Raw genomic sequence first — 115,343 nt, 5'->3', positions numbered from 1 at the left:
GCGTGATGAGTGATGTGAAGCCCCGGCAAGTCGTACGGCCTCTGCTCCTCCTCATCACCCTTTACTCATCACTCTTTACGTCTTCGTGCGGCGCCGTCCGCCGGATGGCTGCGAACCAGATCATCGGTCAGCTCCAGGCCCTCTCGGCTGTGGCCGAGCGGCAGACTGATCTGGCTCTCCTACGGGATGCCGCCCCTACGAGCCTCCTGCTCCTCGAAGCGATGGTGGAACAGAACCCGGAGCACCGGGACCTCCTCGTTCTGGCCTGCCGGTCGTTCGCAGGCTACGCGCAGGCGTTTCTTGAGAGAACGGATCCATCGCGGGCCTCGGCCATGTACATCAAGGCGAGGGATTTCGGCTTGCGCGCGCTCAAGACCCATCGTGGGTTCGCGAAAGCGCTCGAGAAAGGCGAGGCGTTCGATCTTGCGGTCAGGCGACTTGACAAGGAGGACATGGACGCCATGTTCTGGACGCTCACGGCATGGGCCGCGTACGTGAATCTCCATCTCATGGATGTGGACTCCCTGTTCGACCTTCCGGATGTGCGGGCGCTCCTGTTCCGCGTGAATCAGGTGGATCCGGACTACTTCTTCAGCAGCCCGCGGGTTTTCCTTGGTGTCTTTTACGCGACGCTTCCCGCCGTGGCCGGGGGGGGGGCCGATCAGGCGCGGTTGCAATTCGAGGAAGCGCTCAAGGCGACTCAGGGTCGATTTCTCATGATCCGTGTGCTCCGGGCGCAATACTACGACACGCTGATGAACGACGAAAAGCAGTTCGACGAGGACCTGAGGGCCGTTCTCGAGGCGCCGGACGAACTTCTGCCCGAGGCGGGCGTCCTGAATCAACTGGCCAAGCAAATGGCGGCGGATCTCCAGAAGAGGAAGGATGAGATCTTCTAGGATTGAGCGATGAGTTGCAGACTGGCGGATCTCCACCGCTCAGTCCTCAGCCCTCGGCCCTCAGTCCTGTGTCTGCTGTTCGCGGCCGCCACGCTCCTTTTACCCCTCTCCGCCTACGGCCAAGCCCAAAAGTCCTGGGAGTTTTCACTCGGCACCATCGCCCCCGGCAACTCCCCTTACATGAAGATCCTCAAGGAAGCGACGGATCACGTGGAGGCGCTGAGCAAGGGGCAGGTCCGTTTCAAACTTCATGCGAGCGGCGTGCTTGGCGACGAACCTGCCATGGTGGAAATGGTCCGGAAGGGCGATTTGTCCGCGGGCGTGTTCACCCTCTCCGGCATCGGGGAGATCTCTCCGGAGTTCACGGTCCTCCTCCTTCCCTATCTTTTCCGCAACGAGAGGGAGATCGAGTACGTCCGAAACAAGATGAACGACACCATTGCTGAGGCGTTCAGCCGTGTAGGTTTCCGTCTGATCGTGTGGGCGGACATCGGATCGGGTTTGTTGTTTACCCGTGTTCCCGTTCCCACGTTCGAAGAGTTCAAGAAGCGGAAGATCTGGGTATGGCCGGGCGAACGGATTCTCCCGGCCTTCGCGGAGTATCTTGGCATTCAGACCGTTCCACTCCCTCTGGCCCAGGTGCAGGAGGCCCTACGCGCGGATCGTCTGGAAGTCGTTTTCGCCAACGCCCTGGGTGCGGTGGTTCTGGGCTGGTATCGCGATGTCGGGTACGTGACGAGGCTCGGCGGCGTGTTTGCGCAGGCCGTGTTGGTGACGGGGAGGAAGCAATGGGACCAAGCCCCGGAGGGCGTGCGCAAATTGATCCTGGCCGAAGTGGAAGTGGCACTTCCCAAGCTGTTCGAAATCATGCGGAGGGACGAAGAGACGGCGCTCAAGGGCATCAGCAAGAGGGGTGTGCAAGTATTGCAGCTCGACGGCCCGGCCGAGGAGGAGTTCAGGCGTGTATCGGAAGACTTCCAGAGGAAATTCGTGGATGGCAAACCGAATCTTCAAAAAGTGTTGGAGGAAGTGCAACGACACCTGAGGGAATTCCGCTCATCGTCGGCCCGCCGTCGCGATTCACTTGATTCCACTTCCTACGCAAGGTAGCACTCCAGTCACATGCTTGACTATTACGTGAATCTAGCGCGGAGCGTCCGCCGCGGAGCGAAGCAGTTCCGAGGCCGTCTGGGTCATGGGGAATTCTTGCGCCTCCTCGCGCAGCGAATGATGGGCCGGGGGAGCCTGCTGGATCTGATCCAGGCGCGCGCGGGCATCGAGCCGGACCGGATTGTTTTGGTGTGCGGCGACCGGCGGTTGCGCTTTTCGGAATTCGCCGAGCGGGTTGGGTGCCTTTCGCGGGGCCTGTGGGACATCGGCATCCGGGCGCAGGTGCCCATGGCGATTTTCAGCCGAAACACGTTTTCGTACCCGCAACTCATCGCGGCCTTCAACTCTATCCAGGCGGACGGCGTGCTCATCAACTACCGTCTGAAGACCGCGGAAGCCGAATACATCCTCAAGGATTCCAAGAGCCGGATCGTTTTCTACAGTGAGGACCTGACAGAGACGGTCCGGGAACTCAAGAAGCGCCTGCCGGAGGTCAAGCACTGGTATTCCTCCGAGGAAATGGACCTCGACGACCCCAGCTATGCGGCGTTGATGATCGACAAGGAACCGGCGCTTCCACCCGAAGCCACGAAGAAGGCGCACAAGGTGGAACCGAAAGGGCTCCTCTACACATCCGGGACGACGGGCCGGCCCAAGGGGGCCGTGCGAAACGTGAAGAAGGCCGTGACCATGGGAATGGTCATGATCAGCGAATTTGGATTCAACGCGGATGACGTCCATCTTGTAGTCTGCCCGCTCTACCACGGGGCTCCCATCGCGCTGGCCTCGATGAATCTTATCGTGGGCGTTCCTCTCGTCATCATGAAGAAGTTTGATCCCGAAGAAGTGCTGGCGACCATCCATCGGGAGAAAGTGACCAGCGTGTTCCTGGTTCCCTACATGCTCCAAGCCATCCTCAAGCTGCCCGAGGAGGTCTTCAAGAAATATGACACCTCCAGCCTGCGCGCGATCATCTCGTCGGCGGCTCCGCTTCCCGCCGATGCGAAGCTGAAGACCCTCGACCGGTTCGGTGAGGTGCTCTATGAGTTCTACGGGTCGACCGAGGCGGGGATCAATACGATCCTCTACCCGCAGGATGTCCGCAGGAAATCAAGGTCCGTCGGCCGGATTGCGCCGGGAAACAAAGTCAAGCTGTACGACGACGAGGGCCGCGAAGTGGGACCGGGAGAGCGAGGGGAAATATTCGCCTACAGCTCGGCCCTGATCGACGGATACAACGAACTCCCGGAGGAAACCAAGAAATGCTTCCGCGGGAAGTATTTCAGCGTGGGGGACGTGGGCGTCATGGATGAGGAGGGGTTCCTCACCATCGTGGACCGCAAGAGCGACATGGTGCTCTCCGCGGGAGTGAACATCTATCCGGCGGAAATTGAAGTGGCGCTCCGCGAGCATCCCGACGTGGACGACGTCGCCGTGATCGGAGTGCCGGACGAGGAGTGGGGCGAGGCGCTCAAGGCGTTCGTGGTCCCCCGCAGCGGGTCAAAACCAACGGCCGAGGCTCTCATCCAATTCTGCAAGGCGAAGCTCGCCGGCTACAAGAAGCCGAAAACAGTCGAGTTCGTCGACGATCTTCCGCGCAATCCCTCCGGCAAGGTCCTCAAGCGAGAGCTCCGCGACCGCTACTGGAAAGACCGGGACGTCAAAGTGTAGTAGTGGAACACGCAGCCTATATGTTTTTCCTTCCGATTCCCCTTCTGTCCTTCTCGAATAAGTCAATATAGCAAGCCAGACCCCAATACCATTGGACTTGCACCTCCGCATACTAGATCAGTACGGGCTTGCGCAATAGGCCACTGACCAACTACGATATGCACGGACTATTTTGGATGGGACCATGGTCAGGAAACATTAGGCTGCACTTTCCAAATCCATCCATCGAGAGAGACTTGATTAGAAACACAGTATTGTTATTCCTCCTAGCCCTGCTCTATCACGGATTGCCGAGAATTGCGGTAGGCGATTCCCCTGCCACCAGCCTAGGCATTGGGTACGCTGGCTTGGCAGTACCGATCGGTTCTTATGACTCAGTTGCAGGCGTGGGCTACGCATTCCGGATTCACGTGGAACGGAGATTGCTCGGCACTGCTGCCCTTGGGCTCTCACTAGGCGCCTCTGCTACTAGTGGAGAAAACTCTCAGGTGCAACTCTCTGCCAGCCAGCATACACTTGAACTGCCTTCAACTATTGGGATCTGGTACCACCCGACTGAAGCAAGGATCGCGCCCTTTCTTGCTCTTGGGGGGGGCCTGTCCTACGTCAATACATCGGCGAAGCTGGTGATGCCTCTATCGGCGGGTGCAGCCTCAGAGGTACAGGAAGCGGGATTCCACCCCGTGGCCGAACTCACTACCGGAATCCAGGTCAACTGTTCCAATCAATGGCATGCCAGACTACCGATGGTATACCGACGTGTCATGGCTGGTGGGAGGGATATCGAGATGTTCGACATCGGGATTGGTTTGCTGTGGACGGTTGGGAGTTCAAACCCTTGAAGTTCGGCACACCCCTTTTCCTCATGATGTTGATTGCGACGCCTCGCGCAGCGAACTCACTGGTTGTTAGTGGAGGGGTGCACGAATATGGTATTGGGGACGCCGAGACTCCCCCCGGGATTGAGAAGGTGATGACCCTCCGAGCGGGCCTCTCGGTACAACCAAGCAAGGCGGCGCTGCTCGGTGGCTTTATCGACCTCGGGTACACTCATCTCGCTGGTGGGATGCGTATCTTACATCCAGTGGCGCCCGTTGTGGTACGCGGAAGCGATATCCATGCTCTGGACTCAAACCTCGGCGTCCAACTGAGCTACAGAACAGTGGAGATCCTGCCGTTCCTTCGTGCCGGCGCAGGGCCCGCCCTCCTTTTCTTGGAAGAATCGAATCCGGCGTCTTTGATTGGTTTCACGTCGGATCCATCTTCTATCAATGGACCAGTGAGTCCATGGGGGGGCGGGTTGCCCGGGTTCGCAGGCGAGTTGGCCGCGGGAGGTGGTATTGTTCTTGGCACGGGATACTCCCAGCGTATGGGAATGTCTGTCTCGATGACCGGTGGCTTCGAGTACGAGGCCCACAAGCTGGTTAGGATGAGTTTGCCAGTCACCTACCGCTTGATTCTCGTGGACGGGGACGTCTACTCAAAGTCCTGGCTAGTGGGGTTGGGAGTCCACTATGTTTTTCGATCTGATGCAGGAGAATGATGGAAATGGAGACCTGTCGTTCCCAAGATGGAGAGCATCACAAGACGGGGGGGTGTAGGCCATGAACGGGTTAATATCTCTAAACGCGAGCATACGGTGCCGGCGATCCCCCGTAGAACACCATACTTCACAGCCCGATCCGGCTCGCCCCGCGCTTGACAACGTAACCCTATAGGTTACACTGTGGACATTGATCAAGAGCTTCCGGCACAAGGGCTTGGAAACATTCTTCTATGATGGATCGAAAAAGGGCATCCAACCCGCTCACGCGGGCAAGCTGGCGGACATCCTGGACCGGCTCAACGCCGCCGTGAGGCCCCAGGACATGGATTACCCCGGCTCCAATCTCCACCCGTTGAAGGGTGACTTGAAGGGGCATTGGTCGCTGAAAGTTTCCGGCAACTGGCGCGTCACCTTCCGCTGGGAGGACGGCGGCGCCTCCGAGGTGGACTATGTCGACTACCACTGAACTGAGCGAGACCCCATGATTCCGAGAAAGCGACCGCCCACGCACCCCGGTGGGATCCTCAAGAGAGATTATCTCGAGCCTCTTTCCTTGACGGTCTCCGGGGCCGCCTCGGCATTGGGGGTTTCGCGCAAGACGCTTTCCAAGATCATTAATGAGCACGCGCCCGTGACCACGGACATGGCATTGCGCCTGTCCAGGGCCTTCGGCACCTCGCCGGAGCTCTGGCTCAACCTACAGCGCAATTACGATCTCTGGCACGCCTGCCGAGAATCGAGATCCTGGCGGCGGGCACGGGTGCTGAGCCGGTCGGAGGCGGTAGCCGCCTGATCGCCCACCCACTTACGATATTGTTTAGGTCAGTAAACCTGACCATAACTTGACAGCGGGCCGGCCATCGGGGAATCCGGGACGAATCCGGGGAGCACCTCACTCATTTCGCAAGAATTGGCATGGTGTCCCCAGAAAAAGTGCGAAGGAAGGCGGAGGGGGCGGGTCGGGCCTGCTTCGCCGAAGCGGCTTCGAAGGCCGAAGCCCCGCCCCCTACGGTGTGAACGCCAGGAAGACTACGATACCTGGATTGGGATTTCGCGGCTCCGCGCACGTTCCGTCTTGGGGAGAAGGATGCGGAGAATGCCGGATTTGAATTCGGCCTTCAGTTTCTTGTCGTCAATATCGCCGGGGACCACGAAGGACCGGGCGAATCGACCCAGCAGCCGCTCGCGCGACAGATAGGCCTTGTTCTTTTCGTCCTTCTCCTCTTTGTACTCGCCGGAGACGGTGAGGACGCTCTCCTTCAACTCCACTTTGAGGTCGTTCTTGTCCAATCCCGGAACGTCGATCTCAAACTGATACGCGTCCTCGGTTTCCGAAACGTCCGCTCGCGGCAATTCGGTGTCCGCGCCGTCAAAGAGGTTGAACAAGGGGCGGCCGAAAAATCGGTCCATCGCCCGATTCAAATCCGACCCCTCCGCAGCGGGGATCCATCGTACCAACATGTTTGTGCTCCTTTCTTTTGGCTTTCCGTTCTAGATTCTTTTCTGCTCCTCATGAGCGCAACGCTGATGCCATCGCAGCGGCGAATGAGGGCATGTCATGACTGGGGAATCAGCGCGCGGCCTGAAGCCTGCGTCAGGTTGACGTGGCCCGAAGGTGGGGAAGGGGCGAAGAGGCGTCAGGTTGGCGGGTGAGGAGGGTGACTCTGAGTGTGCTATCGGACATTCAAGCCCAGGGCGAATTTTCACTGGAGGTTGGCAGGAATTGCCGACCTTCGCGCCGCTCCGCCTATCCGACCTCTATCGCAATGAACTTACAAGCTTTTTCGCTCGGTCCAGTTGGAACGCCACTTGCTCACACTAAAGTGTTTTATGAAACTATCCGATAGTAAATCCAAGAAGGGGCATGAAGTCCGTTCTACTATGGAAGGGCGAATATGAACTACAGGGATCCGTGGTGCTTGGGAGCATCTCGCGGCGATCAATTTTGACGCAACACAAGGAGGTGTTTGCATGTACAGAATCAAAGAAGTAAGCCAGCGCACGGGAGTTCTCTCCCACACGCTGAGGTACTGGGAGAAGGAGTTCGGCGAGCTGCTCGCCCCCTCCCGTTCCCAGGGGAAACACCGGTTCTACTCGGATGAGGATGTTTCGCGCGTGGCCCTGATCAAGAAGCTGCTCAAGGAAGACGGCTACAGCATTCAGGGCGCGAAGCGGTTCCTCGATACTCTCACGGTGGAAGCTTCGCAAGAAGTCGCAGCCGGGATGAACGGGAACGGCCACTCCAACGGCAAGTCCAACGGGAACGGCAACGGTCATGTGGATACGACGGGACTGCCCGAGTCGTTGGTGGACCGGATCGCCGCCGCCGTCGCCCGCCGGGTGGCGGACATGATTCGCGAGCCGGAACCGGCCACGGGAAACGGGCACTCAGATGTGATGATCGATCCCGTTCCTTTGGCGGCTGCCGCCGGCAAGTAGCCTCCGTCCAACCGCCATCATCAACCATTGGGCGCATATCGCCTGACGGAGAGGTGCGTTCGTTGCCTACGAGGGGCGTAACCTCGCGAAAGGGGAAGAGCGGATGAATCTGGATGACACCACTTTTCTCGTGACCGGGGGAACGGGTTCCTTCGGAAGGGAGTTTGCCCAACTCCTCCTGAGGGCGGGTCCTCCCAAGGCCGTTCGCATCCTCAGCCGGGACGAGCTCAAACAACACGACATGGGACGGCAGCTGGCTCATCCGGCCCTGCGGTTCCTGCTCGGAGATGTCCGCGACGTGGACCGGCTGCGTCGCGCCATGGAGGGGGTGGACTTCGTGATTCACGCCGCCGCCCTCAAGCAGGTCCCCGCTTGCGAATACAACCCTTTCGAGGCCGTCAAGACGAACATCCTCGGCGCCGAGAACGTCATGGAGGCCGCCATCGATTGTGGCGTAAAGAAAGTGGTGGCCCTGAGCACGGACAAGGCGGTCAACCCGGTGAATCTCTACGGCGCGACGAAACTTTGTCTGGAGAAAATCTTCATCCAAGGGAACTCGTACGGCGGGCAGGGGGGAACGCGGTTTTCCGTTGTCCGGTATGGGAACGTGGTTGGCAGTCGTGGAAGCGTTCTCCCGTTATTCCTACTGCAAAGGATGAAGGGGGTCTTGACGATCACGGACCGGCGCATGACGCGGTTCTGGATCACGTTGGACCGCGCCGCGCAATTCGTCCTTGAATGCCTGGAACGGATGAAGGGCGGGGAAATCTTTGTGCCGAAAATTCCAAGCATGCAGGTGCTTGACCTGGCGCGCAGCGTGGCGCCCGAAGCCCAAATTTCCGAAGTGGGGGTCCGCCCCGGCGAGAAACTTCACGAAGTGCTTCTCACCGAGGATGAAGCCCGCCACGCCCGCGAGTTTGATTCCTACTTCGTGGTAGAGCCGGAGTTCCCATGGTGGAACCCGGAGCGAACCCGCGAGGGGCGGCTGCTGCCCGACGATTTCCGTTATGCGAGCAACACCAATGAGTGGTGGCTGAAGGCGGAGGAGATGAAAACTTTCGTGGCCTCCCGCGCAAACGGGAAGAGTCAGAACGTGGAAATGGAGGCACGGGTGACATGAAGACCACTGTGGCGCTGGGGAACCGGCTGATCGGCCGCGGGCAGCCGACGCTCATCGTGGCCGAGGTCGGCATCAACCACAACGGTGACCCCGAAACCGCCAAAGCGATGATCCGCACAGCTGCGGAGTGTGGAGTCGATGCGGTAAAGTTTCAGACTTTTTTTGCGGACGATTTCGTGGGGGATGGCGGCACGACCTACACGTATGTGTCCAAGGGAAACACCATCACTGAATCCATGCGCGAGATGTTCCGCCGGTATGAGCTTCCATTGCCGCTTCTGGCGGACCTGAAGGCGGAGGCGGATCATGCGGGGGTCCTGTTTTTCTCCACGCCTTCGAGCGTGGATGCCGTCGAAGCCCTGATTGAAACGGAGGTTCCGTGCGTCAAAGTCGGATCGGACGATCTGACGAATCTCCCCCTCCTCAAGGATCTGGCCCGGTTCAGGCTGCCCATGATCCTTTCGACGGGCATGGCTTCCGAAGCGGAGATCCGCGACGCCATCCGCGCCGTGCGTTCGAGCCGCAATTCGCAGATCGTCCTCCTTCACTGCGTGTCCCTCTACCCCACGCCCGACCTGGCCTGCAACATGCGAAGGATCTCCGGCCTGCGACGGCTCTTTCCCTACCCGGTCGGTTATTCGGACCATACGGAAGGCATCGAGGCGGCGCGCCTCGCCACGGCCCTGGGCGCGGTGATGATCGAGAAGCATTTCACACTGGACAAGTCGCTCGCCGGGCCGGACCACGCCTTCTCCTGCGATCCGTCGGAGCTGCGGGCCTTGGTCAAGGCGGTACGCCAAACCGAACTTATGCTCGGCGGAGGCCGCATCGCTCCCGGTCCGGAGGAGCAGGACATGAAGAAACTCTGCCGGCGAAGCATTGTCGCTCGCGTGGCCATCGATCCGGGGATGGTCATCGGCCGCGACATGATCGCGTTGAAGCGTCCGGGAACGGGACTTTCCCCCTCGGAGGTGGGCAAGGTGATCGGGCGACGATCGAGACGCGCCATTCTTCCGGACGACTTGGTTCATCTCTCGGATTTGGAGTGACGGAATGAAGGTGGTGGCGGTGGTACAAGCGCGGATGGGGAGCACCCGTCTGCCGGGAAAGGTGATTTTGCCCCTGGCGAGGAAGTCCGTCGTCGAACACATTTTTGAGCGGCTTGCGGCTTCGCGGACCCTCGATGCGGCGGTCTTGGCGACCACCGGTGTCGATCGCGACAGACCCCTTCGCGCGCTCGCCGGTCTGCGCGGCTGGCCGATTGTGATGGGGGGAGAGCTCAACGTGCTTGGGCGATACACGCGCGCGGCGGAAAGATTTGCGGCAGACCACATCGTGCGGGTTACGAGCGATTGCCCATTGATCGACGTACCCGGTCTGGACCTCTGTGTGGAGCATCACCTCAAGTCGGGAGCGGACTACACCCATAATTGCGGTGACACGGGGTACGAAACGCTTTCCCGCGGGGCGGCCCTCGGTTTGGGAGGGGAAGTCATCCGCCGGGAGGCCTTGCTGGCTCAGGAAAAGTTCGACCTCCAGCCCCAGCATCGGGAGCATGTGACCAGCTTGATCCTGGAGAATCCCGAAACGTTCAGCGTGACGAATTTGCCGGCACGGACGCCGGAACTGGCCCGCGGCGATGTGAGACTGACGCTGGATCGAGGCCAGGACTACGAGGTTCTGCGCGGGGTGTTCGATGCCCTCTACGAGCCAGGTCGGCCGGTGGATGCGGTCGAGGCGATCCGATGGCTGGATGCACACCCCGAGGTGCGGGACTTGAACCGGGATGTCCGACATACGCGGTTGAAGATGGTGTACAAGGTGACGCCGGCGGGTCGGACCGTGGGGAGCCCGTTCGAGGAAGCGCGGGCGTAGGCTATCGCAATGGGGGGGATGGAGAATCACTTCTGGAAAGAGCACTGGACGGAGCGATCGGCGCTGCCCAGTGAGCTGGCGGTCGGCGGCCGGCCGTCGAACAGGCCATCGGAATTCTTGCACATGGTTGCGGGCATTGCCCGCGGACTGAAGGTTGATCGCCAGGATGTCGTTCTAGATGCAGGGTGCGCGAATGGGCTCATCGCTCTCGCGCTTGCCCCGTGGGTTAGGGAGATATGGGCCTGTGACCTCATCCCCTCGATGTTGTCACAGGCCCGTGCCATGCAGAACGGGTCGCGCAATGTTCATCTTTTTGCCGCCGATGTGCGACAACTTCCTCTCCGGCAGCCCATGTTCACAAAGGTGCTCCTCGTGGGTGTGCTCCAATGTCTGGACGGATTCGACGACGTACGCCGGGTTTTCCTTGGACTGGCGCAGGTCATCCGGCGGGGCGGGGCGCTTTGGGCGGGATGGATTCTCGACGCCGAAAAGAGGGACGCCTACTTCGAAGGCATCGACCGGCTGGGCGCCGATGACTCCACGAAGGAACACATCCGGGATCGAAATCGACGGGCGCTGTGGTTCCACCGGCAGGAGTTCACGGAGGCGGGCCAGAGCGCCGGCTTCACCGTCCACGTTCAGAAACTGAGCGGTTCCCCCTGGCAAACCCCATACATGTTCGATGCGATTCTCAGCCGATGACGCGCGCGGAGGGACCCTGGGCTTCTACGTCCAGGCCGGGCCGCGCATAGGATTCGGACACGTTTCGCGCGCGCTGGCCCTTGCGGAGGTGTGTGTCCGGCGGGGCCGAGGGGTTCGTTTCTATTCGGAGCATGACCTTCTGGCCGCACGGTTCTTTGCCGCGGCCGCTCCGCGCTTCACCCGGCTGAGGAACCAGACCTCGCTGGGCGCCGCGATCCGACGGGACCGGGTGGAGACTTTGGTCGTTGACATTCCCCGGAGGGACGAGAGGCTCCTGAGTGCGTGGGGCGAGAAGGTCGGGCGATTGGTGGTGATCGACGACTGGGACGCGGACTGTACGCCGGCCGATGTTCTGGTAAACGGCCACGTGCTCTGGCGCGATGAAATCGTGCGCAAACGCCGTCAAGTTCGATTGATGGGTCTTCGATATGCCCTGCTGAAGCCCCAGTGGGCGCGGGCTCGACCTCGTTATCGTCTGCGAAAAAACGTGCGGCAGGTGCTGGTGACCTTCGGGGGGAGCGACCCGCAGGACATGGCAGGCCGGCTCGTGCCGGTACTGGCCCGGCGCTTTGCGCGCGTCCGATTTGTATCCCTCCTGGGCCCCGGTTATCGCGGGACTCTGAATCGGGATCGGAGCCTTCCCGGAAATGTGAAGACGATCCGAAATGTGGTCTCCATCGTTCCTCTCGTCCTGCGGGCAGACGCGGCCGTGGGAGCAGTCGGCGTAACGATGTACGAGCTGGCTACCATGGGCGTGCCCGCCGTATTGGTCGATCCCACGCCGGGCCATTCCATTTTCCTGGATGCGATGGACAAGCAAGGTCTGGCGCTTCGCGCCGGCAATGAAAACTCGGTGCCGGAACGGCTGGATGAACTTGTTCGATCGGCGACGCTGCGAAGAAGGATCAGCGAGACAGGTCGGTTCCGGCTGGACGGCCGTGGGGTCGAACGGGTGGCCGAACATCTGGAGACTTCCTCCGGGGTGGCCGGTCATGCGTAGTCCGTCTCCCAAATCCGGCCCCACTCTTGTTTTTCTGGGCCTGAACGGGCTCGGGAGCCGAATTCTCGGCTGGCTGGCGGAGCAAGGGGAGCAGATTGCCTGTGTATTGACGCGCCGGGAACAACTGCCTCTTCTCCGCCGACTCAGGCCCGACCTGGTGGTGAGTTGCGGATTCCGATTTCTCGTGCCGCCCAAGTATCTGGAGATGCCACCGCTGGGATGCATCAATGTGCACACGTCCTACCTGCCGCATAATCGGGGGACTTACACCAACGCGTGGAGCATCCTCGACAATACGCCGGCGGGCGTTTCCATTCACAAGATGGTCCGTCGCGTGGACAGCGGGCCGATCTTCGCTCGACGTCGCGTGGCGGTTGAATTCAGCGACACGGGGAAATCTCTCTACGAGAAACTTGAGGCCGCCGGATTCGACCTCTTCCGGGAGCACTGGCCCTTGATTCGATCCGGGGAGGGGAATCCGCTGGACGTTTCTTCCGGCGAGGGCACCTACCATCGGGATCAGGAGTTCTGGGAGCTGATGCGAATTGATTTGGATCGAACGTATCGGGGCGCCGATCTCATCAATCGGCTCCGGGCCCTCACGTTTCCGCCGTATGACAATGCATTCGTCGAGGTGAACGGAAAGCGTTACTACCTGCGGCTCGAAGTCTACGAGGAGTATAACAGGTGACAGTATACTTTATTAGCCTACGGGTTGATCCTCATAAAGTATACTGTTACCTGTTATACGCAGGATGATTCCCCACAATCAACCTTGGATCGGGAAGGAAGAGGCCGACGCCGTCCGACGGGTCATTCTGCGTCGCTGGCCCGCCCCCGGGCCGGAGGTGGCGGCCTTTGAACGGGAGCTTGCGTCTTGGATTGGGAAGGGCTGTCACGGTGTCGCTCTGAGCAGTGGGAGCGCTGCGCTTCACTTGGCGTTGCAGATTCTGGGGGTGGGCCGTGGGGACGAAGTCATCATGCCCACCTACGTGTGTTCAGCTCTCCTCAACGCGGCGTTCTACGTGGGCGCGAAGCCGGTCCTGGTCGACGTGAATGACCGCGATTTCAACCTGACCGCCGATCACGTGGAGAAGAAGCTGCGTCGCCGGACGAAAGTCGTGGTGGTACCGCACCTGTTTGGATTCCCCGCCGGCATTCATGCCGTGCGTCGGCTCGGCGTTCCGGTCATCGAAGATTGTGCCCAGGCCATCGGGGCGGAGATCGGCGGTCGCCGGGTCGGGATTACGGGCGACATCTCCATCTTCTCCTTCCATGCCACCAAGATGATGACCACGGGTCACGGCGGGATGCTGGTTACCCGAAGAAAGGAATGGGCTGAGCAGGCGCGAGACCTTCGGGATTACGACCAGCGGCCGACCTACAAGGTAAGATACAACTATGCGATGACAGACGTCGCGGCGGCCGTGGGGCGCGTGCAGCTTCGCAAGCTCCCCGAGATGATCCGCCGCCGGCGCCGCGCCGCTTCCCTCTACTTGCGGGCATTGCCGTTGGGAAGCGATACCCACGGACCCTTCGAAACGGCCGGGACCCGTTCCACCTTCTATCGGTACGTGCTGCGCGCGCCGTCCCGGCGGGTGGACCGCCTGAGAAAATGGCTCGAGACCCGCGGCGTGAAAACCGTGGTTCCCATTCGGAGGTTCGAACTCCTCCACCGATATCTTGGCCAGGATCCGGCAGGTTTTTCCCAAGCCGAGAAGGTGGTCGAGACGACGCTTTCGATCCCCGTTTATCCTGCCCTCCCGCCCAAGTCGGTGGCGAGGATCAGCGGGCTGCTCCGGATAGGGCTCCGCATGACGGGACCGAATTCCGCCCGCTGAAAGTGTCCACCATGGGGATCGCCACACCGGTTCAAGAGAGGAACAACACCGGCACTCCCTGGGAAATCTTCTACGCGCGGGAGAATCTCGACAAGGTCCCCCGCTACCCTGTCGATCATGTCGTCCGGTTCGTATCTCGGAGGCTCGTTCGCTCTTGGAATCGTCGGCGGCCGAAGCGCGTTCTGGACCTCGGATGCGGCGGAGGACGGCACCTCGTGATGCTGAAAAGAGAAGGATTCGACGTCGTCGGGATCGATGGAGCGAGACGTTCCCTGCGCCGATGCATCCGAACGGAGAGGAGTCCCGGGCGGCTGGCCGTGGGCACCTTCCTGGACGTGCCTCTCAAGTCGGACGCCTTCGATGCGGTCATCTGCTATGGCGTCCTCTACTACGGCAGGCCCGAGGAGACCGCCGCGGGCATCATGGAAATTCGTCGACTCTTGAAACCGGGGGGGTGGGCCTTCTTCTCGTTGCGGGGAACGGATGACTCCCGATACGGGCGGGGGCGGGAGCTGGCTCCCCATTGCTTTCTCATGAATTCGAACGAGACCGGTGAGGAGGGGATGTCGGTGACGTTTGTCGACGCGGCGGCCGTCGATGCGCTGACGGCCGGGTTTCGTCAGCGGTTTATCGGATATGCGAAGGTGGGAAGCGCGCCGGGTCGGACCGATTCGGACTGGCTGGTGGAGGGGCGAAAATAGTCATGCGTCAGGTGTCATGCGACAGGGGAGCCGGGTGATGAGAAAGACGGTGGCCATCATCCAACCGCACTACCTGCCCTGGCTTGGATATTTCGACATGATCGACCAGGTCGACACCTTCGTGTTTCTGGACACGGTGCAGCGCGTGCGGCATTCGTGGCATCACCGGAACCGCATCCGAACCGACCAAGGCTGGTGCTGGCTGACGCTGCCGCTCACGCGGAAGGACCCGCTGGGCCAATCCCTCCGCGAGGCGAGGATCGTTCAGGGGAAATGGATCCGCCGGCACGCGCGATCGATCGAAGTTGCCTATCGCCGCGCGGAGTCGTGGAGGGATCATGGCGATGCCCTTCTCTCCACGCTGCTTGCACGGTCGGAGGAAGACCGCTTGGTGGAGGTGACGATTCCGCTTGTGGAAGCGCTGGCGGCGCGGTTGGGAATTCGCACGCCGTTCATCCGGGCTTCCGAGTTGGACGTGGAGCAAGTGGACCGGGTGGACTACCTTGTCTCCATTTGCGAGAGCCTGGGGGCGGATGAGTACCTCTCCCCGCTTGGCGCGCGAGCGTATCTTCAACATTCCGAAATCTTTTCGGACTCGGGGGTCCGATTGCGCTTCCACCACTACGATCACCCCGTCTATCCCCAACGATTCGAGGGCTTCGTTTCACACCTCTCGGCGGTGGACCTGCTCCTGAACTGCGGTCCCGCGAGCCTGGAGATCCTTCGTTCCGGTCGGAGGCCCGCATTTCGGGCTTCTGAGGCGCGTCGGGCCCCGACGCAGAGCGCATGGGAGGCGGCAGGCCATGCAGGATAGGTGCGAACGCTGCGGTCTTGGAGGGTCGCGCCTGAACGGCACCGTGTGTGAACTCTGCCATACCGACCAGGAGGTCCTCGCGGCGCTGTCGGAATGGAGCGCGAGCGAAGCCGCGGAAGACATCCTTCGCTGGGATGGGGAGAGCTTCGCGGGGGCCTTGGAGTACGAGATCTTCATGTTGACGATGGAGAAGTTGGGGGCGCGCTTCTCCCCGCCGGATGGAGGGTCCTGACGTGCCGGTCCGAATTCTCGCGCTGCTGAACCAGAGGTATGAGCACCTCTGCCGGAGATTGGCATCCCGGCACGACCTCGTGGTGAACCCGACGACCTACGATTTCATCCGGAAATCGGGGGGGGGGAGCGTGGCCTCCCTGGAGACGTTGTTCGATCCGGGCGACTTGGCGGCGATCGACCGCTACGTCCTGGAGAAGAGTCCGGAGGACTGCGCCCGCTTGGCGATGGGCTTCGAGGCGGCCTTGTCCGAGCGGGGATACGCCGATGTGAAAATCTACGAGAGTCTCGCGCCACGGTTCTCCAACCTGAGCCGCCAGATGCTGGGCATTGCGGTGGCCGTCAAGAGAATGGCGGTCGAGGGCGGATTGGGCCTGCTGATGGTGGACAACGACGTCCGGCCCCTCCAGCGGGTGGCGATTCAATTGGCGAGGGCCTATGGCGTTCCCAGCCTCTGCCTCGCGCATGGGCTGCCCGGACTGGCCAATCTGCATGACCGTGTGTATGCGGACATCATGTCTGTGTTCGGGGAGCGCTGCCGGAATTGGTACCGGCGGGCGGGCGTGGCGGAAGATCGATTGGCCGTCACGGGATCGGTCGTCATGGACCTGCACTACCGCCTCCGCGGCGAATGGGAGAAGTCGAGGGCGTTGCGCGAGATCGGGCTGCAGAGCGGTCTCCCCGTGGTGTGTCTGGCCACCACGTGGCGGAGCGGTCTGTACCTCCGGGAGCATTCCTATCGGCCGGGAGACGTCATGGCCGATACGTTCCGCGCGCTCGCTCGGGCCCAAAAGGCCCGGGCCTTCCAGTTGGTTTTGAAACCCCATCCCTCCGATCCCTATGCGGACAAAGAGTATGAGGCGCTGGCTCAAGCCGAGGGTCTCCGGGTCCACTCGACCTACCCGCGACACCTTTCCTTGGCGCCCGCGCTGGCGCCGCTGCTCAGGGCGTCGGACGTGGTGATTTGCTTTCAATCGACGATGGCCGTCGAGGCGCTGATCTACGGCGCCCGGGTTATGTCGCTCTCGCTCCATGTGCCGGAGACGATCTTCAATGATGCGGCCTCGATCCTCAAAGCGCGCACTGAGGAAGAGGTCTTTCGGAAAACCATGGAGGCCCTTCGCGCACCGAGGACGATGGAGGAGGAGATGTTGAGAGAGGCGGATCTCCTGACCCTCAATGCCTTGAACGACGGACGCGCCACGGACCGGGTGTGCGCGTTGGTGGACGCCATGACAGCAACGAGCAACGAGCAACGAGCAACGAGGAGCGAGCGAGGAGCGACGAGCGAAGGGCCAAAAGAACCGAGCCGTGGCCCCCTCGACTCGCCGTTCGCCACTCACCACTTGCCACTCCCATGATCGTCTCCATCCACCAGCCGCAGTACCTCCCGTGGCTCGGGTATTTCGAGAAGATGGACCGTGCCGATGTGTTCGTGTTTCTCGACGATGTGCAATACACGAAGAACGATTGGCAGAACCGGAACAAGATCCGCACGGCCGAGGGATGGCAATGGCTCACCGTGCCGGTCCAGCACCACTTCGGACAAACCATCAACGAAACCCAAACGGACGAGCGCTCGCCCTGGCGGCGGAAGCACCTGAAAGCGATCGAGTCAAACTACAGGAAGGCCCCGTTCTACTCCGAGTATGAAGCCCCCATCGGTTCGATCTACGCCGAGTCAGGCTCGAACCTGTCCCTGCTCTGTCTCAAGTCTATCGAGGTTGTCTCTCGATGCATGAATCTTACCCCTCGAACGTATAGGAGTTCAGACTTGAGACTGACCGATCGATCGATCGAATCGGTCCGATCGACCGATTCAATCGGTCCAACCGACCGATTGAATGTAAAGGAACTAGCCACACATCGGCTTGTCTCGATCTGCAAGCATTTCCAAGCTGATACATACTACGCGGGTACCCATGGACGGCTCTACATGGACCTTGAGGCCTTCAATAGGGAGAAAATTGCGGTTATTTTTCAAGACTATCAGCACCCTACGTATCGGCAAGGCTTCGATCCCTTCATTCCGAACATGTCTGTCATCGATCTGATGCTCAACGAGGGTCCGCGGGCGCTGGAAATCATCCGATCGGGAGTGTCCGCATGAATGTATTGGTCGTTGCCGCCCATCCGGATGATGAAGTGCTTGGCTGCGGCGGCACCATGGCCCGCCTGGCCCGCAAGGGGCACCGGATCCACACGGTCATCCTGGGAGAAGGCGCCACGGCGCGATTCGAACGACGGGAACACGCACCCAAGCGGCTGGTCTCGGCGCTTCGAACGTACTGCCGCCGGAGCGCGGACATTCTGGGGGTGGAGCGGGTGCATTTCCTCGGCCTGCCCGACAATCGTTTCGATACGATGTCTCTCCTCGACATGGTCAAGACCATTGAACGGATCAAGAAACAGTTTCGCCCTGAAGTCGTCTACACCCATTTCTGGGGAGACCTGAACGTGGACCACCGCATTACCTATCAGGCTGTGTTGACCGCCTTCCGGCCGATTCACGGGGAAACCGTAAGAAGGATCTTCGCGTTTGAAACGCCCTCTTCGACCGAGTGGAACATCTACGGGGCGCAGAACACGTTCACGCCGAACGCCTTCAGCGATATTTCCCGGACTTTGGAAACCAAGATTCACGCCTTCTTGCAGTACCGGGGCGAGGTCGGCGCCAACGGCCATCCCCGGTCGCCGGAATCGTTGCGTGTTTATGCGAAGAAGTGGGGCATCCACTGTGGGCTGGGCGCGGCAGAGGCATTCGTGCTGGTGAGGAGCATCGAACAGTGAGCAACGAAAGTCCCGAGTCCCGAGTCCCGAGTCCTGAGTCCGAGAAACTCGGCACTCGGCACTCGGCACTCAGCCCTTCCTGTGGCTGGTGTCACCACCGGACCGCGGAAATGATGTGGAAGGAGATGCCGCTCTGCACGGGGTGCCGGCTGGACCTCACGGTGGATGAGTACCTCCTGGCGTGGAGCACGGACCCCGCGGTGGCGCGTTCGCTTACGTACAAGGGCGTCCCGCTGGCCGCCACGCTTGAATACGACCTGCTACAGGAATTGATTGCCGTCTTTTCCAAGCTTGTTCCCATTTCTTCCCCCCCCCCACGCGAGGCGACCCGTGGTTGACAAGCCCGCCATCTTCACCTATGTGGGCACGGCGTACCTGCCGGTGATCCAGGAAATCGAGCGGATCCGTCCGAGCACCTATCTCGTCTACGGCGAAAACATCTTTTCCACGCTCACGAAGGTGGGAGTGGATTGCGTGTCCGTTGTCCCCGAGCTGGAAAAGGACGTGCGCGAGGCGTCGCTCAATCCTTCCATGGCGGGCATCTTGGACGACTACGAGAAACGTCCACTCCCCGGATTCTGGCCCACGAATCTCGGTTGGCCCGAACCGTGGGTTGTGGCCGCCCAATTGGCGGCGGAACACTTCAAGCGGGAACGCATCCGGGAGCAAATTCTGCTGGTTGAAATGCTCGACCAGGCCGTCCAGCGATATCGCCCCCAACTCGCCCTCCTTTGGGAAGACGTCCTACTCGATGGAAAGACCCTCGCGCTCTTCTTCAGGAAACGGGGTATCCCCGTGCTCCACATGCTCCACGGCATGGGGGCGCTTTTCCACAACGCCCACGATCGGATCTGGGCGGACCGGATCGCCGTGCAGGGGGAGCGGACCCGGCAGTGGTATCTTCGGTGGGGAAACGATCCTAAGAATATCGTGGTGACCGGCGCCCCCTACTGGGACGTCTATCATTCTCTACGGAACAGCGGACGGGCGGCGGCTCTCCGGCAGAAGTTCGATCTCCAGCCGGATCGGAAAATCGTTCTCTACTGTTCGACCTGGACCCACGGCCTGTCCACGCACTCGGACCCGGCTCTCGTCGAGCGCGCCTACGATCTCTTCCTCCAGGCGGCGCGGGCTTTGGAGTCGGAATCCTGCGACTGGTTGGTGAAGCTGCATCCCTCGGATCAGAAGGGAAAGGAGTGGTATCGCCGGAAGGCGGATTCGGCCGGAGTGGCCCGCGTCCGCATCGTGGAAAGAGATGCGAACCCCGAGCCCATCGTCTACGTTTCGGATGCCGTCGTGTGCGCGGACTCCCTCCTGGGGGTCGCCGGCATCTTGTGCGGCAAACCGGTGATCAACCTCCCGGTCGTGCGCTATCACGATCCCCTTTTTCAGCCGCACGATCCGGTGCTCCAGGTGACGGACGCTCCGGGCCTGGCCGAGGCGATACGGCGCGTACTGTACGATGCCGCCCTCGCGCAGGAGTTCGAGCTGAAGCGTCCTCGTTCCATCTACGAACTGAATTACATGGACGACGGCAAGGCGGCGGAGCGGACGGCCCATCTGGCCATGGGGATGATGGAGACCCGCAGTTTTCGCGGGAGGTCATTCGTTTACTACTCGCATTCGAGGGAAGAAGTCGAGCCGCTCATCCCGCGGGAGGCCGAACGGATCCTCGATGTCGGATGCGCCACCGGCGGCTTCGGTGCGTACCTGAAAACCCGACGACCGTGGGTCCATATCACGGGAGTGGAGATGGTGGAAGAAGCAGCGGCAGAGGCCGCGCGCCGATTGGACCGGGTGATCACGGGGGACGCGCGGGACCCGAAGACGCTGGGCGACGAGACCTTCGATTGTATCGTTCTGTCCGACGTGTTGGAGCACCTTGACGACCCGTGGGGCCTGCTCGAAGGCCTTCAGGCCCGGCTCACGCCCCAGGGGTGCGTCGTATCCAGTGTCCCGAACGTCGGCCACTGGTCCGTGATCGGCCAACTCCTGTCCGGACGATGGTCCTACGCGGAGGAGGGGATTCTGGATCGGGACCACGTGCGATTTTTCACGCTCCAGGAAATTCGGAGCCTGTTCGAAACCACCGGCTGGGTGATCGAGGAAATGGGCGCGCGTACCACGCCGCCGCACGCCATCCTGCCGGGCCTTCAGAAGGTTGCCGCGGAGCTGCGGAGCGACGCGGAAAACGCAGCCGATGAAATGAGGACGTTCCAGTACCTCCTCCGGGCGCGCCCGAGGCAGCAGGTCATTGCCCGCCTGCTCTCGGAAGGCCGAGCCCATCTGGACTCGGCCCAGTGGGATGAGGCGGCCAAGAAGTTCGAGGAAGCCGTTCGACTCGACGAAACTAAGCCGGAATCCCACCTGGCCCTGGTGCGAGCCCTGCTGGGTTCCAAGAAACTTGCGAAGGCCTTTCAGGTGCTTTCCCATGTCTCCTCCCGCTTCTCGCTGCATGAGCGACGGCTATGCGAGTACTACTTGCTGCTCGGAGAGGGCAAGCTGGCGGCGGCGAGGATGGACGAAGCGGCGCGGGCCTTCGAATCCCTCCTCGCGGTGGACCCTGAATCCTTCGCCGGTCGCGTGGGGCTGCTTCAGGTGAGGATCGTGTCGGAAGGCGCCGGCAAGGTATCTCACGAAGTCGACGAGTTGGCCCGCGAAGCCGGGAGCGACCCGGATCGGCTGGTTGAAATTGCAGCGCTCCGGGTTCAACTGAAAGACCACGCCCGAGCCCGCGATATTTTCTGCGGCCTCATCGACGGGAACGGTGATCATCGCCGGGCGGTCATCGGCCTCGCCTCGTGTGCCGCTTCCATGGAACACAAGCGCGAGGCCCTTCGCCACCTGAGGAACTACCTGGCCCTCCATGCCGCCGACTACGAGGTCCGGTACCTCCTGATCCTTTTCCTTTCCGAAACGGGGCAGGAAACCGACTGCATGGATGAAATCAAGCGGCTCCTGGCCCTGAACCCGGGGCACGGGGGCGCGCGGAGGCTCTTGGTTCGAGTCTCGGAAGCTCCACCCCCCCCGGCCTCCCCGCACAAAGGGGAGGAGGGGGCAGATGTCTTTCCTCGCCGGCTGGACGAAGGAGGTTCCCCTCCTTCGTAAGGAGGGGAACGGGGAGGTCGATTGAAGATTCTGGTCCTGGACAATCCCGCTCTCGTGGATGAACTGCGCCGGGAGCATGAGGTGGTGACCTGCGGCCGATGGGAGGATCGGTTCCAAATTATCTGCAACGAGCTCCATCCTTCATTGGAAACGGTGGTCGCCCGCTGTCGGAAGGATTTCTTCGAGCCGGAGGTCCTCCTGTTCATTGAGAGGGGCGTCAAGCATCTATGGCGGGACATGGACCGCGTTCCGCAATTGAAAGCGTACTACGCGGTGGATTCCCATCTCAATTTCGCGTGGCAGAGGAACTATGCCCCGCTTTTCGATGTGCTGTTCGTGGCCCAGAAGGACTACGTGGAACCGTTCAGGCAATGGGGCGCGGTATCGGCCTCCTGGCTTCCACTGGCCTGCTCGGCAGGCACCGACAAGGATCTTGGCCTCCCGCGCGACATCGACGCCTGCTTCGTGGGAAAGCTGGATCCGCGGATCCATCCCCATCGGGTTGCTTTCCTCGATCGGCTCAAAGTCCGGTTGAACGGCAGCATTCGATTCGTGGTCGACAGCGGAGCCTATGCGGAGACCTACAATCGATCGAAGATCATCCTGAACGAATCGGTCAATCGAGACTTGAATCAGCGGACCTTCGAGGCGATGGCATGCGGAGGAATGCTGCTCGCCGAAGAATTGGAGAACGGCCAAGCGGACCTGTTCGAGCCAGGCCGGGATCTAGTGATTTACCGTCACGGTGATGCGGACCAGGTAGCGGAGCTCATCCGCTACTACCTCGAACATGAGACGGACCGGGCGGCCATCGCGGAGGCCGGCCGGCGCAAGGTCATGGAGCGGCACACGTCTGATCACCGCGCGCGGGAGGCGGCGGAGGTGCTGCAACGCGCCCTCCTCGATCATGTGCCTCGTGTCTGGTCCGCGCGGGAATACTCTCTTCTGGGAAAAACCTGCCTCATGCTGGTCTACCCGGACTCGCCCGTTTTCGCAGAGCGCATGGATCTGGCGGCCGGACTGCTGACGAAGGCCGCGCAGGCCGGCGGCAAGGCAGGTGTGTCTCCCTACCTGGCGCTCCTTTCAATCTTGAAGCGGCAGCCCGCCGCGGCCATTCAACATCTCACGGAAGCGATGGGGCAGCCCGGTGATCGCCCGATCGCGGCCTGGATTCTGGCCTTGCTCCTCTCGGGACAGGACCCGGGGCGGGCGGAGGCCTACTACCAGGCCGTCGTCACGGACCTGATGTCCGGACCGCCCGTCTCCCCGGAGCAGCTTGAGTGTTTCCAAATGGCCTCGTTCATCCTCGGGGACAAACTCCGCGCTCCGGTCTGATGGGTACGACGCGCCCCCTCCGCTTCGCTTCCGGGACGACGAATGGAAACGTCATCGGGGCCTCGCGTCGAACCCTCCGGATACTGACCTTCTGCCGGCACGAACCGTATCTGTGCAACCTCGCAAGGACGGGACACGAATTCGATATCTGCGAACGGCACATTCCCAGCTTGGGCTACGTGCGCGCGTGGAATCCCCGACTTCGCCCGCTTCCTCCCAACGCCCGGCTGATCTCCGAGAGCGACATGAAGGAACGGAGCCGAGACGCCTACTATGATGCGATCGTTTGCCACGATGTGGAGGATCTCCTGGCGTGCATCGCGAGCCCTTCCGGGAAAGTGCTCGTGTTCCATAATGCGTTCCCCTATTCCGAAACGGACCTTCTCGGCCAGGCCCTCCGGAAGCGGGAATTCCTGAGATCTCTGCAGAGGCTTTTCCTGAAATCCGGAAATGTCTTCTTTGTTTTTATCTCGGAGTTCAAGCGGAAGAACTGGGGGCTGCGATGCCCCTCGCGCGTGATTGTGCACGGCATCGACATTTCCGATTTTCCCGACCACACGGGCGAAGTGGCGAGCGCGCTGAGGGTGTGCAACGGCCTTTCCCGCGCGAAAGAGGGCCTGCGGGACCTCCTGGCCATTTGCGACGGATTTCCGCTCCGCGTGGTGGGGGATAACGACCAGGGCGTGAAAAGTGAATCGGCCTCGTCGTTCGATGAACTGAAGGATATTTATCGAAGCGCGCGTCTGTTCGTGAACACGACCGTGGAGGGGCTGGAGGACGGGTACACGCTTTGCATGTTGGAGGCCATGGCCGCGGGCACGCCGGTCCTCTCGACGTGGAATACGTCCTCGCCGATCAGGAACGGCGTGAATGGATACATTACGTCGGACGTCGGCGCGCTACGATCTCGCCTCCGCGAGTTGCTCGACTCTTCCGAAGAGGCGGCGAGGATGGGAGGGGAGGCGCGCCGGACGGTTGAGAGTCAGTTTTCCATGGACCGCTTCGTCGCCCAATGGCGCGACGTTCTCAAGGAGGCCTCCCTCTTCAGGGGCGGCGGATATGCTTAAGCCCAGCCTCGAGCGCCTTCACAAGAACCTGGCGGCCCTCCGGCCCCGCTTTCCGGAGCTGGCCGCGGAGCTTGAGGAAGCTGAAGCACCGCTGCATCTCCTGGAGGAGAGCGCGAACGGGCAGTGGACGCTCTCGTGGAAGGGAGTGCTTCTCCACAGCCGTGAACATCCGGGGGCCGAGGCCCGGGCCCGCTGGATGGCCTTCAGGAGCGAGGGAGTGGATGTTGTGGTCATGATGGGAGTCGGCCTCGGCTACGATTTGAAGGAGGCATCGAGGGAGACCGGAAAGGACCTGCTCATTCTCGAACCGGAACTCCCCCTGTTGAAAGTCGCGCTGATGATCCACGACTTTTCGGACCTCTTCCGTCAGGACCGCGTGTTCCTGACCCGCAAATCGGAGGAATTGGCCCTGGCGTTCCGCGTCTGGTTCCGGCTGGGGCTGGAGGGAAGAATTTTCGTGGGCGCCGCGCACGAGATCCTCTTCCCCGAGCAGGTGCGGGAACTTGTCGCCAATTTCACGGTGGACATCGAGAATTCGAGGATGTGCCTCGGCATTTGGAAGAACCGCGCACGGGAATGGGTGGGGACCAACCTCCTGAATCTCCATCGGGTCGTCGAATACCCGATGGCGGCCGCATTGGAGGGGAGCGGGATGGGGTTGCCGGCCATCATCATCGGTGCGGGACCGTCCCTCGCCGGTCATCTGCCGCTTTTGAAGGAGGTGCAGGAACGCGCGATCCTCCTGGCCACGGATGCGTCTCTCAAACCCCTCCTACGGTCTGGAGTGGTCCCGGACTTTGTCTTCAGCGATGAGGCGATCGATGTGACGGATTTCTTCGATGAGGTGGACCTTCCGGAAACCCTTTCCGCGATCTTCCCCCTCAAGGTGTGCCCCAAGTTGTTCGACCTCCCGCTCACGCGGATCTGGTTGTACGTCGAATCCTCCAGCCCCTTCGAGCGTCCGCTTTTCAACCTGACGGGATTCAACGCCGTGTTGCCGCATGCCTATTCCGTGTCCACCACGGCTTTCAGCTTTGCCATGCGGCTCGGATGCGATCGGATTCTCATGGCCGGGCAGGATCTCTCCTTTCCCGGCGGGCGGACCCACGCCCGGGGCGTTTCGAGAGAGCATGCCTTGCCCCCCCCGAAGGCGCTGAAGGATGATCCCCAGTTCACCACCGTGAAGGGATACAAGGGCGGCGAAGTGCTCACGTGGAGGCAGTTCGAGAAAACGGTCAACTGGTTCGAATTGGCCGCCCGGACGTCGGCCCGGGGCATTACACTTGTCAACGCCACCGGCGACGGCGTCTGGATTGAGGGGTTCCAGCACGTTCCGCTCGAAGAGGCCGCTCCCCGATATCTCGGGCGGAAGGTGGACAAATCCTTTTTCCGTCGGACGATGTCGCCGCTGTTGCATGGAGACAAGCTGAGAGCGCTGAGGGAGCTGTTGCGCGCCGAAGCGTTTCGGGTGCGGGAACTCAGGCCGCTGCTGGAAGAACAGATGGAACGCGTCCAGCGGTACCGGAGCGGCGAGACCACGATTCATCGATTGGCGGGGATGTTCGGCGAGCAGGCCCTCGTGGAGGCGCTCTTGGACGACATCTCCGACTACGTTTCGTCCAGCTTCCTACTCAACTACCACGTCATGGGAGAATCTCTGGTGGCCGAGTGGTGCGTCAGGGGATGCGCCGGAGGGCGGACGGTTCATTACGAGGATACGCTCAAACGACTGGAGGAGTGGGTCTCCCAGGCTGTGGATGGCTGCGAGATCCTGGCGCCCCGAATCGAGGAGGCGCTTTCCGATATTGAGGACACCCCGCTGGAAAATGAGCCGCTCGGCCGGCAACCTGCCGCTCGCTGAACGCCTCCCCGGCGGCTCCGCGCCGGAGACGGTCAACGGAACGGCGACCGGATCCCCGCGTCGCCGGCTCCGCTGGGCGAGCAACTCCGAAGCGTTCCGCCGAGTTGTCCGAGGTTCGATCCCGGAGCTTGGCGATGGTGAAGTCGGGGCGGTTGACATCCTGCCCTCCCGCGCCGGACCGCCGACGCTCAAGTACAAGAGCGAATTCCTCCACAGCCCCTTCCATCCTGTGCTCGAGGCCAAGGGACTTGTCCAGACGGCGGTGGATACCGGTGCGGAGTTGGTCCTCGTGGTGGGTCTTGGCTTGGGCTACCACGTGCGCGAACTTCTGGACCGGACCTCCGCGAAGGTCATCCTGTATGAGCCGGACCGAGCCCTGCTGGCCGACCTCATGGGCCGGATTGACTACGGAAGCCTCTTTGTGCCAGATCGGTTGGTACTCGTTCACGATGAACCCCACTTCAACAAGGCGATGGACGCTTCACTTCGGATCGGCCTCCGGGTCTCGTGGTTGATTCTTCCCGGCTATGCAAAATCGTTCACCGACAGGGTGGCGAGAATCCAAGGCAGAGCGGCTTGCCGGTTGTCCCTGTTCAGGCGACAGGTGGAAATCCCGGCAACCGAATCCCGTCGGATCCTGCTCCGCTCGCTCGAGAATCTGCCGTGGCTGTGGAAAGGCCGCGGGGTCCAGCCCCGGCCCGATCGGCAGGTCTGGCTGAACGCGGTGGTGTTGAACAGCGGCTGCGCCGGTCGTCTTCCGGCGGATCTGATGGGAGCGATCGAAGCGCGAACCGTGGTCGCGGCGACAGGACCCTATGAAAATTCATTTCGCCGTCCGTGGAGCGGAGCGGAGGGGACGGCGACGTCCGGCACGGCATCGGGAATCCAACCGCGCTTGCGCTTCGGGGCGGATGCCCGTTCCCCTCGTGACCCGGCGCTGGCCGTGCTCCCCTTGGACGCCGATCCCCTGGCCTTCAAAGATTCCCCTGAGCGACCGGTGGTGTATGCGCGCGCGCAGGATGATCTTGGCGCATGGATGGAGAGGGTGGTGTCGGGTGATTCGACTGCTCTCCACCTTCCTCTCGGTCTCTCCGCCCCCGTGGATGCCGCGGTTCTTTGCGGGGCATGGTTTGACCGCACGTTCTGGGTCGACCTCGACCCGGCCGATGCTTCCGATCCCAGCGCGTACGACCGATTGGCGGATAGGCGCTTCCTTTTGGAGATGGGGGCGGGCTACCGGCAGGGGGGGGGATTCAAAGTCGTGTTGAGTGATGTGGCGGGTGGTGAGACCGGAGGATCGGTGCGGATGACGCTGGACGAATTGCGGTCCGAGGTCGCCGCATTGCCGCGGGACAGCGCTTGGAATGGAGGAGATCTTTCCGGGAATTTTCTCGCGGATGCCCCCGTGGATCGCGAGAGCCTGTGCCGGCTGTACGACTCCCTTGTGGAAGAAAGAACAGCACTCCACTCATTTTCAGCCCGGATGGGAGATCTCTTCGAGAGGTGGGGGGAGATAGGGCGCCGGCCCGCGGATGGAGACGCCGCCTCGATCTTGGAGGAACGAAGGCTGCGGATCGGCAGTTTCGTCAGCGATGTGGCCGATCGGGCGGCTCCCTCCAGGCTGATTTCAGCGGTGGCGAAACCCTTGGTCCGGCGGGTTCTTCGGCCCTGGCGCGAATCAACGTCGGGCTCGGAGCAGCTTGCGCGGCACCTGGAATCGGGGCAGGCATTCCTTGTGAATCTTGTGGGAGACATCCCGTTGATGGGAAGGCTGGTTGAGCATGCCCTGTTTGAACTGCAGCAGAGCATGCGCTCCTCTCGCGCGTAGAGAAATCGTTCAATTGCGGAACCTTGAGGCTCCGCCAATCGATTAGATATATATTTAATTTCAATACAATATTGGTATTGTTTCATGAACAATCGCGTCCTCACTTCTCCCTAAAGTTATTGCAGCTCTGTCCGATATTGTTCAGTAAGTTAACAAACGAAACTTGAAAGAGAATCTGTGGATGGTTGGTGTTGATCCTTGGGCCCCCTGCCGAAACCTGGCAGGGGGCTTGTTCCTTTGTTCGTTCGCTTGACAAACCACCATATGTTGTAATAGACTCAAAGGAATTGCTAAGGATAGCATCCGGGGGATAATCCCCGGTGCCGAAAGGGCCGCAACTAAGGAAGGATTGCGAATAGACATGAAAGAATTCTCCAGCTTCTCATGCTGGAAACCCACACACAAGTTTAAGTTGCTCTATCTCCTGAATTTTCTCAGCGAGAATCCGAACTTGAGCCAACACAAGTTGTCCGGACTGGTCGGCGTCTCCAGCGCCCAAGTCAATTACTACATCGACGAAGGCATCCGGAAGGGGTGGATTGCCAAGGAGGAACTCTCAAGAAAGAGGATGACGTACCAAGTCACTCCACTGGGGAACGAAGCCAGGATGAATTTTCTGATGGAGTCGTCCGTCGAGCTGGTGCGGGCTTATTCGTACATCAAGGGCGCCATCCAGCGGGCGGTACAGAAACATCTGAACGGGCATATCCGCCGAGTGGTTCTGTTTGGGGCCTCGGAAACGGGAGAAGTGGTCAGCGCGGCCCTTCGCAACGTTCCGGTGGAGATTGTTGGCGTGGTGGACAACGATGAACGCAAATGGGGGCAATCCTTCGGGCAATGGAAGGTCTCGCGTCCGGATTCCATCAGGGAGCTGAGCCCGGACGGCGTGATCATCACCTCCTTCGCGCGCAAGAACGAGATCCTGGAACAGGTCAAGGGGCTGGAACAGGGAGGGATTTGTGTCATTCAGCTGTAGCGCGAATACGCCGATGCAAAGTCGGCCCCTCACGCTGGGAGACAAATGTGCGCCTGTCGGCGCGGGGCCGTCGTGGCCCCATGGCGTGAGGGACCGCGCCTTCCTTGGCTGGAGCGGAGCGTGCCGGATCCTCTTAGGATAGGCCGGCGGCTCATCGGCGAAGGGCAGCGAACCTTCGTCATCGCCGAAATAGGAATCAATCATAATGGGAGCGAGGACCTTGCTCTTCGCCTGATTGAGGACGCCAAGGCGGCAGGCGCCGATGCCGTCAAGTTCCAAAAGCGCGATCTGAAATCCCTTTACACCTCCGACGTGCTGGAGCAGGTGATCCAGCACGAGAGACACTTTCAGTACATGATCCCGATCCTCCGCCGGGTGGAGCTGGATGAAGAAGCCTACTCGCGGCTGGCCGAACGCTGTCGGGAGCTGGAAATCGAACTTCTGTGCACGGCCTTCGATCCGCCCAGCGTGGACTTTGTCGCCCAACTGGGGGTGCAGGCCTTCAAGGTCTCGTCGGCGGATCTCACCAATTGGCCGCTGCTGGCGAGAATGTCCGCCCATGGGAAACCGCTTCTTCTCTCCACCGGGATGTCGCTCATGCCGGAAATCGAAGGCACGGTGAACTTCCTCAAATCGAAAAGAGCCGAATTCGCCATTCTCCATTGCGTAAGCCTGTATCCGGCCCTCTACCGGGAAGTGAATCTGAAAGTCATGGATGAACTCCAGAAGTTCGGGGTCACCGTAGGCTACTCGGGGCACGACCGCGGGATCGAAGTTTCACTCGCCGCCGTCGCGCGCGGCGCGCGGATTGTCGAAAAACATTTCACGCATGATCGGACGGCGTGGGGGCCCGACCACAAAGTCAGTCTCGAGAAAGATGAATTTGCCCGCTTGGTTCATGGGATACGCGTTGTGGAGGAGTGCTTGGGCACCGGCGTCAAGCGAATGACTCAGGGAGAACAGCTCAATCGGGAGCTGTTCGCCAAGAGCCTCGTGGCCGCCGCCGATATCAAGATCGGCGAGGTCATCACGCAGGACAAAATCACCGTCATGGGGCCGGGGAAAGGCCTCTCGCCCCATCTGGCCGACCAGCTCATCGGGAGAACCGCACATCGGGACATGATGGCGGGTGAGCTTTTTGTGGAGGACGATCTGAGGGAGCCGGAGGCGCCGATGGCCCGCCCCGTCAGCTCCAAGAAGTGGGGCTTGATCGTCCGGGTGACGGACGTGGACAAGTTTGTCGAATACAAGCCCGACCTCTTCGAATTCCACATGACGGACCGCGACTTGGAGATCGAGCCGCCCCCGGGTCGATTTCCCCAGAACCTTGTCGTTCATGCCCCCGAGTACGACGGAGACGTCATTCTCGATCTGGCATCGAAAGACATGGCCACCCGCCAGTGCTCGATTTCCGTGGCTCAGCGCGTGATCAACATGGCTCGGAAGATGGGTCCTTCCTTCAATCACGGGTCGAAGCCCAAAGTGATCCTCCATCCGGGGGGGATGAGTCTGAATGGATATCCCGGCGCGAATGGAATGTCGGGCCGATTCATCGACTCCCTCCGCCGGCTTGACACGACCGGAGTGGAAGTCCTCCTCGAGAACCTGCCGCCCTTTCCGTGGTATTTCGGGGGCCAATGGACGGGCTACCTTTTTCTGAATCCCGAAGAGATCGCCGCGTTTTGCGCGGAAACGAAGTTCAACATCTGTTTGGATACGTCGCATGCCCAGCTCTACTGCAAGCACGTCGGCAAGGACATTGTTTCTTTCGTCCGCGCGGTGAGGCCCTACATTCGCCACTTGCACGTGGCGGACGCCCATGGCGTGCATGGGGAGGGAGTCCAAATCGGCGAGGGTGAGATTCCCTTCGAAGCCGTATTCGGCGAATTGAAAGACTACGACGAGGGGTTCGTCCCCGAGATCTGGCGCGGCCACCAGTGGAAAGGGAAACGGGCGCTGGAGGCCCTCAGCCGCCTGAGCCGCTTTCTCTGAGGACGTGCCGAGGGGAATTGGGATGCGCATCCTCATGATTTGCACCAATGATCCCGCCGGGATGGGGATCGCCTTCACCGATGCGATCAACCGTCACACCGAACATTCCTGCCGTCTGGTGACCACGGCCGTCAAATACAACTTCAACTACAGGAAGGACATCCATGTTCCGGAATCGTCGGATGTCGAACGGCCGCTCCGGGCTCCTGCCCTCCCGCGGCATTTCCCCCTTCGTGGAGGTCATCGAACCTCGAACGTGGAGGAGATCGAACAGGTTCTCCGCGATGCCGATCTCTTTCACTTTCACGCCTTTGCCGATGAGGAAACGCCTCTGGGTCCTTTCAGGGCCAAGGATTTCATGAAGGGGAAAAGGGCGATCTACCATCAACATGGCGAGCCCCTTCGATCCGATCCGGCTCGATTCCGCGCGCAGAGTTCTCGAAGAACATTTCTGGTCAGCACGCCGGACCTCTTGGATTTTCTTCCGGAGGCCACGTGGATACCCAATCTCGTTCCCATCGACGATCCACTCTACCTTCCCCACGAGTCACGAGTCGCGACTCACGAGTCACGAGTAAGAATCGGTCAGTCGCCGACCAAGAAGGAGATCAAGGACACCGAACTCCTGGTGCGCGTCTACGCGGGTCTCAAGGCCCGATACAACGGTTTCCTGGACCTCGACCTCATTGAAAACGTCCCCCACTCCGAGTGCCTGGAGCGGAAGCGAAACTGCCACATCTTTTTCGATCATTTGCAGGGATACTTCGGCGTGTCGTCGCTCGAAGCTTTGAGCCAAGGCACCCCCACCATTGCCCGTCTGGCGGAGAGGACCCGCTCGGAGGCGGCGCGGTTTGCGGGAACCGATGCACTGCCTTGGCTGGCCGCGGGGGATTCGGCCGAGCTTGAAACCGTGCTCGGGCGGCTGATCTCGGATGGGGACCATCGCATGGAAACCGGAAGGAACTCGCGGGAGTTCATGGTTCAGCACTGGCACCCCCGCAAGATCGTGGATGCCCTCATGGTCGAGTATCGCCGGCTATGAAACGCCGGATCTTCCGTTCCAGACCAAGTGCGGCTCGGGGGGAACCTTTACGGCGGAAAGGAGGATCGCCCGTCGCGGATGCCTCCGCGGAACTGGCCCGGTCCTTGAAGGAGCGGGGCATCATGGGGGGGAAGGCGGGTGAAACGCGGCCCATTCCTCCCTTCACGGTCCGGCTTGGATCCGAGACCTGGGATTTCTGTTTTCCAAGCTTTTTTCGGATCTATGCCTCATAGGAAACTTTCCGTCGCGGTCATCACGGATCCGTCGAGTTGGTACGCGGAGGCGGGAATCATCGGGGGGTTGGCGCGCGCCCTGGGCGTGGGAGGACACCGGGTCCACCTGTTCGATCGTTCGAAGCTTCTCTCGCTTCTGGCCGCGCATCGTGAGTCCCTTCTGGGCGCGCTCAGGCGGTATCTTGAACGAGCCGAGGTCGACTTTGTTCTGGGGTGCAATCTGAACGCATGCCTCGTCGCCGAGAATCGCGGAAGGCTCTGCTCGCTCTTTGACGCCTGGGGGTTCCGGAGCGTGACCTACGTGGACGATCTCGTGTCGGGGTATCTTCGAGGGGACGGCTCGATTCGGAGTCGAATATTCCAGGTGTTGGTGGGGTCCGAACGGAACTGTTTCGCGATGCACCGGGAGCAGGATGCGACGCGGGTTCGCGCGCTCGCGGGCCGGGCCTTCTATCTTCCAAACGCGTTCGACAGCCTCATTTCCGTTCCGCCCGGAGAGGGCCGGGTCAGAAAGGTGGCCTTCGTGGGAAACGTGCGCGAGGAGGGGGGATGGAGGCAGCGGGCGCTGTTGAATCTTCAATCGCTGGGGCTGGATCTGTTTGGGTCCGCGGGGCAGCCCGCGATCGACCGCTCAGGCCTGCGCCAATCCTACCGGGGGCGTCTGGAAGACACTCGGGCCGTCTATGGGATGTACGGCGAAACCCGGATCTGCGTGGACGCCAACGATGAGGATGGCGTGATTTCGGATCGGGTTTTCCAGGCGATGGGGAACGGGTGCATGGTGGTCACCCCGCACAAAGAGGAATTGGCGCGCTTCTTCGACGCCGGAAGGGACGTGGTGACCTACCGGGATCCTGCGGAGATCCCCTCTCTCGTCCGTCACTATCTGGAGCGGGATTCGGAGCGTGAGAAGATAGCGCGTTCGGGTTGCAGGCGAGTGAGAGCGGACCACACGTATCTCGAACGCGCGCGGGATCTTGTGGCCCGGTGGCGGGAGGTGAAATCCGTCGGCGCGAGGCGACGGGTGGCCCATTCCGCGCAGGTTGAAACGGCAGGTGGAAAAGTTCCTTTCGCGGGCGCCGTGCCTCTCGAACCGTTCGCGGAGGGGGTCAACGATGCGTGACGAAGGGGTCCCCCCCGCGGAATGCCTCGATCCCGTATCCGTGGTCGGTCTTGGGAAATTGGGGGCGTGTATGGCGGCCTGCATGGCCTGGCGAGGATCGACCGTGGTGGGCGTGGACATCCGTCCCGATGTTGTGCAATCGATTCGGGAAGGGAAAGCCCCTCTGTACGAGCCCCGACTTGGAGAGGCAATCGCGGATTCCAGGAGCCGCCTGACCGCCACCGCCGATCTGGCCGAAGCGGTCCGCGGGACCCAGGTCACGTTCTTTGTTCTCCCGACGCCCTCCGACGCGGATGGGGGGTTCTCTTTGAGATTCCTGGAGCCGGCGCTGGAGAAAGCGGGGGAGGCCCTCTCCCGGAAGCGGGGCTACCACCTGTTTGTCATCAGCAGCACGGTTCTGCCGGGCGCCACCCGGGGGCCGATACGTCGGCTCCTGGAGCGCAGTTCAGGCCGGATCTGCGGTTCCGATTTCGGCCTGTGCTACAGCCCGGAATTCATCGCGTTGGGGAGCGTGATCCACGATTTTCTGAACCCCGATTTCGTTCTGATCGGTCAGGGGGACGAGCGCGCTGGCCGGTGGCTCGAGGATTTGTACCGGCGCCGGCTCCAGAATGATCCTCCGGTCGTGCGGATGAATTTCGAGAATGCCGAGCTGGCGAAATTGGCGGTGAACACGTACGTCACGATGAAGATCAGCTTTGCCAACATGTTGACTGAAATCTGCGAGAAATTGCCGGGAGGGGACGTGGATACCGTCACACAGGCCCTGGGCCGCGATTCGCGCATCGGTCCGCGGTTCCTGAAAGGGGGGATGGGGTACGGAGGCCCGTGTTTTCCTCGCGACAACCTGGCGATAAGTTTTCTTCAGAAGAAGCTCGGGTGTCCGGACAGCCTGCCGCTGGCCACGGATCGATTCAATCGGCGCCAGGTGGAGAGAATCGTGGCTCTGGTGCAGTCGAAACTTGCTCCGGAGGACACGGTGGCGGTTCTGGGCTTGGCCTACAAACCGAACACGATGGTGGTGGAGGAGTCGCAGGGGCTGGCGATTGCCCGGCGCCTGGCCTCTTCGGGTCGGCGCGTCGTGGTCTATGACGCTCTGGCCATCGAATCCGCCCGGGGTCTCCTGGGCACTGCGGTGACGTACGCCGACTCACTGGAGCAGGCGGTGCGGGGAGCGCGAGGGGTGGTGGTGTGTCACCCGATGGACGAGTTCATGAGCATGGACCTGAAGTCATGGGGGACCCCGGGGTTTCCGAGCGTTGTCGTGGACGCTTGGAGAGTTCTCCGGCGGCAACTCGAAGGCCGAGCGGGGCTGGAGTACTTCGCCCTGGGATTGGGTTCCGCCGAGCCGATGCCCGCGGAGACGGATTGGGAGAGGTCTCTCCCCACGGAGGATCATTTAGCGGAGGAGGCTGCATTATGAGCGCGCAGAAGCATATTCCGGGAGGGGGGCTGCCATGACGAGATCGGCGAGCGGATCCGTTTCGCCCTACTACACGCAGGAGTTCCTGACAGCGCCCAAGTTATGCGGCCCTCCCCGGCTGGGCTCTCAGGACGTTGTCGTTCCCATGGTGATGAAATGGATAGCACCCAAATCCGTCCTCGATCTGGGCTGCAACGACGGCAAGTGGCTCCATGCCTTCAGGAAATACGGAGCGGAGCGGCTGGTGGGGGTGGACGGTCCCTATGTCACGGCTGAAACATTCCACCTGCCTTACGAGTTCTTTCGCCCGGGGAACTTGGCGGAGCCCATCCGCCTTCATGAGCGGTTCGATCTGGCCGTCTCCGTGGAGGTCGGCGAGCACTTGGCGCCAAAGGGAGGCGCGAATCTCGTGCGGAGCCTGACACGGCACGCGCCAGTGGTGCTCTTCTCGGCAGCCTCGCCCTTTCAGGGTGGGCCGGAGCACGTGCACGAACGGTGGCCGATGTGGTGGGCCAGGCTGTTTGATCGCGCCGGATTCTCGGCACTGGATTGTATCCGGCCGCGTATCTGGTCGGATCCGCGCGTGGAATGGTGGTATGCGCAGAACATCTTGCTGTTTGTCCATCGCGACCATATCCGAAAGTACCCTGCGCTGAAAAACGAGCGTTCGCTGCGGGCTTCGCAGGTACCTTCGCTCGTGCATCCGCGAAGGTTCCTGTTCTTCGTGGAAAAGGCTCTCGGCCCATCGGCCTTGGCCCCGGAGGCGGGACTTCCCGCGGGTCGGAGTGGACATGGAATTCGCCCGCACTCCGCGGCTTTCTTGAAGCGTGACGGGGATTCCTTCGCGGGGTGAATGTGAATCGTGACCCATGGGGTGGTCGGCGGAGAGAGGCCGTCTGATATGGATTCTGTCGCGCTGGAGTCGGTCCGGCTATCCATGTGCATCCGTCCGGGAACGCCCCTGGTCCAGGAATGTCCGCTCCCGGATGACGTGGGGGGGTGCATCTCCAGACTGAGATCCGGAGAGGTCTTCGTGGATATCGGGGCCAACATCGGGTGGTTCACCGTAGCGGCCGCCCTGCGGGTGGGCGCGGCGGGGCGGGTCTACAGTTTCGAGCCTTCCTCCACATACTCCCGACTTCTGATACAGAATGTTCAAGCCAACGATGCCGGACCTCGCGTCCAGTTGGTGCGCGGGGCGGTCGGGGCCAGGAAAGGGTCGGCCACGTTGGTCCACTCCGGGTGGACCGGATCGACGGCAGGCTTCTACACCGATGGCTCGCCGGAGACCCACTGGGATCCGCAAGTCAACCGTCTGCTTGCGGATCGGCTGAAGACGGGCGTCTACATCTATTCCACGGGTGGATCTGCGCGCGAGCTTTTCCAGTTTCTCCGCTCGGATCCGTCTCACAACATTCTCGGGTTCATGGACACCTACGCGAAGTCCGGTGGGACGTTGGAGGGACTGCCGGTCTACAATCTTCTGGACGGTTTCCGCCCCCGTCCCGGCTCAACCGTCCTGATCACGGGGATGTTCCGATGGGAGATCGAACGATGGGTCAGGGAACACGGGATGATTCCCGGTCAGGACTATCTGCAGATTGCAACGCTGGGGCCCGTGGAGATCGTACCCCAGATTACTTTGGACTCGTTCGTGTCCGAACGGGGGATGGATCGGCTCGATTTCATCAAGATCGATGTCGATGGGGGCGAGGCGGATGTTCTTGAAGGGGCCGCGCAGGTCCTGTCCCGATTCCGGCCGCGGCTCTACATCGAAGTGAGCCGGTATCGAAACAATCTTGAGCGAGTATGGGACGCCTTGACCGGCCTTGGATACGGCATCCGGGACGATACCGGCGCAAGGAGATTGGGATCGTTGGGAGAGTACACGGGTTACGTGGGCGAGGCGCTCAACCGCAATATTTTTGCGGAGTCGCCGGGCTTCCCACGTGGAAACTAGCCGGCCGGTCCCGGCACGATCGAGGGTATCCTCCGGTCGGATGAAACTTGAGAGAGGAAACCGCCGTGCGGATCGGTGTCATATCTGAGCGTCCATGGGCCTCGGATATCCGGTTGCGGAAGCTCCTCGATGAACTGAAACAATCCGGGCACTCCATTTTCGTCTTGTGCGGAGGAGGGGAGGCGGCGTCCGCGGGTGTCTCGCCCGATGGGACCGCCTATTCGGAGCTGCCGATTCCGGCGGGCTTCTCCAAGGTCTGGACACTGGAATTTCTCAGCGAAACGTATCTTTCGCCCCGTTCCCCCTGGGTCCCGGAAATCGAGCGGTTCTTGCGGGAGGTGAAGCCGGATGTGCTGCATGTGAACGATCTCCCCCTCAGCGCCGTCGTGTGCCGCATTGCCGTGGAACGATCCCTCCCGGTCGTGGTGGACTATCATCATGAGGGCTGGCCGGAGATGGTCAGGGCCTTGGCGGAGATCCGGGGGGCCACGACACCTTGGTGGTCTCAGCGAGAAGAGGTTTTCCGACTGTGGGAGGAAATCGAGCAATCATGTTTTTTCGGCGCGACCCGCATTCTGATGGTTGACGAAGCGCTCATCGCGGTTTTTTCAGACCGGGGTTGCGCAAAGGACAAGCTTGCGGTGGTGCGCAATACCCCTCGACCCGGAGACCTGCCCCGCCCGAATGGCCGCCGCGAGTTTGCTCCGTTCAGTTTCGATCTGGGCTACCTCGGTTCTTACGATCTCATGAAGGACATCCCGGGCCTGATTCGCGCCGTCGCGGGCATTCCCAAAGCGAGGCGGCCGAAACTCCTCCTGGCCGGCGCGGGTGAGCAGGAGACCGAGGTTCGATCCCTTGTCGCCCATTTGCAACTGGACGAGGCGGTGACCCCGTTGGGTTGGGTTCAGAAGCAACGGTTCGGCGAGCTGATTGAGGCGTGCAAAGTGTGCCTCATCCCCTTCCGTGTCAATCCGTTCACGCATCAGACCTCCCCCAGCAAGGTTTTCGAGTACATGTATTTTTCGCGTCCCGTCCTCTCCTCCGCCATGCGGCATGTTTCGACCCTCCTCCGATCGACGGAGTGCGGCCTGTCGTGTTCCTTCGATGGACCTTCCTTCGCCGAGGCCTTCAGCCTGTTGTCGGAGCCCAAGGTCCTCCGGGAATTCGGTTCCCGTGGGCGTGAGGCCGTCGAAAAACAATACGCCTGGGCGGACGACGCGGGCAGACTGGTGCGCCAATTCCAGACCATCGGTTGATCGGCGAGGAGCGGCAGGCCCGCGCGCGCATTCTGTACCTCTCGATGGGGGTGCCGTTCGACCGGTTCTTTCTGCAAGGTCTTCTCGGAGAGGGCTTCGATCTCCACTATGTCTACTTGCAGGAGGAGGGAAAGGAGCACTGCCCTCCCGCCGTGCCCCGAACCTGGCTGGGGTACCACGCCATCCGCGGTGAAGGGGTATGGCGCTCCGGGCGTCGCTTTGCGGGCAAGCTGCCTGCGCTGTTGAGGTATCTTCGGATCGCGCGACAATTCGGACCCGATTTGATCCACACCGGCTGGTTCCCTGCGGTCGGCTCCTGGCCCGCGCTCACCGGCTACCGGCCGGTTTCTCTCTGGGTGTTCGGCAGCGACATTCTGATTCGCGCCAAGGACCGCGCCTGGGTGCGACGTCTAGGGAGGTTCACCTTGGCCCGGTCTTCACTGATTCTTGCCGACAATGAGTACGTGCTGAGCGAGGTCGTCCGACTGGGCGGGGCCGCCGATCGATCCCAGGTATTCGCCGCGTTGGTGGATGTGACTCGTTTCCGACCCTCCCTCTCCCTCCGCAACGCCGTGAGAAAAAGGTACCGTTGGGGAAATCAGAAAGTGATCCTGATGGCGCGGCATCTGGAACCGCTCTATCGCCCGGCGGACGCCGTCCGGGCCTTCGCCCTCCTCTCGAAGCGGGTGCCTGGATGCCGGCTCGTCTTCTGCGGGGATGGAAGCCTGAGGCCCTCACTCCGGCGATTGGCCGCCGACCTGGGCGCGCTCGATCGGGTGGATTTCATGGGCCATCTCGCTCACGAGGAGATGGCCGGCCTGTACAATGCGGCGGACGTCTACCTCAAGTGCGTGGAGTCGGAGGCCACGGGCGTTTCGATGCTGGAGGCCATGAGCTGCGGTCTGCCGGTGATATCGGCCGACATCCCATCCGTCCGTGAGTGGGTGATCGAAGGGCTGAACGGACTTCTCTTCCCCGTAGGCGAGGTAAACGCGTTGGCGGACCGGCTGCGGTTCCTCCTAACCGATTCCGCCGCGCGGAAGCGCATGGGCAAGAAGGGCCGTGAAAGGGCGCGGGATCGGATGTCGAAAATCGGCTTCCCGGACCTGGCTCGCGCGCTGGATCGTCTGGTGTCCGAGCGGACGGGAAGCCGCCACGCACCCGGCTGATTCAGGCCGCCGTCCCCTCCCGGCGGCCCTCCAGCAGGACTTGGGCCAGGAAGAAATCCCGCTCGTAGGAGGCATCCAGACTGGCGGGCTCCTCGAGTCGAAGGGCGCGGAATCGTCCGGACCTCAGGGATCGCTCCCACGAATTTACGAGCGAGTATGGAAAGACGGTCATGGCGCTGCATGCTTCATGCACCGTCGGGTAGTTCTGCCGGCGGAATTCGAAATTCTTGCCCTTGTGAGAGAAGTAGAGGCTGTAGTTGTACCACTGATTGGTGTGGATCGCGCAAACGTACTTGCCCCGCCCCTGGGGAATCCGTCGTTCATGGCAGAAATGAAGGGGATGAGGATCCGGCCGGCGGACGGTCGCATGGATTTGCTGGGCCTCCCCTTGTCGCCGCAGGGCCGTCAAGAGGGCCCCCGGCTCGATAAAGCAGAAGAAGGGGTTTACGACCATCAGCGTCCCCTCGGTCTTCTTCGGCGCCAGCCGTCGGAGGGCCTTGGCCGGCGAGTTCGAACGGCAAAAGCGGACCCCATGGCCGGATAGGAGCCCGGCCGCTTCCCGGAGCATGTCCATTGAGTCGCTGACGAAATTCGTGCGGAAGGGGTGGAGAGTGTGGTGAACTTCCAAGGCCCGGCCCGTAACGTTGGCCAGGGCCGACCGCCAGTGGGGGCCTACGCTCCAGAACGTGCCGGGTCGAACCACGGCGCAAAAGACCAGGGTGGAATCGATCGCACTCATTGAAGAAGGGCAGGCCTTACGCCCGAGGCGATCAGTTTTCGGGCCAGGGTCAGCTCACGAGGCGTATCGATGTCCACGGCTTCAACCCAAGTCACCTCGATGGTGGCATGCCCTCGGGTGTTGATCCCCAAGTTCCGGAGACGGGTCGCATATCGTTTCATGAGACGGAGGATCTCGCGCTCGTTCATGGCCGCGGGATCAAAGGAGGGGAAGTACCGCACGGCCCCCGCGGCGGCCGTACCCAGATACCACCGCTTGGATCGCGTTCGGAATTGGACGCGGCTCAATACTCCTTCATCCTCGAGAAAAAAGAGGCGACTCGATGCCGGAGTGCGAATCACCGTTCGGGCCGACATACCTTTCAACGCATGCCCGATCACCTGATCGATCGTCTTCGCGCGAACGAACGGATACGTCGGAAGCACGGTGGCGGTGGCCGCCGGCCTGTAGCCTTCGTGCTCGCGAAGCCAATGGAGGGCGTGGAGTTGGGCCACCGTGAGAGGACTTGTGTCTTGGCCCAGTTCGGCGGGTCTAAGAAAGGGCGCATCGGCGCCGAACGACCTCGCGACTCTCGCGATTTCCTCGTCGTCCGTGGTGACGAGGATCCGCGGGTTGAAAGCGCTCTTTCGCGCGGCGGCGATCGCGTAGGCCAGAAGGGGGTACCCGCAAAGATCAACGATGTTTTTGTGGGGAATGCCTTTGGACCCGCCTCGGGCGGGTATGAGGACCAGTACGGACTTCTTTCCTAGCGGCGCCACTTCCCTGTGCCTTCAGGGGGAAAATTATAGTGATGCATGTCGCGGTGTCAAGCCGGCCCGAGCCTAAAGTTTGTTCGTTTGATGAACGAACATATAGGGGGATGTTCGGACGCTGGGGCCGCGACTTTAGGGGTGCTTGGAAACAAGGATCGCGCCTTGACAGGCTCTCAACCTGAAACTATAATCTAGGATAAGCTCAAGGATGATGCGAAGATACAAAGTGCGCCAGGGACGCGGAGCACGCCTTCCGTCTCCCATCCCATCCACACACCCGACCGCATGGGGATGGTGGACCTAGCTCCACTCTCAACACCCACCGCCATGGCCGACGCCGTTGGGCGGGGGTTGGGCGGGGCCGTCCCGAATCGCGCCGGGCGCGAGCTTTCAGGACGGTGGGAATCGGGTCCGGCGGTGTCCCCCGACCTGCATCAATTGGGTCTCGTCCTTGAACGGATCAGGCGAAGGTTTCCGGTCCTACCCGTCATGGCTATCCCCTGGTTGTATCTCAAACATCCCGTCCACGCCGTTCAGGAATCCGTTCTGACGCAGGAGGGCGGGCCGGATGCAGTCCTCCAAGCCGCGGGGAAGGCCGGTTCCTTTTCCCTCCGGAGCATTTGGTCTTCAACCCGGACCCTGTGGCGGTTCGCGCTCCGCACGGGGAAAACCGTTCGGACAATCCGGGCCTCGCAGAGGCGCGAGATTCAAGAGCTTACGCGAAGAAACTTCGACGTTGTAATCAAGACTTGGTGTTATGGCCCGGCCCGGGCGGAGGACGGCAGCGATTTTTATTTTGGTGATCTCCAAGGGAGGCTCGAGCGGAAGGGCGTGCGGACGCTGATGATATGCGGAGACGGATCAAGCGGAGATCCTCACGCTTTTGCCCGATCCCGTCTGTCGACGAAGGAGAAGCACGCGATGGCGGAAGTGGCCCTCGTGCCGCCGTCGGCGCCGATTCAAATGGCCATCCTCCAAACGAAATGGTCCTGGCGATTGGCGCGGGAAGCCTCGCGCGCGACCGACCCCGTGGAACGCGGACTCTGCCGCCAAGCGAGTCAGGATTGCCTGGGGCTTCTTCCCCATCGCAACGGCCTGTTCTACTGGATCGGCCGGGAGGTCGCCCGTCGATGGAGTCCCCGCGTGTTCCTGACCCTCTATGAAGGGCACGGTTGGGAGAAGTGCGCGGGCCGGGGAATCAAGGAGATCTCGCCGGCCACGCGAATTGCCGGCTACGCGCACACGATGCTTTTTCCCGAGTCCTTGTCGTTGATCCGACCCACGAAGGAACTGGGGCCCGGTTCCACACCCGACTTGGTCTTGTGCCTGGGGGAAGAGACCCTGGCCGCGATGCGTTCCGGACACGACGTCCACGGAATTGACCTGATTCGGTTCGGAAGTTGTCGGCGGCGGCTCCGATCGGGAGCGTCTCAGCCACGGTCCAACCTCGGCGCGGTCCTCTTCGTTCCGGAGGGATTGGAGACGGAAGTGGACGATTTCTATCGCGCGGCGGAGGAGTGCGCCCGCCGATTCCCGGACCGCGAATTTATTCTCAGGGCACACCCCATGCTTCCAGACCGCCGGGTCTTGGCGAGCGTACGAGAGTCCGCCCGGAAATGGCCCAATCTGGAGATCTCCGAGAGACCGGTCGAGGAGGACTTTGCGCGGTCTTCCTTCGTCATCTATCGAGGCTCCTCCGCGGCGCTCCATGCGGTGCTCCAGGGATTGCGGCCGGTCTATCTGAGGGGCCAATCCGCCCATTCCGGCGATCCCCTTGCGGGCATGAACGAATGGCGGCTTTGGACGGAGTCACCCGGCGCGCTGGCCGAGGTGTTGGACACCGCCTTCCAGCCGGACTACAGGCCCGATCCCGGGGCTTGGGAGAATGCCCTGAAATATGTTGAAACCTACTTGGGGCTCGTGACGGAGCGTTCGATTTCGACCTTTCTCGAGGCGGCGGGATTCACGCACCGTGGAGGAGCGGCGTGAACTGCGTCATTTTCGGATTCGGATACATGGGGAAAATTCGCCATCGGGTTCTCCGGGAACATCCGCGCGTCGGCAGGATCTGGATCGTGGAGCCTGCCGGTCCTGTCCCGGTGACCGGCGGGGATGTGGCCTGGGTGACGTCCTCGGAGGAGGTAGACTGGAGCGACGTAGGCGCGGCGTTTGTCTGCACACCGAACGATGTGACCGTAGACCTCTGCGTGGAAGCGTTGGAACGGTGCGGAAATGTCTTTTGTGAGAAACCGCCGGGCCGGAACTGGGAGGATTTTTCTCGGATCGCAGAGGCCGTGTCGGGGAAGACCCGTCGGAGGATCGTCTTCGGGTTCAACCACAGGCTCCACCCATCCGTCCAGGCGGCGAAGGCATTTCTGGGAGAAGGCGGGTTGGGGGAGGTCATTCACCTTAAGGCCACCTACGGCAAGTCCGGCGGATTGAACTATCGGGAAAATTGGCGGAATCGATACGAGGTGTCGGGGGGGGGAATCCTGCTGGACCAGGGAGTCCACATGCTGGATCTCTTTCAATTTTTCTGCGGCCCGATGAGGGTGGTTCAGGCCGTTCTCCGCGATTCATTCTGGGGATGCGGGGTGGAGGACAATGCCTTCGTGCTTCTCGAATCGGAACGGGGAGTCCCGGCTTTCCTGCACTCGTCCGCGACCCTCTGGAAGCATACCTTTCGAGTCGAGGTCGGGTGCAGGGACGGGTACTTGGTTCTCTCGGGCCTCCTGTCCCAGACAGGCAGTTATGGGCGGGAACAACTGGTGGTCGGTCGGCGCCAATTCGAAGACGAGGCGCTGGCCCTGGGCAATCCTCGGGAGGAAATCATCTACTTCGATCGGGACGATTCATGGAAGAAAGAAACGTTTGAATTCGTCGACTCCATCCTCGAAGGGCGATCCCCAACGCACGGCACGCTCCCGGAGGCCGCCCATATCATGAGTCTCGTGCGTGAAGTCTATGCCTGTGTGGGACGCCGGCCGGGCCTCGAACCCCAAGAGCCCCGTCGACCGAGGATCTGGGGAGATCGGCGCCCGGGCCCGTCTGCGACCCTTGCCGAATCGCGATGACCGGTCGAGACGGGACGCGACGCGCGGAGGCGATGGCCGGTGATTGAGAAAACCCGATTCCGCGTACTCCTGGTCTACCCCAATTTGAGCCTCATGCTTACCCCTTCGTACGCCGTCGCGCTCTTCACTTCTCTCTTGAAGAATCAGGGCTACGAAATCGATCTTTTCGATGCCACGCCCTATCGCCCCGCCATCGAGTTTCTCGGGGAGGCCTTGCCCATCACGCGCGCCAACAAGATGGTCAACAGCCGGCGGTTCGAGCCGGGCGACATCTTCCCGGACGTCCGCGAAGATCTGGATGGAGATTTCGCCCGCAAGCTCGACGCGTTCAAGCCTCACGCGGCCGTCCTGTGCACACTGGTCGAGGATGCCTGGCCGCAGGCGAAACGCATGCTGGAGATCCTCTCCACCTACCCGGACATCCGGACTCTCGTTGGAGGCGTATTTGCCACCATGGCCCCCGACATCGTCGCCGCAGCCCCCCAAGTTTCCGTCATGGGAACCGGTGAAGGGGAGGAGACCCTCGTGGAATTCTGCGAGCGCGTCCGTCAAGGAGCCGATCTCGCGACCCTGCCGGGCGCCTGGGTTCGAACGCCCGACGGCGCCTTCGCGCGGAACCTCCCGAGACCGCTGGTCGACATCAACCGGGTCCTTCCCGATTGGTCACTCTTCTCCGAAAAGCGGTTCTTCCGACCCCTCGGAAAGAAGATATGGAAGACCATCCCGATCGAGACCTACCGGGGCTGCCCCTATACCTGCTCCTTCTGCAATTCACCCACGCAGCTCGTGATCGCCAAGGAGAAGAAGCAGGGCTTCTTCCTCCGCCGGAAGAGCATGGAAACCCTCCGAAACGAGATGGAGCAGATGATCCGGCGCTATTCCCCGGAGTTCTTCTACTTCGTGGACGATGCGTTCATGGCCCGCCCCAAGGCGGAAATCGCATCTTTCGCGCGTATGTACCGTGATTTCAAAATCCCCTTCTGGTTCCAGACGCGCCTCGAAGACATCGATGAGGAGAAACTGACTTGGCTTCAAGAGGTCGGATGTTACCGGATCTCTTTCGGCCTTGAGCACGGAAATGAAGCGTTTCGGAAGAAGGTGATCGAGCGGCACGTGACGAACGCGAAAATCCTCGAGAAATGTTCCACCGTGGCCAAAGTGGGCATCCCGTTTACGCTCAACAACATGGTGGGGTTTCCGTTTGAAACGCGGGAACTGTTCTTCGACACCATCGCGCTGAATCGCGAAATCGGGTCGTTCGACTCGGTCAGCGTCAATATTTTTGTGCCCTACCATGGCACGGGGCTCCGAGATGCGGCGGTCCGGGCGGGTTGGCTGGATCCCGAACGGCAGACGACGTCCGTCATCGGGGAGTCCATTCTCGACATGCCCGCCCCCTACCTCTCGGCCAAGGAGATCCTTGGGCTGCAGCGAACGTTCCCGCTCCATGTCAAACTTCCGATTTCGCGCGCCGGCGATATCCGAAGGGCGGAGAGTTTCGATGAGTTGGGAAACAAGGTCTTTGAGCGGCTTTCTCGCGAGTACTACCAAATCATGTACGGCGAGGACGAAGTCACCCGGAGGTTGACCTATGTGGGGTGAAGAATATCGCTCCGCTTCTCCCACGCCTGAATCGTTGTCTCCGGTCCCTTTCTCGGTCCAATCCGGTCTTGCGGTTCCCCTGTCTTCCGTCAAGCCGCTGGACCGGCTGGGCGGATACCGGTCGTTCTGCATCGACACGGTGAGAAACGCCTTGCGGGTGTCGGGGACACCCCGAACCTCCTGTCCGGCGTGTCACTTGGACCTGGCGCCGATCGGGGTGGTGGAGCAACTTCCGTACGCCGGCTGCGGCCGCTGCCGAGGATTCTTCCTTCAGGAGATTCCCAACGCCGATCGGTGGGCGGAAGTCTTGAGGAGCACCGCAGAGGGACGACGGAGGAACCTGGAATTCTCCCCGGGATTGGCGGCTTCGAGGCAGGACAAGGTGTATCTCCCCAAGATCGAATGGATCCGGAACAGTCTGCGGCTTCACGGAATGGGCCGAACTCACGCGCTGGATGTGGGGATACCGCCGGGCGACATGGCCCCCCTGCTCCGGGGGTCGCGGCTGTTTTCCGAAGTGTCAACGGTGGATGAGGCACGATTGACCGAAACGGCCGTGGGGAGCGAGGTCCGGGAATTGGAAGAAGGCACCCGGAGGAGAACGGTCGCGCGGGCGGGGGTTGCGGTTCTGCTGGAGGCGCTCGACCGGGCGCGAGACCCGGCCCGGCTCCTCCGCGGGGTCCGCGAACGCTTGGTGGAGGGTGGTCTCCTCTTTCTGACGGCGGCGGTCAGCTCGGGGTTCGATATGACCGTCTTGGGATTGCGCAACAAGTATCTCTATCCGCCGGATCGGACGAATTGCTTTGGGCTTGCGGGGCTTGAGCAGCTCCTCCGGGCCACAGGGTTTGAATTGATCGAGGTCAGCACGCCGGGCGCTCTGGATATCGAGACGGTTCGTGTTCACGCACAAGAAGATGGGGCCATTCCCCTGTCTCCCTTCGAGCGCCGGCTTCTGGAGAGCGGTTCCGAGGTGCAAGAAGCATTTCAGTCCTTCCTCCAGGAGATGCGAATGAGCTCTTTTGCGCGGGTGGTCGGCAGGAAATCCGATGGGCGAAAGGGAAGCGAGGCATGAGCATGCTCGTAGGCCGCAACCGGGGCACGAACAACCGCGCCGCGGGCGCACGAGGGAAGGTCCGCGATTCCGGATATCTCCGGCGCTATATGCGGGAGGCTGCGCAGGTGGCCCGCCGAATCGACGTTTCCGTGATGGATCGCATGGTGGAACGCCTGGTGGGACTTCGCGAAGCGGGTGGACGCCTTTTCTTGTGCGGTGTCGGCGGGAGTGCGGGAAACTGCAGTCACGCCGTGAACGATTTCCGAAAGTTGGCCGGAATCGAAGCCTATTCGCCCGTGGACAACGTTTCCGAATTGACGGCGAGGACCAATGACGAGGGGTGGCGGACCGTCTTTTCCGCGTGGCTGGGCGTGAGTCACGCCGGCCCGCGGGATGTCCTCTTTGTCCTTTCGGTGGGGGGAGGGAGCGTGGAACCTCAAGTCAGCTTGAACCTGGTGGACGCCATCGAGGAGGCCAAGCGACGCCGGATGGACGTCCTGGGCATCGTCGGACGCGACGGCGGCCACACGTCGAGGCGGGGGGACATCGTTTTGATTGTCCCAACGGTCAACGCTGAGAGCGTGACGCCCTACACGGAGTCGTTCCAGTCCGTGGTGTGGCACGCCATGGTTTGCGATCCGCGCCTCGCGATCGCGGGGAACAGGTGGGAGTCCGAGTCGAAATCCGCCTCCAGGGAGGCGGGGGGCGCCTCGGTGGGAGCGGCGCCATGACGCGGCTCACGGGCCTTTTTCTCGATACCGGCAAACTGGAGGAAATTGAGAAGTACCATCGACTGGGAATCATCCGCGGAGTGACGACGAATCCCACGATCCTTCTGAGAGATGGAATCGGGGGCGGTTGGGAAGGCATGCAAACGCACTGCCGGGAGATGGCCCGCCTTGTGGACCCCTTGCCGGTTTCCTTCGAGGTGACGGCGGGAGACCCCGCCGAAATGCGGGAGCAGGCCCGCCTCATGGCGGGATGGGGCAAGAATGCGGTCGTGAAAATTCCCATCCACGGACCCAACGGGGGAACGGAATACCTGAAACTGGCGCACGAGCTGGAATCGAAAGGAAACATTCGTGTGAATGTGACGGCCATGTTGAGCGCGCAACAGTGCCTGCTCGCCGCGATGGCCGGGGCAACGTATGTTTCGATCTTCGGCGGGCGGGTCAACAACATGGGATATGATTCCCGGACGGAGATCCGGCGGACGAGGAGTCTGCTCGATGCCTTCGGGAACGGGGCGAAAATTATCGCCGGGTCCACGCGGGAGGCGTTGAACGTGATCGAGTGGTTTGAGGCCGGCGCGGACATCGTCACGGTGGTCCCCTCGCTGGTGGAAACGATCCTGGTGCATCCCTACAGCAAAGAGACGGTCCGGCAATTCCTGGAAGACGGAACCCGACTTCAAAAGAAGTGAGATGGAGCCCCACCGCTGGTATCAAAAGTGGCAGAACCGGAAGCATGCGGAGGCGTTCGACTTCCGCGTCGGCCTGGGCCGAGGCAACCTGGCCCGGAAATATGGATCTACAGAAACCGAATGGTGCTGGGCGGCCCACACAACCGGTTTCTTCCGAAGGATTGCTATTGTCCCGAATCGGGCGCCGTCGAATCGGCGGTCGGGGTGTTTCTCAAGACGAACGCGCCCGGGACGGTTGCGGTGAAAGATCGCCGGGATGCGAATCCCGTCTACACGTTGGACCAAGCCTTGAGACAGTGGCCGGCGGGCGGGAAACGCCTGCTCCAGTTGCGTTGGACACGGAACGGCCGACCGGCCTGAACGACGGTGGCCCGTCCCCCCCTGAACGGGAAAATCTTCCAACGGCGGAGCCCCGTCTTCGGGGCCTGGATGTCGCTCGCCCATCCCTCGATCGCGGAAACCTTCGGCCTGGCGGGTTTCGATTTCCTCGGCATTGACCTTGAGCACAGTACGATCGGTCAGGAACAGGCGCAACGAATCATCGCGGCAGCCCACGCGGCGGGGGTGCCCTGTCTTCCTCGAATCTCCTCCCATAACTCGGAGCAAGCCAAGCGGCTGCTGGACTCCGGAGCCGCCGGACTCATCGTGCCGCAAGTCTCGACTCGGGAGCAGGTGGAACGCCTGGTCGAGTGGTGCAAGTACCCGCCGGTGGGAAAACGGAGCTACGGCGTAGCGCGCGCCCAAGGTTACGGGTTCCGTTTCGAAGAGTACGTTAGGAACTGGAACGCGCGTTCGTCGATCATCATTCAGATTGAGTCCATCGAGGGAGTGGACGCCGCGGATGAGCTTCTGGCCTGCCCCGAGGTGGACGGCGTGATGGTGGGACCCTACGACCTGTCCGGATCCCTGGGGATCCCCGGGCAATTGGAGGACCGGCGAGTCGTCCAGGCGTGCACCCGGGTCATTCAGGCGTGCCGACGACGGGGAAAAGCGTGCGGCACGCAATTGGTGTCGCCCTCCCGTGCGGGCGTGGGACGGGTGCTCAAGATGGGATACACCTTTGCGGTCCTAGCGTCCGACGTTTTTGTGCTCTGGAAATGGAGCGAGCGGATGCGGGCTCTCATTTGCGCGTGCCGAGGCAAAGGGGCCGTCGTTCACGTGAAGAAGGGACGGGCTTCGGCCGGGCGGTCTGCCGAAGGCGGTCCCTTTCCCGCGCGTCCGTGAATCTGGAGGATCTCTTCGCTCTGAGGGGCAAGGTGGCCGTGGTGGCCGGGGGGCACGGGCACCTGGGTTCCGCTCTCACCGAGGCCATGCGGGGGGCGGGGATGGAAGTCGTGGTCCTTGACGTTGCGGGAGCGGGGTCGAAGGATGCCCGGTGCCTGCCGTGTGACGTGACCTCCAAGAACGATCTCGGTCGGTGTCGCGATGAAATCCTTCGGCGGTTTGGACGGGTGGATGTCCTCCTCAATGCCGCCGGGACGAATGCTCCGACCTCGTTCATGGAGATCTCAGCGGCGGAGATCGAGAGGATCATGGGGGTCAATCTTGTGGGACCGCTCTACGCGTGCCAGGTGTTTGGAGAGACGATGATCCGGCAACGCGGCGGCTCCATCATTAATTTCAGTTCCGTCTCGTCCGGCCCTCCTCTGTCGAAGGCGTTTGTCTATTCAGCGGCGAAGGCGGCGATTACCAATCTGACGCAGAATCTCGCCCGAGAATGGGCGCCGTACGACGTCCGGGTCAACGCCCTGAGGCCGGGTTTCTTTCCCACACCATGGAGCATGGAGCATTTCATCGACGACGACCGAAAAGCCAGGATCCTGGGTCACACGCCCATGGGACGGTTCGGCCGGCCCGAGGAGTTGGTGGGCGCCGTCCTTTGGCTGTCCTCCGCTGCGGCTCGATTCGTCACGGGAGCGGTCATCTCGGTCGATGGCGGTTTCACGGCGATGACCCTATGAAGGCGGGTTCCGGAGGGATCGCGGCCGTAACGGGCGGCACGCGCGGCATCGGAAGGGCCATCGCCGACGTTTTCCTGGCCGAAGGGTACCGTGTGGGAGTCTGCTCGCGATCGTCAAGGCCGGACCCTCTCCCCGACGGCATGGTGCATGTTCAGGCGGACGTGCGACATAGAGGGGAAGTGGGGGGCTTCGTGTCCGAAATCGTCAGGCGGTGGGGGGGAGTGGATGTGTGGGTCAATTGCGCCGGGAGATCGCGATGGCGGAGTCTGGGTGACCTGGATCCGGAATTTGTGGCGGGGATCTTTGAGACGAATGTTTATGGAACCTTGTGGGGGTGCGCCGAGGTGTCGAACTTCATCCGCCCGGGAGGATCCATTGTAAACGTTTCCAGCCTGGCGGGGAAGAGGGGGAGTGCGAACAACAGCGTTTACTGCGCGAGCAAGTTCGCGGTGAACGGCCTTACGCAGGCATTGGCCAAGGAGCTGGGACCTCGCGGAATACGGGTCAATGCGGTGTGCCCCGTCTACATCGAGACCGAGCATCTTCTCGGGGCACTGGAGGAGCCCGCGTCCCCGGCCGCGGGGTCGTCCGTGAAAGCCTACCTGGCGGCTTTTGCCGGGGAGCAAACCGCCTTGGGAAGGCTTCCGATCGCCGAAGAGGTGGCGCGACTCGTGCATTTTCTGGTGAGTCCCGCGGCGTCCGCCATCACCGGACAATGCATCAATGTAGACTGCGGCGCGTTTCCGCAATAATCGAAGAATGGAGATGATTCGCATTGCCGCCGTCATTCCTGCGAGGATGGCCTCCGGTCGTTTTCCCGGAAAACCCCTCCTGGAGATTCGGGGATTGCCCATGGTGGAGCATGTGCGTCGGCGGGCGGTCCTGAGCGGCGGCTTCAGCGAGGTGGTTGTGGCGACGTGCGACGAGCGGATCCGGGAAGCGATCGAGCCGCTCGGCGCCAAGGTCGCCATGACGTCCGCGTCGCACGTGGCGGCCTCGGACCGAGTGGCGGAAGCCGCGGAGCGGCTGAGTTGCACCCACGTCGTCAACATCCAGGGCGATGAGCCGCTGGTCCTGCCCGAGGACCTGCTTCGGATGACCGCGGCCATTCGCGAAAGGCCGGACATCCAGGCTTGGAACGCCGTGGCCAAGATCGATGAGAAAAAGGAGTTGGCCGACCGGACGGTGGTCAAATGCGTAGTCTCCCGAAAAGGCCGTGTCCTGTATTGCTCTCGAGATTTCTCGGGCCTCCCTCTCAGGAACGGCGCCTTCGATCCGGTCAGGAAAATCCTGGGAATCCTGGGTTACCATCGAAACTTCCTGGGACGATTCACCCGGATGGAGCGCACCCCTCTTGAATGCTTGGAATCCATCGATCAGTCGCGGGTGGTCGAGCATGACGAGCCTCTGTGGGGGGTCGAGTTCTCGCGCGGTTTTCCATCGATCAACATTCCAGAGGACGCGCAGCTTGTCGAGAGCTGCCTGAGTGGGCAGATCCGGCAGGGCGAGGTTCTGCGGCAGGTCATGTCTCTTGGATACGCCTGATCGCTGCCGGCGGCTAAACTTTCTGCAATTTGAGGCCGATCTATTATTAAGTTAACGAACGATGGAAAGGGCATGGAATGGAGCCTTCAACTTGACACGTTGGATCAATATACGGTAGAATATCTCTGGAAAGTACTTGAAGTTGTAGGCAGATAGGGTTTTCGAAAGGGAATTGCGAGTGACCATGGAATGGTACGCAGCAAGGACACGCTCCAATCACGAGGCCGCAGTCGCCGGTGCTCTGAAGAATCGATTCCCCGAGGTTTTTTTCCCCACCTATCGGGCTTCGCGCTGGATTCGATCCCGTGAGGTAGAGACGAATCGCCCACTTTTCCCGGGGTACGTTTTTCTCCAATGCGAGGAGAGCTATGAGGACTGGCTTGACGCAAAGAAAACCCATGGAGTGGTGGACTTGATCGGGTACGATCCCGCTCGGCCTGAGGCGATTCCGGAAGATCAGATTGGGGCCGTCAGGCAACTTCTAGGCAACGGTCTGCCCCGGCCCCACCCCTATCTCAGGGGGGGGGATGTGGTCTGTGTAACGCGGGGTCCTCTGAGAGGTCTGGCCGGTCAGTTCGTCAGGAACTGCGACAAGAAAGGCGTCCTGATCGTCTCGATAGACCTGCTCGGTCAATCCGTGGCGGTTGAAGTCGAGCCGCGGTCCGTCGAGCCCTGCTGAACGTTCCCCCGTTCGGTTCAGGATGGGCTGTAGTCCGATGCGATGGCGGCGCCGGCACGGGACACTGCGGAGCTATAGGCTGGGGTTGTGCAACCGCCGGCTGCGGAAATCCGAAAAGGACAGGAGAGGAGGAAAGCCATGCGTGAAGTCTTGAAAGGAAATTTCACACCGAAGAATCCCGTGCGGGCCGGCGAACCATCCGACGACTTGACGGAGACGTTCGAGAGGGAAGCCCTGAAAAAATTGGGGGGAAGCATTTCCTTCGTTTCCAGGAAGAAGTTCATCTACAAGGGGGATGCGGGCACGGGGAACAGCGGGGAGGCCGGTTCCTGACCACCGGAGAGCCGTCGGATCACATCGGCCCCATGGCTTGTCGTTCCGCAGGTGAGCGGGGAGCGGACATGAGAACCTACTAGATGGCCAAAGTCTTGTTCATCAATCCTATCGTGCGGGCGGAAGACGTTCCGCGCCACGTTCCGTACGGCATGGCCCTTCTGGCGGCCCTGGCGATGCGGAACGGCCACCAGGTCCAGGTGTACGACGCCAACGCTTGGCGTCTGGGCGACGAGGTATTGAGGCAGGTCCTGGAGGCGGATGGTTGGGACGTGGTGGCGACCGGGGGGATCACGACGACCTATGGCTACGTCAGGAAGATCGGCCGGCTATCCAAAGAATTCGCCCCACGCGCTCTAAGGGTGCTCGGCGGGGGGATCCTGACGGCGATGCCGAGGGAAATCATGCGGCTCCTGCCTGAATTCGACCTGGGCGTAGTGGGGGAAGCCTTTCAGACCTTTCCGGAGTTGCTCTCCCGGCTTGGCGGCGGCCAACCCGATCCTTCCGGGATTGACGGCCTGATCTATCGTTCCGGCGATGGACGTCTGGCCATGACGCGTCCGAGAGATCTCCTCAGGGACCTGGATACTCTTCCCTTTCCGGCCTACGATCTCTTTCCCCTCGAAGAGGTTTATTTTCGCAACAGCCAAGCCCTGTTCTCGGAAGAAGGAATGATGGCCCGGCGGCGATTGGACATCAACGCCTCCTACGGATGCTCGTTGGTGTGCAAATTCTGTTTTCATCTGGGGCTCAGCGGGGACATGAAGTACGTGATCAATCAGGAGGGAGAGCGGGACGTGAGTTTTGACCTGCCGGGTTCCTACACGCGTGACATTCGGTATCACAGCCCGCGCTATGTTGTGAACCTGGCCCGGCACCTTCGGGAACGATACCAAGTCGATTTTATCGGGTTTCTTGATGAGAACTTGATGACGATGGATCAGACATCCGGGAGGACCTGGCTGAGCGCGATTTGCGACTTGTGGATCGGCGAAGGGCTGCAACCGAAATGCGTCCGGGAGGGCGTCAGGCACGGCGCCGATTGCGAGGGGATGCACTGGAGCGGAACAAGCCACGCGACGCTCTGCACCCCGGAGATCTTGAGGAAAATGCGGCAGTCGGGTTGCTCCCATCTGGTCTATGGATATGAGTCTTTCTCAAAGAGAATACTCAAGACGCTCGGTAAAGGAGCGACTCCCGAGACAAACATCCGTTCGTTCCACTGGACCATCGATGCGGGTATCCGGCCCATTCCCAATCAAATGATGGGTTTTCCGACGGAGGATTTCGATTCGTTGATGGACAACGTGAAGGCCTGGGAGGAGCTGGGCCTCGTGGTCAAGCCATTCTTCGCCACCCCTTATCCGGGCTCGGAGTGGTACGCCGTCTACAAGGATCGAATCCTGGAGCAGTACGGAGGCGACTTGGAGGCATTCCTTTTGGATTTGGGCGACGCGACAAAGATCTCGGCGGTCATTTCGGAACGGTTCAGCGCCCTCGAACTCTACGGGCTTCGGGAACTGATGGTGAGGTTCGATTTCAAGAGATTGGCCGAAGTCGAGCAGAGAGGAAACGATCGGCGCTCCGGGAGGGGAAATGGGGTTGCCGAAACCGGCCATGATCGTCCTCCCGCGTCCGCTTTCCCCTCCCCACCGCCGCTGCCGGCGGACAAACCGGCCGCTTGATATTTCCGGGGCGATGCGCACCCAAGAGCCTGGCGGCGTAGACGGGACGGCCTCCCCCGTGAGGGTGGCTGTTCGCGGAACGGGCACCATCGGGCTGCGGCATTTGGAAGTGATCCGACGGATGGGCGAGGCCGTTCCCGTTGCGGTGCCGCGGAGGAAGGAAAGACGGACGGAGCTTCTGGCCCTTGGCCTGGAAACGGCTTCGGATCTTCAGGAGGCCGCCCGCGAGGGCGCGAAGATCGCCGTCATTGCAACGGATACAGGCTGTCACTATGAGGACGGCTGGACGGCCTTGGAGACCGGGATGGATGTGCTCATCGAGAAGCCCCTTGCGGAAGACGCTCCTCGGTCCGAGGCACTCAGGAGGAGGGCCGTGAATTTGGGCCGAAGTCTCTTCATCGGGAACACCTTGCGATTTTGTGATTCCCTGAACGCGTTCCGGCGAATCCTCCCTCGAATCGGGGATTTGCACAGCGTACGGATTGAATGCCAGTCCTATCTTCCGGATTGGAGGCCGGCGCGGCCTTATCGGTCAACCTACTCGGCACGTGAAGGGGAAGGCGGTGTGTTGAGGGATCTGATCCACGAAATCGACTACGCGGGATGGCTGTACGGATGGCCCGCGCACATTCAGGCGAAGTTGAAGAAAGGGAAGCAGTTGGGCATAGAGTCTGAAGAGTCGGCCGACCTCCTTTGGGAGGCTCCGGGAGGCTGGATGGTCTCGCTCACGCTGGACTATGTCACCCGACCGTGGAGGCGCATGATGCGCGCCCACGGCTCCGAGGGCACGATCGAGTGGGACGGTCTCACGGGTACGACCGCGGTTTCCCGAGTTGGGGAAGACCGGCACGTGACGACTTTCCCGCAGGCCAAGGAGGACATGCTCCTGGCACAAGACCGGGCTTTCGTGAACGGCGGCAAGGACCCTGGGGCCTCGGCGCAACTGGCGACGGCGAACGAAGGGGTGAAGGCCCTGGCCGTTTGCGACGCGGCGCGACGTTCCTCCCGTACCGGGCGGGAGGAAAGGATTGAGTACCCGTGAGCCCGGGCAGACTTCTCGCCCTTATCCCCGCGCGCGGGGGATCCAAAGGGTTGCCGGGGAAAAACATAAGGCCCCTCGCCGGGGTGCCGCTCATCGGCCATTCCGTGCTCTTCGGCCGGTCTTGTCCCGAGGTCGAGCGGCTGGTCGTTTCGACCGACTCGCCTGCCATCGCCGAGGTGGCCCGGCAATTCGGCGCCGATGTGCCCTTCATCCGTCCGGCCGCCTTGGCCCAAGACGATACTCCCATGTGGGAAGTGGTCCACCATGCCTTGGCGACGGTCGAGGGGCAGGAAGGCTCCCCGTACGAGTTTGTGCTTCTCCTGGATCCCACATCCCCAGGCCGGCTTCCTGAAGACGTGTCCGGCGCCTTGACCAAGCTCAAGGCCGCTCCTGACGCGGACGGAATCCTTGCCGTGTCCAAGCCCGACTTCAACCCGATCTGGGTGTGCGTGGTGGAGAGGAAGGGGCGCCTCGCGAACCTTTTTGGCGATGCGGCCCGTTACACGCGTCGTCAGGACGTCCCGCCGGTATACCGGATCAACGGGTCGCTCTACTTGTGGCGGGCGGGATTCGTTCGGCGGCAGACGGACTCCTGGCGGAGCAGCCGGAATACGCTTCTCTATGAAACGCCTGAGCAGAGGGCAATGTCGATCGACTCCCTTCCTGAATTCGAGAGGGCCGAGGCTCTTGTGAAGGGAGGCCTGATTTCGTTTCCCTGGATGAGAAGGGTCCCGCGCGCGACTCTGAGAGTGCCTGGGCGCGTCGACGCCGCCGATCCCACGAAGGAGGTTGCAATCAGATGAGACTACCCTACCTGGACTTAGCCGACGCCCCTGTCGGTCAAACGGTTGAAAGCGATTATCACATCGTTCATCGCAAGCGTGACGGCACCATGGTCGTGCCTCGCGCCGCGGAAGACGGGGCCCGCCTGCTCTATATCGAGGACGTCGCCTTCGAGCTCCTCACCACGATCTGTGGGGGATCCCTTGAGAGGATGACGGTCCTTGACGTGGCGTGCCATGCCGGCCATTTCTCCCTTGCGGCCCGCAGGCGCGGGGCCCAGAACGTGCTGGGGACAGATGCTCGCATCGAAGGCCTCGAATTTGCGCGATCGCTGGCGGCCGATCAGCAACTTTCCGGCATCGATTTCAAACAGATGGACGTGTTCGATATTTCGCCGGCCTCGGTAGGCGAGTTCGACATCACCCTGTGCCTGGGCTTGATCTACCATCTGGACAATCCCGTTGGAGCGCTCCGCAACATCCGCTCGGTCACCCGAAAAGTATGCGTCATCGAGACCCAGGCTTTCGACGGCGGCGTCGCCACCGTCGAGAAATCATTCGGATACGCCCCGCTTGCGGCGAAGCAGTTGGCTCCCATGATGGTCCGCTATGAACCCGACACCCATTCCCGGCTTACCCACGTCGCTGGCGTGACGATCGTTCCTTCCAGGGAAGCCGTGGCCATGATGGCCTACGCCGCCGGTTTTTCGGTCGTACTGGAGGTCCATCCTCGGGCCGATCACTTCTACGAAACCGCAAGGCCTCACAGGGCTCTGTTCGTGGCGTTCCCAGGAGAGCATGCATCGGGGGCCTTTCGCGACCGACTGGATTCCGCCATGCATCTTGCGTCCGTGATCTCTTCACGGCAGAAGCTACCTGAAGATTGGACTCCCATCTACAAGATTGCGTCTTACTGGGAACAGTTGGGCAGGCTCCAAGAGAGCGAAGAACTGTTCCGGGCCATCGTTGCCGCCGCACCGCTCCGCCAACTCGTGTCCGGCGCCTGGTATCACATGGGATGCATACGGCTTTCTCAGTCGGATCCTGAAGGAGCAAGGGAATTCTTCGAGCACTGCCTCAAAGTAGAACCCAATCACAAGAAGGCGTCTGAAGGATTTGGCCGACTAAGCGCGAAACACCGTTGATCCCTCGGCAGGGCAGATCTGATGGTCCGCCGATCACCCTCGCCTCGGTCGGGAGGAGCGGTTCGGCGCGGCTTTCCCGGCTGAAAAAGGCGCCTGCCGCATGCGCACAATCGGGCAACTAGCGGACCTTCGTGGACGGATCGCGCTGGTCACGGGTGGGGCCGGGAGGATCGGACGGGTCGTCTGTGGAACCTTGCTGGAGATGGGGGCCAGTCTGGGCGTGTTGGACGCGAACAAAGCGGGCACTCTGAAACTTCTTGAAGAATTACCCTCTTCAAAGGGCCGCACCGTGGTTCCCCTGGTCTGCGACCTGAGCAACGAAAAGGCAACGAGAGGCGCGGTCAGATCCGCGGTCCGCCGACTCGGCGGGCTGGACATCGTTGTCCACTGCGCGGCCTGGGTGGGCACGACCCGATCCAAGGGCTGGGCGGTTCCGTTCAGAAATCAGACCGTGAGCGCCTGGGACGCGGCCATGCGGGTCAACATGACCGCTCCATTCGTCATGGTCCAGGAGGCAAAAGAGGCCTTGGCGCGGTCGGGCCATGCCTCCGTGATTTTCCTTGCCTCAACGTATGGTCTGGTCGGCCCCGATCCACGGCTGTACCGGAGTACGTCGCTCGCCAACCCCGCGGCGTACGGGGCATCCAAAGGGGGACTCCTCCAACTGACTCGGTATCTCGCAACCGTTCTGGCGCCGCGAATCCGGGTCAATGCCATCAGTCCGGGGGGACTGGAGCGGGAGGGCTTGGGAAAGTTCAAGCGGCGCTATGTCGACCGTACTCCTTTGGCGCGAATGGCGACGGACGAAGACATAAAAGGCGCCTTGGCCTTCTTGGCCAGCGATCTGTCCGGGTATGTAACGGGCCACAACTTGGTTGTGGACGGAGGCTGGACCACGTGGTGACCTCATTCCGACCCTCGGGGGCGGTGGCGTGGGCCGGGGGCGGGCCGGCGTGAGGACGATCGGAGTCGTAACGGTCGGCCGATCCGACTACACGATCTATCGGCCTCTGCTGCATCGAATTGAGGGGGACCCCGACCTGAGTTTGCGCTTGATGGTTGCCTCTGCGCACCTTTCTCCGGAGTTTGGACTGACCGTGAAGGAAATCGAGGCGGATGGGATACCGATTGCGGAACGGATCGAGATGCTCCTCTCGTCCGATACCCCTGAGGGCATGGCCAAGTCGATGGGGCTTGGAATCCTGGGAATGGCTCAAGCTTTCTCCCATGCCCGGCCCGATTTTCTGGTGGTGTTGGGAGATCGATTTGAGATCCATGCGTCGGTTATAGCGGCTGCCCCTTTCAAGATTCCGGTGGCCCACATCCACGGAGGTGAAATCACGCAGGGGGCCCTGGACGACGCCTTCCGCCACTCCATCACGAAATTGAGCCACCTGCACTTTGTCGCCACGGAAGATTATCGAAGGCGCCTGGTCCAGATGGGGGAAGAACCTTGGCGTGTCATGGTGTCCGGCGCGCTGAGCCTGGACAATCTCGCCTCCTTCCGGCCGCTCACTCGCGAGGAACTGGAGAGCCGGTTGTCCATGCGATTGGAGAGGCCGCCCCTGTTGGTGACGTACCATCCGGTCACACTGGAGAGTGAGCAGACCGAGTGGCAGGTCGGGGAGTTGTTGCAGGCCTTGAAGGAGATCGATCGGCCGCTCGTGTTTACGATGCCCAACGCGGACGCCGGGGGGCGCGTCATCCGTGAGAGGATCAGGCCCTTCGTGGCTGCGCACCCCCAAGCCTGCTTTGTCGACAACCTGGGGTACCACGCCTACTTTAGTATGATGGCGACGGCCGGCGCGATGGTTGGAAATTCATCGAGCGGTATCATCGAAGCGCCCTCGTTCGCGCTTCCGGTGGTCAACATCGGCTCTCGTCAGACAGGGAGGACGCGGGCGAGAAACGTCATCGACGTCGGTTATTCTCGTGATCAGATTGTGGAGGGAATTGGCAGGGCGATGTCACCTGCTTTTCGCGCGGGACTCGAGGGGATCGCAAGTCCCTTCGGCGATGGTCGGTCGTCCGAGAGAATCGTGCGCGTCTTGAAAGAACTGCCGATGGACGCCCGCCTGATCACCAAGACGTTTTGCGATCTGCCGTTCGAAAGGGTGGCGGGGTAAGTCATGGTCGAACGAATCGCATGGTAGCCACGTCCGGATGTTCTCCAACGTCTGAGGATCCAGACGGGCTCATTTTGGAGCACTACGCCCGTCAGGCCAAGGAGCATGGATTGGCGCCGACTTCAACCATGATGGATGCGACCGTGCGCGAACGGGAAACGCGGCTGATTTGCCGGTTCGTCGGATTGGTCCTGGCACGCTTGATCCGCGACGGCCGGAAAGAAGAGAATCTGGTCCTGTGCGACATGGGATGCGGGAATGGGTTGACCTTGCACGTTCTGTCGGAAGAGTTCCCCGGACTCCGGTTCGTCGGCTTGGAATACACGCCGGAAATGATGGAAGTGGCCCGGGCGCGGTTCGGAAATTCTTCGCGCGTGTCCATTGAAGCTGGAGATGTGCGGCGTTTGAGCGGGTGCGAGGGTAGGTTCGACTTTGTGCTGGGCCAGCGAGTCCTGATCAACGTCCTGGATCCTGCCGAGCAGCGGCAGGCCCTGCAGGGCTTGGCCCGGACCCTGAAACCCGGTGGCTTCATGCTGGGGATCGAAGCCTTCGAGGATGCCTTGGTCCATCTGAACGAGGCCCGTTCGGAATTCGGGTTGCCGCCTATTCTGCCGCCGCATCACAACCGGTATCTGCCCGTGGATTTCTACCGGTGGGAACACTCTTTGGAACCGCTGACGGGCCCCGGGCTGGACCCGTCTTTGCCCGCGGATTTTCTGCCGAGTAATTTTCTGTCCAACCACTATTACATCGCGCGCGTCCTGCACCCCCTGGCCCTTGGCCCGGAGGCCCGCTTTGACCGCAACAGCCATTTTGTGCGTTTCTTGACATCCTCACTCGCTGCCCCCGTGGGGGACTACGCACCCATCAAGGCTTTCTGCTTCAGAAAACGAATCGCATGAGCGTCCGCTCAGCGAATTGGACGAATCGGAAGGTGTTGGTCACGGGTGCCGGGGGGTTCATCGGGAGCCATCTCGTGGAGCGATTGGTGGAGCTCGGCGCCCGGACTCGGGCCTTTATCCGCTACAACTCGGCCAACTCGTGGGGCTGTCTGGACGAGTCCGATGTAAAGGACGATGTCGAAGTATTCCCGGGTGATCTTCGCGATCGCGACAGCCTGCGTCCGGCCATGAAAGGCGTCGATGTCCTGTTTCATCTGGGCGCTCTCATCGCCATTCCGTACTCTTATCGCGCGCCGGCCTCCTATTTGCATACCAACGTCGAAGGGAGTTTGAACGTTTTTCAGACGGCTCTGGACTCGGGTGTGGGGCGCGTCGTCCACACGTCCACCAGCGAGGTCTACGGAACGGCCCGATACTGTCCGATCGATGAGGAGCACCCCCTCCAAGGCTGGTCGCCGTACTCGGCCAGCAAGATTGCGGCCGACAAATTGGCCGAGGCGTTTCATCGGTCGTTCGGTCTCCCCGTAGCTACGATCAGGCCTTTCAATACCTTCGGACCGCGCCAGTCCGCGCGTGCCGTCATCCCGACGATTGTCACTCAGGCGTTGGCGGCGAAGGAGATCCGTCTCGGCAGTCTCACCCCGAGGCGCGATTTCAATTTTGTTGCGGATACGGTGGAGGGGTTCATCCGGATGGCGGATTCCAACCCGGCGGTAGGAGAGGTGATCAACATCGGTTCGGGCCGGGACATTTCGATTGGGGAAGTGGCCGGGTCCGTCCTGAAAATCTTGAAAAAGGATGTTCCGATCAACTCTGAGAACGCACGGGTTCGACCGACGGCCAGCGAGGTGGCGCAGTTATGCGCCGAGAACGGGAAAGCAAAGTCGCTCCTGGGCTGGGAGCCGCGGTTCTCCTTCGAAGCGGGACTGGCTTGCACCATTGAATGGGTCGAGAGAAACATGGCACGCTATCGAATCGGCACGTATGCGATCTGAGCGCCGCCGTCGCGCGTCCCGCCGCGTGTTTCCGTTGAGCGAGCCCTACTGGGCGGGGAACGAAGCGAGGTACGTCAAAGAATGCCTGGATTCAGGTTGGATCTCCACCGCCGGGCCCTTTGTCGAACGGTTCGAACGCCGGACCGCCGAGGTGGTGAATGTTCCTTATGCCGTCGCGGTGATGAACGGCACGGCCGCCCTCCACGTCGCGCTCCTCGCCGTGGGCGTCGAGCCCGAGGATGAGGTGTTTGTATCGGACTTGACCTTTGTGGCGCCGGCCAACGCCGTTCGATACTGCGGGGCCGATCCGATCTTCGTCGACGCGGACCCGGAAACGTGGCAGATGGACGTTCGGAAGCTGGAGCGGTTCCTGGCCCGGCAGTGCGAGAGACGGGCGGGCGTCTGCTTCAACCGCACAACCGGCCGTCGGATCCAAGCGATCCTTCCCGTGCATATTCTGGGACTGGCCTGCGAGATGGATCGCATCATGGAACTCGCCGGCGACTACGGACTCCGGGTGGTAGAGGACGCAGCCGAAGCCATGGGAGTCCTCTACGAGGGGAGGCAGGCGGGAACTTTCGGCGACGCCGGTGTTCTGAGTTTCAATGGGAACAAGGTGGTGACGGCGGGAGGCGGGGGGATGGTGCTGACCCGCTCCAAGGCTCTGGCCGACCGTGTCCGGTACCTGACCACACAGGCGAAGGACGACCCCTTGGAGTACGTCCACAACGAGGTCGGGTACAACTACCGGATGACGAACCTCCACGCTGCCGTGGGCTTGGCCCAGGTGGAATCCCTGGAGGAGTTTGTGGCGAGGAAATCCGTCGTGGCCCAAGCCTACCGGGAAGTGCTTGGGGGTCTGGAGGGGATCGCGCTCATGCCCACTCCCGCTCGGACCCGGGCCACGTACTGGCTGTTCACCCTTCTCGTCAACCACGGAGGGCTGCCGGCCCGGCGACGAATCGTCCGGGAACTGGACCGGTGGGGTGTGGAGGCAAGGCCGTTGTGGCATCCGATTCACAACCTCCCTCCGTACAGGAATTGCCAGACCCTCGAGATTGAGCACTCGGTGGACCTGCACCGAAGAGGGATCAGTCTTCCTTCCGGCGTGGGGTTGGAGCCGGAGGAAGTTCGCGAATGCGGTAGGATTTTCCGCCGCGTTCTGGGTCGCATGGCTGGTCGCGGAATCTCAGGGGGGTCGACTCAGCGCGGGCAAGCCAGGGTTGGGCCCGGGCTCCCGGTTTCACACTCCACCGGTTCCTCAGCCGGAAGTCGATAGATGATTCGAACGGGGATCGAGATGGGAGAGGCGTCCAGGGCGAAAGCACCGGGGCCTGGGGACCTGGGTCGCCGGATCGCCGGACAGCTCGATTCCCTCACGCTGGAAAAGGTCGGCGATGTCTGTCTGGCCAATGCGAAGTCGAACACGGATGCGATCGCTTCAGGCCGCAGTGTGGAAGATTTGGCAAAGACTCGCATGGCGCAGGGGGAAGATGCATTGGTCATCGCGGCCGGTCCCTCCATCCATCGGTTTGACACGGCAAGGTTGATTCGGGAATCGGGGTTCGAGGGCGTCATCATAGCCGCGGAGTCTTCCCTGGCTTGGTGCCTGAGAAGCGGAATTGCCCCCGATCTGGTGGTCACGCTCGATTCGCATCCCGAACGGGTGGTCCGATGGTTCGGCGATCCCCATCTCACCGAGGAAGCCGTCTGGCGGGATGATTACTATTCGAGACAGGACATGGACCCCAAGTTCCGGGAAGACCAGATCCGATTCAATCGGGAGCTCACCGAAATGGTGGATCGCGCAGGGCCAAGGATCAAGCTCGCCGTCTCCACGGGTTCTTCGTGCGCCGTGGTCGCGCGCGCCCTGGGGGCTGGGATGAATCTTTACTGGTGGAACCCGATGCTGGATGACTACGAGGCCGAAGAAAGCCTGACCCGGAGGCTCCACCATTTGAATGGTCTCCCCTGCATCAACGCCGGCGGAAACGTAGGCGCCGCGTGTTGGGTGATCGCTCATGCCGTGCTGCGAAAGAAAAGGATCGGTTTGATCGGCATGGATCTCGGCTACTACGCCGACATGCCCTACGAGCGTACTCAGTACTTTCATGAAATCGTCGATCTGGTCGGGCGCAATCGCCTGGATGAGATGTACGTGCGCATTCACAATCCGCATGTAGACAAGGAATTCTACACAGACCCCGCTTACCTCTGGTATCGGGACGTTTTCCTCGAAATGGCGGGGCAGGCCGATTGCGAGACCTACAACTGCACCGGGGGCGGAATCCTCTTCGGTCCATCGATTCGATGGTCCGAATTGGCCGACTTCGCCCGCTTAGCCGGCAAACCCGCGGGATTCGGCCGCAGGGGGGAAGCCTGAAAAGGGTGGAAGGCCCACCGGCGCTTGGCGGGCTCCTCCGGCGCCCGGATGGCCGGAATCCTGAAGGCCCGGCGGCGGCCGGCGCCGCAAACTAGGCGGAAGGCCGGAGACTGTCCGGCCAACCCCTTGAAAGGAAGCAAGGATGCGTACAGACCAGGAGCGTTTCTGTATCGACGGACGAAGCACGGTCCGAGAGGCCATGGCTCGGATGACGGCCAACGGCCTGAGCATCGTCTTGGTGGTCGATGAGGGCCGAAGGCTGGTCGGGACGATCACGGACGGGGACGTCCGGAGGGCCATTCTTGCGGATACCAACCTCGATGCGCCGGTCGAAAACCTTCTCCGAGCCAAGAAAGGAACGCGTTTCGAAAGACCCGTGACGGCCCGCGAGGGTGCCACGGCCGAGAGGTGCATCGCGCTTTTCCAGAAGCACCGGATGTTCCATCTCCCCATCCTTGATTCCGAAGGGCGTGTGGCGGGCTTGGTGTCGCAGAAAGAATTCTTGCCCGATGAGATCTGTTCGGTAAGGGCCGTCGTCGTGGCGGGAGGAGAAGGGCGGAGATTGCGGCCGCTCACGGAGGAGTTGCCCAAGCCGATGTTGCCGGTGGGAGATCGGCCGTTGATCGAACGGATCGTCGGCCAACTTCGAGACGCGGGGATCAAGAGGGTCCATATCACCACCCACTACCGGTCCGAAAAGATCACCGAGCATCTCGGGGATGGACGGGATTTCGGCATCGAGATCGGCTATGTCGTGGAGGATCGCCCGCTGGGTACCGCGGGGGGCTTGGCGATCATGGATCGCACGGACGAAACGCTGCTCGTCATCAACGGCGACGTTCTCTCTCACGTGAACTACCGGGCCATGCTCAGTTTCCATCGAGAGCACGGGGCCGACTTGACCGTAGCCGTGCGATCACACCGCGTGGCGGTTCCCTACGGGGTGGTGGAATGTGAGGGGCATCGCGTAACGGACTTGAAGGAGAAACCTTGCCTGACGTTCTTTATCAACGCGGGCATCTATCTCTTGGAGCCCTCGGTGCTGCAACGGATTCCGGTCGGCGAATCCCTGGACATGACCGACGTCATCAACGATCTCTTGAACGCGCGGAAAAGGGTCGTGAGTTTCCCGATCCATGAATACTGGTCCGATGTCGGGCAACCGGACGATTATGAAAGAGTGCAGAGAGAGGTCCAGGGCGCCTCGGCCATGGCCCTCTAGTTGCGAGGGACACGCATGCAGGCGGCTCGAGGAAAGAAGGCAGCGACGGGTACCGGCGATCGCTCCTCCACCGCCCCCAAGGGGATTCTCGTCGTCGTTGAAGAGATCCATGCCGCGTCCTGGTTGTTCGATGTCCTGCCCCGCCTGGCCTGGACAGGATGGTCACGGGGCCGACGGGTGGAGATTTGCTACTATCTGGACATGGGGGGTGGCCCCGTTGGCCGCTGGCTCATGAACGTCACGGCGAAAAGCGTCGGGGTCAAGCTGGTCCGATTGGATTTTCGTTTGGATGAGCTGCGGGATGAATCCGGCAACTCCACTTGGCAGTCGATGCGATATCGGGACCTGCCGGAAATCCGGGAGTGGCTCCTCAACGTCCCTGGCTTGAGGGAGGTTCATTCGGCGCCGCCTCAAGATGAGGGGTTGGGTCGCTTCCTGATGAAAACGCTCCTTGCGGAGGTGGGACTCCCGACGCCCAAGTCGTTCTGGAGAGCTTTGTGGCTTGTGCGGATCTGCGCAAGGCAAGCGGCCGTTGAGAAACGTGGATGGGCGGCCGTGCTGCTCCTCATGCGGTTTCGCCCTTTCATGGATGTCGTCCGGTTGTACGCTCGTAGATTCGGGGTGGACGTGGCCGAGATGCCATTGACGGACGCCCTCGACCGAATGCGCGCGGCCCTCCACTCCGGCAGACGGGAGTCTCGGAAGAAATTGAGGGCGGCTGCCGCTTCCTGGAATACCGACCCGCGGAAGCCGGCCCGGATGGATCAAGGGCCGCGACTGGCGGCCGAATCCTACGGCCATTTCAATCTGGAATACCCGGAGCGGTACTCCGATGTGTTTTTTTGGCAACAGTCGTCCTTGCCGGCTCGAGATCTGCTTCTCGTCTTCGGACTGCCCTCCGACCCGCTCGATGAACCGAGGTTGCGGCTCACCCAACGGTCTGGAATGAATGCCATCGCGCTTTCTCCTGGAGCTCGACGGGGAGCGGCCATACCGCTTTTCACCCATCGGCCGCGCTACGCGCCTCTGCGCCTGCTCAGAGGCGGTGCAACGGAGGGGCCGGCATGGAGCACCCGGGAATGGCTGGATGAGATGTCCTTTACCTACACATTGCTCAGGGCCTACTGGACCGATCTGTTTGATTCGGAGGACGTCAAAATCTACGTGTCCTGGTTCAACGCCGAGCCAAGACAGTGCGCCATCGTCGATGCGTTAAGAAGTCTGGGCGGAGTGACGGTGATTTATCAACGCTCTCACGACCTGTCGGTGGGACTCTCCTCCTACAGCGATCTCCTGTTCGGCTTTTCCTCGTCGAGGGCGAAGGCCGAGCGCGAGGTCGGTTCGGCCTTCCGTTATTTTTTCGTGACGGGATACCTGGGTGACCACCGTTTCCCGCTCCTGCGGTCACAGGCGGCGGAGTTGAGGGAAAAGCTCAAGACCGGCGGCGCATCACGAATCCTGGCGTATTTTGACGAGGGCTCGGCCGAAGATGGTCGATGGCATGCCCTGGGGCATGAACGAATGAGAGAGAACTATTCCTTTCTGCTTGAGAAGCTGCTGGAGGAGCCCACGCTGGGACTGGTCCTGAAGCCGAAAATCCCCGGCACCCTCAGACGGCGTCTCGGCCCCGTGGCCGAGCAATTGGCGGAAGCGGAGGCGACCGGTCGGTGCTTCGTTTTCGAGGAAGGGAACCCCCATGGGGCGTATCCTCCCGCCGCCGCCGCCTTGGCGTCCGATATCGCCATCCATGGGCATCTCTGGTCCGGAACGGCCGGTTGCGAGTCGGCGCTGGCCGGCGTGCCTACACTCCTGCTGGATCGGGAAGGCTGGAAGGAGAGTCCGCTGTACGAACTGGGTCCGGGCCGTGTGGTCTTCCAAGACTGGGAGTCCTTATGGCTGGCGTGCCAGGAGCACTGGCGGCGCCCGAAAGGGATTCCGGGATTTGGGCATTGGACCTCCCTTCTGGATGATCTCGATCCCTACCGGGACGGATGCGCGGCGGAGCGAATGGGAACCTGTCTCCGTTGGTTGTTGGAAGGCTTCAAAGCCGGCCTGAACCGGGAATCCGCCATGGAGCAGGCGGCGGAAAAGTACGTCAAACAGTGGGGGGCGGACAAAGTGTGGCACATGAATTCGAGGTCCTCGCTTGAAGGATGGCGAAAACAGCCCCCGGACCTTTTCGAACCGGTTCGCGGCGTGGCTGCCGTTCCGGAGGCGCCTTCCGCCATCGGGATGATGGGGCCATGACGTTCTTGAGGCGTTTCATCCGATTTTTCCCGCACGTCTTTCCGGGTGACGGCGGCGTCGCCCCGGTAGGCCCATGAAGAGGTGGGCGTTGACGTGCCGCAGACGGGGAAAGCGTTTCGAGTCCGCCCGGGACCTTGGATCGGGGGAAGACCCCTCAGATCCTTCCACAACCTGTGAGCGCTCCTAGAAGGGTCGACTTCTTGCAAGGGGTCGGCGGAGGGGACTCCGCGCACGGCAGGGCGGACCGCCTTCGTCGACTCCGGATCAGGCGGAGTCTTACGGAAGAACAGAGGGCCTCCTTGCTGCGGTTTGGGCAGGCCTACTTCGATTCGGATCTGGGATACGGCGGCTACTACTATGACGGCCGGTGGGGCACGGTGGCCGAGGCCATGATCCGCCACTACGATCTAAAGCCGGGGCAGCGAATACTGGATGTGGGCTGCGCCAAAGGATTCCTGGCGTACGAATTCCAGCGCCGACTGGGAGCGGACGGCGCCCCGGTCGCCTTTGGATGCGACATCAGCGCATATGCCCTCCGGCACGCCAAGGCGGAGGTGCGGGGTCGGTTTTCCCGCATGAGCGCCCATGCCTTGGGCTTTGCGGATCACAGTTTCGATCTGGTCGTGTCCATCGGCACCCTTCACAACCTTGATGAAGATCGGGCGGATCAGGCCGTGCGGGAGTTGATGAGAGTCAGCCGTGGACTTTGTTTCCTGAATGTAGCCAGCTACGCCAGCCCCGCAGAGGAGGAAGGATTGCATGACTGGGGCGCAACCGTCCAGGTGTTCAGGAGCATGGGGGAATGGCATCAATGTTTCGAACGGATCGGGTACGGGGGAGACTACTCGTTCTCCACTTTCACCTTTTCGCAAGAACCGGCTTCGGCCGCGGGCCCATCGCCGGCCGCATGAACATGGCGTGATGAGCGCGGAGATGCGCCGACCCACGACGGAGGACGCGACGGCGTTCTGCCTGTCAAGGTATGACCGAAGAAAGATTTTCTATCACCCGGAGGCTGTGGCCTCCCTTGTGAAGACAGGCGACTGTTGGCCGGTCAGCGTCAGCACGGGCTTTACCACCTACTGCAATCACAGTTGCGCCTGGTGCAGTTCGGCGTACACGACCCGCAAGACGCCGTCCCTCAAGGCGAAGGATGAACTGATCATCCAGCCTGACGTCTGGATCCGAAACGTCAAGATCCTCGCCGCGGGGGGGACCCAGGGCCTGACCATCGCAGGTCAAGGGGAGCCCCTCCTGCACCCCTCGGCCAGGACCATGCTCGACGCGGCGAGCGACCTGGGCCTTCGATACATGTTGTTCACGAACGGGGAACATCTCACGGACAAGTTCTTCCCATCCCTCTTTGCGGGGGCCGTGGCCGTCCGGTTCAGCGTGGATGCCGCCTCGAAATCCCTGCATTCGCGCTGGCACGCGGCCGCGAATTCCAACGGGAGGGGCCGGGCGGATTTCGATCGGGTCCTGCGCAATATCCGCCATCTCGTCGAAGAGAAGCGCCGACGCGGCAGCCTCTACCCTCACATCGGCTGCCAGATGATCTGCTCGCCCCTCACCGAGGAGGATTTCGAGGGATTCGCCGCCCTGTTCGGCGAGGTGGGTGTCGACTACGTGGTCTTCAAATCGCTCCAGCGCAACCGGAGCAACGAGCACATCACGGTTTCTTCCATGGACCTTCATTCCACGGAGGACGCGCGAGAGGAGCAAGCGGCGGCCATGGTGTCGCGGCTGCTGGACATCCAGTCTCGCTACCAAACCGAGCGGTTCGAAGTGCACGTAAAGGTAGATCAAATCCGTCGGGCGTATGTGAAGCAATTCAACGGAGCGGAGCGCTACGACCGGTGCCGGGCCCACCCTCTGGTGCCGATGATGGAACCGGACGGCAACGTATACCTCTGCATCGATCACGGTGGGGATCCCGAGTTTGTCATCGGCAACATCTACGAGGATTCCATGGACAAGATCTGGGAGTCGAAACGGCGGCAGGACGTGGCCCGGAAAATCGATCTGAAACGGAAATGCCCCGCCGGCTGTTTCCTGGATGAAACGAACGTCATCCTTCACCAGATTACGAACCCTGATCCCAACCTACACCACGTTCTCATCTGATGTCCCGCGCTACTCTTCGAGTTCATTTCTTGGACGGAGGCACGGGCCGTCCTCCCTTCCAGGAGGAGTGGGAGCGCGCCGTTCGAAAGGCAGGGGACGTCTACTACGAGATCTCTTACCTGGCTGCAACGGCGGATCATGACGGAGGACGCATCACGCTTTGTCTCTACCGGCATGCGCAGGGCCTCGTCATCCACCCTTTTGTTCTCCGTCCTTTGAAAGGATTGCCGCTGGGCGGCTCCTCTCCCAGGCCCCAGTTCGATCTCACGAGTCCCTTCGAGTACGGCGGACCGGTGGCCTACGCTGAAACTCCGATGGACGTGAGCGATGTGCGGTCGGATTTTCGGCGCGATTTCTCGGAGTTCTGCGAGGCGGAGGGTATCGTGAGTGAATTCGTCCGGTTCCATCCGCTGCTCCGCAATCACGAAGACTGGAACGGATACTTCGACCTGCGCGGTCCATCACCGCATCCTGTGATCGATCTTCGGAAAGGACCGGACGGGATCCTGAACGGATTTGCGAAATCGGCGCGGCGGGACGTGAGGATCGCCCAGCGGCGGGGCATCCAGGTGACACGCGTTCCGATGACCGGCCCCAACCTTTCCATTTTCTGCGGCATCTACTGGGGGACGATGGAACGCCGCAGGGCGAAATCCTTCTACTACTTCTCTTCCGACTACTTCTCCCGCTTGGGCGGCCTCGATGATCGTTGGGTCTCTCTCTATTTCGCCAGAGACGAGGGCGGGAGGGTGTTGTCCGCCGCGCTCTTCCTCCATGGCGACAAATATGTCCACTACCACTTGGCGGGGACTCTGGAGGGGGTGAACCCTTTGTGTCCGGGTGAGCTTCTGATGTTTACGGCGGCGTCGGAGATGGCGGAGGCGGGCAAAGAATGGCTTCATCTGGGAGGAGCGGCCGCGGACCAGGACGGTTTGCTCCGCTTCAAAAGCAAGTTTGCGCGAACCCGGGTGGACTACTTCATCGGGGAGAGAATCCATGATCCGGTGGCGTACGCGCGACTTGAAGAGGAGTGGGCGGCTGAGCACCCACCAAAGGTCGGGGCGCCGACCGGGGATTTCTTCCCTGCCTACCGGGCCTAGTCTCGTGGAGCAATCGACCGGCCATCCAGAACATCCGCAGCCGTCCGGGAGGAGGCAAACGGTCCTCATTACGGGGGGAGCGGGCTACGTCGGAAGTGTGCTGGTCGCCAGGCTCTTGGCGCTGGGATACGGCGTCCGAGTCCTGGATCTCTACCTCTACGGGAGGGAGTCGCTCGAGGGCGTGAGGAGCGATCCCCGTCTGGTTGAAATCCGAGGTGACATAAGAGATCGCGATCTCCTGGTGGAAACGGTCCGGGGATGTGACGCGGTCATTCATCTGGCCTGCATCTCGAACGATCCGAGTTTCGAATTGAATCCGACGCTCAGCCGCTCCATCAACTATGATGCCTTCGGGCCGCTCGTTCGGGCCAGCAAGGAGAACGGAATTCGCCGTTTCATCTACGCCTCCACCGCGAGTGTATACGGGGTGAGCGAGGCGGAGGCGGTCACGGAGGAACATCCCCTCCTGCCTGTTACGGACTACAACCGATACAAGGGACTGTGCGAGCCGCTCCTGTTGGACGAGCAGTCGCGGGACTTCACCGTGGTCGTCATCCGGCCTTCAACGGTGTGCGGCTGCTCTCCTCGCCAACGTTTCGACCTGACCGTCAACCTGCTGACGAATCACGCCGTTCGAAAAGGACGGATGACCGTGTTTGGCGGGATGCAGAAGAGACCGAATATCCACATGGAGGACATGGTGGATCTGTACCTCCGCCTGCTCGAAGAGCCGGGCGAGCGCATTGCGGGCAAAGTGTTCAATGTGGGCACGGAAGTCTACACCATCGCGGAGATCGCCGAGAGGGTCCGCTCGGTCGTTCGGGAAGTCGTCCCGGAACGGGGGGACATCCAAGTTGAAACGGTGCCCTCCGACGACATCCGGTCGTACCAGGTCTCTTCCGAGAAGATCGCGCGTGAACTGGGCTTCAGACCTAAACGCTCGGTTCGAGACGCCGTGATGGACCTCTGTCGGGCTTTCAGCCATGGATCTTTCCCCGGATCGCTGGATGACAGCCGGTACTACAACGTGCGGCGGATGAAGGAAGTCCGCCTGTCCTGAGCATGGCTTCAAGCAAGATGGGGGGCAGGGTCCCTTTCATTGATCTGGCAAGACAGCACGGTCCCTTGCGGGCCGAGCTATGGGCTGCGGCAGACGGAGTTCTTTCACGCGGCGATTCCATTCTCGGAGAGGAAGTCTCCGCTTTCGAGGCGGAGTTCGCCGCCTACTGCGGGACTCGCTATGCGGTCGGCGTCGGAAACGGGACGGACGCCCTCATTCTCGCCCTCCGGGGACTGGGCATTGGTGCGGGGGATGAGGTGATCACGGTCGCCAATTCCTTCATGGCGCCCGTGGCCGCCATCGTGCGGGTCGGCGCCAGGCCGGTCTTTGTGGACGTCCGGGACGACTTCAACATCGATCCTGAGGCCGTTGTGAAGGCGATCACAACCCGGACTCGGGCTATCCTGCCGGTGCACCTCACCGGTCGACCGGTGGACATGAACGCCGTCATGGCCGTGGCCCGGGAGTATGGGCTTTTCGTGGTTGAAGACGCGGCGCAGGCCGTCGGCGCCCGGCTGGGCGACAGGCGGGTCGGCTCCATCGGAACGGTCGGTTGTTTCAGCCTGCATCCGCTCAAGAACCTGGGCGCCTGCGGGGACGGGGGGATCGTGACGACCCATGACGAGGCCCTCTATCGGTTCTTGGTGAAGGGGAGAAATCACGGACTGCGAAGCCCTGGAGAATGCGAATTCTGGAGCGTGAACAGCCGGCTCGATACGGTCCAAGCGGCATGGCTGAGGATCAAGTTGCGGCGACTGGATGGATGGATCGAGGAACGTCGGCGATTGGCATCCTACTACCGGGAAGTACTGTCGGACGTCGTCAAGGTCCCGGCGGACCGAGACCACGAATTCGCCGTTTACCAGACGTTCATGGTTCAGGCCGACCGACGCGATGCCCTTCGCGAGCACCTTTCCCGGACCGGCGTCGAGACGCGCATCCATTATCCGATTCCCACTCATCTGCAAGAAGCTGCCCGTGAACTCGGCTACCGTCCCGGGGATCTGCCCCTGACGGAGGCGTTGTCCGGGCGGATCCTGAGTCTCCCCATCTTCCCGGAACTGACCATGGAAGAGAGAGAAACCGTGGTCGCCCGAATTCGTCGATTCTACCGTGGATCGCGTTCCGCCGTTGGGATGCCGGGCCGAAAGGCCCGGTCCCGAGCGGTGGACGCAAGCGGCCGTCAGCCGGAACAACCGCCCCGTTGAGAGGAGGCCATCATGTTCGACCCATACAAGCACAAGATCAAGACCGTCGAGGAACTGCGTGCCGTCATCGGTCCCCGTCCTCGGACGCAGACGGTGGTGATGTGTCACGGCGCCTTCGACATCGTTCACCCCGGACATATCCGTCACCTGCTCTACGCCAAGACCCACGGGGATATTTTGGTTGCAAGCGTGACTTCGGACGAATTCATCGACAAAGGTGAAGGCCGGCCCTACGTTCCGCACGAGTTGCGCGCCGCCAATCTCGCTGCGTTGGAGGTTGTCGATTATGTGATCGTGGATTTTCGTCCGGAGCCGCTGGAAAACATCAGGAGTCTCCAGCCCGATTGTTTTGTCAAGGGGTACGAATACTCCGCGGCCGGCGTGCATCCCAAGACCCAAAAGGAGATCGAGGTGGTATCGAGCTATGGGGGGAAGTTCATCTTCTCCCCGGGAGACGTCGTCTATTCATCGACAAAAATTCTGGCGCAACACAAGCCCCGCCTGACATTGGAGAAGCTGGGCACCCTCATGGAGGCCGAGGGGGTCGCGTTTGGGCGGCTCCGCAAGACTCTGGAAAGTTTGGCCGGCGTGAACGTTCACGTCGTAGGGGACACCATCGTGGACAAGTACTCTTACTGCGCTCTCCTTGGCCCTGCCACGAAGACTCCGACCTTCAGCGTTCGATTGGAGCAATCCAAGACGTTCGTCGGGGGGGCGGGTATTGTCGCGAAGCACCTCCGGAGCTTGGGAGCGGAGGTGACGCTTACGACCGTTCTGGGGGAGGATTCGCTCGCCGAAATGGCGATGGAAGACCTGAAATCCTCGGGCGTCCACGTCAACGCGGTTCGAGAGTCCCATCGGCCGACCATCCTGAAAGAGCGTTTTTGGGCGGGAAACTACAAACTGCTTCAGGTGGATACCCTGGACAACAGCCCGTTGGCCGCCAGACAAATCGAGGTCATCCAGGGTTTCATTCGGAATCTTCCCTCGGACTTGGTTGTGTTCAGCGATTTCCGACACGGCCTCTTCCACAGCGACTCGGTGAAGATACTCACGGAGGCCATTCCGCCCGGATCGTTGAAAGTGGCAGACAGCCAAGTGAGCAGCCGATGGGGAAACATCCTCGACTTCAAGGGGTTCGACCTCATCACGCCCAATGAGCACGAGGCCCGGTTCGCCCTGGGCGACCAAGATTCGGGTGTGCGATCCCTCGCCCAGCGACTCATGACGGCCGCCCGGGCCCGATTCGTACTTCTGAAATTGGGGGCGCGTGGAATCCTGGCCTATCGCAGCCCGAAAAGCAGTCCACGCAGTTTCTTTCACCTTGACACCTTTGTGGAGCGCTTGGTGGACGCCGTGGGCGCGGGCGATGCCCTGCTCGCCACGGCCAGCCTGGTGTTGGCGCGAACGGGCGATATCGTTCAGGCCGCCATCCTGGGGAGCTTGGCGGCCGCGGTGGCTTGTGAACAGGAAGGCAATATTCCGATCGATACGCCCGGCGTCATGGCCAGGCTCCAATCGGCCCAGGAGATGGCCGGCTGGGGGGCGCGCAGGAGCGCGCGGCGAAAACCGGCGCCCTTGGCGCCACCGGGCAGCCTTGAAGCGGGCATGCCCAAGCCCCGCGCGGCCCAGCCGCTGTAGCCCGCTCAGGGGTGGTCGGGGAGCAGAGGAGCCTTGTGAATTCCGCCCCAGGGGAACCCCGTACGGGAGCGAACCGGTTGGGGAATCGCGCCGGTCCGGCGGAGGTCCATCTGAACCCGTTCCGGCTGAGATATCTTCTGGTTGGGTTGGGCCATTTGGGCGGGAAGCGGCGTCGAATTCTCGGCCGCGCATGCGTGGCGACCGTGGACCCGGAAAATCGGGAGGCGGACCACCGAGGAATCGAGCAGGCGCCGGACGCCGGATACGATGCGGTGATCCTCTGCGTTCCGAACGGAGAGAAGCTGAAGCTTCTTCGGGAATGCCTGGCGAGGAGGAAGCATGTGCTTGTGGAAAAACCGCTGGTGTTTCCGGATTTGGAAATCGCACGCTCCACAGCGGCCCTGGCCTCCCAGTCCGGCTGCGTATGGTACACCTCCTACAACCATCGCTTTGAGCCGCACATCCGGCTGCTCAAACGAAAGTTGGACGAATCCACGTTGGGAGAGATCTACCACGCGCGGATACAGTACGGGAACGGGACGGTTCGGAACTGGTTGGGCACCTGGCGGGAGTCGGGCTACGGAGTGATCGAAGACCTCGGGTCTCATCTGATCGATCTGGCCGGCTATTTGTTCGGAATCCAGGACACACGGTTCCGCTTGGTGGACGCCCGCAGGTTGGAATCCAAGGCATACGACTACTGTCTCTTTGCGACGCCGGACCGGAGATTTTTCTTCGAATGCGCGAACATCATGTGGAAAAACACATTCCGCGTGGACGTCTACGGGGAAAAGGGTTCCCTCCATGCGGCGGGGTTGACCAAATGGGGGGCCGCGACGTTCGAGCTTCACCGTCGGGTCCTCCCCAGCGGCAGGCCGGTCGAGACGACGGACAGGATCGAAATGGAGGATCCGACTTGGGAACTGGATATCAAGGAGTTCGAGCGGCGCGTGCAGGAGGGCCACACCAGCCTGGACGGCGACTGGCGCATCTCGTCGAGCCTCCATCGTCTGGCCGAGCAGGCTGCGCGCTTCGCAGAATGCCGGGAGACCGAATGACGCGAGCTCGCGCAGAAGAGCGGATTGCCTTCGTGGGGCTTTCTCATTTGGGCCTGGTCTCGTCTGTCTGCTGGTCGTCTTTGGAAATGAGCATCGTGGCCGTCGATTCAGACGCGGACCTCATCTCGGATCTCAAGGCGGGGCGATTCCCGATTCATGAACCGGGCCTTCAGGAATTGTGGGACAAGAGCCGGGAGAGGTTTCCCCTTCTCTCCGCCTTCGAGTCCATCCAGAGTTGCGGGACGGTCGTTCTCTCCCTGGACACCGGGAGCGGCCCCGATTCCCATTCGGCCCTCTCCAAACTTGATGAACTGGTGGTCAAGGTCATCCCTCAACTTGCCGACGGAACCCTGCTTCTTCTGATGAGTCAGGTTCCCACGGGCTACACGCGTGAACTCAAGGATACCATTTGCGCGTCCAGACCCGGTCTCACCTTTGAACTGTTCAATTGGGTGGAGACTTTGGTAATCGGACAAGCTGTGGAACGGAGTCTCCGTCCGGAACGGGTCCTCTTGGGTTGTGAGCACCCCGATGAGGCGTTGCCTCAGCGGTTGCAATCCATTGTGTCGCACTTCGCTTGCCCGGTCCAAGTCATGTCCTACGAAAGCGCCGAGTTGTCGAAGGCGGCCGTCAACTACTTCCTCGCCCTTTCGGTCACTTTTTCCAATCACATGGCAGACCTTTGCGAGGCGACGGGAGCCAGCATGCAGGACGTCATCGCGGTTCTCAGATCCGACCGTCGGATCGGCCCCCACGCCTACCTTCGACCGAGTCTCGGCATTGCCGGAGGGAATATCGAACGGGATCTGTCCCGACTGGAAACCGCGAGCCGGGAGAACGGAGTCGAAACGGGCCTGGTTCGCTGCATCCTGGACCACAATCGGGATCGATATCGGTGGGTACACAGGCAATTGAGCGCGCGCGTCTTTCCGCACGCCTCCCCTCCCAAGATCGGCGTATGGGGTTTGGCTTACAAGAAGAATACCCAATCGACGCGGAATTCTTTTGCCGTCCGGGTTCTCCATGATTTACAAGGCCGGGCGGAACTTCGAGTATACGATCCGGTGGCGGGCCTTCCCGGCGGTTTCGAAGGCCTGGCGGTTGAGCGTGATGCTTTGGGTGTTGTTGAAGGAGCGGACTGCCTGCTGGTGACCTGTGATTGGGATGAGTTTGTCGCCACCGACTATGCCGCCGTCGGCCGGAGGATGCGACGCCGGCTCATCATCGACTGCGTGGGGATTCTCAAGCGGGCCGAGGCGCGGCGGAACGGATTTGAGTTGATTGCGATGGGTGAGGGGCGTGTCTGATCGCCGTCACATCGTGATCGCCGGCGCAAGTTCCGGAATTGGCGCGGCGCTTGCCCGGTCGCTGGCCGCCGACGGCCACGTCCTCTACCTGTGCGCGCGGCGGGTGAATCGGTTGGAGGAGGTCGTCCGGGGCCTCCCCGGTACCACGGCTTTTGTCTGTGACGTCTCGCGCGAGCCGCAGGTCAAGACCCTCGCGGAGGAGATCCGAAAACACACGGCCTGGGTGGACGCGCTGATCAATTGCGCGGGCGGGTTCGGGGCCATCGGCCCGGCGATTTCGGTGGAATCGGAGGAGTGGACGAGAACATTTGAAGTCAATCTCTTCGGGACCTTCTTCATGATCAAACACACGGTTCCTCTCATGGTTCGGGAGAGATCGCCGCGGATCATCAACTTCTCCGGGGGGGGGGCCTTCCATCCCTTCCCCAACTACAGCGCCTACGCGGCCTCGAAAGCGGCCGTCATCCGCCTGACGGAGAACGTGGCGGCGGAGCTGGCGCCCAGGGGCATCGCCGTCAATGCCGTGGCCCCGGGATTCGTGGCCACGGAAATTCACGAACGCACTTTGCGGGCAGGGCGGGAGCGGGCCGGCCCGCAGTACGACGAAACGGAAAAGAAACTGCGTGAGGGGTCGGTTCCGATGCAGGTTCCGGTTGAATGCGTCCGGTACCTTCTATCGGAACAGGCGCGGGGATTGACGGGAAAAACCATCAGCGCGCGTCATGACCCCTGGGCCAGTCCGGAGTTTTCGACTCTGATTCCGGAAATCAACAAGTCGGAGATCTACTCCATGCGACGACTCGATCTCTCCAGCCTGCCTGATGAGAATGTGCGCCGGCGGCTCAACCTCCTGAACGGTCGTTCCTGAGCGCGGCCACGATGGTCCGAACACGAGGGAACGTCCGACCGCCGGCCGCGAATGAGGCATGACGGCCCCCTTTCATCGAATATCATGAAAAGAGCGGTGTTCTTTGACCGGGACGGGGTGCTGATTGAGCCCGTTTTTCGGCGGGGCCGGCCTTCCGCCCCGTTGACGCTGGAAGAGTTTGTTCTGGTGGCCGGCGCGAAGGAAGAAGTGGCCCGAATCCGGCGAGCGGGATTTCTCGCCCTGGTGGTCACGAACCAGCCGGAACTCGCAAGAGGCGAGCTGGACCCGGAAATTCTCCATCAGATGCACCGCCGACTGGAAAAGGAGTTGTCCGTTGACGGTATCTATGTGTGCCCGCATGAACCGTCGCAGGGATGTGTCTGTCACAAGCCCCGACCGGGTCTTCTCCATCAGGCTGCGCGCTGCTGGGATCTTGATTGCCGCCGGTCTTTCCTCATCGGCGATCGATGGAGAGATATCGGCGCGGGGCGTTCGGCCGGTTGCACTACAGTTCTCATCGAGCGGGACTATAGCGGCGCCCTTGGGGCGGATCGTCATGTTCCGGACCTCTCCGCGGCGGTCGACCACATCTTGAGAGTAGCCGACTTGTCGCCCCCGGTGAAAGCAGGAGCGGGTGGCCGCCCTGCGGCGGGAGTCCCGTTTCCCTCTCGATCCGAGAGCACACCATGAGCCGATTTCCGCTCGGGAGCATCCGCAGGGGATATCAGGCGTTCAAGGCGGCTCAACCGCCGTCCCTTCTGTGGAGGATTCGCAGGGCTTGCTGGCGCTGTGGCCTCTGGCCCCCCATGCGCCCGCTGTACTTGGCGGTGGGCCTGGTGGGCCGACTGGGGTTCAGCGCGGTACGATGGTTCGTGGACTTGAGAATCGGCAAAATCCCTTCGGGCAGGATCGGCCCCTTCGCAACGGTGACGGAGCTCTTCCTAAGAAGGAAAGCTTCGGGAAAGGAATGGAACAGGGGCCGCTACGTCTTCGTGACCCGTGAGCCTTCCAACCGCCAGTTGTTGGCCATGATCAAGCGAAAGCTGCCTGTCGTGGAGAGCCCCTTCCTCGTTCAAGTGTACGAGGCGATGCGACACGATCCGCTGCTTTCCCCGTTCCGATCATGGAACGGCTGGGTTGATCATTTCAGGCCTTTTGACAGTTGGTTGCACGAGTTCCACGGGTCCGTCCCCCAGCTTTCGTTCACCGCGGAGGAAGAAAGACGAGGGAGAGAGACGCTGGCGAACATGGGAGCGGCTCCCGATGTCCCCTTTGTCTGTGTCCACGCTCGCGACAAGGCGTACCTGGACAAGATCCATCCGTACAAGTCTCGCGCGGAGTGGAGCTACCACGACTACCGAGACTGTGACTTGAGCCACTTCTTTCCTGCGGCGAAGTTTCTGACGGGGAAAGGGCATCAGGCGATTCGGGTCGGCTACGTGGTCGAAGGTTCCCTGCCGCCGGGCCAAGAGCATGTTTTCGACTACGCCAACCGCGGGCGGACCGATTTCGGAGATATCTACCTCGCCGCCAAATGCCGGTTTTTCCTGGGCAGTGAGTCGGGTATCATCTGCATCTCCTACATTTTCAATGTGCCCACCGTCAAGACGAACGTGGTTCCCTTGCGATTCGTACCGGTGGGTTCGAAGGACCTGTTCGTTCCGAAGAAACTTTGGTCCATCATGGAAAAGCGGTTTCTGACCTTTCGAGAGATGGTGCGTCTGGGCGCCGATAACTGGCAGTACACCCAAGACTACGTCAAGGCAGGGGTCGAGGTGGTCCAGAATACCCCGGAGGAGATCTTGGCCGTGGTTCAAGAGATGATCGACCGACTGGACGGCGCCTGGAGAACCACCGAACAGGAGGAAGATCTCCGCAGGTCCTTCCGCGCGATCTTCCCGGCCGGTCATCCCTGTCGGGATCACCCCGCGCGAATCGGCACGACCTTTCTCAGAGAAAATGCGGAGTTGCTTCGGTGAGTCTCGGAACGGCGGCGGATCCTTTGTGCACATCCACTTGCAGAGCCTAAAGGCTCTGCTACAAATCGTCCTATCCGAAGCGGAGCCTTCAGGCTCCGCGAACGGGGTGAGCATCTCCAAAGACTTCCGTTCGGGTACTTAGCGGAGCGGCTTTCGGGGGCGAAGGGCCTCGGAACAGTCGACGAGCAGGGGGTGCCAGACCTGTCTTCCGGCCTTCAGATTTCGGACGATTTCTGCCGCCAAATCGTTCGGCAGCCCGGGGGTAAGGTAGACGATCAGACTCGGATTGTGGGCCAGGGCTTCTTCGGGGGAAAGGACGGGATGCCCGCAAATCGTGTCCGACCGTTTTGCCTCATTTGAATCCCCGATGGGAACGTCCGCCGGGATGACGTTCCCCGTGGATTCCAGCAGTCGCTTGGCTTCGGATCCGGCGCAACGAAATGCAATCTGATGCCTCCGCGGCTCCGGCAACCGATGGACCGTTCTGACAAGGTGTTTCGTAAGGGCCGCCAGGCTTCCCGCATGCCTCAGCATGTCACGGATCTGGCCCTGGAGGACGAACGGGTGTGGAAGGGATGTCACGCTCAGCCGTGGGAAGTGGTCGATCGGATACCGGCGGACAACGAGCGGGAGCCGAAAGAAATATTCCTCACGAAAGGCTATGGCCATATCGGTCCAACCGCGGACGCGCAAGCAGAGATCGAATGTCTCAACCACCTCCACGCAATGCTGAAGCATGCCGCACGTGACCAGTCCCGATGAAAACAGATGGTGCGCTTCCTCCCAATTTCCCAAGTCCATCTCAGTGTGCGCTCGATGGAGATTGTGGTGAAACTTCTCGAAGATCCATCCGTAGGGGTGCAATTTCTCCCGCCGGCCGTACTTGAACACCCCGTTGGTTTGCAGGAAGGTCTTGTGAGCCCGTGCGGGATTCTTGCCGATGAAGTGTCGGACGCCCGATCGGATGATTCGATTGAGCTGGTCGTCGGCGGACCTCCCCGCCGAAAGCCGGCCGAAAACCTCGAGAGGCCCGTTCCAGAAAACGAATCCGATGGGCAGGGTTCCCATCCGGCCCCAGAGGATGCGCCTGTGATAGCAGGGGGCGAACAGAGGATGATGATCGGAGGGGTGCGGTGTCGTCTGAAGGCGCCGGAGGCCTTTTCGGGTCAGGAAGAAGGGGAGACATTCCCCTTTCTCTGTGATTGGAGGGAAGGGCAGCGTAGCGGGCCGTTGACCCACGACTCTCTGTCCGAGTCCTGGGTGTCGAACGAAATAGACGCCGGTCAGGGCGTCCGCCTCGGGGAGTCGGCCTGACGAGGCTGGAAGTTGGTCCCGCCAGTACGGGACGAGGGTCTGGCCCGCTTGGAGGACCAGGAAGAGATCGATGTCCGGCACGGCAGATAGGTTCTCCCACAGGCGGCTGCACGATGCGGGCAGTTCGAAATCTTGAAGCAGGGAGTCGCACTCCACCGCCACGGCGTCGGACGGCTTCGGTCGGAGGGCGTTTCCAGCGGCGAACAGGATCTTTCTCACTCGGATGGATGCGCCGTTTTCCGAGCCGAGGGTCAGCGACCGCAGGGAGGCTGCAACTTCTTTGCTGCCCTTGCCTGGGGGTGGAGCGGTCAGAAGAACGGCCAGATTCATCGCGGTTCGTAGACGGGCATTCTTCCCAAGCCGGCCACAAAGGCGTGCATCCCCGCGCCTCCGCACACAAAATCCTGAAACCACTTCCGAGTGCGTCGGCCAATCTCTTCCCGTTTCCGCGCATCCCGGACCAGGTCACGAAGGACACTCTCAAGGCCGCCTGGTTCAAAGGCGATCCACGGGTGCCAATCCGCACTCTGGGTCTTCATGATGTTTATGAGGTTCTCGCTCGGGTGGGACATGAGCATGGGCCTGCCGAAGGCGGTCAGATAGACGGTCGAAGTCGGTAGGTAGTGGTTCGCGGTCAGTCGGTCGAAGAGAAGATCGCACTGCAGGAGTTGGGGGAAGATCTTGGATATGGGAACGCCGAACAGCCGAGTCCGGTCCACGGCGATGCCGTCGGCCTGGATTCTCTGGATGGGCCCGTCCAATGTCCAGTGTCCGCGCCGGAGGGGATCCAACCCGATGGTGGCGATGACGACGGGGCCCTCGTTTGGGGAACGGTCCAACAGCGACTGGAGATCCGGACGCCCTCGGAGAGGGTCCGGCCAAAGGATCGGGTACGTGAGGCGACGCGCGGGGTCGATGAGATCGATGCCGGGCGTAGAGGAATGAATTTGGCAGACGAAACCGCCCCTTCCGACAAATTCTTTGGCCTGCTCCTTCGAGATGAGTTGTGCGGTCAGATCAAAGTAGTCGATAACGCAGAGACCCAGGCGCTTCCCGACCAGGAGTTCCGACCACTTCCTCGGGCCGAAAGGAGGGAGGTTCTCGGGAAGGGTGGGTGAACAGAGCAGGACGTCCGCCTCCTCGAGTCTCCGAAGGGCATCCCGGTACTCCTCGGGATCTTCAAGGCTGCGATAGTAGGGATGCTTGAAGCTGGACTCATATCCGATTTCGACGGCCTCCGCCAGGCCCGCCTCGGTCAGGATCTGGGCGGACCCCAGCATCGTCTCCGAGAAAGGACCGGAGCTGTCGGCTAGGAGGAAGACGATGCGCATGAGCCGAACGCTTCACTGCTCGGAGGCTCGAACGAGGCCGGGGCGCCGGAGACCTGCGCCGCCCGGTGGTAGCCCAGAACAATCTTGGCAACGGTGAATGAGGCTTGGGGGGTGGTATATTCGGACGGAACGGGCCAAGCGGCCGGCGAGCGGAGCGCCACCGACGTCGCTCGGACGATGGCGTCCGGGTCTGAGCCGGTCAGAATGTTGCTCCCACACTCGATGGTTTCCGGCCTCTCGGTGACGTCCCGGAGGGTGACGTTGGGTATTCCGAGGATGCAGCATTCTTCCTGTACGGTGCCGCTGTCGGTGAGCACGCACCTGCTGTTGCGTTCCAGTCCGACGAAATCGAGGAAGCCGAGCGGCTTGAGCAGTCGGATGCCGTTCGAATCCGTTTGCAATCCGTACCGACTCATTCGGTCGGCCGTATGAGGATGCAAGCTGACGACGATCGGTGCCTCCCAACTTTCATGAAGCCGGCGCAGCCCGTCGAGCATGTTCGCCAGGCGGGACGCGTCATTCACGTTCTCCGCGCGGTGGAGCGTGACCAAGAAGTAGCCGCCCCGGTTCAATCCGAGCCGCTTGAGGACGATGTCAGGCTGAGCCCTGTCTCCGTAGGTCTGGAGCACCTCATAGATGGGGTTGCCGACCACGAAAATGCGGTCGCGATCGATGCCCTCCCGCAGGAGATTTTCCTTGCTGCGATGGGTGTAGGGCATGAGGATGCTGCTCGAGTGGTCGATGATGCGACGATTGATTTCCTCGGGCACCCGGTCGTCGTAGCATCGGTTGCCGGCTTCCAAGTGAAAGACGGGAATTCCTAGCCGGGCGGCGACGATGGCTGCAAGACCGCTGTTCGTGTCGCCGAGTATCAGCACGCGATCCGGATTGACCTGCGTCATGCTCTTCCCCACTCGACTGAGGATCTGGCCGACTTGATCGGCGAAATCACCGGTCTGCACGTCGAGATGGACGTCGGGCTGCCGCAGGCCGAGCTCGCGGAAAAAGACGTCGCTCAGGTTCGGATCGAAGTTCTGCCCGGTGTGCACCAGGGTTTGCTCGCACAGAGCGTCCAGGCGTTGGATAATGAGACTTAGACGGATGATTTCGGGACGCGTCCCGAAAACGGTCATGATTCTCATGCGACCAGGCCGAAGGCCTTTCGGGGCGGCAGGTAAGGGGCCAGAAGCGCGCGCAGCCCGTTCCCGTCCAGAGTCACGTCTTGGGAGGAATATTCGGCGCGCAGGGCGGGGGGTCGGACGGACTTCGGACGGAGTTCAGGCAGAACGGGCTCGATGACGTAGTATTCGTTCCGATCGCTTGCTCGGTGGCGCTCCTCCTCGGAGATGAGGATCTCGTGCACCTTTTCACCCGGACGGATGCCCATATGGACCACGGGGATGTCCCTTCCGTCGATCAGGGTCTCGGCTATCTGTGTGACCCGGGCCGCTGGGAGCTTGGGAATCAGCGTGTCACCGGGCTCGCTGTAGCGCAACGCGTCGAAAACCGTGGTCACCGCGCGATCCAGGCTGAGAAGGAATCGGGTCATCTCCGGGACGGTGATGGAGACGGGTCCCCCTCGTTCGATTTGATCGAGGAAAAGGGGCACCACGGATCCCCGGGAGCCGACCACATTGCCGTAGCGCACACAGACGAATCGCGTGTGGGGACCATCGAGATTGGCCTGGATCAAGATCCGTTCCTGGAGCGCCTTGGTCATTCCCATAATATTGACCGGCTTGCAGGCCTTGTCGGTTGAAACGCCGACGACCGTTTCCACGGAAGTGTGGTTTTCCTTGATGGAACGGACCACATTTTGGGCGCCTTGCACGTTCGTCCGAATGACTTCGTTCGGGAAGTACTCGCAGGTTGGAACTTGTTTCATGGCGGCCGCGTGTACGATGACTTCAGACTCTCGAACGGCGTCCAGCACGGCCGAGTAGTCGCGAACGTCGCCCACATGGAACCTCAAGAGTTCTCGGGCCTTCTCGTAAATAATTTCATCCGTGGCTGCTTGCCGCCTGAAGTACTCCAAACGCATGGTGTGCTGTTTGGCTTCGTCCCGGGAGAAGACGGTAATACGCGCCGGAGTGCCGACTTCGCCGCTCAGCAGTCGGCGGACCAGGGCTTGGCCTAATGAACCGGTCCCCCCCGTGACGAGAATGCGTTTTTCGTCAAGCAGCAAGGCTCTGCCTCCACAGGTCATAGGGCGTGGAGTCGGACGCCATCGTTTCAACCATCTCCGCCCAAGAAGGGGAGGAGAAGCCGGTGGCGGATTGGAATCGATGGGAGTCGAGGCTCCGGTTGACGCGGATATCGTGAGCGGGCTCGATCTGTATGGGAAGGTCGTAGGCCCGGCGCAAGAGGCACAGGAGGTCGTGCTTGCTAATGGGATCGGACGAAACGTGGTAGACCCCGGACAGGCGCGGATGATGCTCGATCAGATCTGCGATGCATCGGCCCAAGCTCAAGGTGGTCAGGCCGTTGAAGATGACGTTCGTATATCCCTGGACCTTGCCCCCGCGGTGGCTCAGGAACCATTCGACGAGGCCGTGGCTCTGGTGGAGTTGACGGCCGATGAAGGATGCGCGGAGCGTCAGGACGGAAGGTCCCGCCACCTCGCCGAGGTGTTTCGTTTTGGCGTACAAGTCGCCCGGGTCGGCGGGATCGTCTTCCGAATAGTTCCCTCTGGATCCCGAGAAAATACAATCGGTGCTGACATGGATCAGGCGGGCGTCCACTCTCGAACAGAGGGCCGCGAGTTGATGGGGAAAGAGTGCGTTAATATGAATGCTGAGGATCGGGTCCCGCGCTTCCGGGAGTTGCTTGAGCACCCCCACGCAGTTGACCACCACATCCGGTGCGACGGCCTCCAACGTTTTCGCAACGGTTTCGATCCGGCCCACGTCCACGTGGGTCCTCGTTTTGGAAGGTTCGAGGAGATGGTAGGGAGCGTAAACCTCGAAGCTCTGGCGGACGGTCACATAGGTGTCGAACCGGCTCCGGGAAAGCTGCCAGAGCTTGTGACCCAACATGCCCCCTCCACCGAGGATCAGCACTTTCATGCGGTGACCGCCTTCACCGGGTCCTGCCCCTCCTGGCATCGCGCAGACCAGGCCAAGTAGTCCGCCAGACCCTCCCGAAGAGGAAGGTGGGGCCTGTAGCCGAGGACCGACCTCGCGGCGGAAATGTCACTCACGCTGTGCAGGACTTCCCCCGGCCTGGCGGGATGGTACTCTACTTCGCAGCCCGACCCCGAGAGGGATCGGATGAGGTGAACGAGGTCGTTCACGGTGGTGGGAATTCCGCTTCCGATGTTGAAAACACCCTGGGTGCCCGGGGTGACGGCGGCCAGGAGATTGGCCCGAGCTACGTCCGCCACGTGAACGAAATCACGGGTTTGTTTCCCGCTCCCATACACCCTCAGCGGCCCACCTTCGTGCATCCGTCTCGCGAAGATCGGAATGACATTTCCGTAGGCATCGTATCGCTGGTGGGGCCCGTAGACGTTGAAATAGCGGAGGCAGACGACCCCGATTCCATGCAGTTGCGAATAGCACAGGGCGTACTGCTCACCCGCCAATTTCGATGCCGCATAGGGAGTCGGAGGGGCGAGCGGGTGGGATTCGGAAATGGGCAAACGGACCGGCTCGCCGAAGATCGCCGCTGAGGAGGAGTAGATGAATTTCGGTATCTTCATCTTCCTGGCCGCTTCCAGCAGACGGACCGTGCCCATCACGTTCACGTCGAGATCCGCAACCGGGTCCTCCAGAGAACGGAGATTTCCAACCTGCGCCGCCAAATGGAAGATCACTTCGGCTCCCTCCGCAGCCCGCTGTACGGTCATCGGATGACGGACATCGCCTTGGACAAACTTGACACGAGGAATTCCATCGAGGTTGTCCAGGTACCCAGTGGACAGATTGTCAAGGGCTATGATCCTCTCGGCATGTTGGGACAGGAGACGGACCAGGTTCGAGCCGATAAAACCGGCCGCGCCCGTTACCAAGGCGGTTCCGATGGAGTACGGCCGGGCGGATGTGGTCACGCCACCTCGAAACCGGGGGTCATGAAAGAAACTTCATGGAACTTCCCAAAGGGCTTCAATTTTCTCGATATGACCGGCAGGGGAGAGAGGGCGGGCCTGCGAAGACTTCCACATGTACGTCCCTGTACAAGAACACATGATATGGTACCCTATGGAAGGTTAGTCCAAAATGTTGTATTTGTCAACAATGTTCATGCGCTTAACAAACAAGTATTCGGACGTTTTCGAAGGTCGCTTTAGCCTTGGGAAGCTCTGAACTGGAAGCCGAATCGATAGGGCTAACATGCGGACACTGGTGACCGGGGGCGGGGGCTTCATCGGGAGCCATTTGGTTGACTCTCTGCTGGCCGCAGGACACGAGGTCGATGTCCTTGACAACTTCTGCACCGGTCGTCGGGACAATCTGGGGAAGAATCCAATGGCCGGGAAGGTCCGGGTGTGGGAAAAGGACATTGCGGCCGCGGTCGAGATCCTGCCGCTCTTCAAGGGGGTCGATTGGGTGTTCCATTTGGCGGGATTGGCGGACATTGTGCCCTCGGTGGAGAACCCATCGGCCTACTTTCACTCCAACGTGGATGGGACTCTGGCCGTGATGGAGGCGGCGAGGGCTGCGCGGGTGAAGCGATTCCTGTACGCGGCTTCCTCCTCGTGCTACGGGATCCCGGACGCATACCCTACGCCGGAAACGGCGCCCATCCGTCCCCGATACCCCTACGCCCTGACCAAGTGGCTGGGCGAGGAGATTGTTCTCCATTGGGCGGAAGTCTACAAGATGCCGGCCGTGTCCTTGAGGCTGTTTAACGTTTTCGGACCGAGATCGCGAACCACCGGCGCCTATGGCGCGGTCTTCGGCGTATTCCTGGCCCAGAAGCTGAACGGCAAGCCCTTCACAGTGGTGGGAGACGGGACCCAAACGCGCGATTTCACCTATGTGACGGATGTCGCTCGGGCGTTTCTGCAAGCCGCGGAATCGGATCTCTCGGGGGTGCCCCTGAATATTGGAACCGGGCAATGCCACAGTGTCAATGAATTGGTTGGTCTGCTGGGAGGAGGGCCGAAGGTCCGTCTGCCCCGAAGACCCGGGGAGCCGGACTGTACGCATGCGGATATTGCTCGGGTTCGAGAGTTGTTGGGTTGGGAACCGCTGGTGAGCTTTGCGGAAGGGGTGAGGAGAGTCTTGGAACGAATTGAAGACTGGCGGGACGCACCCGTTTGGACAGCGGAGAAGATCCAGGAAGCGACCCGATCCTGGTTCGACTCCCTGCGCGCGACCTGAGTACCTTGGTGTGGGGGTTCGGAAATCTGAGGGCTGCCGCTTTCTTTTCGCCTTACTTTCAGTTTGCCGATGCGGCGCTCCGGATGTTATTGGAGGGCGACCCGCCGGGAAGGATCTTCAACACATATTTCGAGTAGAATAAAACGGCAAGGCCCATTTTTCTTTTCCGGAAATGATGACGCGCCATCGCGCGGTGCCACTTCGGCCAGTGTTCCAAGATCACGGCCTTGTGGGGCGCGATCCTCCGGGGATGCTCGCGCAGAAGATCCTGAAAGATGGTCATCACTTCCTGGTATTGGAGTTCCACGTAGACCCAACTGAGGTTGTCGGCATGAAGTCTGTATTCGGCCAAGGGCGCCCCGACGAAATCGACCGGGTAGTGCCGTGACACGCGGATCCAATACTCGTAGTCACCCGCGGTGCGGAATCGTTCATCGAATAGTCCGATGGCATCGAAGACCGATCGGGGAATCACAGGCGTCAGCCCTGGAATAAAGTTGCGGACCAGGAGATCGGGGAAGACATGGCCTCGGTGGGGCGGGGCCACGTCGAAGCATCGAGAGATGCGACGGCCTTCACGGTAGCAGTACGAGTCCGAGTACACCAGCCCGAGATCCGGGTTTTGGCCGAAGACTTCCATCTGGCGGTCCAGCTTCTCAGGGAGCCAGCGGTCGTCCGCGTCGATCAGAGCGATGTACCGACCTCTGGACGCGCGAATGGCGACATTGCGGGGGATGAAAGGTCCACCGCTCGGCCTGTCCCTCCGAAAATATCGAACCGCGTCCTTGAAGGACTGGACCACCTTCGGCGTGTCGTCGGTCGAGCCGTCGTCTACAAATACGATTTCCAGGTTCTTGTAGCTTTGGGCCAGTATGGTTTCGATGCACTCTCGCACGTAGCGAGCGCAGTTGTATCCCGGAATGATGACCGTGACTTCAGGCGCCCTCCCGCCTTTCATGCGTCACCTTCCAGTGCGCTGAGGAGGTTGAGGATGGCTCGCTCGTGCGTCATGCGCCAAGCCGCCGGACTGGCGTTGGCATTGTGAGGCGCGAGGAAGCAGTGGTCGTACTTTCGGAGCGGGCTGTGGGCGGGCAGGGGCTCGTTTTCGAAGACATCGAGAGCGGCGCCGGCAATCCTTCCTTCGGCGAGGGCGCGGGCCAGGGCGTTCTCGTCCACCACGGGCCCGCGGGAGGTGTTGATCAGGTAGGCCGACGGTTTCATGAGACGGAGTTCGGCGTCCCCGATGAGATGGTGGGACGTGGGATTCAGAGAACAGTTGAGGCTTGCGAAATCGGCCGTCCGGAGAAGATCTTGGAGAGGAACCATGCTCACGCGATGGGCCTGGAGAAAGTCCGCGGGGGGGCTGACCGGATCGTGGCCCAGCACACGCATGCCGAAGGCGGAGGCTCGCCGGATGACGGCTTTCCCTATCTCGCCGACCCCGATGACCCCCAGCGCGCATTCACCCAGCGAACGGGATGCAGTCTTCTCCCATGAGCCGCTTCGCACGATGCGGTCGCTCTCCACGATCCGTCGGGAGAAGGCGAGCATGAAGGCCAGGACGGTATCGGCGACCGGTTCCGTGAAGGCGCCGGGCACGTTCGTCACCCGGATGCCTCGGCGCTCCGCGCTCGTCAGGTCGATGGAGTCCATCCCGGTTCCCCACCTGGATATCACCTTGAGACGCGGCGCCGCTTCGAGGACTCGATCGTTGTACTCGTCGTCGGAACAGATCGTCCCGTCAATATCACGAACGAGTGGAATCAACTCCGCCTCGCCAAGCCGTTGCTGCGCCTGGGCTACGACGATCTCGATCCCGTGCCGGACGAAGACTTCCCTGAAGGCGTCCAACGATTGAATGAGCGGAGGAGCCGAAACCAAGACTCTATGCCTCGGAGGCCGCTCGGTTCCGGGATCCCCGCCGAGTGGGCGATTCATCGACTACATGCCTCTCATCCGGCCTTGTGGACGCTCTCCGGCGGAATCGGTTCGAAGGCTTTCAGCGGATATGCCGCCGTGCTTCCCAGAAGGTGGGGGTACTGCCGGGGATGGAGTCCCGCGGGGTGTTTTCCGTTTCGGAGGACGGCCGTATTCTCGCGGGTGAACCGTTCTCCTTTGCGGATGGCGCGAATCGTGAAAACGCTGCGTCGGGCGAAGAGTCGGATTTCCTCCTCAAGTTCGTTGTGAATCTTGCGGCCGTCGCCCAGCGCCGCCTCGGCCTGCCGAATGGCCTTTACCATCGCAGCCACTCCCTCCGGCGTGAGTGCAAAGCCGTGGTCGGGACCGGGGAGTCGGTTGCTCAGGGTGAAATGTTTCTCCACGGCGCACGCGCCGAGGGCCACAGCGGCCACGGGCCCGACGAGGGGATCTCTCGAATGGTCAGACAAGCCCACCAAGCACCCCGTGGCTTCGCGCATCGCCGGGAGTGACCGGAGATTCAGCCCCTCCATGGGCGCGGGGTACTTGCCCGTGCACTGGAGCAGGATCAGGTCCTCGTGCCCGAGGCTTCGAATGAAACCGACGGCGTCCACCACTTCCTCCAAAGTGGAGCAGGCCGTGGACATGATGATCGGCTTCTTCTTCGAGACCATGTGCGAAAGCAGGGGATAGTGCGTCATCTCGCACGAAGCAACCTTGTATGCGGGCACGAAAGGATCAATCAGATCGACCGACTCTTCATCGAACGGGGTGGAGAGGAAAAAGATCTTCTTCTCTCCGCAGTAATCCGCCAGCCGTGCCACCCACCCATCCGGCATCTCCATCTCGCGGATGATGTCGAAGATCCCCTTCTCTCGTTTCAGGTAGTCGGATTCCCCCGCCGTGGGCGGATAGAGTTTCTCAGCTCGAAAATTCTGGAACTTCACGGCATCCGCTCCCGCCTCCGCGGCAACGTCGATCAGTCGATACGCCTGCTCCAGGTTTCCGTTGTGGTTGCTGCCGGCCTCCGCAATGATGAAGCAGGGATGCCGATCACCGACGACCCTCGAACCGATCCTGATTTCTTTTCCGACCCCGATTGGCATACTACATCCTGTAGTTGATCTATCCGTAAATCATTAACTTGTATCTGTCAAGTTTGTTCGGTTCCCGAACGATCATGTATTCGTCCGTAATCTGTCGGAACTTGAAGCACAAGGGGGGAGGGGCTGGTTTTCTTCCTTCTTCCTGCTGCCGCCTGCCACCGAAGTCAAGAACGGCCTTCACCTTTTTCGGTTTCGAACGATTATTTCCGTGTGAACGTCCATTCCACCGAAGTCGCCGTCGTCGGTGGTGGCGCCGCGGGAATCTGGGCTGCCGCCGCGGCACTACGGGCCGGGGCACGGGTGATGCTTCTCGACAAAGGGCATGCCGGCTACTCCGGTTCCAGCTTCTACTTCTTGAACCGGAGTTGGGGGTATCAAACGGTACTTCCCTCCGATCCGGCGGAAACCCGGAACGAAATCGTCCGTGAAATTCTGGATGCGGGGGGCGACGAGATCGATTCCCGCCGTGCTGAAATTCTGGTGGATGAATCGTGGACGCAACTTGAAGAGCTCCTTCGTTGGGGCGCTCGGCTGCGAACGGCGGGCGGTGGATCTGTTCGCGTACGCGGATGCTTCGGCCGGCGCGAACACGCCGTGTGCATCGACGAACACCGCCGCGCATTCCGGAAACTGGCGCGATCCATCACAGCCATGAATCGCTGGACCGCCCTCGGTCTTCTTCTGGAAGCCGGAAGAGTGGTGGGAGTCCGGGGCGTGAATCGGAAGGGTGAATCCGAAGTCGTTTTCGCCCGCGCCGTGATTCTGGCGACCGGCGGCGCCGCGGGGCTGTACCGCCATTTCCTGGGCGACCCCGGCAACTGGGGACTCGGGTACGCCCTGGCCTCCCAGGCAGGCGCGAAACTCAGAGGGCTGGAATTCATCCAGTTCATGCTCGCTCGACCCGGGAAGAAATACCCGGAGTTCTTTTCGTGCAATGAGCTGGCCTCCGGATGGGCCGTTCCCGAACCGCCGCTCGCCGAGGCGATTCGACGCTCGCTTCCGCCTGGCGGGGACGTGGATCGGATCTACCGTGATCGCTCGGGGCACTTTCCCTTCAGCACGCGCGACGCGTCCTACCCTTTCGATGCGGCCGTGGCTGAATCCCCGCGGCCACGGATGAGGCTGACCCACGGGCGAAACGCAATCCTGGATGTCTTCCACGCCGCGCATGCGTTCAACGGCGGCATCGAGACGGATGAATGGGGCCGCACCACGGTGGAAGGCCTGTACGCGGTTGGGGAAGCCGCGGGCGGCATCCACGGGGCCGATCGCTTGGGAGGCACGATGATTCCGGCCTGTCTCGTATTCGGTCGGCGTGCCGGCGAGAGCGCGGCGCGTTGGACCGAAATTCGGCGCGCATCAGGCGCCACAGCACGTCGCGTGAGGCCGCAGCGTGACATTGTGTCACTCTCTGGTCGGCGCGAGGTAGAGCGCCGGCGGTTGGCCGTCATCCGGGATGTCATGTCCCGTGCAGTTGGGGTGGTCCGTACCCAAGAGGGACTGGAGCAGGGCATTCATTCGCTGAATTCCATTCTTGATGAAATTTCTTGCGAGCGAGACCGAATCGACTTCTCCGAATCGGGGTCGATCTCGGAACTCGCGGCGAAGGCGGGTACCCTGATCGCGCAGGCAGCGCTCGATCGAGCCGAGTCGAAAGGCCCCCACTATCGCGCAGATTCAGCCCACTAACGGCCTGATCCTCTAGGGATACTTCAAGTTCACCAATTCGCTGCCGAATTCCCTTCTGGGGACAAAATGAACGCAGCATACAAGCCAATGTTTTCAGTTGACAAGAAATACAACCTATTGTAGTTGGACAGTAACAGGGATGTTGCGCTTGGTGGTGACGCCAAATAATGCGGAGGCAAGGATGCCTCCGCGACTTTTTCTAGGCTAGGCCATGCACACCCGGGGCTCGTACACTCACCCTGGGGCCGTCGTAAGTCAGCTCTCCCCCGGTGACGTGGAGGGCGCGAGGGTCATGCTCATCAACATGCCCCTGCGGGAAAGCGCCCCGCCGAACGTCGCCCCGCTCGGTCCCGCCCTCCTCGCGGCACGGCTCCGTCAGTTCGGCGCAATCCCCGTCATCGTGGATCTCAACGCGTATCGTCTTCCGACTTCCGACTTACGACTTACGACTCACGAACAGTTCGATCCCGTGGGCCAACCTCTCGCCTACGCGAAGTCGCCCGGCGCGGGCCGCCATCTGTCGCTTGCGGAAGCCGAGGCGCTGATTGCGAAGTACCTCGACAGGCATGGCGATCAGGACCTCATCGCCTTCTCTGGACTCATCACCACCCTCCGCTGGCAGGAGAATCTGGCCCGGGTGATCCGAAGCATTCAACCGCGCGCGATCCTGGCCACCGGTAACGGCCTCGCCACGGAATTCCGCGAGGATTTGTTTCGATGGATCCCGGAACTGAATGCCGTATGCCATTCGGAAGGGGACGACGCCATTCTCAAAATGGCCTACGACGCGAAGTTGATCCGCGCCGTGGGAGTGAAAGCGGCCGTATTGAGCGGGAAGCTTGAGCCGTACTTCATGGAGTGCACGGCGGATGGTCAGCCTCGGTTCGCCTATCACGGTGGCCGGCCGGACGATCTGGATTCACTCCCATTTCCTGCGTGGGACCTCATGGAGGAGGACGTCGACGGCGTGCGGGTCCTTGAAACGTACCTCCGCAATCCGATCTGGGGCGGGGGCTCCCGCAACAGCTCCGCGGCGCCCTTCTCCATGGCCAGGAGTCTCTCCACCGTGAGCAGCCGCGGCTGCCCGTTCGATTGCAAATTCTGTTTCCGAGGCGCACAGGGGGAGCGGAACTACGGCGTCCGTTCGGCGGAAAACCTGGCGCAGGAAATCGCCCTCTTTTCGGAGAAATACAAGTTGGATTTCATGGGAATCACGGATGACAATTTCATGGTCGTCCCGCGGCGGATTCAAAACCTGGTCCCTGCCATGCAGGACGTGTTGGAACGAACCGGGGTGCGTTGGGGAACCCACGGCCGCTTGGATGAAGCCGCCGATATCCGACCCAACCCGGCTCGAAACGGTCACGGTGGGCCCGTCTATGTTCGCAACGCCATCAGTCGTGTCGATCTCATGGCGAAGGCCGGCTGCGCCTACATCGGTTTTGGAGCGGAGAGCGCCAGCCCACGGATCCTGGAGGCGATGGGGAAGGGTGGGTTCATCCTTTCAAACGGCACCCAGCGGTGGCAGGGCCACGAGTTCCCCGTGACGATGATGGAGGGGGTGAAACGCACGCGGGAGGCCGGCATCCACGGAAATTGCACGTGGATCATGGGCTATCCCGGCGAAACCTTGGAAGACCTGAAGAACACCGTGGCGTTCATCCAGTGGCAGGAAGAGTTCTACACGGCCGGCGCGGCGACAGACTCACCGGAACACTACGCGGCACGGCGCGCGGTCAACAAATCCATGTTTACGGCGACGGCCTATCCGGGAACGGAGATGTTCGGCGATCCCGATGTGAAGCGGGTGCTCCAGGAAGAGTTTGGTGTCCAGTTCGATCCGGAATCCGGTCGACCCGTGCCCAATGAATCCCTGCACGAATACGTTCTCCAATTGGACGATGCGACGAAAGTCCTCTTCAACCGGGACGGCCGGCCGCTGAACTACAGCGCCATGCCGCCGGAGGTCTTCATGGAGGCCCGGTCATACGTAGACCGGGGAGAGATCTTCCGAATTTTGGAAATGTGAGTCCCCAATCGAGGCTTGGAGCCTCTGACAGAATGGCGAACCGGTGGTCGTCTTCCGCAGGCATAAGGCCTGCGCCTACCAGGGACGCACATTCCCGGTAGCCGCGGGCTTCAGCCCGCGTCATTACCTCAAAGGCTCTTAGCTCGACTTTTGCCATTCTTGAGCGGTGTCTGAAGATGCCTTCCCATCCGAGCGAGATTCTGAGCGATGAATTTTGAAACGAGACCGGAAAACGGCTCCTGTCTAAAAATTCACGGCGTGGAAATGGCCTTCCCTCGTGAAGTGATGTTCACACGGCATGGAAAAATGGCAAAAGTCGAGCTCAGAGCCTCTGACAGAATGCCGATTCGTAGGGGAGCATCTTCAGATGCTCCCTCTTGTCGGGAGGGTCTGAAGACCCTCCCCTACGCATAAGGACCAACATAAACCTTTCAAAAAATGGCAAAAGTCGAGCTTAGGCTCGATAGAAACAGATTGAGTCAACGCCGCGACCCCTTCTTCGACAGCCGGGTTTCCAGCCCCGCAATCTTCGACTTCAGGAAACGGATCTCCTGGAGGGCGATTCGCTCCAATCGCGCCTGAGCCTCGGGACCCGCCTTCCGCCCGATTTCATCCAGGGCCTCCTCCACGATCTTCTTCGTCCCCCCAAAACCCTTGTGGAACCGTGAGAGATAGCCGGAGGCCACTTTCGTGAAATTGCGATAAAAATCGAAGACCGATTTCCCCTGATATTGTATGAGCTGGCTCAGGAAATCGGTCGGAAGGAACGAGGCCGGATTGCCTTTGGCGCGGTTCAGGATGATCTGGAGGAGGACGGAGTTCGTCAGGTCCCTTCCGGTTTGCGCGTCCACCACCCGCACGGCCTTCTTGCGACGCACCATGCCCTCGATTTCGTCCAGGTTGACGTAGCGGTTGTGCGACGTGTCGTACAGCCGGCGGTTGTTCTTGTACTTCTTGAAGACGATGGCATCCATGAAGAGAATGTACCGGTTTCCCGAGGGAATGGCAAGCGGCATGGTGCGTTGCAAGAGGGGATGTTGCTCTGCAACAAGGGGGGCTTGACAAGAAAACCGGGGTATGGCAGAATTGTCGCAATGCAACATAAAGCAGAATCAAAAGGGACCCAGGCCGGCAGGATGGCCGGGGTGGAAGCCCGCCTTCCGGGGACGTGGAGGAGTCTTTTTCCCCTGGAGGCGAATTGGACGGGAACCGAAGGAGGTTCAACATGGCATCACGAAAGCGCATCAGCCGGCCGAAAACGGCCGAAACAAAAGTCTCCGGGCAGGTCGAGAAGGCGGAAAACGTCGTGAGAACGGTGGCGGACCGCGCGTTCGACCTGGCCGAGAAAGTGTCCGAAACGGTGGACAAGACGGCCGACCGCGTCATCTCCACGGCTGAAGACATCACGGGCATCGAGGGCAAATCGGCCCGCAAGGTCTATCAGACGATTTCCGATGCGCGCAACCGCGGCATTGCCACGGCGAAGCAGCAGGCCAAGAAACTGATCAGCAGCGTTTCCGAAATCGTTTCAAACGTCGGCAAGTAACATGTCGGAAGGAGCGGGGGGCTTGGGCTCACCACCAAGCCTCCCCGCAATCCCTTTCGAACCGAATCGGTTCCCGGTCCAGGCCGGAAGCCGGTCATGATGGTCGGCTCAACGGCCGGGACCGCGACCGGAGTGGTCTTCGACATCCAGCGGTTTTCGATTCATGACGGCCCCGGCATCAGAACGACCGTCTTCTTCAAGGGGTGCCCGCTAAGGTGCCCTTGGTGTCAGAATCCCGAGTCCCTGCGTCCCCACCCTGAGCCGGCTTTTCGGGAAGACCGTTGCAGGAAGGCCTCACACTGCATTCCCGCCTGCACGGCAGGCGCGATGACGCGGATGGAAGCGCGAATCCGGAGGGAACTGTGTGATGCCTGTGGGGTATGTGTAGATGCCTGCCCGCACGGGGCGCTGGAAGTGGTTGGCAGGCGGTACGGCATCGAGGAGTTGGTTGAAGAGGTAGCGAGGGACAGGCCCTTCTTTGCTTCGTCGGGGGGGGGGATTACGCTTTCCGGTGGTGAGCCGACGCTGCAGATGGAATTCGCCGGCGCTTTCGCGCGGCGCTGCGCCGAGGTGGGGGTCGGCGTCGGGCTCCAAACCTGCGGACTCTTCCGATGGGAGGCCTTCCAGCCGTATCTTCCCCTCCTTGAATTCATTCAGTTCGACTTGAAGATCATGTCCCCTGAAATGCATCGGGAAGTGATCGGGGCCGACAATGCAGCCATTCTTTCCAATGCCCGGCGTCTGATCGAATCGGGAGTTTCCACGCAGTTCCGAGTGCCGGTGGTGCCCGGATACACCGATGATCCGACGAACCTATTGGAGATCGCCGCCTTTCTCCGTGGGAACGGCGTGGTCGGTATCCATCTCCTTCGCTACCACGCCATGGGCGAGGCGAAGCTGGCCCGCGTGGGATTCCCCATCGAGCCGCTTTCACTCGCGCCTGAAGCGCGGGGCTCCGGGCCATTGGAGCAGGCGGCTGGGTATCTCCGATCGAAAGGATTGGAAGTCACCACGTGGGAATGAGCGCCGCGAGACCCGTCGTCGGTGTGAACCTGACCCAGCGCGTCCGCCGTCTCCACGAAGAAGTTCGGGGAAGCTCTCCCGCACTCTGTGGTGAACGTGCGTTTCTCGTCACCCGGTATTTTCGCACCTTGGCCGATCCGAAAGATCCCGTGATTTTGCAGAAGGCCGGGGCGCTGGAATACATCCTGGGGCACAAAGCGATTCATATTTATCCCCAGGAGCTGTTGGTGGGGAATTTCACTTCGTTTCGAGTCGGGGGGCAGCTCTTTCCCGAACTGCACGGGGTGGCGATGATGGAGGATCTGTTCCGATTTCCGAAAAGAAAGGTGAATCCCCTCCAGATCTCACGGGCCGCCCGTCGTCGGCTTCTCACGGAAGTGCTGCCCTACTGGATTTCGCGCATCATGATGACGAAGGCGCATCCGTTCCCGCGGTCGCTGCCGTTTCTTGCCGAGATGGGAGATCCGACATCGTACCTCATCAACGAGGTGGCGGGAATATCGCACTTCGTCCCGGACTACGCAGGTCTGGTGAATCGGGGAACCGCGGGTTACCGGGAGGAGGCCGAGAAGCGGCGGGCGGCCGCCGGGATCGGCCCCCGCGAAGAGTATTTCTGGCGGGCGGTGGTGGGGGTGTGTGACGCCTTGGACGGCTTCGCGGAGCGTTATCGTTCCGCAGCTTTCGCGCAGGCGCAACATGAATCGAACCCGACCCGACGGGCTGAGATCAACGGGATTGCAGAGATATGCAGGAAAGTACCTCGAGGGCCGGCGACGACTTTCCACGAGGCGCTCCAATCGATCCTCTTCGCGCAGATCGCGCTCAACTTGGAATCGCTGGACAACTCCGTATGCCCCGGCCGATTGGATCAGATCCTCCATCCATTCTACGAGGCCGACTTGAAAGCAGGCCGCTTGGATCGCGAGGGCGCCTTCGAGCTTTTGGGGTGCTTCGCGGTGAAACTGTGCGAGATCGTGCCGGCTTTCTCGCGGCGCGGGACGCGCTTCCACGGTGGAATGTTCAACGGCCAGGTGGTGGTGGTCGGAGGAACGGATCGGGAAGGCGGGGATGCGACGAATGAAGTCACCTTCCTTTTCCTGGAGCTGATGGATGCGCTGCGGACTCGGCAACCCAACTACCATGCACGCATCCACGCGGGCAGTCCGGCAGCGTATCGGTCGAGAATTGCCTCGGCCCTGGCCGGAGGAGCGGTTTCGCCCGCTGTCTACAACGACGAAGTGATCGTTCCGATTTTGAAGTCGAGAGGAGTGGCCGTGGAAGACGCGCGCGACTACGCAAATGTAGGATGCGTGGAGCCGGTGGCGGCAGGCAGGAGTTTTTTCTCGACCGATGCGGCACTCTTCAATCTGCCTTTGTGCATGGAGCTGGCTCTGAATGGCGGTAGGCGTTTTGGCCGGCTCCGTCGGATGGGCGCAAGAACGCAGGACGCGGCGAACTGTCCATCCATGCAGGCGCTCCTTGGGCTGCTGGAGACCCAGATCCGCGCGGGAGTCGCGCGGCTGCTGGCGGATCTGGAGGCTGTCGAGAGAGCCAATGCGCGCCTGCATCCGACACCGCTCACGTCCATGCTGCTCGACGGCTGCATGGCGAAGGGAAAAGATTCCACCGAGGGAGGCGCCGCCTACAATGGAAGCGGCATCCAAGGGGTCGGTGCGGTGGAGGTGGGAGACTGTCTGGCGGCCATCGATTGGATCGTCTTCCAAAAGAAAAAGGCGACTCTGGGGCAGGTGATTCGGGCCTGTCGGAAGAATTTCATCGGTTACGAAGAACTGCGGGCGCGGCTGCGGAATGCGCCCAAGTATGGAAACGACGATCCCCTCCCGGATGGCTATGTTGGACGGGTCATGGAAATGTTCGATTCCACCCTTCGGGACAGGGTCAACACGCGGGGTGGCGAATATGTGGCCGGCTTCTACTCTGTAACTTCGCATGTGGCCTTCGGTAGGAAGGTGGGTGCGCTGCCCAGCGGCCGGTGCACGGGGGATCCTTTCTCCTCCGGCCTTTCGGCCGGGAACGGGAGAGATCGCCGGGGCCCGACAGCCCTCCTACGCTCTCAGGCCGCGTTGCCGCTCCACGTCGCGCGGAATGGGATCAATTTCAATCTGCAATTGGATCCCTGGTCGGTTGAAGGTGATTCCGGATCCCGACGGTTGGGCGCGCTCATCGACGGTTGTTTCAAGTCAGGCGGCATGCAGATGCAGGTGAACGTGCTCGATCCGAAAGTCCTGATGGAAGCGCGCGATCACCCGGACCGGTTTCCCGGTCTGTTGGTGCGGGTCTCGGGCTACTCGGCGTACTTCGACGATCTTGCGCCGGAGATACAGCAGGAGATCATCGACCGAATGGTGCACGGAAGGCGCCAGGGGGAACCGGAAGGGATCACAGCCTCATGAAAGGGGGTTTGCGATGAAAAAATGGGCCATTGGAATCGGTGTTGCGGGATTGGCCGTTTATGTACCCATCTGGTGGTGGCTAACTTTCACCGGCTACTACGATGACAAGATGACGCCTGAGATGGTACGGAATGCCAAGACGTTCCTTCCGGCGGACCTGTTCCTGACCGCCAATCTGGTGGCGTTGCTTGCGGGCATCCGGCAGAAGCGCCCTTGGGCGTATGCGAGCGGACTGATCGTCTGTGGCGCCATCCTCTATATCGGTATCCATGGCGCAACGGCGATGTGGACGGGCGCCCTGCCACACGATATCGCCACTCAGTTGATCTTCTGGCCCTATGTTGTTGGCGCCTTGGTCGGCTGGGTTCTTTTCTATCGAGATCTGAGGGTGGCTTTTTCTCCCGCCTTGAACGGCAAGTAGAGCTGGGCTAGAAAGGGATGACCATGAAGGCCATCCGTGTTGCTCGCACCGGCGGGCCGGAAGTCCTCTCGTATGAGGACATCCCGGTGCCCGAGCCGGGACCCGGCCAGGTCCTCGTCAAGATCGAGGCGATCGGGGTCAACTACATCGACACCTACTACCGAACCGGGTTCTACAAGACCGACCTGCCTTTTACGTCGGGCCAGGAGGCGGCGGGGATCGTGGAGAAAATCGGGCCCGATGTGATGGATTGGTCCGAAGGCGACCCCGTCGCCTACACCAATGTGATGGGGGCCTACGCGGAGTATCAAGTGGTCAAGGCCGACCGCTTGGTGCGAAGGCCTGCCGGAATCGATTCGAATCTCGGCGCCGCTGCCATGCTTCAAGGCATGACGGCGCACTATCTCACGCACACCACGTACACGTTGAAGAAGGGCGAGCTATGCCTGGTCCATGCCGCCGCAGGTGGAATGGGTCTGATTCTGTGCCAGGTGGCAAAGATGCTCGGGGCCACCGTCATTGGAACGGTCTCCACCGAGGAGAAAGAAAAGTTGGCCAGAGCCGCCGGCGCGGATCACGTTATTCTCTACACCCGACAGGATTTCGAGGAGGAGGTTCGACGTATCACCGAGCGGAAAGGTGTCCACGTTGTTTACGACGGAGTGGGCCAATCGACCTTCGCGAAGGGGATCTACTGCCTCCGACCCAGGGGCATGATGGTCCTGTTCGGCCAGTCGAGCGGGCCCGTCGAATCGTTCGACCCAAGCATCCTGAGCATCCGCGGGGGCCTGTTCCTGACGCGCCCCGGGCTCGGATGGTACATCGCGAAGCGCGAGGAGTTGGTGGAGCGCTCTTCGGCGGTCTTCGACTGGATGCAGACCGGGCGGGTGAAGTTCACCGTGACCCGGGAGTTTCCTCTCAAAGCGGCGGCCGAGGCCCACCGTGCCTTGGAAGGCCGTCAGACGACCGGCAAGATCCTCCTCATCCCGTAGCCCGAAACGCCCTCCGTCGGCCACGGGAACAGGGAGCCACCCTAAACGCCGTCCATTTGCACTCCAGTAGAAAATCGTCGTGGAGATATCGCATGGGACGGCTGTCCGGCGATGCCAATCGCGATAGCGCCCGGTCCGGATTCGCATAGAGTTCTTCGAAGAACGTCTCACTGTGGACGACCTGGCGCTCATCGCTTTCGGAGCGCGAAGCATCGTGGTCGATGACGCGGCTTTGCGGGCAGACTTGGATTCTGTATCCACGGGAGCGCATTTCAAGCGCCAGGTCGTTGTCCCACACATGGATAAAGCGGGGGTCGAAAATGGGCACCTTCGTGAGGAGATCCCTCCTGAGGAATGGATAGGCCGCGCCCTCCACCTCCATCGGACGATCGGGAAGGGTGACGGACATGGGTGTGGAATCGTCCGCGGCGACCGATGTACCGTGGCGATTGAGCCATGGGTGTCTGCGGCTGACATAGGGAACGCACGAGCCGAGGAAACCGGTCTGACGGCCGGGATCCAGGACAACGGGCGTGGCAATGCCGACCTCCGATCTTGAAATCAGTGTTTCCGTGATCTGCCGGTCCCAGTGTGGCTCAACCTCAAGGTCATCGGCGAGATATCCGATCATCCGCCCCCGTGCCCGCTCCGTGCCCGTGCGATACGCATCGAGCGTGGAGGAATGGCCTGAAAACAGGACCGCGCCAAGCCAGGGAAAGGTGGTGCGCCGTTGGGCGAGCATTTCAAGGGTCCCATCCGCACTGTTGTTGTCGGACACGATGAGTTCGAAAGGCGCTCCTGTATGCCGACCGAGGCTGTCGAGGAGCCGTGACAGAGAGTTTGCTCTATTCCAGGTCGACGTAACCAGGGAGAGGATCGGCTCGCGTGTCGCGGGCGCCAGGAATTGGAGAGGTGGGACCGGTGGAGCCGTTTCCGGCCAGTCGGCATTCCGGAAGAGGCGGTCCCGGTAGTCGGTTTCGCATCCCAGAACGTTGCAGACGCGGGTGGCGAGATAGAGCAGGGAGAGGTCTTCCGGGTGGACTGAGATCAGCCGGTCCAACCCCTCCAATGCGCGCTCGCCCTCATTTTTTCGGAGTTGCTCTTCCACTTGCGTGAAGAGCTGAGATCGCTCATCAGGCGTCATCATCCGACACGGTCAGGGGTGAGAAATCGGGGCGAGTGGATTCAAGGCATGGCTTTCCTGCAATTTCCTTCAATCCCTCTGAAGTCGGGCTCCTGCCCTCCATGAAGATTGCCCCGCTTCGTTTCGCGGACTCACGAATCGGGGCGAGTGGATTTGAACCACCGACCTCTCGGTCCCGAACCGAGCGCTCTAGCCAAGCTGAGCCACGCCCCGTAAACAGCTTTCAGCAATCAGCGGTCAGCATTCAGCGGATCGGAAAAACAGAATTCCGCGCGCCAGACGGCTGAAAGCTGACGGTGAGAGCTTAGCAGAACCGCTCACCACTTCAAGGTGAACCGGCCTTCGACCTTGTCGATCTTGCTGTCTTCGGCTTTCTGGATCTTGTTTGAACCGTCCGGCTGTCGAAAGGCATCGCCGGGGAAGTAAGTTCCATACTGGAGGGTGAAACGGAAACCAATGTCCCCGAGAAGATGAAAATCGTATTCGGCGCCTAAGTTGATTTCCTGCCCAAGCGAGCTGTGCGCGCGCTCGATCCCATAAGGGCTGGTGAGTACCCCGCCGTGCTGGTTCGTGTTTAGAGGATCGAAAAAGTTTGACGTCAACCAAGCCGCCAAGTAGGCGGCCTTGAGGGTAAAATGGCCGCTCCAGACCTTGTAGTCGTACTTTACCGAGGGGTAGACGTAGGTCGATCCTGACACGCCGCCGTTCGTGGGGAGATTGGCGATCGAGTCCGGGAGCACGCCCAGCAAGGATGCCGTCTCCGCCGTTTCACCGGTTGCTCCGAGTTCGTCGGCCACCCTGTCGGCCATGTGGGCGGTGACGTTGTACAGAACCTCGTCGTACAAGATCATGCCGACTTTGTGATCGGGGTCGAAGGAGAGTCGAGTGACGGTATCGTCCTGTGGATTGTTGTCTCCCGACGCATAGCCGTGTTCAACGGCGGCCGTGAGTCGGAGCGGGAGATACTCATACGATCCGCCGGCGGCATATCCCGCGGCACGGACATCGGCCCCGGATTTCGCGAGATCGGAAAGTACGCGAGTCGTCCGGCCGAGGAGGACCACGCCTTCGAAGGATACCTGCTGCCTTGAAACGTCGCCCTCTTGCATCCAGTTCTGATAGGTGTCGATCGCAACCACGTTCAACTTGGCACAGGGGCGGGTGCGGGCATCGGGGCAGTCGTCCTTCTGAGTGCGCCCTGCGAGGTACAAGCCGCTCATGTTTTCGTATTCGCGGTAGAAACCCGCGAGGACGCCCTGGAACGCGAGATCGCCGTCCCTGACGGATGCGTTTTCGTCGCGATAGACGCTGTCCAACGCGGCCACGGTGTAAAAGTTCTGGTGGAATTTTCCCCCTCCCATCTTGCTCAGCGGCTTGGTGGCGAGAAGGATTCGGTCGTTGATGTCCCCGTATCGGTTCGTGCCGAAGAGCGGCTCGCGGTCGCCCCCGTTCGCCAGAATTCCCATGCCCCAGTCGGAAGGCATCTGTCCCACGCGGACAAGCCCGACGCTCGGGTTTGTGTACTCCACATACAAGTGGCGGGGGTCGATCACATCGGGTATCCACTCCGTCTTGCCCGAATCGGTGAGCGTGCCATCGGGATTCTTGGAAACTCGGATTTCCTTGGTTCCGGCCCGATCCGGATCGAGGACGAACTCTTCACCCACGCGGCTGTTGTGGCTCCCGAAGAGGAGTTGTCCGGAAAAGAGATCGATTTGGCCGAAGAACTTGAGCTTATCTGTTTTTGCGGAAGGCGTGAGCCGCAGTCGATGTTCGCGCCAGCCTGCCTGCTGGGCGCGGGCGCCGTCGTCGGCCAGCTGGTAGCGATCCGCATCAAGCATGCGCAGCCGGTAACTGCCGTGCACTTCGAGTTCGTAGGCTTGGACCGGAGAAGCCGCCCGCATCGCGAGAGCCGCGATGAGGATCGCGAAACACGTTCGATCAAGCCGCATGCGTGGCCTCCACAAATTCGTGAACTTTCTTGAGAGCCGAGCCGTCCTCGATCTTGGACATGGCCAGCTTGGCGCCGTCAGGAAGCGACTTCACCTTGCCGGAGGCGTAGAGTCCCGCGGCCGCATTGATGGTAAGAAAATTCTTGATGGGACGGGGATCGCCTGAGCCAAGAACCTGGAGCAACCGGTCCTTGTTCTCCTGAGGTGTGCCCCCTTTGATTTGATCAAGCGTGGCCGAGTTGAGGCCAAGCGCATGAGGCTCAACGCTGAAATCCGAAATCTCGTGACTCTCGTTCAACTCCGCGCAACGCGTGGCCCCAACGATCGAAACTTCATCGATGCCCTTGCCCCCTCCCACTTCGCCCCAGACCACGACCGCCCTCCGGGTGCCCATCCTGGCCAGTACGCCCGCCATCTTACGTACGAGTTCGGGCTTGAAGACGCCGAGGAGCTGACATCCTGGCCGGGCGGGGTTGGTGAGGGGACCCAGGATGTTGAAGACGGTCTTCCAGCCCGCCGAAGCGAGCTCCTTCCGGGCGGTCATGACCTTCCGAGTGGCGGTGTGGAATTTGGGAGCGAAAAGAAACCCTACACCCGTCTGTTCGAGGCACGTCCTGACTTGGCTTGGTTCGAGATCGATTTTGGCGCCGAGGGCCTCCAGAAGGTCCGCGCTGCCGCACTTGGACGTGATGGCCCGATTGCCGTGCTTCGCAATCTTGAGACCGCACGCGGCGAGGATGAAGACGATGCCGGTCGACACGTTGAAGGTGGAAGCCCCGTCCGCCCCGGTTCCGCACGTGTCGGATAGCCGGTCAGACGGCTCGATCCCCAGAGGGGATGCAAGATTGCGCATGGTCATTGCGAACGCGGCGATTTCATCCTCGGTTTCGCCTTTGGCTTGGAGTGCAGCCAGAAACGCCGCGCGAAGGGGGTCGGTGGCTTCATCGGATACAATGGCTTGCACGGCGTTCTGCGCCTCATCGAGCAATAGGTCTTGTCCTTCGCCCACCTTCCAGAGAAGCTTCCCAAGCGGGGAAGTATCCTCCCGGCTCAGGAAGCCTCGAACGGCGGTGAGGAAATCGGAGTTTGCCGGTAACGACTGGAGCGCCTTCTCGCGGGGCAACATGATCGGGGGATTATATGCAGACCCCTCGGACCAAGGCAATCACTTTCGGTACGGGTTGACTTAGCCCGCCCGTTTCGCTAATTGAGGGATCGGCTGGATCATGAACAGGGAAGCGATTTCGAGTCTCGTCCAATCCGCTGAAGATCTCTGCACGCTGGGCTTGAAACACCTCGCAGCGGAAGCCAGGGACGGAAAAGATATCTCCGTTCCCAAGCTCGATCGTCACCAGGTGACCGCCTACGACCTTGCCTATCTGTGCGCAGAGATTCAGGCCGCGCGGCACACCCTTACACACGCCGACCGCGTTCAGAGGAGTTCCGAGGATGGGCGTCTCGAAGGCTTGTTGGCCGAAACGTTCGCGGCCGAGGTAGTACACGATGTCGGGCAGACGCTTTCCCGGCGCCCCACCGAATTTGGTTTGTCGGACTCGCAAATACGCTCCGCCCTCCTTCAGAGTCCGAGGTCGGAAGAGCTTCAAGCCGCCCAGTCGCCGTCGAGGTATGAGGAGATTTCCCAGGAACTGCGGAAAAGGGGGGGCGGGGGAAGCTACGGTCTCTCGGAAGAGCAGCAGCTCATGCGGGACGCCTTCAAGAAGTTTGCCGATACCAAGGTTCGTGCGGTGGCCGAGAAGGTGCACCGTCATGATGAATTGACGCCGGAACCGATCATCAAGGAGCTGGCTGAAATGGGATGTTTCGGCCTCTCCATCCCGCAAAAGTACGGCGGCTTCCAGAGCGATGATAAACCGGACAACATGGGGATGGTGATTGTAACCGAAGAGCTCTCGCGCGGCTCGCTCGGCGTCTCTGGAAGTCTCATAACGCGACCGGAGATTCTGGCGAAAGCGCTCCTGAAGGGCGGCACGGAAGCGCAGAAGAAGAAATGGCTGCCCCTGATGGCCTCGGGCGAGAAGATGGTGGCGGTCGGGGCGACGGAGCCCGACTACGGATCGGACGTCGCCGCGATGAAATGCGCCGCGACCCAGACGAAGGGCGGCTGGCTCATCAACGGCGCCAAGATGTGGTGTACGTTTGCCGGTCGAGCGGAAATCATGATGATTCTTGCGAGGACGGATCCGGACATGTCCAAGAAGCATCGCGGGCTTTCCATTCTGATGGCGGAAAAACCGGCGTTCAGCGGTCACAACTTTGAGTACAAGCAGGAGGGCGGCGGTAAAGTGGCCGGCCGCGCCATCGGGACGATCGGCTATCGCGGCATGCACTCCTATGAGCTCCACTTCGATAACTACTTCGTGCCGAACGAAAACCTGATCGGGGAGAAAGACGGACTCGGAAAAGGTTTCTATCTCCAGATGGAGGGGTTCTCCGGCGGCCGGTTGCAGACGGCTGCGCGGGCGAACGGCGTGATGCAGGCCGCCTTCGAGAAGGCGCTCAGCTATTCGCAGGAGCGAAAGGTCTTCGGACTGCCGATCTTTGATTATCAACTCACCCAGTACAAACTGGCTCGGATGGCCATGCTGATTCAGGCGTCACGGCAGTTCACGTACGCCGTGGCCCGGATGTTCGATGAGGGGAAGGGCCAGATGGAAGGATCGATGGTCAAGTTCTTCGCGGGAAAGATTTCCGAGTGGGTGACCCGGGAGGCCTTGCAGATCCACGGTGGCATGGGCTACGCGGAGGAGTATGATGTATCGAGGTATTATGTGGACTCACGGGTGTTTTCGATTTTCGAGGGCGCGGAGGAAGTATTGGCCCTGCGCGTTATTGCGCGGTCGCTCGTCGAACAGCAGTTGAAGGGGAAGTAACTTGGGAAAGAGTATCGAAGTGGCCTGCGAAAAGCAGGCGGAGAAGGCGCCATCGCTGCCGGTCCAACTTGGGGCGAATGTGAAGGTGCCGCAGTACGGTCGCTACTTGGAGGAGTTTGTGGCGGGCGAAGTGTTCGAACACCCGAGGGGATTTACCCTCTCGGAGGCCTTCATGCTCGATTTCGCCACGTCGTTCATGGAGGCCAATCCGCTCTATCTCAATGAGGAGTTCGCCAAAGCACACGGCTTCGAGCGACGCCCTGCTTCGCCCCTTATGCTTCTCAATCTTGCGCTTAGCCAGGGCGTGCAGAACGATTCTGAAAAGGCGATTGCGCATCTCGGGTATTACGATGTTCTGTTCCTGCGTCCGGCCTACGCCGGGGACACTATCCGTTCCCTTACGAAAGTGTTGGGACGCAAGGAGCGGGGCGAGGGCAAGCCCGGGATCGCGGAACTTCGCACGATCGGATTGAACCAGCGGAACGAGGTCGTCGTGCAGTACGACCGAAAGGTCATGATCCCGCCGCGAGGGAAATCCGCGGGGGGATCGGCACCCAAGGGGGCGGGGGCAACCCGCTTCCCTGACCTTGAGAAACCGGTCATGCACATTCCTCAACCGGTCGGGAAGTATCCCTCGAATCTGACGGCACCGAATACCTACTTCGAAGATTTCAACGTGGGAGAGATCATCGTCCACGCGAACGGTCGAACCATTACGGACGAGCACTACAACTGGACGTATAAGACCGGCAATACGCATCCGCTCCACTACGACAAGATCTACACGGGGGGCCGCGGGGGTCCCCTTTCGGGTGAGCCGGTGGTCTACGGAGGTCTGGTCTTCAATTGGCTTGCGGGTCTCGCGAGTCGGGATGTCTCCGAGAACGCGCTGTGGGATTTTGGGTACACGGAGGGGTATCATACTCAGCCATCGGTGTCGGGTGACACCGTGTATGCACTGTCGAGAGTCCTCCACAAGCAAGACGGCCCCGCAGAGCTCCCGGAGGGAGTCGTCACGTTTCAGCTCATCGGCGTGAAGGGGATCAAGTCGAAGGATGCTCTCGAAAAATACGGTGCGGATCTTTTTCTTAAAGAAAACGACAAGAAGGATCTCGGCAAGGAGAAGATCGCCGAAAAGATTTTCGAGATTGAGCGCCGGCTCCTGATCAAGAAGAGATCCTCCGTCTCATAGGGCGAAAGTGCTGGAATGTCCGCACAACGCGTGATGGCTGGAAAGGAGATCTTTGAGGTCGCGGATCTGCCGCCGCTCGGCGTGGTTCCGGGCGAAATGTACGCCCAGGTGATCCGTGCCGCGCGTTTCGGCGAACCGAAGACCGCCTTCCAGCTCGAACGGATTCCCATCCGGCCGCTCAAAGAAGACGAGGTCCTCGTTTACGTCATGGCGGCCGGGATCAACTACAACAATGTTTGGGCCGCGCGGGGAATTCCAGTGGACGTGATCAAGGCGCGGCAGAAACAGGGCGATCCCTACGACTTTCACATCGGTGGAAGCGATGCGTCGGGAATCGTGTGGGCGGTGGGGAGCGGTGTGCGCAATGTAAAAGTGGGGGATCACGTTGTCGTTCACTGCGGCGTTTGGGACCGGAAGGATCCGTTCATCGTGAAGGGCGGCGATCCGATGTTCAGTTCCACGCAACTGATCTGGGGATACGAGACGAACTGGGGAAGTTTCGCGCAGTACACGATTGTTCAGGACCACCAGTGCCTCCCCAAGCCGAAGCAACTGACGTGGGAAGCGGCCGCGGCCTACATGCTCGTCGGAGCCACCGCGTATCGGATGCTCAAGGGCTGGCCGCCACAAACGGTTCAGAAGGGCGACGTCGTCCTCATCTGGGGCGGGGCGGGCGGTCTCGGAAGCATGGCCATCCAAATCGTGAAAGCGTTTGGTGGAATTCCGGTGGCCGTCGTTTCGAGCGACGACAAGGCTGAGTTTTGCAAGAAACTCGGTGCGAAGGGCGTCATCAACCGCAGAAACTTCAACCATTGGGGCATGCTCCCGCACTGGAAGGATGAGAAGTCATATGGCGAATGGCTCCAGGGCGCCCGGGCTTTTGGGAAAGCTCTCTGGGACGGGGTGGGCGAACGGAAGAATCCTCGGATTGTTTTCGATCATCCCGGAGAGGACACGGTGCCTACGTCGATTTTCGTTTGCGATACGGGTGGCATGGTCGTGATTTGCGCGGGCACGAGCGGATACAACGCCGTAGCGGATCTTCGATACCTCTGGATGCGTCAGAAGCGATTTCAGGGCTCCCATTTTGCGAACGACGAGCAGTGCGCGGCGCTGAATCACATGGTGGCTCAGGGCATGGTGGGCCCGTGTCTTTCGCGGACGTTCAAATTCGACGAGATCCCTTTGGCCCACCAGCTCATGCACGAGAACAAGCACCCCAGCGGCAACATGGCCGCCCTCGTCGGCTCCCCCAAGCCCGGCCTCACCGATCTGCCGTGAGTGTTTGGAAGCCCCAGATCCCCAGGGTGGACGTTTGACTTGGAGGAAGGGCGGGAGTAGGTTTCAGCCGGCATGGTGAGAATCTTGCACTCACTCACTCACTCACTCACAGTCATACCCTAGAATCGTCCTCCCGCTCGCGCTGATCCTCAGCGCCTGCTCCGCGGAAGCTGAGAAAAGGCTCCTTGAGGGGTTGCCTGCGCCGCAGAACGTCCGATCCGTCATCGGCGAGAACAATGTGACGCTTTCGTGGGACCTCGTGGCGGGGGCCCGCGGGTACCTGGTTTACCACGACACGAAAAGCGCCGCGCGCAAGGGCAAGGGGCTTTCAATCGGGAATTCACCGGCCGACGTTGGGAATGTGTCGAGGGTCTTGATCGACGGCTTGGAACCGAGCCTCACGTACTTTTTCGAGGTTTCTGCGACCGCACCCGATGGGGAAGGGCCGGCCTCCCCGGAAATCAGCGTTGCGCTTGGGGCGATCACGGCGGCGCCTGAGCCGCCCAGGAACCTTCAAGCGCGAACGGGAAACGCCTCCGTGGCCCTGTCATGGGAAGCGTCGGCGGGAGCAGCCGAGTACCGGATCTACTATGGCGCGAAGACGGGCGGACCCTACGAGGGCAAGGAAGCGAAGGAGGGTGCCTCGCCGGTGAGCATAACGGGTGCGTTGAATGCGAGGCTGACGGGTCTCAACAACGGTCAGGTTTACTTCTTTGCTGTCTCAGCCCTCAATTCCAAGAGCGAGAGCGAAAGGTCGGGTGAGGTGTCGGCGACTCCGTTGGTGGATTTGTCGGACAAGCCCCCCACGCCGGACGTCCCGGCGCAGCCGTCCCAACCGGATGCAAGATCCACGTGCATTGTAGGGTCGTCCAAGATCGGCTCGTGCATCCTGGGATGATGAAATCGAGGAGGTGTCCAAAGAGAATTCAAGTGTTCGTAAAAGGTCTGCTGCTCGGCGCGGGAATAACCGTGGGTATTATTGCGACGGTTGCCTTGGCCGTGACGGTGGGAACGGTCAAGACTTGGACGACCGGCGAGGCGCTGGTCGCGGACGACCTCAACACTTCGCTCGGCAACCTCAAGAAGGCCATCGAGGGCCTTCCGAACTGGACCAAGAGCAGTGCGAACGCCATCTACACCGAAGGTAACGTGGGGATTGGGACGGCGAGCCCGGCAAACAAGCTGACTATTGAAGGTGGTGCCCTGCAGCTTCATCGTTCTGCTACGGCCCCCTTTCCGTGCGACGCATCACAAGCGGGCACCATGTATTTCGATACTGATGTCCCAGCGATCTCAGGACTTCCCTTTCAATCTATCTATGGCTGTTATTTTGGACCTACCACTGTCCCTTCCGAGGGGAACACGTGGAAGTGGGGCGGGCTTATTCTCGGCGGCGCCAGCGACTGACGCTGGTTAAAAGGGGACGACGTCAGCGGATGGATAATCGGTGACAGTATACTATTATTCTCTCTAATAAAGTATTCTGTCACCTATTATTGTAATAGAGTATACTGTCACCGATCATCCCGATCATATGCATTGAAAAAGGGCTGACCCTGCGGCGGTCTTGTTCGGTGGGGAGTGGGCGGGTAAAATGGGATCATGGCGGTCAAAGATCAGCCGTGGATCATGCGGACGTACGCGGGACATTCGTCCGCCGAGGCGTCCAACAAGCTCTACCGCGCCAATCTCGCCAAGGGTCAGACCGGGCTGAGCATCGCATTCGATCTGCCCACACAAATCGGATACGACCCGGACCATCCGCTGGCTAAAGGTGAGGTCGGAAAAGTCGGGGTGCCGATCTCCAACTTGGAAGACCTCGACCGTCTCCTGGACGGCATTCCGCTCGATCGGATGAACACGTCCATGACGATCAATGCGACGGCGGCCTGGCTCCTGGCCCTCTACATCGCCTTGGCGAAGAAGCGCGGGGTCGATCCGAAACTGTTGCAGGGCACGACGCAGAACGACATTGTGAAGGAGTATCTTTCAAGGGGGACCTACAGCTTTCCTCCGGGCCCTTCCATGCGGCTCATCACCGACACGATCGTGTACGCGGTGGAAAACGTGCCCAAATGGAATCCGATCAACATTTGCAGCTACCACCTCCAGGAGGCGGGAGCGACACCGATGCAGGAGCTCGCCTACTCCTTGTGCAACGCGATTGCGGTATTGGACAGCGTGAAGTCACGCGGATTCGTCGGGGCCGAGCTGTCCGCTTCCGTCGGCCGCATTTCCTTCTTTGTCAATGCCGGCCTCCGGTTTGTCGAGGAAATGTGCAAAATGAGGGCGTTCACGGAGATGTGGGATGAGATTGCGAGTTCCCGCTACGGCGTGAAGGATCCGAAGGAGCGGCGATTCCGGTACGGCGTACAAGTCAACTCTTTGGGGCTCACCGAGCGCCAGGCGGAAAATAACATTGTGCGGATCGCCTATGAAGCCCTCGGAGTGACCTTGTCGAAAAATGCCCGCGCGCGGTCTCTACAGCTTCCCGCTTGGAACGAAGCGCTCGGACTGCCCCGGCCCTGGGACCAACAACTTTCGCTCCGGCTTCAGCAGATCCTGGCGCACGAAACGGATCTTCTCGAATACCCGGATCTGTTCGACGGATCGCCGGTGGTCCGGGCCAAGGTGGAAGAACTCAAGAAGGACACTCGGGCCGAGATGGACCGGATCGATACCATGGGTGGAATCCTGCGGGCCGTGGAGACGGGGTACGTGAAGCAGAGACTAGTCGAATCCAATTCGACGCGTGTGCGGGCCATCGAGTCCGGTGATCAGATTGTGGTAGGGGTGAACAAGTTTCAGGAATCCGAAGTGTCGCCCCTCACGGCCGAATCGAAAGAACAATTTTTCCGAGTGGACCCGCAGGCCGAGAAGGACCAGATTCAACGTCTCCATACATTCAGGCGGAAGCGGGATCGCCGCCGTGTGGAAGCGGCGTTGTCGGCGCTCCGCCGGTCGGCCATCGAGGGGACGAACCTCATGTCGGCGTCGATCGAAGCCGCCGAAGCGGGGGTGACCACCGGCGAGTGGGCGGGGGTGCTGCGTGAAGTGTTCGGGGAGTACCGTGCTCCCACAGGAGTGGCGCCCAGCGTGGGTGCCGCCGCATCGAACGGCCTTGCCGGGGTGCGGGAGAGGATGCGCGAGATCCAGCAGCGTCTCGGACACAAGATAAGGATTCTGGTCGGCAAGCCCGGATTGGACGGTCACAGCAATGGAGCGGAGCAGATCGCCGTCCGTGCACGGGACGCGGGCATGGAGGTGATTTACGCCGGAATACGACTCACACCGGGACAGATCGTCGCCTCGGCCTTGCAGGAGGGCGTCGATCTGGTGGGCCTGAGCATTCTGTCGGGATCTCACGTGGAGTTGGTGGGCGACATCATGTCCCTCATGAAGCAGGAAGGGCTTCAGGAGAAGCCCGTGGTGGTGGGCGGAATCATCCCGGCCTCGGACCACACCGTTCTCCTGGGTCTTGGCGTCAAACGGATCTACACGCCCAAGGATTTCGAGCTGAACTCCATCATGCTGGACCTCATCGAACTGGCCGGGGAGGCCCGGAGGCTTCCGACGACCTGAACGGTGCTTGAAAATCACCGCGACTCCGTCTAAGAAATCCACCAAAGGAGGAATTGCATGAAGAAGATTGTTTTGCTGGCGTGTATTCTCGGGATGGCCTCAATCGCCCTGGCTGAGGAGAAGGGAGGCCGGAAGGCGGATGAGGATGCCATCCGCAAGGCGTGGTCGGACTATACGGTGGCGTTCAACATGCGCATCCCGAAAAACATGACTGCCATTTGGAGTGAAGACGGCGACATCACGAATTTTCAGGGACGCACGGCCAAGGGGCGAAATGCTCTGGAGACCCTCTTTGCCGATGAACAGGCGACCGTCCTCAAAGACACGCGGATGATCATGGTCGTTCCGAATATACGCTTCTTGAAGCCGGATCTGGCCTTGGTTGATGGCGACGCGACCGTGGCCGGAATGTTTTCACTCGATGGAAAGCCACTCGTTCCCCAGAGATTGATTGTTTCGTCGATTGTGGCCAAGAAAGACGGGAAGTGGATGGTGCTGGCCGCCCGCGAATCGCTCCCCGGTCAGTGGGCGAAGAAGTAGCCTTTTCGTCGCAGTCCGGGAGCCGCACTTGCCATGGCTCGTCGACCATCCATGGTCGCCGTTGAAGGGCAAGTACGGCTCCATCCTGGAGCCGGGATTTCACGGTCGTCATCCTGACGCTCCGTGCAATCCCAGTGTAGTCGCACGTCCTGTGCTCCGATTCGGATCTCCCTGACCTGCTCGAAGACTCGCATGTCCGGGAGCCGGGATTTGAACCCGGGACCCCCTGCTCCCAAAGCAGGTGCGCTACCGCTGCGCTACTCCCGGAGCAACCTTCACGAGAGCGGTTCGATCTTACCCTCTCCCGACTGCCACATCCATACAGGGCGCCGGGACCGAAAGACCGCGCCGCATTGGACAAGGGATGATCTTCGAGGATCGAAACGGCGCGGAGAACGGCTTCAGTTGAGGACCGGCCTCGCTGCAGAACCCGCCCGGCCGCCTCGGCGGCCGATTCCAGGACGGGCTGTCGGCGGGCCTTTTCTTCCGGGGGAATTGAGCCGCAGCCCCCATGTACGATTACGGCGTACTGCGGCAAGAGCGGACTTTCGCGGTGAACGGGGGGAGGACTATTTCTTCTTCTCGGGCTCTTTCTTCTTGTCGCCCCCGCCGGCCTTGCCCTTGCAGCCTTTCACATTAAGGCTCCGGACGAATGCGACGAGGTCCTGAACTTTCTGATCGTCCTTGAGTTGGGGGCCCCAGGCGGGCATTACGGGGGACTTGCCTATGGAAGCGCCTCCATCCTTGATCACCTTGAAGAGAATATCATCGGTGATCTCGCACATCTTAGCTGCATCGCTGTGATCGGCCGGCTTGGGATTGAGGACCGCAGCCGCCGGCCCGTCGCCTTTCCCCATCGCGCCATGACAATTTGAGCAGAATTGCGCGTAGAGTTTCTTTCCTTCTTCGACGTTGCCCTTCTTGTCCGCTGCGTTTGCGATCGCGGGAGTCAATATCGCTCCCACAGTCAACAAGAACTTTCCAATATTTTTCATTTGGCCTCCTTCCGCACACCCCTTCCCGCAATCAATCGTACGGATGGGGTCTGCTTTTCGCCTAGGGCAGCAACCGCCTTCTCATGTCTCTCACGCAGGATGAAAACCCACGTCAGAACGGCGAAGACCATAACATACTTGCCCACGATCAACAAGGCGTCCGAGAGCGGCGAATCAATCAGAATGTAGCCGTCGATGCCGACCAGTGCGGTCAGGAGCCAGATGGCGGTGACGCCCCGGCGCGCATTTCCAAGAAGGTTGACGACTCGGTGGTGGAAGTGATCTTTTCCGGTGTACTCGATCCACTCCCTGAACGAATGGACCTTCCCGGAATAGATCCGCCCGACCGTAATGAGAAACATGTCGTAGATCGGGGCAAAAAGAATGATCAGCGGAATGCTGAGCGAGACCCACTGATCCTCAGCCCAGGACCCCATCACGGCCAGGGAGGCGATGGAGAAGCCGAGAAGCGTGCTGCCTCCATCGCCCAGGAAAATCTCGGCCCGGCTGCGCATTTTGAAGTTGAACAGCAGGAATCCGAGACAGCCTCCGGCGAGAGCGAAGGCAATCTGCGCGTAGCCGAGAGACCCGACTTTCAGCCCGATGGCTCCCATGGCGAAGGCGGCTACGAGCGTCAGGCCGGCGGCTAGCCCGTCGTACCCGTCGAGGAAATTAAACGCGTTGGTAAGCCCGATGATCCACAGGGCTGTCAAGGCATATTCCAAGCTCACTCCCCACCACGTGTTGGGAAGGAAGGTGAGGACCACATCACCGTGGATCACCAGAGCGGTCGCCAGGCCTTGCACGATCAGCCGAGTCAGCGCGGAAACGCCCCGGTAGTCATCCAGCATGCCTGTGAACGTGAGGAGGGTGAGGGCCATGATGAGCCATCGGATGCGGGGGTAGTAGATCCCCACGAGATAGATGGCGGCGATCATGGCGACATAGATGGCGAAGCCGCCCCAAAGCGGAGTGGAGACGGTGTGGACTTTGCGTTCGTCTGGCTCGTCGACCACATGGAGGCGGTCGGCGACGAGTTTCACCATGGGGACCAGAAGCACCGTGCAGGCGAAGGCAAAGGCGAAAATGATGGTCGCCCGCTGCCAGCCCGAGGGATCCGTAAGCTCTCTCAGCCAATAGGGCAGGAGCATCCCCATCACAACGATCATCGCGGGTTGGATGAGGACGGAGATCCGGCCGGTCAGTCGCGTCACGATGAGGCGGCGGTGTGAGGGCTAGAGAACATACCGGAGCGGAACGAAGCCTTCCGCGAATCGGCTGCGGCCTTGGATGCCTCTCGACACGGCGGTCGAACGGGAGATCTCGATGGCGGAGAGTCCGGCGATATTCGTCCGCTCCACCTGCGAGCGATGGGCGCCCAGCGCTTTGAGCTTCTCTTCGATGGTGGATTCGAGGTCCACGAACACCGTCGGACTGAATTCCACGCTCGTCATACTTTCAAAGAACAGCACGCGCGGAATAAAGCGGGTGGCGGTCACCATGTTGAGCGCC

The 115,343-nt window shown here is 61.1% G+C and carries 105 protein-coding genes, 2 tRNA genes and 1 pseudogene (1 of these 108 cut by a window edge); 86 read left to right on the top strand and 22 right to left on the bottom strand.

Annotated elements, in window-relative coordinates:
- The first annotated feature begins 5 nt into the window (after positions 1-5).
- The 6 genes from HYT87_01025 (at position 6) to HYT87_01000 (ending at position 6,019) form a co-directional block, all read left to right on the top strand.
- Positions 6-899 (top strand): hypothetical protein, encoded by an 894-nt coding sequence (locus tag HYT87_01025; protein MBI2058329.1) that lies wholly within the window; start codon positions 6-8, stop codon positions 897-899.
- A gap of 9 nt (positions 900-908) precedes the next feature.
- Positions 909-2,009: a TRAP transporter substrate-binding protein DctP gene (gene dctP / locus HYT87_01020; GenBank protein MBI2058328.1), complete on the top strand. Its 1,101-nt coding sequence runs from the start codon at positions 909-911 to the stop codon at positions 2,007-2,009.
- Positions 2,010-2,021: 12 nt separating this feature from the next.
- Complete coding sequence (locus HYT87_01015) at positions 2,022-3,680, top strand: AMP-binding protein (GenBank protein MBI2058327.1); 1,659 nt, start codon at positions 2,022-2,024, stop codon at positions 3,678-3,680.
- An 814-nt stretch (positions 3,681-4,494) separates the two neighbouring features.
- Positions 4,495-5,223, top strand: a complete 729-nt coding sequence (locus HYT87_01010; protein ID MBI2058326.1) for a hypothetical protein — start codon at positions 4,495-4,497, stop codon at positions 5,221-5,223.
- Positions 5,224-5,413: 190 nt separating this feature from the next.
- A complete protein-coding gene (locus HYT87_01005) occupies positions 5,414-5,692 on the top strand; it encodes a type II toxin-antitoxin system RelE/ParE family toxin (protein MBI2058325.1) in 279 nt (92 codons plus the stop codon).
- Positions 5,693-5,707: 15 nt separating this feature from the next.
- On the top strand, positions 5,708-6,019 hold the full coding sequence (locus HYT87_01000) for a HigA family addiction module antidote protein (protein ID MBI2058324.1): 312 nt from the start codon (positions 5,708-5,710) through the stop codon (positions 6,017-6,019).
- A 236-nt stretch (positions 6,020-6,255) separates the two neighbouring features.
- Here HYT87_01000 and HYT87_00995 read toward each other — a convergent pair whose 3' ends face one another.
- Complete coding sequence (locus HYT87_00995) at positions 6,256-6,687, bottom strand: Hsp20/alpha crystallin family protein (protein ID MBI2058323.1); 432 nt, start codon at positions 6,685-6,687, stop codon at positions 6,256-6,258.
- Positions 6,688-7,197: 510 nt separating this feature from the next.
- Between HYT87_00995 and HYT87_00990 the strand changes: the two genes are divergently transcribed.
- The 29 genes from HYT87_00990 to HYT87_00850 all read left to right on the top strand — a co-directional run bounded on the left by HYT87_00990 (position 7,198) and on the right by HYT87_00850 (position 39,112).
- The gene (locus tag HYT87_00990; GenBank protein MBI2058322.1) at positions 7,198-7,665 is read left to right on the top strand and encodes a MerR family transcriptional regulator; all 468 of its coding nucleotides are present in this window, start codon (positions 7,198-7,200) and stop codon (positions 7,663-7,665) included.
- A 103-nt stretch (positions 7,666-7,768) separates the two neighbouring features.
- Entirely contained in the window at positions 7,769-8,785 is a 1,017-nt protein-coding gene (pseB, locus tag HYT87_00985) for a UDP-N-acetylglucosamine 4,6-dehydratase (inverting) (protein ID MBI2058321.1), read from the top strand.
- A complete protein-coding gene (locus HYT87_00980; protein MBI2058320.1) occupies positions 8,782-9,834 on the top strand; it encodes an N-acetylneuraminate synthase family protein in 1,053 nt (350 codons plus the stop codon). The genes pseB and HYT87_00980 overlap by 4 nt, the downstream gene beginning before the upstream one ends.
- Positions 9,835-9,838: 4 nt before the next feature.
- Positions 9,839-10,660 (top strand): glycosyltransferase family protein, encoded by an 822-nt coding sequence (locus HYT87_00975; GenBank protein MBI2058319.1) that lies wholly within the window; start codon positions 9,839-9,841, stop codon positions 10,658-10,660.
- A gap of 9 nt (positions 10,661-10,669) precedes the next feature.
- Positions 10,670-11,362, top strand: coding sequence for a class I SAM-dependent methyltransferase (locus tag HYT87_00970; protein ID MBI2058318.1), 693 nt, complete (start codon positions 10,670-10,672; stop codon positions 11,360-11,362).
- Positions 11,343-12,362, top strand: a complete 1,020-nt coding sequence (locus HYT87_00965) for a hypothetical protein (protein MBI2058317.1) — start codon at positions 11,343-11,345, stop codon at positions 12,360-12,362. Before HYT87_00970 ends, HYT87_00965 begins: the two co-directional genes overlap by 20 nt.
- A complete protein-coding gene (locus HYT87_00960; protein MBI2058316.1) occupies positions 12,355-13,053 on the top strand; it encodes a formyl transferase in 699 nt (232 codons plus the stop codon). The genes HYT87_00965 and HYT87_00960 overlap by 8 nt, the downstream gene beginning before the upstream one ends.
- 64 nt (positions 13,054-13,117) lie before the next feature.
- The gene (locus HYT87_00955; GenBank protein ID MBI2058315.1) at positions 13,118-14,203 is read left to right on the top strand and encodes a DegT/DnrJ/EryC1/StrS family aminotransferase; all 1,086 of its coding nucleotides are present in this window, start codon (positions 13,118-13,120) and stop codon (positions 14,201-14,203) included.
- A gap of 11 nt (positions 14,204-14,214) precedes the next feature.
- On the top strand, positions 14,215-14,904 hold the full coding sequence (locus HYT87_00950) for a class I SAM-dependent methyltransferase (GenBank protein MBI2058314.1): 690 nt from the start codon (positions 14,215-14,217) through the stop codon (positions 14,902-14,904).
- Positions 14,905-14,941: 37 nt separating this feature from the next.
- Positions 14,942-15,718 carry a WbqC family protein gene (locus HYT87_00945; protein MBI2058313.1) on the top strand — a complete coding sequence of 259 codons (777 nt, stop codon included), beginning with the start codon at positions 14,942-14,944 and terminating at the stop codon, positions 15,716-15,718.
- On the top strand, positions 15,708-15,950 hold the full coding sequence (locus tag HYT87_00940) for a hypothetical protein (protein MBI2058312.1): 243 nt from the start codon (positions 15,708-15,710) through the stop codon (positions 15,948-15,950). The genes HYT87_00945 and HYT87_00940 overlap by 11 nt, the downstream gene beginning before the upstream one ends.
- A gap of 1 nt (position 15,951) precedes the next feature.
- On the top strand, positions 15,952-17,310 hold the full coding sequence (locus HYT87_00935; GenBank protein MBI2058311.1) for a hypothetical protein: 1,359 nt from the start codon (positions 15,952-15,954) through the stop codon (positions 17,308-17,310).
- The gene (locus HYT87_00930; GenBank protein ID MBI2058310.1) at positions 17,307-18,059 is read left to right on the top strand and encodes a WbqC family protein; all 753 of its coding nucleotides are present in this window, start codon (positions 17,307-17,309) and stop codon (positions 18,057-18,059) included. Before HYT87_00935 ends, HYT87_00930 begins: the two co-directional genes overlap by 4 nt.
- The gene (locus HYT87_00925) at positions 18,056-18,739 is read left to right on the top strand and encodes a PIG-L family deacetylase (protein ID MBI2058309.1); all 684 of its coding nucleotides are present in this window, start codon (positions 18,056-18,058) and stop codon (positions 18,737-18,739) included. The genes HYT87_00930 and HYT87_00925 overlap by 4 nt, the downstream gene beginning before the upstream one ends.
- Before the next feature lie 110 nt (positions 18,740-18,849).
- Positions 18,850-19,077 carry a hypothetical protein gene (locus HYT87_00920; GenBank protein MBI2058308.1) on the top strand — a complete coding sequence of 76 codons (228 nt, stop codon included), beginning with the start codon at positions 18,850-18,852 and terminating at the stop codon, positions 19,075-19,077.
- Positions 19,070-21,847 carry a methyltransferase domain-containing protein gene (locus tag HYT87_00915; protein MBI2058307.1) on the top strand — a complete coding sequence of 926 codons (2,778 nt, stop codon included), beginning with the start codon at positions 19,070-19,072 and terminating at the stop codon, positions 21,845-21,847. Before HYT87_00920 ends, HYT87_00915 begins: the two co-directional genes overlap by 8 nt.
- Positions 21,848-21,868: 21 nt before the next feature.
- Complete coding sequence (locus HYT87_00910) at positions 21,869-23,182, top strand: glycosyltransferase (protein MBI2058306.1); 1,314 nt, start codon at positions 21,869-21,871, stop codon at positions 23,180-23,182.
- The gene (locus HYT87_00905; GenBank protein ID MBI2058305.1) at positions 23,182-24,249 is read left to right on the top strand and encodes a glycosyltransferase family 4 protein; all 1,068 of its coding nucleotides are present in this window, start codon (positions 23,182-23,184) and stop codon (positions 24,247-24,249) included. Before HYT87_00910 ends, HYT87_00905 begins: the two co-directional genes overlap by 1 nt.
- Positions 24,242-26,110, top strand: a complete 1,869-nt coding sequence (locus HYT87_00900) for a motility associated factor glycosyltransferase family protein (GenBank protein MBI2058304.1) — start codon at positions 24,242-24,244, stop codon at positions 26,108-26,110. Before HYT87_00905 ends, HYT87_00900 begins: the two co-directional genes overlap by 8 nt.
- Entirely contained in the window at positions 26,076-27,938 is a 1,863-nt protein-coding gene (locus HYT87_00895; GenBank protein ID MBI2058303.1) for a hypothetical protein, read from the top strand. The genes HYT87_00900 and HYT87_00895 overlap by 35 nt, the downstream gene beginning before the upstream one ends.
- Positions 27,939-28,299: 361 nt before the next feature.
- Positions 28,300-28,914, top strand: a complete 615-nt coding sequence (locus HYT87_00890) for a winged helix-turn-helix transcriptional regulator (GenBank protein MBI2058302.1) — start codon at positions 28,300-28,302, stop codon at positions 28,912-28,914.
- Between the two features lie 120 nt (positions 28,915-29,034).
- Positions 29,035-30,906, top strand: a complete 1,872-nt coding sequence (locus tag HYT87_00885) for an N-acetylneuraminate synthase family protein (GenBank protein ID MBI2058301.1) — start codon at positions 29,035-29,037, stop codon at positions 30,904-30,906.
- A 22-nt stretch (positions 30,907-30,928) separates the two neighbouring features.
- Complete coding sequence (locus tag HYT87_00880) at positions 30,929-31,948, top strand: glycosyltransferase (GenBank protein ID MBI2058300.1); 1,020 nt, start codon at positions 30,929-30,931, stop codon at positions 31,946-31,948.
- Between the two features lie 222 nt (positions 31,949-32,170).
- Complete coding sequence (locus HYT87_00875; protein ID MBI2058299.1) at positions 32,171-33,304, top strand: glycosyltransferase; 1,134 nt, start codon at positions 32,171-32,173, stop codon at positions 33,302-33,304.
- Positions 33,297-34,727: a UDP-glucose/GDP-mannose dehydrogenase family protein gene (locus HYT87_00870; protein MBI2058298.1), complete on the top strand. Its 1,431-nt coding sequence runs from the start codon at positions 33,297-33,299 to the stop codon at positions 34,725-34,727. The genes HYT87_00875 and HYT87_00870 overlap by 8 nt, the downstream gene beginning before the upstream one ends.
- Before the next feature lie 34 nt (positions 34,728-34,761).
- Positions 34,762-35,580 (top strand): class I SAM-dependent methyltransferase, encoded by an 819-nt coding sequence (locus HYT87_00865; protein ID MBI2058297.1) that lies wholly within the window; start codon positions 34,762-34,764, stop codon positions 35,578-35,580.
- A gap of 48 nt (positions 35,581-35,628) precedes the next feature.
- Entirely contained in the window at positions 35,629-36,687 is a 1,059-nt protein-coding gene (locus HYT87_00860; protein ID MBI2058296.1) for an FkbM family methyltransferase, read from the top strand.
- Positions 36,688-36,734: 47 nt separating this feature from the next.
- Positions 36,735-37,943, top strand: a complete 1,209-nt coding sequence (locus HYT87_00855) for a glycosyltransferase (GenBank protein MBI2058295.1) — start codon at positions 36,735-36,737, stop codon at positions 37,941-37,943.
- Positions 37,940-39,112, top strand: coding sequence for a glycosyltransferase family 4 protein (locus HYT87_00850; GenBank protein ID MBI2058294.1), 1,173 nt, complete (start codon positions 37,940-37,942; stop codon positions 39,110-39,112). Before HYT87_00855 ends, HYT87_00850 begins: the two co-directional genes overlap by 4 nt.
- A gap of 1 nt (position 39,113) precedes the next feature.
- Here HYT87_00850 and HYT87_00845 read toward each other — a convergent pair whose 3' ends face one another.
- Entirely contained in the window at positions 39,114-39,851 is a 738-nt protein-coding gene (locus HYT87_00845; protein MBI2058293.1) for a hypothetical protein, read from the bottom strand.
- Positions 39,848-40,609 carry an acylneuraminate cytidylyltransferase family protein gene (locus HYT87_00840; protein ID MBI2058292.1) on the bottom strand — a complete coding sequence of 254 codons (762 nt, stop codon included), beginning with the start codon at positions 40,607-40,609 and terminating at the stop codon, positions 39,848-39,850. The genes HYT87_00845 and HYT87_00840 overlap by 4 nt, the downstream gene beginning before the upstream one ends.
- 321 nt (positions 40,610-40,930) lie before the next feature.
- Here HYT87_00840 and HYT87_00835 point away from each other — a divergent pair, with 321 nt between their 5' ends.
- From HYT87_00835 to HYT87_00660, 36 genes are all read left to right on the top strand, one after another.
- On the top strand, positions 40,931-42,592 hold the full coding sequence (locus HYT87_00835) for a hypothetical protein (GenBank protein ID MBI2058291.1): 1,662 nt from the start codon (positions 40,931-40,933) through the stop codon (positions 42,590-42,592).
- A complete protein-coding gene (locus tag HYT87_00830) occupies positions 42,589-43,677 on the top strand; it encodes a Gfo/Idh/MocA family oxidoreductase (protein MBI2058290.1) in 1,089 nt (362 codons plus the stop codon). The genes HYT87_00835 and HYT87_00830 overlap by 4 nt, the downstream gene beginning before the upstream one ends.
- A 39-nt stretch (positions 43,678-43,716) precedes the next feature.
- Entirely contained in the window at positions 43,717-45,279 is a 1,563-nt protein-coding gene (locus HYT87_00825) for a B12-binding domain-containing radical SAM protein (protein ID MBI2058289.1), read from the top strand.
- Complete coding sequence (locus HYT87_00820; protein MBI2058288.1) at positions 45,269-46,351, top strand: methyltransferase domain-containing protein; 1,083 nt, start codon at positions 45,269-45,271, stop codon at positions 46,349-46,351. Before HYT87_00825 ends, HYT87_00820 begins: the two co-directional genes overlap by 11 nt.
- A 2-nt stretch (positions 46,352-46,353) precedes the next feature.
- On the top strand, positions 46,354-47,064 hold the full coding sequence (locus HYT87_00815; protein MBI2058287.1) for an SIS domain-containing protein: 711 nt from the start codon (positions 46,354-46,356) through the stop codon (positions 47,062-47,064).
- On the top strand, positions 47,061-47,756 hold the full coding sequence (locus tag HYT87_00810; protein ID MBI2058286.1) for a transaldolase: 696 nt from the start codon (positions 47,061-47,063) through the stop codon (positions 47,754-47,756). Before HYT87_00815 ends, HYT87_00810 begins: the two co-directional genes overlap by 4 nt.
- Positions 47,757-47,876: 120 nt before the next feature.
- Entirely contained in the window at positions 47,877-48,116 is a 240-nt protein-coding gene (locus HYT87_00805) for a hypothetical protein (protein ID MBI2058285.1), read from the top strand.
- A 69-nt stretch (positions 48,117-48,185) separates the two neighbouring features.
- Positions 48,186-48,980: a 4-hydroxy-2-oxovalerate aldolase gene (locus HYT87_00800; protein ID MBI2058284.1), complete on the top strand. Its 795-nt coding sequence runs from the start codon at positions 48,186-48,188 to the stop codon at positions 48,978-48,980.
- Positions 48,977-49,717: an SDR family oxidoreductase gene (locus HYT87_00795; protein ID MBI2058283.1), complete on the top strand. Its 741-nt coding sequence runs from the start codon at positions 48,977-48,979 to the stop codon at positions 49,715-49,717. Before HYT87_00800 ends, HYT87_00795 begins: the two co-directional genes overlap by 4 nt.
- Positions 49,714-50,469 carry an SDR family oxidoreductase gene (locus tag HYT87_00790; GenBank protein MBI2058282.1) on the top strand — a complete coding sequence of 252 codons (756 nt, stop codon included), beginning with the start codon at positions 49,714-49,716 and terminating at the stop codon, positions 50,467-50,469. The genes HYT87_00795 and HYT87_00790 overlap by 4 nt, the downstream gene beginning before the upstream one ends.
- 7 nt (positions 50,470-50,476) lie before the next feature.
- On the top strand, positions 50,477-51,262 hold the full coding sequence (locus HYT87_00785; protein MBI2058281.1) for a 3-deoxy-manno-octulosonate cytidylyltransferase: 786 nt from the start codon (positions 50,477-50,479) through the stop codon (positions 51,260-51,262).
- A gap of 184 nt (positions 51,263-51,446) precedes the next feature.
- Positions 51,447-51,941: a hypothetical protein gene (locus HYT87_00780; GenBank protein ID MBI2058280.1), complete on the top strand. Its 495-nt coding sequence runs from the start codon at positions 51,447-51,449 to the stop codon at positions 51,939-51,941.
- A gap of 138 nt (positions 51,942-52,079) precedes the next feature.
- Positions 52,080-52,274 carry a hypothetical protein gene (locus tag HYT87_00775; protein ID MBI2058279.1) on the top strand — a complete coding sequence of 65 codons (195 nt, stop codon included), beginning with the start codon at positions 52,080-52,082 and terminating at the stop codon, positions 52,272-52,274.
- A gap of 83 nt (positions 52,275-52,357) precedes the next feature.
- Positions 52,358-53,959: a cobalamin B12-binding domain-containing protein gene (locus tag HYT87_00770; GenBank protein ID MBI2058278.1), complete on the top strand. Its 1,602-nt coding sequence runs from the start codon at positions 52,358-52,360 to the stop codon at positions 53,957-53,959.
- 13 nt (positions 53,960-53,972) lie between these two features.
- Complete coding sequence (locus HYT87_00765; protein ID MBI2058277.1) at positions 53,973-55,001, top strand: Gfo/Idh/MocA family oxidoreductase; 1,029 nt, start codon at positions 53,973-53,975, stop codon at positions 54,999-55,001.
- Positions 54,998-55,804: an acylneuraminate cytidylyltransferase family protein gene (locus HYT87_00760; protein MBI2058276.1), complete on the top strand. Its 807-nt coding sequence runs from the start codon at positions 54,998-55,000 to the stop codon at positions 55,802-55,804. The genes HYT87_00765 and HYT87_00760 overlap by 4 nt, the downstream gene beginning before the upstream one ends.
- The gene (locus HYT87_00755) at positions 55,801-56,928 is read left to right on the top strand and encodes a methyltransferase domain-containing protein (GenBank protein ID MBI2058275.1); all 1,128 of its coding nucleotides are present in this window, start codon (positions 55,801-55,803) and stop codon (positions 56,926-56,928) included. Before HYT87_00760 ends, HYT87_00755 begins: the two co-directional genes overlap by 4 nt.
- Before the next feature lie 100 nt (positions 56,929-57,028).
- The gene (locus HYT87_00750) at positions 57,029-57,832 is read left to right on the top strand and encodes an SDR family oxidoreductase (protein MBI2058274.1); all 804 of its coding nucleotides are present in this window, start codon (positions 57,029-57,031) and stop codon (positions 57,830-57,832) included.
- A gap of 49 nt (positions 57,833-57,881) precedes the next feature.
- Positions 57,882-59,054, top strand: coding sequence for a UDP-N-acetylglucosamine 2-epimerase (hydrolyzing) (neuC, locus tag HYT87_00745; GenBank protein ID MBI2058273.1), 1,173 nt, complete (start codon positions 57,882-57,884; stop codon positions 59,052-59,054).
- 128 nt (positions 59,055-59,182) lie between these two features.
- Positions 59,183-59,956, top strand: coding sequence for a class I SAM-dependent methyltransferase (locus HYT87_00740; GenBank protein ID MBI2058272.1), 774 nt, complete (start codon positions 59,183-59,185; stop codon positions 59,954-59,956).
- Positions 59,953-60,951 (top strand): SDR family NAD(P)-dependent oxidoreductase, encoded by a 999-nt coding sequence (locus HYT87_00735; GenBank protein ID MBI2058271.1) that lies wholly within the window; start codon positions 59,953-59,955, stop codon positions 60,949-60,951. Before HYT87_00740 ends, HYT87_00735 begins: the two co-directional genes overlap by 4 nt.
- Positions 60,941-62,230 carry a LegC family aminotransferase gene (locus HYT87_00730; GenBank protein MBI2058270.1) on the top strand — a complete coding sequence of 430 codons (1,290 nt, stop codon included), beginning with the start codon at positions 60,941-60,943 and terminating at the stop codon, positions 62,228-62,230. The genes HYT87_00735 and HYT87_00730 overlap by 11 nt, the downstream gene beginning before the upstream one ends.
- 21 nt (positions 62,231-62,251) lie before the next feature.
- Positions 62,252-63,334: a DUF115 domain-containing protein gene (locus HYT87_00725; protein ID MBI2058269.1), complete on the top strand. Its 1,083-nt coding sequence runs from the start codon at positions 62,252-62,254 to the stop codon at positions 63,332-63,334.
- Positions 63,335-63,476: 142 nt separating this feature from the next.
- Positions 63,477-64,556 (top strand): nucleotidyltransferase family protein, encoded by a 1,080-nt coding sequence (locus HYT87_00720; GenBank protein ID MBI2058268.1) that lies wholly within the window; start codon positions 63,477-63,479, stop codon positions 64,554-64,556.
- 15 nt (positions 64,557-64,571) lie between these two features.
- Positions 64,572-66,803, top strand: coding sequence for a hypothetical protein (locus HYT87_00715; GenBank protein MBI2058267.1), 2,232 nt, complete (start codon positions 64,572-64,574; stop codon positions 66,801-66,803).
- A 299-nt stretch (positions 66,804-67,102) separates the two neighbouring features.
- Positions 67,103-67,714: a class I SAM-dependent methyltransferase gene (locus HYT87_00710; protein MBI2058266.1), complete on the top strand. Its 612-nt coding sequence runs from the start codon at positions 67,103-67,105 to the stop codon at positions 67,712-67,714.
- A 22-nt stretch (positions 67,715-67,736) separates the two neighbouring features.
- Positions 67,737-68,927: a radical SAM protein gene (locus HYT87_00705; protein ID MBI2058265.1), complete on the top strand. Its 1,191-nt coding sequence runs from the start codon at positions 67,737-67,739 to the stop codon at positions 68,925-68,927.
- Positions 68,927-70,027 (top strand): peptidoglycan bridge formation glycyltransferase FemA/FemB family protein, encoded by a 1,101-nt coding sequence (locus tag HYT87_00700; GenBank protein MBI2058264.1) that lies wholly within the window; start codon positions 68,927-68,929, stop codon positions 70,025-70,027. The genes HYT87_00705 and HYT87_00700 overlap by 1 nt, the downstream gene beginning before the upstream one ends.
- Positions 69,924-71,087, top strand: coding sequence for an NAD-dependent epimerase/dehydratase (locus HYT87_00695; GenBank protein ID MBI2058263.1), 1,164 nt, complete (start codon positions 69,924-69,926; stop codon positions 71,085-71,087). Before HYT87_00700 ends, HYT87_00695 begins: the two co-directional genes overlap by 104 nt.
- 17 nt (positions 71,088-71,104) lie before the next feature.
- Positions 71,105-72,295 (top strand): DegT/DnrJ/EryC1/StrS family aminotransferase, encoded by a 1,191-nt coding sequence (locus HYT87_00690; protein ID MBI2058262.1) that lies wholly within the window; start codon positions 71,105-71,107, stop codon positions 72,293-72,295.
- Positions 72,296-72,307: 12 nt separating this feature from the next.
- Positions 72,308-73,936 (top strand): adenylyltransferase/cytidyltransferase family protein, encoded by a 1,629-nt coding sequence (locus tag HYT87_00685; protein MBI2058261.1) that lies wholly within the window; start codon positions 72,308-72,310, stop codon positions 73,934-73,936.
- Between the two features lie 77 nt (positions 73,937-74,013).
- Positions 74,014-74,994 carry a Gfo/Idh/MocA family oxidoreductase gene (locus tag HYT87_00680; GenBank protein ID MBI2058260.1) on the top strand — a complete coding sequence of 327 codons (981 nt, stop codon included), beginning with the start codon at positions 74,014-74,016 and terminating at the stop codon, positions 74,992-74,994.
- The gene (locus tag HYT87_00675; protein MBI2058259.1) at positions 74,991-76,301 is read left to right on the top strand and encodes a UDP-glucose/GDP-mannose dehydrogenase family protein; all 1,311 of its coding nucleotides are present in this window, start codon (positions 74,991-74,993) and stop codon (positions 76,299-76,301) included. Before HYT87_00680 ends, HYT87_00675 begins: the two co-directional genes overlap by 4 nt.
- Positions 76,294-77,169 (top strand): SDR family oxidoreductase, encoded by an 876-nt coding sequence (locus HYT87_00670; GenBank protein MBI2058258.1) that lies wholly within the window; start codon positions 76,294-76,296, stop codon positions 77,167-77,169. Before HYT87_00675 ends, HYT87_00670 begins: the two co-directional genes overlap by 8 nt.
- Before the next feature lie 84 nt (positions 77,170-77,253).
- Positions 77,254-77,859, top strand: coding sequence for an HAD family hydrolase (locus HYT87_00665; protein MBI2058257.1), 606 nt, complete (start codon positions 77,254-77,256; stop codon positions 77,857-77,859).
- Complete coding sequence (locus HYT87_00660) at positions 77,856-79,148, top strand: TIGR04372 family glycosyltransferase (GenBank protein ID MBI2058256.1); 1,293 nt, start codon at positions 77,856-77,858, stop codon at positions 79,146-79,148. The genes HYT87_00665 and HYT87_00660 overlap by 4 nt, the downstream gene beginning before the upstream one ends.
- 138 nt (positions 79,149-79,286) lie before the next feature.
- Here the strand turns inward: HYT87_00660 and HYT87_00655 are convergent, their stop codons facing one another.
- The 6 genes from HYT87_00655 to HYT87_00630 are packed head-to-tail and all read right to left on the bottom strand — an operon-like array spanning position 79,287 to position 85,841.
- Positions 79,287-80,792: a hypothetical protein gene (locus HYT87_00655; protein MBI2058255.1), complete on the bottom strand. Its 1,506-nt coding sequence runs from the start codon at positions 80,790-80,792 to the stop codon at positions 79,287-79,289.
- Complete coding sequence (locus HYT87_00650; GenBank protein ID MBI2058254.1) at positions 80,789-81,793, bottom strand: hypothetical protein; 1,005 nt, start codon at positions 81,791-81,793, stop codon at positions 80,789-80,791. Before HYT87_00650 ends, HYT87_00655 begins: the two co-directional genes overlap by 4 nt.
- Positions 81,772-82,935, bottom strand: a complete 1,164-nt coding sequence (gene wecB / locus HYT87_00645; protein MBI2058253.1) for a UDP-N-acetylglucosamine 2-epimerase (non-hydrolyzing) — start codon at positions 82,933-82,935, stop codon at positions 81,772-81,774. Before wecB ends, HYT87_00650 begins: the two co-directional genes overlap by 22 nt.
- Positions 82,932-83,975, bottom strand: a complete 1,044-nt coding sequence (locus HYT87_00640) for a polysaccharide biosynthesis protein (GenBank protein MBI2058252.1) — start codon at positions 83,973-83,975, stop codon at positions 82,932-82,934. The genes wecB and HYT87_00640 overlap by 4 nt, the downstream gene beginning before the upstream one ends.
- The gene (locus HYT87_00635) at positions 83,968-84,858 is read right to left on the bottom strand and encodes an SDR family oxidoreductase (GenBank protein MBI2058251.1); all 891 of its coding nucleotides are present in this window, start codon (positions 84,856-84,858) and stop codon (positions 83,968-83,970) included. The genes HYT87_00640 and HYT87_00635 overlap by 8 nt, the downstream gene beginning before the upstream one ends.
- On the bottom strand, positions 84,855-85,841 hold the full coding sequence (locus HYT87_00630) for an NAD-dependent epimerase/dehydratase family protein (GenBank protein MBI2058250.1): 987 nt from the start codon (positions 85,839-85,841) through the stop codon (positions 84,855-84,857). The genes HYT87_00635 and HYT87_00630 overlap by 4 nt, the downstream gene beginning before the upstream one ends.
- Before the next feature lie 283 nt (positions 85,842-86,124).
- Between HYT87_00630 and HYT87_00625 the strand changes: the two genes are divergently transcribed.
- On the top strand, positions 86,125-87,117 hold the full coding sequence (locus tag HYT87_00625; GenBank protein MBI2058249.1) for an SDR family oxidoreductase: 993 nt from the start codon (positions 86,125-86,127) through the stop codon (positions 87,115-87,117).
- A 58-nt stretch (positions 87,118-87,175) separates the two neighbouring features.
- On the opposite strand, the gene HYT87_00620 is transcribed toward HYT87_00625, so the two are convergent.
- The 3 genes from HYT87_00620 to HYT87_00610 form a co-directional block, all read right to left on the bottom strand.
- Positions 87,176-88,075 carry a glycosyltransferase gene (locus tag HYT87_00620; protein MBI2058248.1) on the bottom strand — a complete coding sequence of 300 codons (900 nt, stop codon included), beginning with the start codon at positions 88,073-88,075 and terminating at the stop codon, positions 87,176-87,178.
- On the bottom strand, positions 88,072-88,998 hold the full coding sequence (locus tag HYT87_00615; GenBank protein ID MBI2058247.1) for a phosphoglycerate dehydrogenase: 927 nt from the start codon (positions 88,996-88,998) through the stop codon (positions 88,072-88,074). The genes HYT87_00620 and HYT87_00615 overlap by 4 nt, the downstream gene beginning before the upstream one ends.
- A 71-nt stretch (positions 88,999-89,069) precedes the next feature.
- The gene (locus HYT87_00610) at positions 89,070-90,140 is read right to left on the bottom strand and encodes an N-acetylneuraminate synthase family protein (protein MBI2058246.1); all 1,071 of its coding nucleotides are present in this window, start codon (positions 90,138-90,140) and stop codon (positions 89,070-89,072) included.
- A 210-nt stretch (positions 90,141-90,350) separates the two neighbouring features.
- On the opposite strand from HYT87_00610, the gene HYT87_00605 reads away from it, so the two are divergent.
- A complete protein-coding gene (locus HYT87_00605; GenBank protein MBI2058245.1) occupies positions 90,351-91,829 on the top strand; it encodes an FAD-binding protein in 1,479 nt (492 codons plus the stop codon).
- A 211-nt stretch (positions 91,830-92,040) separates the two neighbouring features.
- Positions 92,041-93,858 carry a radical SAM protein gene (locus HYT87_00600; protein ID MBI2058244.1) on the top strand — a complete coding sequence of 606 codons (1,818 nt, stop codon included), beginning with the start codon at positions 92,041-92,043 and terminating at the stop codon, positions 93,856-93,858.
- Positions 93,859-94,337: 479 nt separating this feature from the next.
- Here HYT87_00600 and HYT87_00595 read toward each other — a convergent pair whose 3' ends face one another.
- The gene (locus tag HYT87_00595; protein MBI2058243.1) at positions 94,338-94,874 is read right to left on the bottom strand and encodes a polyhydroxyalkanoate synthesis regulator DNA-binding domain-containing protein; all 537 of its coding nucleotides are present in this window, start codon (positions 94,872-94,874) and stop codon (positions 94,338-94,340) included.
- A gap of 209 nt (positions 94,875-95,083) precedes the next feature.
- Between HYT87_00595 and HYT87_00590 the strand changes: the two genes are divergently transcribed.
- The 5 genes from HYT87_00590 to HYT87_00570 all read left to right on the top strand — a co-directional run bounded on the left by HYT87_00590 (position 95,084) and on the right by HYT87_00570 (position 100,254).
- Complete coding sequence (locus HYT87_00590) at positions 95,084-95,404, top strand: hypothetical protein (protein ID MBI2058242.1); 321 nt, start codon at positions 95,084-95,086, stop codon at positions 95,402-95,404.
- Between the two features lie 96 nt (positions 95,405-95,500).
- On the top strand, positions 95,501-96,427 hold the full coding sequence (locus tag HYT87_00585; GenBank protein ID MBI2058241.1) for a glycyl-radical enzyme activating protein: 927 nt from the start codon (positions 95,501-95,503) through the stop codon (positions 96,425-96,427).
- Positions 96,424-98,841 (top strand): formate acetyltransferase, encoded by a 2,418-nt coding sequence (locus tag HYT87_00580; GenBank protein ID MBI2058240.1) that lies wholly within the window; start codon positions 96,424-96,426, stop codon positions 98,839-98,841. Before HYT87_00585 ends, HYT87_00580 begins: the two co-directional genes overlap by 4 nt.
- Before the next feature lie 13 nt (positions 98,842-98,854).
- Positions 98,855-99,262, top strand: a complete 408-nt coding sequence (locus tag HYT87_00575; protein ID MBI2058239.1) for a hypothetical protein — start codon at positions 98,855-98,857, stop codon at positions 99,260-99,262.
- Positions 99,263-99,285: 23 nt separating this feature from the next.
- Positions 99,286-100,254 carry a quinone oxidoreductase gene (locus tag HYT87_00570; protein ID MBI2058238.1) on the top strand — a complete coding sequence of 323 codons (969 nt, stop codon included), beginning with the start codon at positions 99,286-99,288 and terminating at the stop codon, positions 100,252-100,254.
- On the opposite strand, the gene HYT87_00565 is transcribed toward HYT87_00570, so the two are convergent.
- From HYT87_00565 to trpD, 4 genes are all read right to left on the bottom strand, one after another.
- Positions 100,244-101,401, bottom strand: a complete 1,158-nt coding sequence (locus tag HYT87_00565) for a glycosyltransferase (protein ID MBI2058237.1) — start codon at positions 101,399-101,401, stop codon at positions 100,244-100,246. The two genes, HYT87_00570 and HYT87_00565, sit on opposite strands and share 11 nt — an antisense overlap.
- Before the next feature lie 135 nt (positions 101,402-101,536).
- A tRNA-Pro gene (locus HYT87_00560) sits at positions 101,537-101,611 on the bottom strand.
- Between the two features lie 104 nt (positions 101,612-101,715).
- Complete coding sequence (locus HYT87_00555) at positions 101,716-103,350, bottom strand: hypothetical protein (protein MBI2058236.1); 1,635 nt, start codon at positions 103,348-103,350, stop codon at positions 101,716-101,718.
- Complete coding sequence (gene trpD / locus HYT87_00550; GenBank protein ID MBI2058235.1) at positions 103,340-104,476, bottom strand: anthranilate phosphoribosyltransferase; 1,137 nt, start codon at positions 104,474-104,476, stop codon at positions 103,340-103,342. Before trpD ends, HYT87_00555 begins: the two co-directional genes overlap by 11 nt.
- A 100-nt stretch (positions 104,477-104,576) precedes the next feature.
- On the opposite strand from trpD, the gene HYT87_00545 reads away from it, so the two are divergent.
- The 7 genes from HYT87_00545 to HYT87_00515 all read left to right on the top strand — a co-directional run bounded on the left by HYT87_00545 (position 104,577) and on the right by HYT87_00515 (position 112,836).
- Positions 104,577-106,241 carry an acyl-CoA dehydrogenase family protein gene (locus HYT87_00545; GenBank protein ID MBI2058234.1) on the top strand — a complete coding sequence of 555 codons (1,665 nt, stop codon included), beginning with the start codon at positions 104,577-104,579 and terminating at the stop codon, positions 106,239-106,241.
- 13 nt (positions 106,242-106,254) lie between these two features.
- Positions 106,255-107,433 carry a MaoC family dehydratase gene (locus HYT87_00540; GenBank protein MBI2058233.1) on the top strand — a complete coding sequence of 393 codons (1,179 nt, stop codon included), beginning with the start codon at positions 106,255-106,257 and terminating at the stop codon, positions 107,431-107,433.
- A gap of 33 nt (positions 107,434-107,466) precedes the next feature.
- On the top strand, positions 107,467-108,714 hold the full coding sequence (gene ccrA / locus HYT87_00535; protein MBI2058232.1) for a crotonyl-CoA carboxylase/reductase: 1,248 nt from the start codon (positions 107,467-107,469) through the stop codon (positions 108,712-108,714).
- Positions 108,715-108,907: 193 nt separating this feature from the next.
- The gene (locus HYT87_00530; protein ID MBI2058231.1) at positions 108,908-109,612 is read left to right on the top strand and encodes a fibronectin type III domain-containing protein; all 705 of its coding nucleotides are present in this window, start codon (positions 108,908-108,910) and stop codon (positions 109,610-109,612) included.
- A 32-nt stretch (positions 109,613-109,644) separates the two neighbouring features.
- Positions 109,645-110,121, top strand: a complete 477-nt coding sequence (locus tag HYT87_00525; GenBank protein MBI2058230.1) for a hypothetical protein — start codon at positions 109,645-109,647, stop codon at positions 110,119-110,121.
- Between the two features lie 195 nt (positions 110,122-110,316).
- The gene (locus HYT87_00520; GenBank protein ID MBI2058229.1) at positions 110,317-112,296 is read left to right on the top strand and encodes a protein meaA; all 1,980 of its coding nucleotides are present in this window, start codon (positions 110,317-110,319) and stop codon (positions 112,294-112,296) included.
- Positions 112,297-112,353: 57 nt separating this feature from the next.
- Complete coding sequence (locus HYT87_00515) at positions 112,354-112,836, top strand: SgcJ/EcaC family oxidoreductase (GenBank protein ID MBI2058228.1); 483 nt, start codon at positions 112,354-112,356, stop codon at positions 112,834-112,836.
- A gap of 195 nt (positions 112,837-113,031) precedes the next feature.
- On the opposite strand, the gene HYT87_00510 is transcribed toward HYT87_00515, so the two are convergent.
- The 5 genes and pseudogenes from HYT87_00510 to HYT87_00490 all read right to left on the bottom strand — a co-directional run.
- Positions 113,032-113,103: transfer RNA gene (locus HYT87_00510), tRNA-Pro, on the bottom strand.
- A 79-nt stretch (positions 113,104-113,182) separates the two neighbouring features.
- Positions 113,183-113,374, bottom strand: a pseudogene (locus HYT87_00505) (isoaspartyl peptidase/L-asparaginase).
- Positions 113,375-113,405: 31 nt separating this feature from the next.
- A complete protein-coding gene (locus HYT87_00500; protein ID MBI2058227.1) occupies positions 113,406-113,831 on the bottom strand; it encodes a cytochrome c in 426 nt (141 codons plus the stop codon).
- A complete protein-coding gene (locus tag HYT87_00495) occupies positions 113,828-115,045 on the bottom strand; it encodes an undecaprenyl/decaprenyl-phosphate alpha-N-acetylglucosaminyl 1-phosphate transferase (protein ID MBI2058226.1) in 1,218 nt (405 codons plus the stop codon). The genes HYT87_00500 and HYT87_00495 overlap by 4 nt, the downstream gene beginning before the upstream one ends.
- 21 nt (positions 115,046-115,066) lie before the next feature.
- A protein-coding gene (locus HYT87_00490) for a PIG-L family deacetylase (GenBank protein ID MBI2058225.1) crosses the window boundary here: on the bottom strand, positions 115,067-115,343 show its end. 335 nt of this gene lie beyond the right edge of the window; only the last 277 of its 612 coding nucleotides appear in the window; its start codon lies off the right edge, out of view — the gene reads right to left on this strand; it ends in the stop codon at positions 115,067-115,069.

Source organism: Nitrospirota bacterium, from assembly GCA_016180645.1.
In the GTDB taxonomy this organism is placed as follows: domain Bacteria; phylum JACPQY01; class JACPQY01; order JACPQY01; family JACPQY01; genus JACPAV01.
This window is presented reverse-complemented; position numbering and strand designations above follow the sequence as displayed.

Coding starts and splice junctions, on each gene's coding strand:
- HYT87_01025 (MBI2058329.1), top strand. CDS start 6: ATGAGTGATGTGAAGCCCCGGCAAGTCGTACGGCCTCTGCTCCTCCTC.
- dctP (MBI2058328.1), top strand. CDS start 909: ATGAGTTGCAGACTGGCGGATCTCCACCGCTCAGTCCTCAGCCCTCGG.
- HYT87_01015 (MBI2058327.1), top strand. CDS start 2,022: ATGCTTGACTATTACGTGAATCTAGCGCGGAGCGTCCGCCGCGGAGCG.
- HYT87_01000 (MBI2058324.1), top strand. CDS start 5,708: ATGATTCCGAGAAAGCGACCGCCCACGCACCCCGGTGGGATCCTCAAG.
- HYT87_00995 (MBI2058323.1), bottom strand. CDS start 6,687: ATGTTGGTACGATGGATCCCCGCTGCGGAGGGGTCGGATTTGAATCGG.
- HYT87_00990 (MBI2058322.1), top strand. CDS start 7,198: ATGTACAGAATCAAAGAAGTAAGCCAGCGCACGGGAGTTCTCTCCCAC.
- pseB (MBI2058321.1), top strand. CDS start 7,769: ATGAATCTGGATGACACCACTTTTCTCGTGACCGGGGGAACGGGTTCC.
- HYT87_00980 (MBI2058320.1), top strand. CDS start 8,782: ATGAAGACCACTGTGGCGCTGGGGAACCGGCTGATCGGCCGCGGGCAG.
- HYT87_00975 (MBI2058319.1), top strand. CDS start 9,839: ATGAAGGTGGTGGCGGTGGTACAAGCGCGGATGGGGAGCACCCGTCTG.
- HYT87_00970 (MBI2058318.1), top strand. CDS start 10,670: ATGGGGGGGATGGAGAATCACTTCTGGAAAGAGCACTGGACGGAGCGA.
- HYT87_00965 (MBI2058317.1), top strand. CDS start 11,343: ATGCGATTCTCAGCCGATGACGCGCGCGGAGGGACCCTGGGCTTCTAC.
- HYT87_00960 (MBI2058316.1), top strand. CDS start 12,355: ATGCGTAGTCCGTCTCCCAAATCCGGCCCCACTCTTGTTTTTCTGGGC.
- HYT87_00955 (MBI2058315.1), top strand. CDS start 13,118: ATGATTCCCCACAATCAACCTTGGATCGGGAAGGAAGAGGCCGACGCC.
- HYT87_00950 (MBI2058314.1), top strand. CDS start 14,215: ATGGGGATCGCCACACCGGTTCAAGAGAGGAACAACACCGGCACTCCC.
- HYT87_00945 (MBI2058313.1), top strand. CDS start 14,942: ATGAGAAAGACGGTGGCCATCATCCAACCGCACTACCTGCCCTGGCTT.
- HYT87_00940 (MBI2058312.1), top strand. CDS start 15,708: ATGCAGGATAGGTGCGAACGCTGCGGTCTTGGAGGGTCGCGCCTGAAC.
- HYT87_00930 (MBI2058310.1), top strand. CDS start 17,307: ATGATCGTCTCCATCCACCAGCCGCAGTACCTCCCGTGGCTCGGGTAT.
- HYT87_00925 (MBI2058309.1), top strand. CDS start 18,056: ATGAATGTATTGGTCGTTGCCGCCCATCCGGATGATGAAGTGCTTGGC.
- HYT87_00920 (MBI2058308.1), top strand. CDS start 18,850: ATGATGTGGAAGGAGATGCCGCTCTGCACGGGGTGCCGGCTGGACCTC.
- HYT87_00905 (MBI2058305.1), top strand. CDS start 23,182: ATGGGTACGACGCGCCCCCTCCGCTTCGCTTCCGGGACGACGAATGGA.
- HYT87_00900 (MBI2058304.1), top strand. CDS start 24,242: ATGCTTAAGCCCAGCCTCGAGCGCCTTCACAAGAACCTGGCGGCCCTC.
- HYT87_00895 (MBI2058303.1), top strand. CDS start 26,076: ATGAGCCGCTCGGCCGGCAACCTGCCGCTCGCTGAACGCCTCCCCGGC.
- HYT87_00890 (MBI2058302.1), top strand. CDS start 28,300: ATGAAAGAATTCTCCAGCTTCTCATGCTGGAAACCCACACACAAGTTT.
- HYT87_00880 (MBI2058300.1), top strand. CDS start 30,929: ATGCGCATCCTCATGATTTGCACCAATGATCCCGCCGGGATGGGGATC.
- HYT87_00875 (MBI2058299.1), top strand. CDS start 32,171: ATGCCTCATAGGAAACTTTCCGTCGCGGTCATCACGGATCCGTCGAGT.
- HYT87_00870 (MBI2058298.1), top strand. CDS start 33,297: ATGCGTGACGAAGGGGTCCCCCCCGCGGAATGCCTCGATCCCGTATCC.
- HYT87_00865 (MBI2058297.1), top strand. CDS start 34,762: ATGACGAGATCGGCGAGCGGATCCGTTTCGCCCTACTACACGCAGGAG.
- HYT87_00860 (MBI2058296.1), top strand. CDS start 35,629: ATGGATTCTGTCGCGCTGGAGTCGGTCCGGCTATCCATGTGCATCCGT.
- HYT87_00845 (MBI2058293.1), bottom strand. CDS start 39,851: ATGAGTGCGATCGATTCCACCCTGGTCTTTTGCGCCGTGGTTCGACCC.
- HYT87_00835 (MBI2058291.1), top strand. CDS start 40,931: ATGGCCGACGCCGTTGGGCGGGGGTTGGGCGGGGCCGTCCCGAATCGC.
- HYT87_00820 (MBI2058288.1), top strand. CDS start 45,269: ATGTGGGGTGAAGAATATCGCTCCGCTTCTCCCACGCCTGAATCGTTG.
- HYT87_00815 (MBI2058287.1), top strand. CDS start 46,354: ATGCTCGTAGGCCGCAACCGGGGCACGAACAACCGCGCCGCGGGCGCA.
- HYT87_00810 (MBI2058286.1), top strand. CDS start 47,061: ATGACGCGGCTCACGGGCCTTTTTCTCGATACCGGCAAACTGGAGGAA.
- HYT87_00805 (MBI2058285.1), top strand. CDS start 47,877: ATGGTGCTGGGCGGCCCACACAACCGGTTTCTTCCGAAGGATTGCTAT.
- HYT87_00800 (MBI2058284.1), top strand. CDS start 48,186: ATGTCGCTCGCCCATCCCTCGATCGCGGAAACCTTCGGCCTGGCGGGT.
- HYT87_00790 (MBI2058282.1), top strand. CDS start 49,714: ATGAAGGCGGGTTCCGGAGGGATCGCGGCCGTAACGGGCGGCACGCGC.
- HYT87_00785 (MBI2058281.1), top strand. CDS start 50,477: ATGGAGATGATTCGCATTGCCGCCGTCATTCCTGCGAGGATGGCCTCC.
- HYT87_00780 (MBI2058280.1), top strand. CDS start 51,447: ATGGAATGGTACGCAGCAAGGACACGCTCCAATCACGAGGCCGCAGTC.
- HYT87_00775 (MBI2058279.1), top strand. CDS start 52,080: ATGCGTGAAGTCTTGAAAGGAAATTTCACACCGAAGAATCCCGTGCGG.
- HYT87_00770 (MBI2058278.1), top strand. CDS start 52,358: ATGGCCAAAGTCTTGTTCATCAATCCTATCGTGCGGGCGGAAGACGTT.
- HYT87_00765 (MBI2058277.1), top strand. CDS start 53,973: ATGCGCACCCAAGAGCCTGGCGGCGTAGACGGGACGGCCTCCCCCGTG.
- HYT87_00755 (MBI2058275.1), top strand. CDS start 55,801: ATGAGACTACCCTACCTGGACTTAGCCGACGCCCCTGTCGGTCAAACG.
- HYT87_00750 (MBI2058274.1), top strand. CDS start 57,029: ATGCGCACAATCGGGCAACTAGCGGACCTTCGTGGACGGATCGCGCTG.
- HYT87_00740 (MBI2058272.1), top strand. CDS start 59,183: ATGATGGATGCGACCGTGCGCGAACGGGAAACGCGGCTGATTTGCCGG.
- HYT87_00735 (MBI2058271.1), top strand. CDS start 59,953: ATGAGCGTCCGCTCAGCGAATTGGACGAATCGGAAGGTGTTGGTCACG.
- HYT87_00730 (MBI2058270.1), top strand. CDS start 60,941: ATGCGATCTGAGCGCCGCCGTCGCGCGTCCCGCCGCGTGTTTCCGTTG.
- HYT87_00725 (MBI2058269.1), top strand. CDS start 62,252: ATGGGAGAGGCGTCCAGGGCGAAAGCACCGGGGCCTGGGGACCTGGGT.
- HYT87_00720 (MBI2058268.1), top strand. CDS start 63,477: ATGCGTACAGACCAGGAGCGTTTCTGTATCGACGGACGAAGCACGGTC.
- HYT87_00715 (MBI2058267.1), top strand. CDS start 64,572: ATGCAGGCGGCTCGAGGAAAGAAGGCAGCGACGGGTACCGGCGATCGC.
- HYT87_00705 (MBI2058265.1), top strand. CDS start 67,737: ATGCGCCGACCCACGACGGAGGACGCGACGGCGTTCTGCCTGTCAAGG.
- HYT87_00700 (MBI2058264.1), top strand. CDS start 68,927: ATGTCCCGCGCTACTCTTCGAGTTCATTTCTTGGACGGAGGCACGGGC.
- HYT87_00695 (MBI2058263.1), top strand. CDS start 69,924: ATGATCCGGTGGCGTACGCGCGACTTGAAGAGGAGTGGGCGGCTGAGC.
- HYT87_00690 (MBI2058262.1), top strand. CDS start 71,105: ATGGGGGGCAGGGTCCCTTTCATTGATCTGGCAAGACAGCACGGTCCC.
- HYT87_00685 (MBI2058261.1), top strand. CDS start 72,308: ATGTTCGACCCATACAAGCACAAGATCAAGACCGTCGAGGAACTGCGT.
- HYT87_00675 (MBI2058259.1), top strand. CDS start 74,991: ATGACGCGAGCTCGCGCAGAAGAGCGGATTGCCTTCGTGGGGCTTTCT.
- HYT87_00665 (MBI2058257.1), top strand. CDS start 77,254: ATGAAAAGAGCGGTGTTCTTTGACCGGGACGGGGTGCTGATTGAGCCC.
- HYT87_00660 (MBI2058256.1), top strand. CDS start 77,856: ATGAGCCGATTTCCGCTCGGGAGCATCCGCAGGGGATATCAGGCGTTC.
- HYT87_00655 (MBI2058255.1), bottom strand. CDS start 80,792: ATGAATCTGGCCGTTCTTCTGACCGCTCCACCCCCAGGCAAGGGCAGC.
- HYT87_00650 (MBI2058254.1), bottom strand. CDS start 81,793: ATGCGCATCGTCTTCCTCCTAGCCGACAGCTCCGGTCCTTTCTCGGAG.
- wecB (MBI2058253.1), bottom strand. CDS start 82,935: ATGAGAATCATGACCGTTTTCGGGACGCGTCCCGAAATCATCCGTCTA.
- HYT87_00635 (MBI2058251.1), bottom strand. CDS start 84,858: ATGAAAGTGCTGATCCTCGGTGGAGGGGGCATGTTGGGTCACAAGCTC.
- HYT87_00625 (MBI2058249.1), top strand. CDS start 86,125: ATGCGGACACTGGTGACCGGGGGCGGGGGCTTCATCGGGAGCCATTTG.
- HYT87_00620 (MBI2058248.1), bottom strand. CDS start 88,075: ATGAAAGGCGGGAGGGCGCCTGAAGTCACGGTCATCATTCCGGGATAC.
- HYT87_00610 (MBI2058246.1), bottom strand. CDS start 90,140: ATGCCAATCGGGGTCGGAAAAGAAATCAGGATCGGTTCGAGGGTCGTC.
- HYT87_00600 (MBI2058244.1), top strand. CDS start 92,041: ATGCACACCCGGGGCTCGTACACTCACCCTGGGGCCGTCGTAAGTCAG.
- HYT87_00595 (MBI2058243.1), bottom strand. CDS start 94,874: ATGCCGCTTGCCATTCCCTCGGGAAACCGGTACATTCTCTTCATGGAT.
- HYT87_00590 (MBI2058242.1), top strand. CDS start 95,084: ATGGCATCACGAAAGCGCATCAGCCGGCCGAAAACGGCCGAAACAAAA.
- HYT87_00585 (MBI2058241.1), top strand. CDS start 95,501: ATGATGGTCGGCTCAACGGCCGGGACCGCGACCGGAGTGGTCTTCGAC.
- HYT87_00580 (MBI2058240.1), top strand. CDS start 96,424: ATGAGCGCCGCGAGACCCGTCGTCGGTGTGAACCTGACCCAGCGCGTC.
- HYT87_00575 (MBI2058239.1), top strand. CDS start 98,855: ATGAAAAAATGGGCCATTGGAATCGGTGTTGCGGGATTGGCCGTTTAT.
- HYT87_00570 (MBI2058238.1), top strand. CDS start 99,286: ATGAAGGCCATCCGTGTTGCTCGCACCGGCGGGCCGGAAGTCCTCTCG.
- HYT87_00565 (MBI2058237.1), bottom strand. CDS start 101,401: ATGATGACGCCTGATGAGCGATCTCAGCTCTTCACGCAAGTGGAAGAG.
- HYT87_00555 (MBI2058236.1), bottom strand. CDS start 103,350: ATGCGGCTTGATCGAACGTGTTTCGCGATCCTCATCGCGGCTCTCGCG.
- trpD (MBI2058235.1), bottom strand. CDS start 104,476: ATGTTGCCCCGCGAGAAGGCGCTCCAGTCGTTACCGGCAAACTCCGAT.
- HYT87_00545 (MBI2058234.1), top strand. CDS start 104,577: ATGAACAGGGAAGCGATTTCGAGTCTCGTCCAATCCGCTGAAGATCTC.
- ccrA (MBI2058232.1), top strand. CDS start 107,467: ATGGCTGGAAAGGAGATCTTTGAGGTCGCGGATCTGCCGCCGCTCGGC.
- HYT87_00520 (MBI2058229.1), top strand. CDS start 110,317: ATGGCGGTCAAAGATCAGCCGTGGATCATGCGGACGTACGCGGGACAT.
- HYT87_00515 (MBI2058228.1), top strand. CDS start 112,354: ATGAAGAAGATTGTTTTGCTGGCGTGTATTCTCGGGATGGCCTCAATC.
- HYT87_00500 (MBI2058227.1), bottom strand. CDS start 113,831: ATGAAAAATATTGGAAAGTTCTTGTTGACTGTGGGAGCGATATTGACT.